Annotated in this window: 116 protein-coding genes and 1 pseudogene (2 of these 117 cut by a window edge); 39 read left to right on the top strand and 78 right to left on the bottom strand. The window is 42.4% G+C overall.

From position 1 onward, the window contains the following. Window positions 1-539, bottom strand: partial view of a DUF3078 domain-containing protein gene (locus EO130_RS05325; RefSeq protein ID WP_127140483.1) — the 5' portion only. It extends 394 nt beyond the left edge of the window; 539 of the gene's 933 nt are visible here — the first part of the coding sequence; it begins with the start codon at window positions 537-539; the stop codon falls past the left edge of the window. A 490-nt stretch (window positions 540-1,029) separates the two neighbouring features. Between EO130_RS05325 and EO130_RS05320 the strand changes: the two genes are divergently transcribed. Beyond that, on the top strand, window positions 1,030-2,748 hold the full coding sequence (locus EO130_RS05320; RefSeq protein WP_164732877.1) for a BspA family leucine-rich repeat surface protein: 1,719 nt from the start codon (window positions 1,030-1,032) through the stop codon (window positions 2,746-2,748). A 914-nt stretch (window positions 2,749-3,662) separates the two neighbouring features. On the opposite strand, the gene dprA is transcribed toward EO130_RS05320, so the two are convergent. Beyond that, on the bottom strand, window positions 3,663-4,769 hold the full coding sequence (gene dprA / locus EO130_RS05315) for a DNA-processing protein DprA (protein ID WP_127140481.1): 1,107 nt from the start codon (window positions 4,767-4,769) through the stop codon (window positions 3,663-3,665). A gap of 105 nt (window positions 4,770-4,874) precedes the next feature. Here dprA and EO130_RS05310 point away from each other — a divergent pair, with 105 nt between their 5' ends. Beyond that, window positions 4,875-5,819 carry an HU domain-containing protein gene (locus EO130_RS05310; RefSeq protein WP_127140480.1) on the top strand — a complete coding sequence of 315 codons (945 nt, stop codon included), beginning with the start codon at window positions 4,875-4,877 and terminating at the stop codon, window positions 5,817-5,819. A gap of 61 nt (window positions 5,820-5,880) precedes the next feature. Further along, complete coding sequence (locus EO130_RS05305) at window positions 5,881-6,393, top strand: acyl-CoA thioesterase (protein WP_127140479.1); 513 nt, start codon at window positions 5,881-5,883, stop codon at window positions 6,391-6,393. A gap of 190 nt (window positions 6,394-6,583) precedes the next feature. Here EO130_RS05305 and EO130_RS05300 read toward each other — a convergent pair whose 3' ends face one another. The 20 genes and pseudogenes from EO130_RS05300 to EO130_RS05205 all read right to left on the bottom strand — a co-directional run bounded on the left by EO130_RS05300 (window position 6,584) and on the right by EO130_RS05205 (window position 24,865). Next, on the bottom strand, window positions 6,584-7,420 hold the full coding sequence (locus EO130_RS05300) for an aldo/keto reductase (protein WP_127140478.1): 837 nt from the start codon (window positions 7,418-7,420) through the stop codon (window positions 6,584-6,586). Between the two features lie 4 nt (window positions 7,421-7,424). Then, window positions 7,425-8,651: a murein hydrolase activator EnvC family protein gene (locus EO130_RS05295; protein ID WP_127140477.1), complete on the bottom strand. Its 1,227-nt coding sequence runs from the start codon at window positions 8,649-8,651 to the stop codon at window positions 7,425-7,427. Window position 8,652: 1 nt separating this feature from the next. Then, window positions 8,653-9,432 (bottom strand): lipoprotein insertase outer membrane protein LolB1, encoded by a 780-nt coding sequence (lolB1, locus tag EO130_RS05290; protein WP_127140476.1) that lies wholly within the window; start codon window positions 9,430-9,432, stop codon window positions 8,653-8,655. Continuing rightward, entirely contained in the window at window positions 9,432-10,355 is a 924-nt protein-coding gene (locus EO130_RS05285) for a tetratricopeptide repeat protein (RefSeq protein WP_127140475.1), read from the bottom strand. The genes lolB1 and EO130_RS05285 overlap by 1 nt, the downstream gene beginning before the upstream one ends. Window positions 10,356-10,399: 44 nt before the next feature. Further along, the gene (locus tag EO130_RS05280) at window positions 10,400-11,416 is read right to left on the bottom strand and encodes a sugar phosphate nucleotidyltransferase (protein WP_127140474.1); all 1,017 of its coding nucleotides are present in this window, start codon (window positions 11,414-11,416) and stop codon (window positions 10,400-10,402) included. A gap of 106 nt (window positions 11,417-11,522) precedes the next feature. Beyond that, window positions 11,523-11,957, bottom strand: coding sequence for a dUTP diphosphatase (gene dut / locus EO130_RS05275; RefSeq protein ID WP_127140473.1), 435 nt, complete (start codon window positions 11,955-11,957; stop codon window positions 11,523-11,525). Next, entirely contained in the window at window positions 11,947-13,416 is a 1,470-nt protein-coding gene (locus EO130_RS05270) for a lipopolysaccharide biosynthesis protein (RefSeq protein ID WP_127140472.1), read from the bottom strand. Before EO130_RS05270 ends, dut begins: the two co-directional genes overlap by 11 nt. A gap of 137 nt (window positions 13,417-13,553) precedes the next feature. Continuing rightward, a complete protein-coding gene (gene atpG, locus EO130_RS05265; RefSeq protein ID WP_127140471.1) occupies window positions 13,554-14,414 on the bottom strand; it encodes an ATP synthase F1 subunit gamma in 861 nt (286 codons plus the stop codon). Between the two features lie 30 nt (window positions 14,415-14,444). After that, a complete protein-coding gene (locus tag EO130_RS05260; protein ID WP_127140470.1) occupies window positions 14,445-14,783 on the bottom strand; it encodes a four helix bundle protein in 339 nt (112 codons plus the stop codon). 19 nt (window positions 14,784-14,802) lie between these two features. Then, the gene (gene atpA / locus EO130_RS05255; RefSeq protein ID WP_127140469.1) at window positions 14,803-16,383 is read right to left on the bottom strand and encodes a F0F1 ATP synthase subunit alpha; all 1,581 of its coding nucleotides are present in this window, start codon (window positions 16,381-16,383) and stop codon (window positions 14,803-14,805) included. A 2-nt stretch (window positions 16,384-16,385) separates the two neighbouring features. Next, window positions 16,386-16,925, bottom strand: coding sequence for an ATP synthase F1 subunit delta (gene atpH, locus EO130_RS05250; protein ID WP_127140468.1), 540 nt, complete (start codon window positions 16,923-16,925; stop codon window positions 16,386-16,388). Between the two features lie 6 nt (window positions 16,926-16,931). After that, complete coding sequence (locus EO130_RS05245) at window positions 16,932-17,432, bottom strand: F0F1 ATP synthase subunit B (RefSeq protein WP_127140467.1); 501 nt, start codon at window positions 17,430-17,432, stop codon at window positions 16,932-16,934. 95 nt (window positions 17,433-17,527) lie between these two features. Next, window positions 17,528-17,719, bottom strand: a complete 192-nt coding sequence (atpE, locus tag EO130_RS05240) for an ATP synthase F0 subunit C (RefSeq protein WP_053970734.1) — start codon at window positions 17,717-17,719, stop codon at window positions 17,528-17,530. A gap of 31 nt (window positions 17,720-17,750) precedes the next feature. Next, window positions 17,751-18,890, bottom strand: coding sequence for a F0F1 ATP synthase subunit A (gene atpB / locus EO130_RS05235; protein WP_127140466.1), 1,140 nt, complete (start codon window positions 18,888-18,890; stop codon window positions 17,751-17,753). A 118-nt stretch (window positions 18,891-19,008) separates the two neighbouring features. Continuing rightward, complete coding sequence (locus tag EO130_RS05230; RefSeq protein ID WP_127140465.1) at window positions 19,009-19,398, bottom strand: DUF6168 family protein; 390 nt, start codon at window positions 19,396-19,398, stop codon at window positions 19,009-19,011. Beyond that, window positions 19,395-19,628 carry an AtpZ/AtpI family protein gene (locus EO130_RS05225; RefSeq protein WP_127140464.1) on the bottom strand — a complete coding sequence of 78 codons (234 nt, stop codon included), beginning with the start codon at window positions 19,626-19,628 and terminating at the stop codon, window positions 19,395-19,397. The genes EO130_RS05230 and EO130_RS05225 overlap by 4 nt, the downstream gene beginning before the upstream one ends. Further along, on the bottom strand, window positions 19,606-20,025 hold the full coding sequence (locus tag EO130_RS05220) for a bactofilin family protein (RefSeq protein ID WP_127140463.1): 420 nt from the start codon (window positions 20,023-20,025) through the stop codon (window positions 19,606-19,608). Before EO130_RS05220 ends, EO130_RS05225 begins: the two co-directional genes overlap by 23 nt. 6 nt (window positions 20,026-20,031) lie before the next feature. Then, window positions 20,032-22,577: pseudogene (porW, locus tag EO130_RS05215) on the bottom strand (type IX secretion system periplasmic lipoprotein PorW/SprE). A gap of 100 nt (window positions 22,578-22,677) precedes the next feature. Next, window positions 22,678-23,373: an ABC transporter ATP-binding protein gene (locus EO130_RS05210; protein ID WP_127140462.1), complete on the bottom strand. Its 696-nt coding sequence runs from the start codon at window positions 23,371-23,373 to the stop codon at window positions 22,678-22,680. A 22-nt stretch (window positions 23,374-23,395) separates the two neighbouring features. Next, window positions 23,396-24,865: a DUF5687 family protein gene (locus tag EO130_RS05205; RefSeq protein WP_127140461.1), complete on the bottom strand. Its 1,470-nt coding sequence runs from the start codon at window positions 24,863-24,865 to the stop codon at window positions 23,396-23,398. Window positions 24,866-24,984: 119 nt separating this feature from the next. Here EO130_RS05205 and EO130_RS05200 point away from each other — a divergent pair, with 119 nt between their 5' ends. Beyond that, the gene (locus EO130_RS05200; protein ID WP_127140460.1) at window positions 24,985-26,031 is read left to right on the top strand and encodes a ferredoxin--NADP reductase; all 1,047 of its coding nucleotides are present in this window, start codon (window positions 24,985-24,987) and stop codon (window positions 26,029-26,031) included. 15 nt (window positions 26,032-26,046) lie between these two features. Here the strand turns inward: EO130_RS05200 and EO130_RS05195 are convergent, their stop codons facing one another. Beyond that, the gene (locus tag EO130_RS05195; protein ID WP_127140459.1) at window positions 26,047-26,823 is read right to left on the bottom strand and encodes a patatin-like phospholipase family protein; all 777 of its coding nucleotides are present in this window, start codon (window positions 26,821-26,823) and stop codon (window positions 26,047-26,049) included. A 165-nt stretch (window positions 26,824-26,988) separates the two neighbouring features. Here EO130_RS05195 and EO130_RS05190 point away from each other — a divergent pair, with 165 nt between their 5' ends. From EO130_RS05190 to arsS, 3 genes are all read left to right on the top strand, one after another. Next, on the top strand, window positions 26,989-27,540 hold the full coding sequence (locus EO130_RS05190) for a fasciclin domain-containing protein (RefSeq protein WP_127140458.1): 552 nt from the start codon (window positions 26,989-26,991) through the stop codon (window positions 27,538-27,540). A gap of 217 nt (window positions 27,541-27,757) precedes the next feature. After that, window positions 27,758-28,093, top strand: coding sequence for an arsenosugar biosynthesis-associated peroxidase-like protein (locus EO130_RS05185; RefSeq protein ID WP_127140457.1), 336 nt, complete (start codon window positions 27,758-27,760; stop codon window positions 28,091-28,093). A 101-nt stretch (window positions 28,094-28,194) separates the two neighbouring features. Then, the gene (gene arsS / locus EO130_RS05180; protein ID WP_127140456.1) at window positions 28,195-29,283 is read left to right on the top strand and encodes an arsenosugar biosynthesis radical SAM (seleno)protein ArsS; all 1,089 of its coding nucleotides are present in this window, start codon (window positions 28,195-28,197) and stop codon (window positions 29,281-29,283) included. Window positions 29,284-29,301: 18 nt separating this feature from the next. Here the strand turns inward: arsS and EO130_RS05175 are convergent, their stop codons facing one another. Next, the gene (locus EO130_RS05175; protein WP_127140455.1) at window positions 29,302-29,973 is read right to left on the bottom strand and encodes a hypothetical protein; all 672 of its coding nucleotides are present in this window, start codon (window positions 29,971-29,973) and stop codon (window positions 29,302-29,304) included. An 821-nt stretch (window positions 29,974-30,794) separates the two neighbouring features. Then, entirely contained in the window at window positions 30,795-31,763 is a 969-nt protein-coding gene (gene trpS / locus EO130_RS05170) for a tryptophan--tRNA ligase (RefSeq protein WP_127140454.1), read from the bottom strand. 115 nt (window positions 31,764-31,878) lie between these two features. Between trpS and EO130_RS05165 the strand changes: the two genes are divergently transcribed. Then, window positions 31,879-32,610 (top strand): lysophospholipid acyltransferase family protein, encoded by a 732-nt coding sequence (locus EO130_RS05165; RefSeq protein WP_127140620.1) that lies wholly within the window; start codon window positions 31,879-31,881, stop codon window positions 32,608-32,610. Here the strand turns inward: EO130_RS05165 and EO130_RS05160 are convergent. From EO130_RS05160 to recA, 5 genes are all read right to left on the bottom strand, one after another. Beyond that, window positions 32,607-33,719 carry a histidine kinase gene (locus tag EO130_RS05160; protein WP_127140453.1) on the bottom strand — a complete coding sequence of 371 codons (1,113 nt, stop codon included), beginning with the start codon at window positions 33,717-33,719 and terminating at the stop codon, window positions 32,607-32,609. The genes EO130_RS05165 and EO130_RS05160 overlap by 4 nt on opposite strands. Window positions 33,720-33,908: 189 nt before the next feature. Continuing rightward, a complete protein-coding gene (locus EO130_RS05155; protein ID WP_164732875.1) occupies window positions 33,909-35,363 on the bottom strand; it encodes an outer membrane beta-barrel protein in 1,455 nt (484 codons plus the stop codon). An 11-nt stretch (window positions 35,364-35,374) separates the two neighbouring features. Continuing rightward, on the bottom strand, window positions 35,375-35,905 hold the full coding sequence (locus EO130_RS05150) for an RNA polymerase sigma factor (RefSeq protein WP_127140451.1): 531 nt from the start codon (window positions 35,903-35,905) through the stop codon (window positions 35,375-35,377). Between the two features lie 28 nt (window positions 35,906-35,933). Continuing rightward, complete coding sequence (locus tag EO130_RS05145; protein ID WP_127140450.1) at window positions 35,934-36,377, bottom strand: hypothetical protein; 444 nt, start codon at window positions 36,375-36,377, stop codon at window positions 35,934-35,936. Between the two features lie 95 nt (window positions 36,378-36,472). Next, the gene (gene recA / locus EO130_RS05140) at window positions 36,473-37,480 is read right to left on the bottom strand and encodes a recombinase RecA (RefSeq protein ID WP_127140449.1); all 1,008 of its coding nucleotides are present in this window, start codon (window positions 37,478-37,480) and stop codon (window positions 36,473-36,475) included. A 274-nt stretch (window positions 37,481-37,754) separates the two neighbouring features. Here recA and trhO point away from each other — a divergent pair, with 274 nt between their 5' ends. The 7 genes from trhO to EO130_RS05105 all read left to right on the top strand — a co-directional run bounded on the left by trhO (window position 37,755) and on the right by EO130_RS05105 (window position 45,351). Further along, the gene (gene trhO / locus EO130_RS05135) at window positions 37,755-38,786 is read left to right on the top strand and encodes an oxygen-dependent tRNA uridine(34) hydroxylase TrhO (RefSeq protein WP_127140448.1); all 1,032 of its coding nucleotides are present in this window, start codon (window positions 37,755-37,757) and stop codon (window positions 38,784-38,786) included. Window positions 38,787-38,992: 206 nt separating this feature from the next. Then, the gene (locus tag EO130_RS05130; RefSeq protein WP_127140447.1) at window positions 38,993-40,153 is read left to right on the top strand and encodes a PSP1 domain-containing protein; all 1,161 of its coding nucleotides are present in this window, start codon (window positions 38,993-38,995) and stop codon (window positions 40,151-40,153) included. After that, window positions 40,143-40,634, top strand: coding sequence for a gliding motility lipoprotein GldH (locus EO130_RS05125; RefSeq protein WP_127140446.1), 492 nt, complete (start codon window positions 40,143-40,145; stop codon window positions 40,632-40,634). Before EO130_RS05130 ends, EO130_RS05125 begins: the two co-directional genes overlap by 11 nt. Then, window positions 40,634-42,973, top strand: a complete 2,340-nt coding sequence (locus EO130_RS05120; protein WP_127140445.1) for a penicillin-binding protein 1A — start codon at window positions 40,634-40,636, stop codon at window positions 42,971-42,973. The genes EO130_RS05125 and EO130_RS05120 overlap by 1 nt, the downstream gene beginning before the upstream one ends. Window positions 42,974-43,071: 98 nt before the next feature. Continuing rightward, window positions 43,072-43,773, top strand: coding sequence for a CoA transferase subunit A (locus tag EO130_RS05115; protein WP_127140444.1), 702 nt, complete (start codon window positions 43,072-43,074; stop codon window positions 43,771-43,773). Between the two features lie 99 nt (window positions 43,774-43,872). Beyond that, window positions 43,873-44,526 carry a 3-oxoacid CoA-transferase subunit B gene (locus EO130_RS05110; protein WP_127140619.1) on the top strand — a complete coding sequence of 218 codons (654 nt, stop codon included), beginning with the start codon at window positions 43,873-43,875 and terminating at the stop codon, window positions 44,524-44,526. A 306-nt stretch (window positions 44,527-44,832) separates the two neighbouring features. Next, window positions 44,833-45,351: a GNAT family N-acetyltransferase gene (locus EO130_RS05105; RefSeq protein WP_127140443.1), complete on the top strand. Its 519-nt coding sequence runs from the start codon at window positions 44,833-44,835 to the stop codon at window positions 45,349-45,351. On the opposite strand, the gene EO130_RS05100 is transcribed toward EO130_RS05105, so the two are convergent. After that, entirely contained in the window at window positions 45,337-45,657 is a 321-nt protein-coding gene (locus EO130_RS05100) for a hypothetical protein (protein WP_127140442.1), read from the bottom strand. The two genes, EO130_RS05105 and EO130_RS05100, sit on opposite strands and share 15 nt — an antisense overlap. A 140-nt stretch (window positions 45,658-45,797) precedes the next feature. Here EO130_RS05100 and EO130_RS05095 point away from each other — a divergent pair, with 140 nt between their 5' ends. Next, window positions 45,798-46,502, top strand: coding sequence for an XRE family transcriptional regulator (locus EO130_RS05095; RefSeq protein WP_127140441.1), 705 nt, complete (start codon window positions 45,798-45,800; stop codon window positions 46,500-46,502). Here the strand turns inward: EO130_RS05095 and EO130_RS05090 are convergent. The 4 genes from EO130_RS05090 to EO130_RS05075 are packed head-to-tail and all read right to left on the bottom strand — an operon-like array spanning window position 46,477 to window position 50,460. After that, on the bottom strand, window positions 46,477-46,989 hold the full coding sequence (locus tag EO130_RS05090; RefSeq protein ID WP_313781248.1) for a very short patch repair endonuclease: 513 nt from the start codon (window positions 46,987-46,989) through the stop codon (window positions 46,477-46,479). The genes EO130_RS05095 and EO130_RS05090 overlap by 26 nt on opposite strands. 45 nt (window positions 46,990-47,034) lie before the next feature. Then, complete coding sequence (locus EO130_RS05085; RefSeq protein WP_127140440.1) at window positions 47,035-47,781, bottom strand: succinate dehydrogenase/fumarate reductase iron-sulfur subunit; 747 nt, start codon at window positions 47,779-47,781, stop codon at window positions 47,035-47,037. A 7-nt stretch (window positions 47,782-47,788) separates the two neighbouring features. Next, window positions 47,789-49,792, bottom strand: coding sequence for a fumarate reductase/succinate dehydrogenase flavoprotein subunit (locus EO130_RS05080; protein ID WP_127140439.1), 2,004 nt, complete (start codon window positions 49,790-49,792; stop codon window positions 47,789-47,791). A gap of 2 nt (window positions 49,793-49,794) precedes the next feature. Then, complete coding sequence (locus EO130_RS05075) at window positions 49,795-50,460, bottom strand: succinate dehydrogenase cytochrome b subunit (protein WP_127140438.1); 666 nt, start codon at window positions 50,458-50,460, stop codon at window positions 49,795-49,797. A gap of 175 nt (window positions 50,461-50,635) precedes the next feature. Here EO130_RS05075 and EO130_RS05070 point away from each other — a divergent pair, with 175 nt between their 5' ends. Next, a complete protein-coding gene (locus EO130_RS05070) occupies window positions 50,636-51,526 on the top strand; it encodes a RimK family alpha-L-glutamate ligase (protein WP_127140437.1) in 891 nt (296 codons plus the stop codon). Between the two features lie 8 nt (window positions 51,527-51,534). On the opposite strand, the gene EO130_RS05065 is transcribed toward EO130_RS05070, so the two are convergent. Then, window positions 51,535-51,963: a hypothetical protein gene (locus EO130_RS05065; RefSeq protein WP_127140436.1), complete on the bottom strand. Its 429-nt coding sequence runs from the start codon at window positions 51,961-51,963 to the stop codon at window positions 51,535-51,537. Between the two features lie 183 nt (window positions 51,964-52,146). Then, entirely contained in the window at window positions 52,147-52,536 is a 390-nt protein-coding gene (locus EO130_RS05060; RefSeq protein ID WP_127140435.1) for a DUF2721 domain-containing protein, read from the bottom strand. Between the two features lie 79 nt (window positions 52,537-52,615). Between EO130_RS05060 and EO130_RS05055 the strand changes: the two genes are divergently transcribed. From EO130_RS05055 to EO130_RS05040, 4 genes are all read left to right on the top strand, one after another. Further along, on the top strand, window positions 52,616-53,908 hold the full coding sequence (locus EO130_RS05055) for an aminopeptidase P family protein (protein WP_127140434.1): 1,293 nt from the start codon (window positions 52,616-52,618) through the stop codon (window positions 53,906-53,908). Window positions 53,909-53,947: 39 nt separating this feature from the next. Next, entirely contained in the window at window positions 53,948-54,127 is a 180-nt protein-coding gene (locus EO130_RS05050) for a hypothetical protein (RefSeq protein ID WP_127140433.1), read from the top strand. A gap of 68 nt (window positions 54,128-54,195) precedes the next feature. Beyond that, a complete protein-coding gene (locus EO130_RS05045) occupies window positions 54,196-54,825 on the top strand; it encodes a cation efflux transmembrane domain-containing protein (protein ID WP_127140432.1) in 630 nt (209 codons plus the stop codon). A 29-nt stretch (window positions 54,826-54,854) separates the two neighbouring features. Beyond that, window positions 54,855-55,460, top strand: coding sequence for a class I SAM-dependent methyltransferase (locus EO130_RS05040; protein ID WP_127140431.1), 606 nt, complete (start codon window positions 54,855-54,857; stop codon window positions 55,458-55,460). Here the strand turns inward: EO130_RS05040 and brnQ are convergent, their stop codons facing one another. Continuing rightward, the gene (gene brnQ / locus EO130_RS05035; RefSeq protein ID WP_127140430.1) at window positions 55,461-56,768 is read right to left on the bottom strand and encodes a branched-chain amino acid transport system II carrier protein; all 1,308 of its coding nucleotides are present in this window, start codon (window positions 56,766-56,768) and stop codon (window positions 55,461-55,463) included. It abuts the gene before it with no gap. A 241-nt stretch (window positions 56,769-57,009) separates the two neighbouring features. On the opposite strand from brnQ, the gene EO130_RS05030 reads away from it, so the two are divergent. Next, window positions 57,010-57,264 carry a hypothetical protein gene (locus EO130_RS05030; protein ID WP_127140429.1) on the top strand — a complete coding sequence of 85 codons (255 nt, stop codon included), beginning with the start codon at window positions 57,010-57,012 and terminating at the stop codon, window positions 57,262-57,264. 121 nt (window positions 57,265-57,385) lie between these two features. Here the strand turns inward: EO130_RS05030 and thiL are convergent, their stop codons facing one another. Further along, window positions 57,386-58,432 carry a thiamine-phosphate kinase gene (thiL, locus tag EO130_RS05025; RefSeq protein WP_127140428.1) on the bottom strand — a complete coding sequence of 349 codons (1,047 nt, stop codon included), beginning with the start codon at window positions 58,430-58,432 and terminating at the stop codon, window positions 57,386-57,388. A gap of 247 nt (window positions 58,433-58,679) precedes the next feature. Between thiL and EO130_RS05020 the strand changes: the two genes are divergently transcribed. The 10 genes from EO130_RS05020 to EO130_RS04975 all read left to right on the top strand — a co-directional run bounded on the left by EO130_RS05020 (window position 58,680) and on the right by EO130_RS04975 (window position 66,029). Beyond that, window positions 58,680-59,009 (top strand): HesB/IscA family protein, encoded by a 330-nt coding sequence (locus tag EO130_RS05020; protein ID WP_127140427.1) that lies wholly within the window; start codon window positions 58,680-58,682, stop codon window positions 59,007-59,009. A gap of 40 nt (window positions 59,010-59,049) precedes the next feature. Then, window positions 59,050-60,495, top strand: coding sequence for a Fe-S cluster assembly protein SufB (gene sufB, locus EO130_RS05015; protein ID WP_127140426.1), 1,446 nt, complete (start codon window positions 59,050-59,052; stop codon window positions 60,493-60,495). 87 nt (window positions 60,496-60,582) lie between these two features. Then, a complete protein-coding gene (gene sufC, locus EO130_RS05010) occupies window positions 60,583-61,335 on the top strand; it encodes a Fe-S cluster assembly ATPase SufC (RefSeq protein WP_127140425.1) in 753 nt (250 codons plus the stop codon). 30 nt (window positions 61,336-61,365) lie between these two features. After that, window positions 61,366-61,773: a four helix bundle protein gene (locus EO130_RS05005; protein WP_127140424.1), complete on the top strand. Its 408-nt coding sequence runs from the start codon at window positions 61,366-61,368 to the stop codon at window positions 61,771-61,773. A 40-nt stretch (window positions 61,774-61,813) separates the two neighbouring features. Beyond that, on the top strand, window positions 61,814-63,130 hold the full coding sequence (gene sufD, locus EO130_RS05000) for a Fe-S cluster assembly protein SufD (protein WP_127140423.1): 1,317 nt from the start codon (window positions 61,814-61,816) through the stop codon (window positions 63,128-63,130). A 26-nt stretch (window positions 63,131-63,156) separates the two neighbouring features. Then, window positions 63,157-64,383 (top strand): aminotransferase class V-fold PLP-dependent enzyme, encoded by a 1,227-nt coding sequence (locus EO130_RS04995; RefSeq protein ID WP_127140422.1) that lies wholly within the window; start codon window positions 63,157-63,159, stop codon window positions 64,381-64,383. A gap of 66 nt (window positions 64,384-64,449) precedes the next feature. Then, window positions 64,450-64,872, top strand: a complete 423-nt coding sequence (locus EO130_RS04990) for a SufE family protein (protein ID WP_127140421.1) — start codon at window positions 64,450-64,452, stop codon at window positions 64,870-64,872. Window positions 64,873-64,878: 6 nt separating this feature from the next. Further along, the gene (locus EO130_RS04985) at window positions 64,879-65,208 is read left to right on the top strand and encodes an iron-sulfur cluster assembly protein (RefSeq protein ID WP_127140420.1); all 330 of its coding nucleotides are present in this window, start codon (window positions 64,879-64,881) and stop codon (window positions 65,206-65,208) included. Window positions 65,209-65,244: 36 nt separating this feature from the next. Then, window positions 65,245-65,490, top strand: coding sequence for a TIGR03643 family protein (locus EO130_RS04980; RefSeq protein WP_127140419.1), 246 nt, complete (start codon window positions 65,245-65,247; stop codon window positions 65,488-65,490). Between the two features lie 29 nt (window positions 65,491-65,519). Then, complete coding sequence (locus tag EO130_RS04975; protein ID WP_127140617.1) at window positions 65,520-66,029, top strand: DUF2480 family protein; 510 nt, start codon at window positions 65,520-65,522, stop codon at window positions 66,027-66,029. A gap of 429 nt (window positions 66,030-66,458) precedes the next feature. Here the strand turns inward: EO130_RS04975 and EO130_RS04970 are convergent, their stop codons facing one another. Genes EO130_RS04970 through EO130_RS04960 form a run of 3 tightly spaced genes read right to left on the bottom strand, consistent with a single transcriptional unit; the run spans window position 66,459 to window position 69,066 of the window. Then, window positions 66,459-67,508 carry a glycosyltransferase family 9 protein gene (locus EO130_RS04970; RefSeq protein WP_127140418.1) on the bottom strand — a complete coding sequence of 350 codons (1,050 nt, stop codon included), beginning with the start codon at window positions 67,506-67,508 and terminating at the stop codon, window positions 66,459-66,461. Continuing rightward, a complete protein-coding gene (locus EO130_RS04965; RefSeq protein WP_127140417.1) occupies window positions 67,492-68,097 on the bottom strand; it encodes a DUF4254 domain-containing protein in 606 nt (201 codons plus the stop codon). The genes EO130_RS04970 and EO130_RS04965 overlap by 17 nt, the downstream gene beginning before the upstream one ends. Window positions 68,098-68,136: 39 nt before the next feature. Next, window positions 68,137-69,066: a DUF6427 family protein gene (locus tag EO130_RS04960; RefSeq protein WP_127140416.1), complete on the bottom strand. Its 930-nt coding sequence runs from the start codon at window positions 69,064-69,066 to the stop codon at window positions 68,137-68,139. 39 nt (window positions 69,067-69,105) lie between these two features. Here EO130_RS04960 and EO130_RS04955 point away from each other — a divergent pair, with 39 nt between their 5' ends. Further along, entirely contained in the window at window positions 69,106-69,327 is a 222-nt protein-coding gene (locus EO130_RS04955; protein ID WP_127140415.1) for a DUF6341 family protein, read from the top strand. Here the strand turns inward: EO130_RS04955 and purD are convergent. From purD to EO130_RS04815, 27 genes are all read right to left on the bottom strand, one after another. Next, complete coding sequence (gene purD, locus EO130_RS04950) at window positions 69,322-70,593, bottom strand: phosphoribosylamine--glycine ligase (RefSeq protein ID WP_127140414.1); 1,272 nt, start codon at window positions 70,591-70,593, stop codon at window positions 69,322-69,324. The genes EO130_RS04955 and purD overlap by 6 nt on opposite strands. 233 nt (window positions 70,594-70,826) lie before the next feature. Further along, on the bottom strand, window positions 70,827-71,813 hold the full coding sequence (locus EO130_RS04945; RefSeq protein ID WP_127140413.1) for a UDP-glucuronic acid decarboxylase family protein: 987 nt from the start codon (window positions 71,811-71,813) through the stop codon (window positions 70,827-70,829). Window positions 71,814-71,906: 93 nt separating this feature from the next. Further along, on the bottom strand, window positions 71,907-73,256 hold the full coding sequence (locus EO130_RS04940; protein ID WP_127140412.1) for an exopolysaccharide biosynthesis polyprenyl glycosylphosphotransferase: 1,350 nt from the start codon (window positions 73,254-73,256) through the stop codon (window positions 71,907-71,909). A 543-nt stretch (window positions 73,257-73,799) separates the two neighbouring features. Beyond that, the gene (locus tag EO130_RS04930) at window positions 73,800-74,570 is read right to left on the bottom strand and encodes a WecB/TagA/CpsF family glycosyltransferase (protein ID WP_127140411.1); all 771 of its coding nucleotides are present in this window, start codon (window positions 74,568-74,570) and stop codon (window positions 73,800-73,802) included. Between the two features lie 61 nt (window positions 74,571-74,631). Continuing rightward, window positions 74,632-75,231 carry a WecB/TagA/CpsF family glycosyltransferase gene (locus tag EO130_RS04925; RefSeq protein ID WP_127140410.1) on the bottom strand — a complete coding sequence of 200 codons (600 nt, stop codon included), beginning with the start codon at window positions 75,229-75,231 and terminating at the stop codon, window positions 74,632-74,634. A 2-nt stretch (window positions 75,232-75,233) separates the two neighbouring features. Next, window positions 75,234-76,133, bottom strand: coding sequence for a hypothetical protein (locus tag EO130_RS04920; protein ID WP_127140409.1), 900 nt, complete (start codon window positions 76,131-76,133; stop codon window positions 75,234-75,236). Continuing rightward, entirely contained in the window at window positions 76,130-77,374 is a 1,245-nt protein-coding gene (locus EO130_RS04915; RefSeq protein WP_127140408.1) for an O-antigen ligase family protein, read from the bottom strand. The genes EO130_RS04920 and EO130_RS04915 overlap by 4 nt, the downstream gene beginning before the upstream one ends. 7 nt (window positions 77,375-77,381) lie before the next feature. Beyond that, window positions 77,382-78,365, bottom strand: coding sequence for an O-antigen ligase family protein (locus tag EO130_RS04910; RefSeq protein WP_127140407.1), 984 nt, complete (start codon window positions 78,363-78,365; stop codon window positions 77,382-77,384). A gap of 139 nt (window positions 78,366-78,504) precedes the next feature. Continuing rightward, window positions 78,505-79,533, bottom strand: coding sequence for a glycosyltransferase family 52 (locus EO130_RS04905; RefSeq protein ID WP_127140406.1), 1,029 nt, complete (start codon window positions 79,531-79,533; stop codon window positions 78,505-78,507). After that, window positions 79,524-80,780 (bottom strand): lipopolysaccharide biosynthesis protein, encoded by a 1,257-nt coding sequence (locus EO130_RS04900; protein WP_127140405.1) that lies wholly within the window; start codon window positions 80,778-80,780, stop codon window positions 79,524-79,526. The genes EO130_RS04905 and EO130_RS04900 overlap by 10 nt, the downstream gene beginning before the upstream one ends. Beyond that, window positions 80,762-81,778, bottom strand: a complete 1,017-nt coding sequence (gene pseI / locus EO130_RS04895) for a pseudaminic acid synthase (RefSeq protein ID WP_127140404.1) — start codon at window positions 81,776-81,778, stop codon at window positions 80,762-80,764. The genes EO130_RS04900 and pseI overlap by 19 nt, the downstream gene beginning before the upstream one ends. Then, window positions 81,775-82,785 carry a hypothetical protein gene (locus tag EO130_RS04890; protein ID WP_127140403.1) on the bottom strand — a complete coding sequence of 337 codons (1,011 nt, stop codon included), beginning with the start codon at window positions 82,783-82,785 and terminating at the stop codon, window positions 81,775-81,777. The genes pseI and EO130_RS04890 overlap by 4 nt, the downstream gene beginning before the upstream one ends. A gap of 6 nt (window positions 82,786-82,791) precedes the next feature. Next, window positions 82,792-83,448 (bottom strand): acetyltransferase, encoded by a 657-nt coding sequence (locus EO130_RS04885; RefSeq protein WP_127140402.1) that lies wholly within the window; start codon window positions 83,446-83,448, stop codon window positions 82,792-82,794. After that, window positions 83,445-84,332, bottom strand: coding sequence for an HpcH/HpaI aldolase/citrate lyase family protein (locus tag EO130_RS04880; protein WP_127140401.1), 888 nt, complete (start codon window positions 84,330-84,332; stop codon window positions 83,445-83,447). The genes EO130_RS04885 and EO130_RS04880 overlap by 4 nt, the downstream gene beginning before the upstream one ends. 10 nt (window positions 84,333-84,342) lie before the next feature. Beyond that, window positions 84,343-84,819 carry a MaoC family dehydratase gene (locus tag EO130_RS04875; protein WP_206513127.1) on the bottom strand — a complete coding sequence of 159 codons (477 nt, stop codon included), beginning with the start codon at window positions 84,817-84,819 and terminating at the stop codon, window positions 84,343-84,345. Further along, window positions 84,803-85,621, bottom strand: coding sequence for an HpcH/HpaI aldolase/citrate lyase family protein (locus tag EO130_RS04870; RefSeq protein WP_127140400.1), 819 nt, complete (start codon window positions 85,619-85,621; stop codon window positions 84,803-84,805). Before EO130_RS04870 ends, EO130_RS04875 begins: the two co-directional genes overlap by 17 nt. A 27-nt stretch (window positions 85,622-85,648) precedes the next feature. Next, window positions 85,649-86,326 carry a pseudaminic acid cytidylyltransferase gene (gene pseF, locus EO130_RS04865; RefSeq protein WP_127140399.1) on the bottom strand — a complete coding sequence of 226 codons (678 nt, stop codon included), beginning with the start codon at window positions 86,324-86,326 and terminating at the stop codon, window positions 85,649-85,651. Further along, window positions 86,319-87,470 carry a UDP-4-amino-4,6-dideoxy-N-acetyl-beta-L-altrosamine transaminase gene (gene pseC / locus EO130_RS04860; RefSeq protein WP_127140398.1) on the bottom strand — a complete coding sequence of 384 codons (1,152 nt, stop codon included), beginning with the start codon at window positions 87,468-87,470 and terminating at the stop codon, window positions 86,319-86,321. Before pseC ends, pseF begins: the two co-directional genes overlap by 8 nt. Next, window positions 87,467-88,483 (bottom strand): UDP-N-acetylglucosamine 4,6-dehydratase (inverting), encoded by a 1,017-nt coding sequence (gene pseB, locus EO130_RS04855; protein ID WP_127140397.1) that lies wholly within the window; start codon window positions 88,481-88,483, stop codon window positions 87,467-87,469. Before pseB ends, pseC begins: the two co-directional genes overlap by 4 nt. Window positions 88,484-88,592: 109 nt before the next feature. Continuing rightward, window positions 88,593-89,144, bottom strand: a complete 552-nt coding sequence (rfbC, locus tag EO130_RS04850; RefSeq protein ID WP_127140396.1) for a dTDP-4-dehydrorhamnose 3,5-epimerase — start codon at window positions 89,142-89,144, stop codon at window positions 88,593-88,595. Then, window positions 89,141-90,010, bottom strand: a complete 870-nt coding sequence (rfbA, locus tag EO130_RS04845; protein ID WP_127140395.1) for a glucose-1-phosphate thymidylyltransferase RfbA — start codon at window positions 90,008-90,010, stop codon at window positions 89,141-89,143. The genes rfbC and rfbA overlap by 4 nt, the downstream gene beginning before the upstream one ends. Continuing rightward, entirely contained in the window at window positions 90,007-91,077 is a 1,071-nt protein-coding gene (gene rfbB / locus EO130_RS04840; protein WP_127140394.1) for a dTDP-glucose 4,6-dehydratase, read from the bottom strand. Before rfbB ends, rfbA begins: the two co-directional genes overlap by 4 nt. A gap of 36 nt (window positions 91,078-91,113) precedes the next feature. Beyond that, window positions 91,114-91,893 carry a dTDP-4-dehydrorhamnose reductase gene (gene rfbD, locus EO130_RS04835; RefSeq protein WP_127140393.1) on the bottom strand — a complete coding sequence of 260 codons (780 nt, stop codon included), beginning with the start codon at window positions 91,891-91,893 and terminating at the stop codon, window positions 91,114-91,116. Between the two features lie 42 nt (window positions 91,894-91,935). Then, window positions 91,936-92,985: a hypothetical protein gene (locus EO130_RS04830; protein ID WP_127140392.1), complete on the bottom strand. Its 1,050-nt coding sequence runs from the start codon at window positions 92,983-92,985 to the stop codon at window positions 91,936-91,938. Window positions 92,986-92,988: 3 nt separating this feature from the next. Continuing rightward, a complete protein-coding gene (locus tag EO130_RS04825) occupies window positions 92,989-94,677 on the bottom strand; it encodes a DUF6909 family protein (protein ID WP_127140391.1) in 1,689 nt (562 codons plus the stop codon). A gap of 50 nt (window positions 94,678-94,727) precedes the next feature. Then, complete coding sequence (locus EO130_RS04820; protein ID WP_127140390.1) at window positions 94,728-96,227, bottom strand: GH3 auxin-responsive promoter family protein; 1,500 nt, start codon at window positions 96,225-96,227, stop codon at window positions 94,728-94,730. Continuing rightward, window positions 96,227-97,096: a M23 family metallopeptidase gene (locus EO130_RS04815; protein WP_127140389.1), complete on the bottom strand. Its 870-nt coding sequence runs from the start codon at window positions 97,094-97,096 to the stop codon at window positions 96,227-96,229. The genes EO130_RS04820 and EO130_RS04815 overlap by 1 nt, the downstream gene beginning before the upstream one ends. 167 nt (window positions 97,097-97,263) lie before the next feature. On the opposite strand from EO130_RS04815, the gene tatA reads away from it, so the two are divergent. The 3 genes from tatA to EO130_RS15390 all read left to right on the top strand — a co-directional run bounded on the left by tatA (window position 97,264) and on the right by EO130_RS15390 (window position 100,159). After that, window positions 97,264-97,461, top strand: coding sequence for a twin-arginine translocase TatA/TatE family subunit (tatA, locus tag EO130_RS04810; protein ID WP_127140388.1), 198 nt, complete (start codon window positions 97,264-97,266; stop codon window positions 97,459-97,461). Between the two features lie 194 nt (window positions 97,462-97,655). Continuing rightward, a complete protein-coding gene (locus tag EO130_RS04805) occupies window positions 97,656-99,737 on the top strand; it encodes an OmpA family protein (RefSeq protein ID WP_241244300.1) in 2,082 nt (693 codons plus the stop codon). Window positions 99,738-99,988: 251 nt separating this feature from the next. After that, the gene (locus tag EO130_RS15390; RefSeq protein ID WP_164732874.1) at window positions 99,989-100,159 is read left to right on the top strand and encodes a DUF6747 family protein; all 171 of its coding nucleotides are present in this window, start codon (window positions 99,989-99,991) and stop codon (window positions 100,157-100,159) included. Window positions 100,160-100,232: 73 nt separating this feature from the next. On the opposite strand, the gene EO130_RS04800 is transcribed toward EO130_RS15390, so the two are convergent. The 3 genes from EO130_RS04800 to EO130_RS04790 form a co-directional block, all read right to left on the bottom strand. Next, the gene (locus EO130_RS04800) at window positions 100,233-101,234 is read right to left on the bottom strand and encodes a DUF4837 family protein (RefSeq protein ID WP_127140387.1); all 1,002 of its coding nucleotides are present in this window, start codon (window positions 101,232-101,234) and stop codon (window positions 100,233-100,235) included. 12 nt (window positions 101,235-101,246) lie between these two features. Next, the gene (locus EO130_RS04795; protein WP_127140386.1) at window positions 101,247-102,845 is read right to left on the bottom strand and encodes a lytic transglycosylase domain-containing protein; all 1,599 of its coding nucleotides are present in this window, start codon (window positions 102,843-102,845) and stop codon (window positions 101,247-101,249) included. 120 nt (window positions 102,846-102,965) lie between these two features. Next, window positions 102,966-104,156 carry a phosphoglycerate kinase gene (locus EO130_RS04790; protein ID WP_127140385.1) on the bottom strand — a complete coding sequence of 397 codons (1,191 nt, stop codon included), beginning with the start codon at window positions 104,154-104,156 and terminating at the stop codon, window positions 102,966-102,968. A gap of 179 nt (window positions 104,157-104,335) precedes the next feature. On the opposite strand from EO130_RS04790, the gene EO130_RS04785 reads away from it, so the two are divergent. The 3 genes from EO130_RS04785 to EO130_RS04775 are packed head-to-tail and all read left to right on the top strand — an operon-like array spanning window position 104,336 to window position 106,377. After that, complete coding sequence (locus EO130_RS04785) at window positions 104,336-105,487, top strand: DNA polymerase III subunit (RefSeq protein WP_127140384.1); 1,152 nt, start codon at window positions 104,336-104,338, stop codon at window positions 105,485-105,487. 13 nt (window positions 105,488-105,500) lie between these two features. Next, window positions 105,501-105,896 (top strand): DoxX family protein, encoded by a 396-nt coding sequence (locus EO130_RS04780; RefSeq protein ID WP_127140383.1) that lies wholly within the window; start codon window positions 105,501-105,503, stop codon window positions 105,894-105,896. A 25-nt stretch (window positions 105,897-105,921) separates the two neighbouring features. Beyond that, the gene (locus EO130_RS04775; RefSeq protein ID WP_241244299.1) at window positions 105,922-106,377 is read left to right on the top strand and encodes a hypothetical protein; all 456 of its coding nucleotides are present in this window, start codon (window positions 105,922-105,924) and stop codon (window positions 106,375-106,377) included. A gap of 109 nt (window positions 106,378-106,486) precedes the next feature. On the opposite strand, the gene EO130_RS04770 is transcribed toward EO130_RS04775, so the two are convergent. From EO130_RS04770 to EO130_RS04745, 6 genes are all read right to left on the bottom strand, one after another. After that, on the bottom strand, window positions 106,487-106,993 hold the full coding sequence (locus EO130_RS04770) for an OmpH/Skp family outer membrane protein (protein WP_127140382.1): 507 nt from the start codon (window positions 106,991-106,993) through the stop codon (window positions 106,487-106,489). Between the two features lie 240 nt (window positions 106,994-107,233). Then, entirely contained in the window at window positions 107,234-108,064 is an 831-nt protein-coding gene (locus EO130_RS04765; protein ID WP_127140381.1) for a class I SAM-dependent methyltransferase, read from the bottom strand. Next, window positions 108,042-108,587 (bottom strand): hypothetical protein, encoded by a 546-nt coding sequence (locus tag EO130_RS04760; RefSeq protein WP_127140380.1) that lies wholly within the window; start codon window positions 108,585-108,587, stop codon window positions 108,042-108,044. The genes EO130_RS04765 and EO130_RS04760 overlap by 23 nt, the downstream gene beginning before the upstream one ends. Before the next feature lie 95 nt (window positions 108,588-108,682). Continuing rightward, on the bottom strand, window positions 108,683-110,551 hold the full coding sequence (gene mnmG / locus EO130_RS04755) for a tRNA uridine-5-carboxymethylaminomethyl(34) synthesis enzyme MnmG (protein ID WP_127140379.1): 1,869 nt from the start codon (window positions 110,549-110,551) through the stop codon (window positions 108,683-108,685). A 2-nt stretch (window positions 110,552-110,553) separates the two neighbouring features. Continuing rightward, entirely contained in the window at window positions 110,554-110,973 is a 420-nt protein-coding gene (gene ybeY / locus EO130_RS04750; RefSeq protein WP_127140378.1) for an rRNA maturation RNase YbeY, read from the bottom strand. Next, a protein-coding gene (locus tag EO130_RS04745) for a DUF4175 family protein (protein WP_127140377.1) crosses the window boundary here: on the bottom strand, window positions 110,948-113,807 show its 3' portion. 566 nt of this gene lie beyond the right edge of the window; 2,860 of the gene's 3,426 nt are visible here — the last part of the coding sequence; its start codon lies beyond the right edge, outside the window; its stop codon occupies window positions 110,948-110,950. Before EO130_RS04745 ends, ybeY begins: the two co-directional genes overlap by 26 nt.

Raw genomic sequence — 113,807 nt, 5'->3', positions numbered from 1 at the left:
CACGTGGCACCCACACCTAAATCTAAATAACCGGGGTCGTTAAAATTGCTCAATAGCGTGGTACGGTATTCGGCCAGGGCGGAAATCGCGAACTTTTCGCTCAATTTCCTACCGTAGAGCGAAGAAATATTGAACACATCTGTAGCCTGGCGAAAGCTATCATTGTCGGTAGGGTCGTCCTTGTCGTCCAACTTTACCCAAGCCAAGTTCAAGTTGGCCGAATTTCTCCAAAAAAACTTTTCCTCTTGCAAATTGGCAAAGGCATTTACGGTAAACCCTATGTTACCGGAGGAGTTGTTGGGAATGCCTTGGGCAAACCAGTTGTTGAATTCCGATATACTACCACCAATAGTTCCGAACGCGCCCACTTTCCAGCCAGGCAGGGCATCCAATTTGGCCTGTAGAGCGTCCACCCGCTTTTGAATGGCGGCAATGGAATCCTTTTTGGGAGCTATCTGTGCTTTCAGTTCTTCTTCCGTCTGCGCTGTTACTGTGGACAACGCAAAACAGGCAACAATGGCAAAAAACAATTTTTTCATAGTATGGAGTTTACTGTTTAGACCGTAAAAATAAGAAATGTCACATGGCGACCGCTCATTTGGGGCCAACAAATGGTTCTCGGTTTGAGGTTTGAGGTTTAAGGTTTAAGGTTTAAGGTTTAAGGTTTAAGGTTTAAAAGGTGATTTTTTTTTGAGATTTTCAGCAAGCCGAATCGGCTTAGTCATTTTTGAATTGCTCAATTGCCCACTGCATACTGCATACTGAACCACTACCTACTCCTAACTCTGAACTCTCAACTCCCGACTTCCGACTTCCGACTCCTGACTCCTGACTCCTGACTCCTGACTCCTGACTCCTGACTCCTGACTTCTAAAATCTCATTTCCAACCCCAAAAATCTACCCTCCCAAAAAAATCCGTCAGATCAAAACGGGCATCCGTCAGATCGGAAGGGGCATCCGTCAGATCGCACCCGTTTATGAACCCAAAATACCGCATCTTGCTTCTTATTTCTATAAAATTGAATCTTATGAAACACAAAAAATTGTTATGGTCGCTTTTGGCCATCATCGTAATGTGGTCCTGTGGAAAGGACGACGACCCAGCACCTCCGGCGCCGACTGCTGCGCCCACCATTGCCAACTTTACCCCTGAATCTGGGCCAGTGGGCACCGAAATCACCATTAACGGTACCAACTTTAGCACCACCGCGGCGAGCAACACCGTAAAGATTGGTAGCGCTACGGCAACGGTTACCGCTGCCACGGCCACCCAGCTCAAGGCCACCGTGCCCACAGGTGCCACCACGGCCAAGGTGACCGTGACCGTGGGCGGGAATACAGCCACAAGCACCAAGGACTTTACCGTGACCACTACTGGTGGTGACGACCCTACCAACGAAGCACCCACTGTGGAAGACCAAAGCTTTGAGGCGGAAGAAGACATCGCCGACAATGTGATCATTGGCGAACTCGAAGCTTCTGACTCCGAAGATGATACCTTGACGTTTGCTTTGACAGATAACCCGGACGACCTATTTGAAATCTCTGCAGCGGGCGTACTTACTTTGGCCGAAGGCAAAAGCCTGGATTTTGAGACCACTACGGAGCATGCTCTCACCGTAACCGTAAGCGACGGCACCAACGAACCCGTTGAGTTTACCGTGACCGTGACCGTGACCAACGTGATTGAAAGCTTATTTGATGACCCCGCTTCTTTTATCACCAAATGGGAGGTGAGTGCAGGACAAACACTGAAAATAGGAGTTAATCAAGACTTTGATTTTGATTACACTATTGCTTGGGGAGATGGTACCGAAGAAAACATTAATACCAACGAATTTCCATCCCATGTGTATCAAAATTCTGGAACGTATTTAGTTGCTATCAAAGGTACTTTTCCAGGACTAAGGATGTACTATAACAATAATGATGGTATTTCTAGGTTGTCTTTAGTAGATGTAGTACAGTGGGGTACAAATTCATGGAAAATTATGACAAGAGCTTTTTTTGAATGTGATAATTTAGAAAAGTTTAGTGCAACCGATATTCCCGATTTTACGCAAGTTACAAATTTTAGTGCTTTTTTTGCAGGCTGTGACCAATTTAACGGTGATATCTCAAATTGGAATACCAGTAACGTGACCAATATGAGGTCTATGTTTGCTGGAACTAAAGCCTTTAATCAGGATCTCTCTGGTTGGATGTTTACAAGTGTTACCGATATGGGGAGAATGTTCGAAGGTGCATCTGCCTTTAACCAAGATATTTCGGGTTGGACAATAAATAAAGTCACTGATATGTCCTATATGTTTAGTGGAGCAACCGCCTTTAACCAAGATATTGGCGGTTTGGATGTGAGCAGTGTTACTAATATGAGTTACATGTTTGATGGAGCTACCGCCTTTAACCAAGATATTGGCGGTTGGGATGTGAGCAGTGTTATCGACATGAGCTATATGTTCAAGGATGCAGCTGCCTTTGACCAAAACTTAGGGACTTGGGAGTTTGTGAGCGAACCCGATTTGACAGGTCTTTTCGATGGAGATAATGGCATGAGCGTAGAAAGCGTGAATGCCACCATCCTCGGTTGGGCCAATTATGTAAGCACCAATGGAGGCCCTGGCGGGCTAACAGTTGGAATGGGCACACGAAACCTTTGTGGTCAAGAGGTTGTCGAAGCTTTAGGAGTACTGGCAAATAACAACTGGAACTTTACTGGAGGTGATTTACAATTGGAATGTAACTAACCCCTAGTCTAGAGTATCTACAGACTTTTGAAAACAATTAACCACCGGCGGCCTTCGGGTTTCCGGTGGTTTTCTATTACGTGCGGTTGCTAAGCACGGGTCATTGAGCGCCCGCCTGCGGCAGGCAGGGAGTCGAAATGAGTCGAAGCATGACACGGAATCCATTTGAAAAGTTCAAATTCAAACATCAAGTTCAAAAAACTGCCCTCTTGGGTCTTGGCCCCTATTTCTTGGCTCCCCACTGAACTAGGTTGTCATTCCGTGCGGTTGCTGAGCGTAGTCGAAGCATGATGCGGAATCCATTTTTACGGGATGCTGAAACCAGTTCAGCATGACGGTAAGAGGTCATTTCGACATGAGGCAAGAAGTGACGATGGAGAAATCTGATTGAAAAACTCAAGTTCAAGTTCAAGTTTCAAGTTCAAATAACTGCACTCTTGGCTCTTGATTCTTGATTCCTGCCTCTTGGTTCCTTTAAAGATCTCGACTGCCTACTGCAAACTGCTCACTGATCCCCGACTCTTTACCCGTAACTCGCAACTCCAAACTAATAACCCCTAACTTCCGACTTCGGACTTCCCACTCATAACTCTTAACCCATAACTCTGAACTCCTAACTCCCGACTGCAAACCGTCTACGTCCACTAAACCAAGTCTATTTTCTATCGTCTTTGCTCTCTTGAATCTTGATTCCTGCCTCTTGGCTCCTGTCAAGATTTCTCGATCGCCCCCTCGACTCATTTCGACTTCGCTCAATGACCATCGCTCGGGGTGACAGCTCGAAATGCCATCTTAACTCCGAACTCATAACTCCTAACTCCCAACTTCCGCCTTCGGACTTCTCACTCATAACTCTAAACTCGTAACTCTCAACTCCCGACTTCCAACTCCCAACTCCCGACTTCCCACCAAACCTACACCGCTTCGAACAGTTTACCGGGCAATGGACGGACGACCCCTTTCATTTCCATTTGCACCAAAGTGGACGAAACCTTAAAAATGGGCAATTTACACTCCAAAGCCACGGTGTCCAGCAGCTGTTTCCCGTTCAATTGCAGGTAAGAGTAGATTGACTGTTCTGTTTCATCCAACTCGACGAACAGCTGTTTTTGTACTGTTTTTTCCTGCTTTTCTTCCTCGATTTGCCATCCCAAAAGATAAATCAGCTCCGCGGCAGAGGTCAATAAATGCGCCTTTTGGTATTTGATGAGGTCGTTGCAGCCCTTGCTCCATTTGTCCGTGGCTCGGCCCGGAACGGCAAATACCTCACGATGGTAACCGTGGGCGAGATCGGCAGTGACCAAACTGCCGCCCTTTTCGGCCGATTCTATAACAATGGTGGCTTCGCTGATTCCAGCTATGATGCGGTTTCTCTTCAGGAAATTCTCTCGGTTGGGCTGGCTCGTACTCCAGAATTCGGTCAAAAAACCACCGTTTGCCTCCACCTTGGACTGGTATTTGGCGTGTGCTTTGGGATAAATTTGGTTGAGACCATGTGCCATACAGGCAATGGTCTGTAAGCCATGTTCCATCGCCGCTTTTTGGACCGTTATGTCTACCCCATAAGCTAAACCACTAACGATAACAGGGTTAAGTGGGGCCAACTCGGCTATAAACTGTTGGGCAAAGGAGCTCCCGTAGCTGGTTACGTTGCGGGTGCCTACTACGCTGATGATTTTTTGCTGCTTTAAATTGATGTTCCCCTGTTGAAATAAAAGGATAGGGCCGTCCAAACAGTGCTTTAGCCGTTCGGGATAGTATTCATCCATAAAATAGGATACCGTGATGTCCTTTTGGGACAAAAACTCATACTCCTGTTGGGCTTCTTCCAAATAAACGGGATCAAAAAGTCCTTTTAGGGTCATTTTGCCAATACCGTCGATTTTGAGGAGATGATGCAGTTTGTCCTCAAATATGGCCGTTGGACTTCCGCAGTTGGCGATTAATTTTTTTGCGGTCACATCCCCGATATTGGGAATGTTCTGCAGCCGCAAAGCCGCAATAATTTCAGGTTCAGTCATTTGATTTGGGCGTCAAAGTTGTCCACAAAATACAGCTTTTCAAATGTTAATAAAAAGTTATCCGGCTTATTTTGTACTGTCCCATTTTTTACAATATTTGTGGCTATGCGGATTGATACGTACATAGAAAAATTATTGTTTGAATATAACTGTGTTGTAGTACCCGGTTTTGGGGCATTCTTGGCCCATGGTACATCCGCAGCAATCGATTTGGCCACTAACACCTTAGTGCCGCCCAGCAAAGTCATCTCCTTTAATGCCCAACTTTCCAAAAACGATGGTCTTTTGGTTTCCCATATTGCCAAGGAAAAGCAATTAGGCTATGAAGAATTGTTGAAGGAAGTGGAAAACGTGGCCCAAGATTGGAAAGAAAGAATGGCCCAAGGCGAGCGTATCGAACTTTTTGGTATTGGGACCCTGTGGCACAATAAAGAGCAACGTATCCAATTCCAACCGGAAGAGAAAATCAATTTTTTGACAGCTTCTTTTGGACTCTCTGCTTTTACCGCTACTCCGATTCAGCGTGAAGTGATTAAGGAAGAAGTGGAGGAGTTGGAAGAGCGCATCCCGTTTATGATCACTCCGGAAAAAAGGGAGCAGTCTTCCTTTAGACCCTGGCTAAAATATGCCGCAGTGATTTTGTTGGCCGTTTCTTTGGGAGCGACATCTTACAAGACCTACGGCGATCTTCAGGAAAAAGAGGTAGCCGCCCAACAGGATGCCCAGCAAGAGGTATCCCGACTTATCCAAGAGGCTACTTTTTTTGAAAGCGCGCCCTTGGAACTCCCTGCCATCAACATAAAGGTGACCAAAAAGCAATTGGGCAAACATCACGTAATCGCTGGCGCCTTTAGGGAAGAAAAAAACGCTGAAAAACGTGTGAGCCAGCTCAAAGAAAAAGGGTACAATGCCTTTTATTTGGGCACCAATGCCTACGGACTTCACCAAGTAGCTTATGATAGCTTTGAGGACCCCAAGGAAGCCCTAGTATTTTTGAGAAAGGTAAAAGCCGAGGATTCCCGAGATGCCTGGTTGCTTTCTGAGAAATAATCCATCTTTCGTTTAAAAAGCATTTCTTACTTCAATATCTTTGCGCAAAATGTAAAGAGGTATGCGCGCTAAAACACCTAGTGAATCCCGCACGGTAATGACCGATTTGGTATTGCCCAGTGAAACCAACCCCCTAAACAATCTATTTGGAGGCGAACTCTTGGCCCGTATGGACCGAGCTGCAAGTATTTCAGCCCGAAGACACAGTCGCCGTATTACAGTGACCGCTTCCGTGAACCATGTGGCATTCAATAGTGCTGTTCCTTTGGGGAGCGTGGTTACCGTAGAGGCATCGGTTTCGCGGGCGTTCAACACTTCGATGGAGATTTTCTTGGATGTATGGATAGAGGATCGTTTTACTGGGGAGCGCACCAAGGCCAATGAGGCCATTTATACCTTTGTTGCCGTAGATGATACGGGAAAACCAACCGAGGTGCCACCTTTGGAGCCCGAAACAGACTTGGAAAAAGAGCGCTACGCGGCTGCCTTACGAAGAAAGCAATTAAGCTTGGTGCTTGCGGGTAAAATGAAGCCTGCCGATGCGACGGAGCTGAAGGCGCTTTTTACTTCTTAACGTAAGCCTATCCTTTCGATACTGGTCTAAATCTATATTTCCCTGCTGTCATCTCAAGTCTTTCGACTACACCCAAGATAAACTTAAGTCGAGCGGTATTTGTGCTTTTGCTTAGGACAAGGTCTCGACTGCGCTCGACCTGACATTATCTGTGCAAGAATTAAAGACAACTCATGATACTTGCCCGTCTTTAAAAATCAAAATTATTGGGGTCTGGTCCAAAACGCTTGCCCTTTTCCAAATTATCCAATAATTGAACATCTTCTTGGGACAATTCAAAATCAAAAAGGTCGGCATTGGCCTTGATTCGTTCTGGTTTGGATGATTTTGGAATGGTAATCACACCTTTTTGCAGATCCCAGCGCAATACAATTTGAGCAATGGTCTTATTGTACTTGGAAGCCAAATCCTTCATCATATCCAATTCAAAAATATGGCCCTGCATCAAAGGTGACCATGCCTCATACTGAATGCCTTTCGATGCACAGAAATCAATCAAATCCTGCTGCACTAAGTAGGGATGGAACTCCATTTGGTTCACCATGGGCACAATCTCTACCGAGGGCAACAAATCCTCCAGATGGTGTTGTAAAAAGTTGCTGACCCCAATGGCACGAACCCGTTCTTCCTTGTAGAGTTTTTCAAAGGCTTTCCATGTTTCTTTGGATAGGTCCCCTTTGGGCCAATGAATCAAATATAAATCCAGGTAATCCGTTCCCAAGCGCTCCAAACTGGCCTCAAATGCCTTGAGCGTGCTGTCATAGCCTTGATCGGTGTTCCACACCTTGCTGGTCAAAAAAACATCCTCACGGCTTACGCTGCTTTCGCGGATTCCGGTACCCACGCCTTCTTCATTGTGATAAATGGCAGCGGTATCGATATGGCGGTAGCCATGATCAAGTGCCGCTTTTACCGCATTTATGACTTCGCTTCCATCTTCGGATTGATAGACCCCCAATCCAAAATAGGGCATCTGGACCCCATTGTGCAGTTCAAAAGAGCCTTGTAAATCAGTTATTTCCTTCATAATGTTAGAGTTGATAGATCCAATCCTCGGGGTTCAAGCGGTCAGAATCCTTATACAGGTAAAACTTCAACTTTGTGGTGCCGTCCAACCGATTGGTATTTATTTCGCCCAGCACTTCTTTGGCGGCGACTTTATCCCCTTTTTTTACATAGAGATTGGAAAGGTTATAGTATGTGCTGATGTAATTTCCGTGCTTAATTTGAACACCTTTGTTTCCTCCAGGGACCGAAAGAATAGCAATGACCTCGCCCTCAAAAATGGCCCTGGCCTTGCTTCCCTTGTCCGTGGTGATGGTAACCCCATTGTTCCGGTGTTTGATACCGGGATATAACTTATCCGCGTAAACACCATAGCCCTGACTTTTAATACCTTTTTCCACGGGCCATATTAATCTTCCCTTGTTGGATGAAAAATTATCCGCCAACAACTTCGCCTCTGGAGTAAGGGCAAAAGTGGCGCTGCTGGTGGATTTGCCCGAACTTTTATTGGAACTGGCAATGGCGCTTTTGATCATCCGTTCAATTTCATTGTCGATTCTACGGGCCTCTTTCTGCTTTTCTGCAATGGCGGCAGTGTATTTGGCCTCGTTTTGTTTTATACTTGTCAAAAGACTTCGCTGCGCTTCAATTTCCTTGTTGAGTTCCTCCTTAGCCTTTTGATTTTCTGCTACCAACTGGTCCTTTTCCTTTCTCTGGCGGACTAAATCTTGGTTCAGTGTTTTGAGCTCCTCGGTTTTTTGCACAATGCCCTCTCCCTGCTTTTTACGGTGTTTGGCATATTGTTGCATATACTGAAGTCTTTTAAAGGCTTGAAAAAAGTTTTCTGCGGACAAGAGGAACATCAATCGATTGCTCTGCGACTTATTCTGATAGGTTTTCTGAATCAGTTCTGCATAATCTTCCTTTAGGACTTCCAAGTCTTCGCGGAGTTTGCTAATGCTTCTAATATTGACGTTGATTTGCCTACTCAGCAAATTCGATTGCTGATTGGTAACCCGAATCAGTTCTTGTCGAACATTTATTTTATTGTCCAAGGCTTCCATTTGGTCCAAAACGGTACCCTTTTCTTTGCGCTCAGCGAACAGTAAACGGTTGATTTCCTTGATTTCTTCCTGCAAGCGTTCCCGTTTGGCTTCGAGCACTTTCTGCTCTCCTGTTTGAGCAAACGAAGGTACCGTAGTACAAATCGTAAGTATCAATAAATAAATTACATATGAAACTTTACCTTTCATATTACTTTAATGTAATTTTATCATAGCCTTTGGGCACTTTATACGGAAAGCTCATGGGTTTGTTGAGCTCCAAGTTACGAAAACTCAAATCAATTGTAGTCAATTCACCTTTTTCCTCGGCCACTATTTGGATGTCCTCCGGCAATACGTTTCCAGAAATATCCTGATAAGTATATTTTGCCAATAGATGTCTTGCATTAACCGGTTGTGATATTTCTTGACTGGCTATTTTAAAGTTTTTGGGTTCCAATTGAAACAGAATCTTAAAAAGTTCCTGGGCCTTCTTAGGTTTTAATTGGTAGTTGCCATTGTAGACTTCAGAATTGAACTTTTCCTTACGCAAGTCGAGTACCGCATTGCCCAAAAGTAGGTTCTGTACCTTTTCAAAATCTAATTCCGTACCCAATAATTCGCTCAAATAGCTGAAGTCTCCATCAAAATACTCATTTTGTAACTTGTTGTAAAACGATACTTTTTTGGGGGTAATATGAGCTTTGACCACACCAAGTGGCGCACTCATCCAAATCACTTTGTCTTTCTCCATGCGCAAGCTTACATTGACGCCCTGCGAATCGTCTCCATTGGCGTAATCGATCTTAACTCTTCCCCTCAACGTTCTAAATTTGGGCTGGTTGGAGTAATGGGCATTGACGATGTTTTTTGCGGAAAGTCTTGAATTGGCCTCTCCCCCTGTAATCGACTTGGTGCTTTTACAAGAACCTAGGGTGGCCAACATCAAAATGGCAACGCTTGCTTTGTATATATGTTTATGTAGGTTCATTACAATCCTGAATTGATCTTGTTCAAATAGTCATTTGCTTTTTGGGTATTGCCAATTTTCGAATATCCATCGGATAGCTGCCTGTATATCATATTTTGAAGCGTACTGTCATCCAATATATAATCAAGTCCACTCTCCAACACTTCAACGCCCTTGCTGGCATTGCCGGTGTTGTTCAACGCTGTTCCATAGGCATAATAAAAATAGGGCTGCAGGGGATAAGTATCCAATGCCTCCTTGGATTCCGTTAACAAGGCAGTATAATTGGAAGCTGCGATGTATTCCTCCATTGTTTTTCTCAATTGGGATATAGGGTCACTTTTGGTTTCGTCAACGTTCTGCACTATGGGCGTGACTTCTTCTATACTTTCCCTTTTTTGGAGTGAATCCTTAATCTTCTCGCTTAGCTCCGATTTTAGGGAAGAACTTGGCAAGCCCTCCAAAACCCTGGTGGCTTCCTTGTACTGCTTCATTTTGAAGTAGAACAGTGCCATGTTCTTTCTAAGCTTTGTATTACTGTAAGGAATTCGTTCTTTGATAGTCTCCAAGGGATTTCCTTGTTTGTCCAAAATGGTCAGTACATTGTCCAAATACCAATAGTCTTCTGGTTCTGATAATAGGGCCTCAATAGCAAAATCTTGCGCCTGTACGTATCTTTTGTCCAGCATATAGGCTTTGGCCAATTCGTAATCCACTACGCTATTATTGGGCTCCAATTGCTTGCATTTCAGGAACAAATCCACGGCCCTATCGTAGTTTTGGATGCCTTTCTGTTTGAGGGCTTCAAAGAAATTTTCCTGAAACTCATCGGTATATTCTTCGAGATAGACATCTGCACTTTCCTGTTCTTCTTGGCCATAGGTGTAATGCTGCATCAAAAATGATGCTCCCAAAACCATCCCAACAAGAAGTTTCCTTTTCATAGTAACGTCCTAAGTCCCCATCCAACCAAAAATGTGTTCTAAAGTTATTCCAAAACAGAATAATCTCCAATGCTAATGGTCTCAAAATTACCATTATAAATCACATGGTTGCCAATCATGGCATTATCCAAATTAGCGTTGGTTATCTTGCTATTGCTTTGGATGAGGCTATTCTTTATGGTCGAATTTTCCACAATGGTATTTGCTCCTACCGAAACATAGGGTCCCACTGTAGTATTTTTGAGCACTACGTTCTCTCCAATAAAACAGGGTTCCACAATATTGGCGTTTTCCTGTGTTACGGAATCTGCAATCATATTTTCGCCCTCCTTTTCCAAGAATGCCAGCATCCGCTGATTGGTTTCTACGGTCACATTTTTGTTGCCGCAGTCCATCCACTCATCCACCTTACCAGGAACAAATTTCATGCCCTTTTCCATCATCCGTTTGATACCGTCATTGATTTGGTATTCCCCGCCATGGGTGATATCATGGTCCAAAACATGCTGCAGCTCATTTTTGAGCACTTCCACATCCTTGAAATAATAAATACCGATTACGGCCAAATCAGACACATACTGCTGTGGTTTTTCGACCAACTCTACGATTTCGTTGCTTTCATTCAACTGAACCACCCCATAGGCTTCTGGGCGTTCTACCTGCTTCACCCAAATAACGCTGTCAGCTGATTTGTCCAAATCAAAATCGGCACGGATTAAGGTATCCGCGTATGCGATTACCGCGGGACCGCTTAGGGACTCTTTGGCGCTCATGATGGCGTGTCCTGTTCCAAGTGGTTGGTCCTGCCTATAAATGGAGCCTTTGGCGCCCAATTCATCAGCTAAAGCCATTAAACTTTCGACCACATCATCCCCAAAAAAGGCAGGGTCGCCCAGAATAAAGGCAACTTCATCGATGGGTTCGCCCAACACCTTGGCGATATCACTCACCAATCGATGCACAATGGGTTTGCCCGCTACGGGAATCAATGGTTTTGGAACTGTCAATGTGTGTGGTCTCAGACGGGAGCCTCTTCCCGCCATGGGTACGATTATTTTCATACAAATGCCCGCGGAGGCGGGTATCTTTAATAAGTTATACTTCGTTTTAAGGTCTCAACTGCGCCTGTCTGCCGACAAAGGCAGGCTCGACCTGACATTACTTCTTTCAATGAGTTCCAGTACTCCCGAATCCACCTTCGCCCCTATCCGTTTCAGAAAGGGTTTCGACTTCTTCCCATTCGGCACGTTCGTGCTTGGCAATGACCATTTGGGCAATGCGCTCCCCGTTTTCCACAGTAAAATCCTCATTGGACAGATTGACGAGTATTACCCCGACGTTTCCACGGTAATCAGCATCTATGGTTCCAGGTGCATTAAGTACTGTAATGCCTTTTTTGGCCGCCAATCCACTACGTGGTCGTACTTGTGCTTCGTAACCCACTGGTAGTTCCATAAAAAGTCCTGTAGGGACAATGGCCCTTTCCAGAGGTTTTAAGGTAATGGGGGATTCCAAATCCGCCCTTAAATCCATCCCTGCGGAGGCAAGGGTTTCGTAATGTGGCAGCTTATGGCCTGATTTGTTGATGATCTTAATCTTCACGTTTTATAAATATGCTTCGTAATTTATCTCCTTCCATCTTGTACACCAGCCCCAAAAATAACAAAAACAGTAGGCTGCCCGCTATTAAATTTCTATTAAAAACATAGAACGAAAGTATGGAAAACACCAGCGATACAGATAGGTAAAACACAATCTTTCGCATATTGTAGGGCACTGGGTAGTATTTTTTACCGAAGTGATAGGAGAGTAGCATCATGCTCCCATAAGCTGCCAAAGTAGCCAAAGCCGATGCCATGTATCCAATTTTGGGAATCAGGCTTATGTTTATGACCAAGGTGATTACGGCCCCGACCGAGGAAATATAGGCCCCAAACTTTGTTCTATCGGTGACTTTGTACCAAACGGAGAGGTTGTGGTAAATCCCTAGGCAAAAGCTTGCGAGTAGGATGATAGGCACCACATCCAAAGCCTCCCAATACACGGGGTTGTGCAATAACAGTCTACCCAGCACATCGATAAAAGCTATGACTCCCAGTAAGATAATGCTGCCCAGGATTACGAAGTAATTGGTAATCTGGGCGTACGTTTTCTGGGGCTTCTCGCTTTTGGCATGACTAAAGAAAAAGGGCTCCACACCCATCCGGAAAGCTGTCCCGAACAACGTCATGAACAAGGCCAATTTATAGCAGGCGCCATATTTTCCCACTTCGCTCTCTGCAATGTTGGATGGAAGCAATTCGGTAAGCAAAATTTTATCCAACACTTCATTGATGGTGAAAGCGATTCCAGCAATAAGAATGGGTCCTGCATACTTGAGCATTCGTTTCCACGTACCTAAATCGAACTTATAGGATGCCTTTATGTAAGTAGGAAATAAAATCAACAAGGTTACTCCACTTGCGATTACATTCGATATCAAAACATAATGGATTTCCCAATTAGGTTTGTAGAGAGACGTTAGAAAGCCTGTATCTCCATTTTGGGCCATCTTGGGAAGCAACAGTAGAAAAAACACATTAAAAGCCAAGTTTATAGCCACATTAATGGTCTTTAGGACTGCATACCGCATCGGTTTCTCATTGGCTCTAAGCAAGGCAAATGGGATGATGACCACGGCATCAAGAACCAAAATATATGTAGTGAACTTAAGATAATCTGCGTTGATGTTGGTAACTCCGGACAACCATTCCCTAAGTGAAAGGGCAAGAATCAGAAATAGTAAAGAGGAGCCCAATAGGGATATCAATGAGGTGGATATCACTTTGGCCTTATCCTCACTTTTATGGTAAAACCGAAAAAAGGCTGTTTCCATACCATAGGCCAAAAACACATTAAAAATAGCTATCCAGGCATAGATGTTCGTATACTGTCCGTAACCTGAAGCATTCTCAAATACAGCGGTATACAACGGTAACAAAAAGAAAGAGATGACCCTTGGCATTACCGTGGCCAGACCGTAGATAAATGTTTGTTTAAAAAGCCGCTTTAGTGGATTCAATAGGTGTTGCTTCTTTAAAGACCCAAGTTAGGTGGCTACAAGTTACGCAAAAGCCGTAATTACCTAAACCTTATTATCCTAAGAAAAACAAAAAGGCCACCGAATGGGTGGCCTTTTGATAGTATTTTTATGGAACCTTAATTGTTCAACGCTTCTGCACCACCAACAATCTCGAGGATTTCATTGGTGATAGCAGCTTGACGGGCTTTGTTGTACGTCAATTTCAATTCGTCTCTAAGTTCAGCGGCATTATCGGTCGCTTTGTGCATTGCGGTCATACGCGCACCGTGCTCACTGGCAAAGGAATCCCGAATCGCCTTAAACAACTGTGTCTTCAAGGATTTTGGTATCAGTTCTTTTACGATTTCCACTTTGGAAGGTTCAAAAATATAATCGGCAGCGATTGCTTTGTCCCCCTCAGTTCCTACGATCGGCAAAAACTGCTCGGTCATCACAATTTGCGTTGCGGCATTCTTGAACTTGTTGTACACCAACTCAATCTTGTCATAATCACCCTTGGTGAACAAACGCATCAACAATTCAGCAATCTCGGCTACGTTGTCAAAGGTCAAATCGTCATATATCTTACTTTGGTCACCCAAAATAGTATGCCTTTTTCTTAGGATGTCATGACCTTTTTTACCAATCGTGTAGAAATCCACCTGCTTGCCCGGATACTTGTTGGACACCAAATGGTTGCTTTGCTTGATGATGTTGGAGTTGAATCCACCACAAAGTCCTCTATTGGACGTAATGGCAACAACCAAAACTTTGTTTACAGGTCTTTTGTCGGCATATTCGCTACCTCCGTCTCCTTCCAAACTGGCGCTAAGCCCTTGCAAGAGCTCCGTTAGTTTATCGGAATAAGGACGCATTGCCGTAATAGCATCTTGGGCTTTTTTCAACTTGGCAGCAGATACCATTTTCATGGCACTGGTAATCTGCATCGTTGATGAGATGGATGATATCCTGTTACGTATTTCCTTTAGATTCGCCATTGTTTTAAATTATGGGTTCTGAGTGCAGAGTTAAGAGTTTTTGACTATTGCCACGATGATACGTATTAACTCTTCACAACTATCCATCAAATCCTTAGGAACATCTCTACCTGTAGCTTCCAAAATCTCAAGCCAAAACATAGTTTCATCAGCTTCCTTGAGAGCTATTCCAAATTTATTTTTAAAATCCTTTGCGCTAACCCCTCTTTGCGCTTCTCTTGTGTTGGCACCTATACTGGTGCCGCTTTTCAACAACTGAGAGGCTATCTCAAAATCCTTGTTTTCCTTTAGTTGGTCGCAGTAATTAACAATTTTACAGGCAAATTCGAAACTTTTGATTCTTACAGGACTTGTTTCCAATTTCCCCATAACTCGTCACTCTGAACTCTTAACTTTTATACTTACTTGAAAGATCCTTGCAAACAGCAGTCAATGTCTCAGTGACCTCGTCAGTCAATTTACCAGCTTTAAGGGTATCCAAAACATCTCTGTGCTTGGCGTTCAAGAACTCCAAGTAATCCTTTTCAAATTCCTTTACCTTGTCAACAGGCACATTTCTCAACAAGTTCTTGGAACCTGCAAAGATGATGGCCACCTGATCTTCAACAGTAAATGGATCGTTCTGACCTTGCTTCAAGATCTCCACGTTTCTACGTCCTTTCTCGATAACGTTCAAGGTAGCAGCGTCCAAATCGGAACCAAACTTGGCAAAGGCTTCCAATTCACGGAACTGGGCCTGGTCAAGCTTCAAGGTACCGGCTACTTTCTTCATGGACTTGATCTGCGCGGAACCACCCACACGTGATACAGAGATACCTACGTTGATCGCAGGACGCACCCCTTGGTTGAACAAGTCTTGCTCCAAGAATATCTGACCATCTGTAATGGAAATTACGTTGGTTGGGATATAGGCAGAAACGTCACCAGCTTGAGTTTCAATGATAGGAAGTGCGGTCAATGAACCTCCACCTTTTACCATGGGTTTCAAAACTTCGGGAAGGTCGTTCATGTTCTTCGCGATATCATCATCGGCAATTACTTTGGCCGCACGCTCTAGCAATCTGGAGTGCAAGAAGAATACGTCACCAGGATATGCTTCACGTCCTGGAGGTCTTCTCAACAACAAGGATACCTCACGGTAAGCCACAGCTTGTTTGGACAAGTCATCATAGATAATAAGCGCTGGACGCCCTGTATCCCTGAAGAACTCACCGATAGCCGCACCGGCAAATGGAGCGTATACCTGCATTGGGGCAGGATCGGAAGCGTTTGCGGCAACAATGGTGGTATAGGCCAATGCACCTCTTTCTTCCAAAGTTTTTGCGATGGCAGCAACGGTAGACGCTTTTTGGCCAATGGCTACGTAAATACAGTAAACCGGCTCACCAGCATCGTAAAACTCTTTTTGGTTAAGGATGGTATCGATACAAACTGTCGTTTTACCAGTTTGCTTGTCACCAATTACCAACTCCCTTTGTCCACGACCTACGGGAATCATGGCATCGATGGCCTTGATACCTGTTTGTAACGGCTCGTTTACTGGTTGTCTAAAAATTACACCTGGAGCCTTACGTTCCAAGGGCATTTCGTAAGTTTCACCGGAAATAGGGCCTTTACCGTCGATTGGTTTTCCCAGGGTATCCACCACACGACCAACAATTCCTTCACCCACATTGATAGAGGCGATACGCTCGGTTCTTTTTACCGTTGCGCCTTCCACGATTTCTTTGGACGGGCCCAACAATACAACACCTACGTTATCCTCTTCCAGGTTCAGTACAATTCCTTGCATCCCACCGTCGAACTCTACCAATTCACCATATTGTACATTGGCAAGTCCATATACACGGGCAATACCATCACCCACTTGCAATACGGTACCTACTTCATCCAACGAAGCGGATGCTTCAAAACCTGATAACTGTTTTTTCAAAATTGCTGATACCTCAGCGGCTTTTACTCCTGCCATTTTTATAGACTATTTGTAAATTCTCTTTTTAATCCGTTCAATTTGTTTGCGATGCTAGCATCGTATTGGGTATCGCCTACCCGCAGCACAAATCCTCCGATGATGCTCTCATCGATTCTATTCTCAAGGGTAACCTTGTTTCCAGTAGCTTTGGTGACCGTTTCCAATATCTTCTTCTCCAAATCGGATGTCAATGGAACGGCTGTGGTCACATAAGCAACTTCTTCACCCTTCAATTTCTCATGAAGAATGATGTATTTGAAGGCCACTTCCTGTAACATGGCTATTCTCTTATTGCCGATCAAGGTTTGAAGAAGACCTTTGGTGATTTCACTGGCACCTTTAAAGATTTCCAATAAACTGTTCTTTTTCACTTCCGATTTAATGATCGGACTTTCCAGCATACGCTGAAGCTCCAAGCTATCGGAAATGGTTGCAGCTATCTCCCGCATATCTTTTTCCACGGCGTCTGCCGCTTTCTTTTCGACTGCGAAATCCAAGGTTGCTTTTGCGTAGCGTATGGCTGCCCTGTTTTGGTTCATGGTCTGTTAGTTCAGTTTAATATCGCCCAACATGTCCTCGACCAACTTTTGTTGTTTACCTTTGTCGGACAGTTCTTGTTTGATGACTTTTTCGGCAATTTCCACGGAAAGGTTGGCCACTTGTGCCTTGATTTCTGCAACGGCGGCTTTCTTTTCGCTTTCAATAGTGGCCTGGGCCTGCTTGATCATCTTGTCCCCTTCAGCCTGAGCCTGTTCTTTGGCCTCGGAGATAATGTTGGCTTTGATATCGCGGGCTTCTTTTAACAGCGTGTCCCGTTCTGCTCTAGCCTCTTGCAACAATCGCTCGCTATCGGCAGTGACATTCTGCATTTCCTTTTTTGCGGCCTCAGCAGCTTCAAGGGCACCTTTGATCCCTTCCTCACGCTTTTCTACCGCTCCAAGAATGGGTTTCCAGGCGTATTTTCTCAACAACAACAATAAGCCCACGAAGAGCAACAACTGCCAGAAAAACAAGCCAAAGGAAAATTCCTCTATTAACTTTTCCATTTATCTTAAAATATAAATTCTTTAAACGCTATCATTTTAAATTAATGAAGGGCCATAGCCAACCGCTATGGCCTTCATCAATACTGTTACGGTTATTAAGCTGCAAAAAGAGCGGCGAAACCGATACCTTCAATAAGGGCTGCTGCAATCAACATTGCTGTTTGGATCTTACCAGAAGCTTCAGGTTGACGAGCAATGGCTTCCATTGCCTGACCACCGATTCTACCGATACCCAATCCTGCTCCGATTACAATCAAACCAGCACCTACGATGTTTGGAATTGTCATGATATATGAATTTAAATATTAAACGTTCTACTTAATGATGGTCTTCTTCTACCGCCATACCAAAATATAGGGCGGACAGCATGGTAAAAATATATGCCTGCAATGCGGCCACCAACAATTCCAATAATGAAAGTGCAAATGCCAACAAGAAGGACAATGGGCTTCCTATCCAGTTTTTAAATATGAACATCAACCCGATAATACTCATTAACACTACGTGACCAGCAGTGATGTTGGCATACAAACGAATCATCAACGAAAATGGTTTGATGAATGTCCCCAACAATTCGATGGGTGCCAATATAATTTTCATGGGAACGGGTACACCTGGCATCCAAAAGATGTGTTTCCAGTAGTTTTTATTCCCTGTAAATGTTGTAATTAGATAGGTAATCATGGCCAAAGCAAAGGTCACCGCAATATTGTTGGTCACATTCACCCCAAGTGGTGTTAACCCCAAAAGGTTAATGACCCACACAAAGAAGAATACCGTAAGCAAATAGCTCATGTACCTTTTGTATTTATGCTCCCCGATGTTGGGAATGGCAATTTCGTCACGAACAAAGAGCACCAAAGGCTCCAAAAATCTTCCCAAACCTCGCGGCATGGTACTTTTTTGGTACCTCTTGGCCATGGAACGAAATACCAAGAACATCAAAAGGGCCACAGCCATAATGAAGACCACATTCTTGGTTATGGAAAAGTCCAAGGGCTTTTCGTTGGTTGGATGTGCATCATCCACCACCAAATTCTCACCAAAAGCATCTTCAGTGTGGGTTTCTTCGCCATGATGTCCACCAAAATTGATGGTTCCTTCGGCATCCGTCTTGTATATTTTATTGTGATAAAGTGCGTAGTAATTACCGTCTACTTCTGCCACGGACTCTCCATGCTCCAACTCGGAAGAAAGAAAAACCTTCAATCCATTGTCCCAAAGAATCACAGGAAGTGGAAACCCAAAATATTTGTGCTCGCCCTCTTCGGTGGTGTAGGAGTATAAGTTGAAATCATGCGAATCCAAAAGGTGGTGGTCGATATATTCCTTAATCTGTGTCTTTAAATCGTGGGCACCGGTTTCAACTTCTTCTCCCTCTTGGTTTTGGGCCGATACAAATCCCGCAATCAAAAAAATTACGGCAACTAGTTTTTTACTGAAAAAAGAATATCGCATATGATCCAACTATGGGTCCTCAAAAATTGGTGCAAAAATACATTCCTCCTTCAAAAGAAAAAAGCTTTTTTAGGTATTATTTTTTTCTTGGATTTTTCAGGTGAGTTTTGACGCTTTGTTACACAGTATTAAGCAGTTTCACCAAAAAGAAGGTTTCCAATACCAGGGCAAATCCATATGGGACAAAAAAGACAAGGAACTCCAATCGTTCCAAGACACCATCTTCGTTGAATATCGGGTACAGAAAAATGAAGAAAAGTGCAAACTTTACCAGACTTCCTCCAAGAAAAAAGAATCCCAGTAAATCACGATACTTGTTGCGGAAAAAGTAAATCGCAAAAAAAACAATGAGCGCCATAATGGCATTGAGCACGTAGCTTTTTGTGAGCTGTAAGGACGAAAGTTCGTGACCCCGATTTTCCAGAATCCATGATTGAAGAAAAAACGATCCCCATAAGCCCAAAAGGAGAATGGAGGTGAAAAGAATTGGATAAGCCCTTTGCTTCAATCGTTGATTTTTTTGATTTGTTGGAGGACCAAATATATGGAAATCGCCACGGCCAAAATGGTACAGATGGGCAAGAACACTTTTTCAGTCCCAAAATGCCCGTCCAACCATTTACCGCCCCAAACACCCAAATAAATAACAATGCCCATTTGAATGGCGGAACCAGACAAACGGGCGGCTGTATTGAGTGTTTTGTTGTAGTCTTTCTTAGGAGGCTTTTGCTGGCTCATTCTTGCTGGTTGACTGCATTTTGGGCGTAGCCGTAACTCCTTTGCCCATGGTACAGGCCGCATTGAAGGTGGCTCCCGGCTCTACGGCCAATTTGGCCACTGTCACGGTACCTTCGATCGTGGCCGAGGACTTCAACGACAATAGGTCCTTTACCATCAGTTCACCATTGAACCTTCCTTCGATATCTGCGTTCACGCATTCTACCTTTCCGTTGATATAGCCATCCTTTCCAATGACAACTTTACCGGAGGTGATCACATTGCCTTCCAACTTACCGTCTATCCTGAAGTCGGCTTCGGAGGTGATGTCACCCTTAATTTTCGTGTTCTTTTCGATTCTGTTGGGCTGTCCGCCAAATTCATTCATAGGCCGGGGTTTTTTGTTGTCAGAAAACATTGTGTTCTAGGGTTTTGGGGTTAAAATTGCGCTTTGTATGATTCTAAGTTCTTGTGGACCTGTATAATTTTGTAGTTATCCGATAAAACTACGAAATTCTCATCTTTAATCAGATAGTCCCTGTTGTTTTTTATAAGCTCTGCAAAGCCCAAGGCAAAGTCTTGGGAAGGAAAACCGTGCACCACTACAAATTCATCTTCCAAATTATAGATGTCCTTGGAAACAATGTTTTTATAGTTCAGCTCCTTGATGGCTTTTTCCAAACGGTTTTTGAGCTTGATGGCATTTTCATCATTTCTTATTTTGAACGGAAAAACTACCTTCCAGTTGGCTGTGCCCGTAGAGCCGATCTCTGGAGAAAACTCCTTGTTTTCCAATTTGGGTAGTTGCTCCTCCACTATTTGCTCGGCCTTTTTACCTTCAGGATTGTTAGGGTAGGTCAGTGCCACATAGTTCAAAGCTTCCTTAAACGGCTCAAAACCTTGCAAGCGGCCAATGGCGTTCGCTTTTAGCATTTCAAATTTGGGCACAATGGGATCTCCCGTAAATTTGTTGATGTATTCTTCCGATTGGGTAATCACATATAAAAATTCCTGCTCTTGGTACTTTTTGAACAAGGCTGCATAGCGGGCATCAGGGCTGTCCGTATCCCCATCCAAAACGGCCTGTGGATTCAACAATATTTCTGCGTAGCGCGTGTCAGGATGATTGGAAATGATGTTCTGTTTCATGTTCACCGCCAACGGACTACCAGTTTCTTCATAAATTTTATACAAGTTATATTTGGATGGCAGTATCAACCGCTCTTCGGGATTGGACGAAAGCACCCGCTCCAATTTTGCTGCGGCCAACATATTGTCCTTAAACTTTTCCTTGTAGATGAGACCCAATTGATAATTGGCAAAGTTGCGTTCGCCTTTTAAGCTGTCAATTACGGCAACATCCGTAGGAACTTGCTCCAAGTAATAGTCAACGGAATATTTTTGGTCTTCGGTAAGTACCTCATCATTAGCGGCAACCACTTCTCCCGTGGCTTCCGAAATGGAGATTTTGGCCTTATTGCTCCATCGCCAATCGTCCTCCAAGGTTCGAGTGCCCCATCGTGTCCTAAAATCGTTTCTTCCATTGCCCAAACTGGTAATATTGTAAAAGTAGAACTTGCCTTGGTTCTCTTTTCCCCCTTTGCTGTTGGCAAAAGTGGCGAAGCCGGCCGTGGTGCGTTCCCTCTCTTTTTCGGCAGCAGCTTCTTCCTTACGTTTGATTTCCGCAATGTAATCCTCAAAATAGGCTGTACGGTCCGCTATCGGCATTTGATATAGGGTAATGACACTATCGGCGTGCTGCACAATGTCCTCGTATTTGATCACATCCTCAAGGTTGTCCAGCTTCTTTTTAATGTTTCGGTGTTTTCGGGTGTTCTCATTTAGGTTGGTCAGGGTACTATCGTAGTACGAGCCCGCCATACGGTATTCGTCCTTATCAAAATAATAATCGGCGAGACTTTGATAGTTGAGGGCGTTCAATTTGCGTTCCCCTTGCGTAGCCTGAATGGATTTGTTGTAGTAGGCCAATCCAAGACTATCCTCTTCGTAGGCCATATGAAATTGGGCCACTTGGCGATAAATCTTGTCCAAGAAAGGGCGGTTCTCCCGATTCTCTTCGAGTTCGGTGAGGTATTCCAACATTTCCTCCCTGTTGCCTTCGGTAAGCTCTATATTCTGGATTTTCTTAAGGTGCGCATTGATCATGTACACCCTAGGCGATTTCCTGTTGAGTTCAATGACTTTGTTGTAGGCGTAGTTGGCACTGTCCTTATGTCCCAATTGATCGTATAACTGACCAATGATGAACAGATACCTCCCCTTTTCCGGGTTCTTTTTGGTGTAGGCTTGGGATATTTTCAATTTTTGAATGGCGGTGTCGGGGGCATTCAGGTTGATGTAGCATTGGGCCATAACTGCGTTGGCATCCGCATACTCCTGGTCCTTGAGCTTTTCGTATTTAAAAAGTCGCTTTAGGTTTTTGATGGCCACTTCGGGGTTGTCCAACCGCATATTGGTTTTCTCTCGCCAAATGGTAGCCTCGTTCAGCTTATCGCTCTTGCTGTATTTTCTAAGAATGTAGTTGAAGGATTCCAGGGCTGGAATGTAGCGCTGATCAAAGTAGCGTGATTTCCCCAGGAGCAGAAAGGCCTCATCAATCTGCGGGTTACGCTCCTCGTCCTTAATGTCCATGCTATGCTTTTGGATGGCCTTGGTGGCCTTTTCCTCCGCAATCAGAAAGTTGGGGTTGTTGTCCTCGGAATCAAGTTTAACCTCATCCGTCACTTTAAGGCGCTCTACGGGCAGGATTTCCCAATAATCGTCCCGATATGTGGCATTGATTTCATCCAATCCTTTTTGAAAGGCCAAATTACCGTTGTACAAGGTGTTGTACTCGGTGTTAAGGGCGTGCCAATTTCGGTTGATGAATTTATCCTTTTGTGTGGAACAGGCGTTAAATGCAAGTCCTCCCAAAACCACTAGGCCCAAAAATGTGTGCTGAAGCTTCAAAATTATCGATAATCTTGTGTAACCTTAAACTCAAAAATGAGCGGATTATTATAAGGCTTATCGATAAAATGCAAGAATTCTGCTGAACCTGTTTATTGCCTCAACCCGCAAAGAAAGCCTCCAGTTCCTTCATGGTTTCCGCAGAGGTAAGAAGATCTTTCACAATTTCACCTTTGTTAAGCACCACGATACGCTGGCAAACTTCGGTTACGTGAATCAAATCGTGACTGGATACCAGCACGGTGACTCCCTCTTTTGCTGCCAAATCCTTAATGATTCCCTTTAATCGAATTTGGGTGGTCGGGTCCAAATTGGCAAATGGCTCGTCCAAAATCACTACTTCGGGGTTGCCAATAAAGCTGGCCACGATGCCCACCTTTTTTTGGTTTCCTTTGGAAAGGTCCCTAAGATATTTTTTCTGGTTGAGGATTTCTCCATGGAAGAAGTCATCAAAATTGGCCAATAACGCATCCACATCTGCTTTGTTTCTGCCGCGTAGTTCGCCGATAAAGTAGAAGTACTCTTCGGGAGTGAGGTATCCAATCAAAAAGGATTCATCGATAAAAGCGGAGGTAAATGGCTTCCAGGCCTCGCTTTGGTCCACCTGTACCTCGTTGTTGATAATATGCCCGGAAGAGGGCTGAATCAAATCCAACAATAGACTGAAAAGGGTTGTCTTGCCCGCCCCATTGTTACCGACAAGGCCAAAACTCTGTCCTTTCGGGATTTCCAAATGGTCAATGTTCAAAACGGTCTTGTCTCCGTAGGTCTTGGTCAAATTATGAACTGTGATCATGTATTTTTCTGTTAATGGTTTTTTATTTCTGTTTGTATGCTTGTAGTGTCTTGTACTTTTCCTTTTTATAAATGCCTTCGATCATGGTAAATACTCTGTTTTTGAAAGCGAATCCGAGTATGCCAAAAACGGCCACAAAAATGTATCCAGCTATGGGATTGATCAAAAAGTGACCAATGGCGTAGATAATAATGGGCAATACCAGCTTGGGCAAGGTCAGCAACAAGGTTTTGGCATTAAAGGCCTGCTTGTCGCCGAATGCCTTTTTGTTCGAGGTGAGCTCAATGGGCGTTTTTACATAAGCCCCGCCCCATAGCACAAGGTAACTATTGATGCCGATGTTGTAAATGGCACCTACCAGGACCGCAGCGTAGGCTTCCCATCCAAAATAAAGGTAAAACGTAGCCAAGAACGTGGAAATCACCGTAGCGATAATCACCAAATACCATTTGGAAGAAAGGTATTCCCGATACTTGATATTTTGGCTCATCATCAGGGGGTAGTAGCTGCTGTCCCAACTGGGCACATACTGTCCAAAACTGAACAAGAACCCTCCCGTCACAAATATGCCCGCAAAGATTTTCCAAAAAGGTCCGTCGTATACTTCAATGGCATTGGTAAAGAAGAGCAACCCGTAAAAAATAAAGAAGAATCCTGCTATTACGGCCGAGCGTGAGCGTTTGTTGCGCTTGATCAGTTTGATATCGTTCTTTAGGAAGGTGCCCAAGTTGCCGAAGCGGTCCAGCCACTCCAAATTTTCAGTCTTGGCCTCGGTATGCTTTTTGGCCAAACCACCATCCAAATACATATGCTTTTTAAAGTAGGCAAAGGCACCATAATACAGTCCTGCCAAAATCACCCAAGGGATAATGGCCGTCCATGACATATCATAGAAAAAGTCGAAAATGGGTTGGGTGTAGAATGTAATATCGAACCATTGATAATACTGAGAAGCACCAGCCAAAATAAAGAGCGCTGCCAACACATAAAAAACAACGTTCTGGTTGTTTACCATCACATTGATGAAATTATTACAGTAAAGCAAGGCCATCATAGCCAAATGCCAACCAACTACTTGCAGCGCAGGATAGCCTTGAGCAATCAACACAATACTAAAGGGCACAAAAAAGAAGGCATGGGCCACATTGAAGAAAGAAATGGCTGTTTTTCCCAAAGAAAAATGGACCACTTTGCTTTTGCTGATAGGCAAATACAACAAGGGCTTGATGTTCGTGACCGGCATTTTTTGTAGCATGTACCGGAATACAAGGTCGAACGCCAAATAATAGATCATAAATCGGTTGATGACCCTCAAGGGATCGCCAATTCCCATTTCCTCGATGATAAAATAGGCGCCAACGCCCATTCCCAAGAACATGGCAATAAAGTACAACGCCCCTAAAGCCATCAAAATCTTGAACCAAATTTCGGTCTTGAAGGTTGCCGATCTAAAAAATGACTTCCACTGGAGCCCAATAAAATGTTTTAGCATGGTCGGTGTTTTTTTAGTTGGTATCTAAAATATGGGATTTGTTACACAAGGAAAATGCTTTTTCTAAAAATAGCTCTCAAAAGGAGTGTAATGCTTAATTTTGCAGGAAAAATTTATACATGAGCCAATTCCATGCCTTAAAAATAGCTGCGGTAGACCAATTGACACCCAATGCCGTAGCCCTCACTTTTGATATTCCAAACGAACTTAAAGAAGCATTTGCCTACAAAGCAGGTCAATATATTACCCTAAAACATCAATTGAATGGAAAGGAGCTCCGTAGGGCCTATTCCATTTCCTCCCCTCCCTCATCGGGAAAATTGACCGTGGGCATCAAAAAAATGGAAGACGGGACCTTTTCCGTTTATGCAAACGAACAACTAAAGGCCGGAGACACCTTGGAAGTAATGGTGCCCGAAGGACGTTTTGTTTTTGATTCCTCAGAGCCACAAACCATTGCGGCTTTTTCTGCCGGTAGTGGCATTACCCCCATTATGAGTATCGTCCAAACCGTGTTGGAGAGTCACCCAGAGAACCATTTTGTTTTGGTATTCGGAAACCAAACACCCGAAGAGACCATGTATTTTAGGACCATCCAATCGTTAAAGGAGCGTTATGGTGACCGACTTTTTGTCCAATATGTGTTCAGCAGGTCCAGCGAAGAAGGCGCACTTTTTGGTCGCATTGAAAAATCTACGGTAAACTTTGTTTTGAAGAACAAGTTCAAAGGGACTGCATTTGATGCCTTTTATCTGTGCGGCCCGGAGGAAATGATCAACCAAGTAACGGATACCTTAAAGGACAATGGCATACCCAAGGACAAAATCCATTTTGAGCTTTTCACTAGCAGCGACACCGAAGACGAGCTTGCCGGAGAACTCGAAGGCAAAACGCAAGTTGAGGTTCTCTTGGACGATGAGACCTTTACCTTTGTAATGGACAAAAAGGAATTGGTGCTGGACGCTGTGCTAAAACAAGACATAGACGCGCCCTATTCTTGCCAAGGGGGTGTTTGCAGTAGCTGTATTGCGCGTCTCACCGAAGGCAAGGTGGAGATGGTAAAAAACCAAATCTTAACGGACAGTGAAATCGAAGAAGGCTTTGTACTGACCTGTCAATCGCACCCCGTAAGTGCCAAAATCAAAATAGACTACGATAACGTTTAATGAAGTAGACCCCAGCTAGGAAGTTTGGGACATCATTTTTTCGAGGGCCCTACAACCATGGTCGTACCCAATCGTAAAGGCGTTTTCAATGCCCTTTTTATCGAGTACCCCAACGGAATCCAACTCTTTGGGTTCAATAAAGAGGTCGCATTGCTGTAATTTTTCATGGTTGGAGGCATGAATCATTAAACTGGTGACCCTGGCCGTAAGTTGGAATGAGTTCTTGAGGTCTTTTTTCTGTAGGGGAGCGGTGATAGAAACATTGCTTCCAATCACAAAGTCTGTTAGATGATCTACATATTCCTTTGGAAAATTGTTCATGATGCCACCATCGGCATAGAGCACATCATCAATGGTGACCGGGCTAAATACCGGGGGCAATGCTGCCGAGGCCAATAATGGCTTGATGAGTTCGCCATCATAGAATACCTTTTCGTTGCCTTTGAGCAGATCTGTGGCCACTACAAAAAGTGGTCGTTTCAGACTCTTGAAACTATTCTCAGGAAAAAACTGTTTGAAAATGCTGAAATATCTTTCGGTATCAATGAATCCCGGTTTGTTAATGGCAAAGAAACTATACTGGAACAGCGGCGTCTCCTTGAAGAACTTGAGCATATCATCCACTGAATTATCGTTGGCATAAAGGGCGCCCACAAGGGCACCTATACTGGTCCCTGCCACTACTTTGGCTTCAACCTGGTGTTCCCGCAGGGCCTTAATAAGCCCAATATGTGCCATCCCGCGAACACCACCGCCGGAAAGTACCAAGCCTATGGATTTATCCTTGAGCATCTGTTTATTAAATCAATTGGTTGTAGGTGTAAAGGTACTATTTTGAAGGAATGCTAATGTGGGATGAATGTTGTATTTCGATTAAAAACCACATTCGCATCAAAAAAACCAAACCCCCTTAGCTAAAACTCCGTAAGTGTTGATATAAACTAAAAATTACATCACATGAAATCTTTTAAAACAGTAACATTATTATTTTCCTGTATTGGCTTGATGGCCATGTCCAATGCATTCGCACAAAATAAAATGGTGGGCGGTGCACCCATGTACCCGAGCAAGGATATTGTTTCCAATGCCGTGAACTCCAAAGACCACACAACCTTGGTGGCTGCCGTAAAAGCGGCCGGATTGGTGGAAACCTTGCAAGGCGAGGGCCCGTTCACCGTATTTGCACCTACCAACAGTGCTTTTGAAAAATTGCCCGAAGGAACCGTAGCCACGCTATTGAAACCAGAGAACAAGTCCAAGTTGCAAAGTGTGCTTACCTATCACGTAGTGCCAGGGAAGTACAGCGCCAAGGATTTGATGAAGTGGATCAAAAAAGGGAAAGGTATGGCCGAACTTACCACAGCAAACGGAGGAAAGCTGACCGCCATGATGAAAAACGACATGATCATGATCAAAGATGGTTCCGGAAATGTGTCTACCGTTACCATTGCAGATGTTAACCAATCGAACGGTGTTATCCATGTAGTGGATACTGTAGTGCTCCCATAAATTAAAATGTTTTTAGAAAGTTAATTTTTAAATCAGGGAAAGAGCGGCAAATGCCGCTCTTTTTGTTTGTTAGCCATATAATTTGCTGCAAAGCAATACTATAGCATCCCAGATAAAATTTTGGGTCCGATGGTGTAATCATTCGCATATACTTTCGACCTAATCCATTACCAATATTTGTTGTATGTTTAAATAAAAACATCAAATCCAAAAAAACATGGCGAACTCCTATTACGATCCAGCAGATCTTAGAAAATTCGGAAACATTACAGAATGGAGCGAAGAACTTGGCAACAAGTTTTTTGAGTACTACGGAAAGGTGTTTGAGGAAGGCGCCTTGAGTGCCAGAGAAAAATCCCTGATTGCCTTGGCGGTCGCCCACGTAGTAAAATGTCCTTACTGCATTGATGCCTATACCAAAGATGGGCTGCAACGTGGCATTACCAAAGAAGAAATGATGGAGGCCGTTCATGCGGGGGCTGCCATTGAGAGCGGCGCCACTCTTGTTCATGGAGTTCAAATGATGAACAAGTACGAAAAGCTTTCGATGTAGTTTCGGCTTATTTCGCTTTTAATTGAAAGTCGCCAAGTGTTGAACACCAATGTATAGGAAGGAGAATGAACTTTTCCTAAAATGATTAGATAACGTATAGCATGACGCAAAGCATACTCAGAGATATAAAAAAAGCAGCCAAAAAGTCCCTAAAAGCAAGGGAAGACGAGCTCGCGAACACCCAAAAGCAATTGGAAGTGCTGAATGGAGAGTTGTTTTCGAGTGGTGAACTGCCCTATTTTAAAGATAAGATTGCCAAATCGGGCCAATTTCCCCTAAAGCCCAAAACGTTGGAAGTGCTCCAGATCAATGTCGGTTATATGTGCAATCAGGTTTGTGCGCACTGCCATGTGGATGCCGGGCCCGACCGAAAGGAAATCATGACCCGTGAAACCATGGAACAGTGCCTTGAGGTGATTCGAAATACCGGGGCACACACTTTGGACCTTACCGGTGGCGCACCAGAAATGAATCCAGATTTTAGGTGGTTCGTGGAAGAAGCATCCAAGGCTGGCATTAAAGATTTTATCGTTCGGTCCAATCTCACCATCATTTTGGCCAACAAAAAATACCATGATTTACCAGAGTTCTTCAAAAAACACAATGTACACGTGGTATCTTCCATGCCGCATTACACCCGTGGAAAAACCGACAAGCAACGTGGCGACGGGGTTTTTGATAAGTCCATCAAGGCCCTTCAAATGCTCAACGAGGTGGGCTATGGCAAACCTGATAGTGATTTGCGTTTGGATTTGGTATACAATCCTTCCGGGGCATTTTTGCCCGCCGACCAAACTGCAATGGAACGCGATTTTAAAAAGGCTCTGAAAGAAGACTTTGATATTGATTTTCACAACTTATTTGCCATAACCAATTTGCCCATTTCACGGTTTTTGGATTACCTCATCGCTTCTGACAATTACGAGGACTACATGTACTCTTTGGTGGAGGCGTACAATCCTACCGCCGTGGAAAATGTGATGTGTACCAACACTATTTCCGTAAGCTGGGATGGCTGGCTATACGATTGCGATTTTAACCAGATGCTGGACCTGAAAGTGGCGAGCAAAGTAAAACATATCAAAGATTACAACGACGATGTGCTGAACAATCGTGAGATTGTTATCTCGCAACACTGTTATGGTTGCACGGCCGGTGCGGGGAGTAGTTGCCAAGGAACGGTTGCCTAGCCGCTTTGGGTGTTACCCTCAAAATCGATGTTGATAATCCCAATCCAATCCATCATCATCCAAGGATGCTTTTGTAATTCCAGTGTATCGCTCTTTCCAGGGAGAAGGGTCAATCAATTGGATGGATTCGCTTAGCTGAGTTGTTATGTCCATCAAATCGACCACCAAAGGCTGGTCAAAATTTCCACTGGATTTTAGTTCAAAAGTTTGCCCGCCATTATTAAAGTACAAGGCGTAGTGTAAAAACTCCTTATCAGCCTCAACATTCAACAGGGGAGCATCTCGCTCGGTAGATATATGGAAAGGTATGTAGCCAGAGTGTCTTACAATCTTATGCTGAAGTTGGATAAAAGCTTCGTCTAACCCTTTAAATTTTTCGCTTTTGATGGTTCCTAAAACTGCGTCAATCTCTGGAAATTTTATCTCTTTGGATTGCTTTAGGTACTCCATGTCCTTTTTTCTGTCCCAAGCCACTACCCGTATCATGGGAGCTAAAAAATCCGTTTCCTTGTTCCAAGTATCATCGCTCCAAATCGAATAGGATGTCAATATACCAGATTTAGGCTGATGCAGGATTATTCGGAAATCTTTTTTGAGCCAGTCGCCACTCGCTTTGTGGATAACGGACGATGGTCCTTCCAAGAGCATATTCCCAATTGTAGTTATTCGTTGGCGGTTGGTGTTGGTCATAGACTGGGATTTTAAGATTTAACGCAAAGGTTTTGTTTGGGGAAAATAATAGTATCCTTCAATTTTTGGTGGGACCGTGTAATGATAATATGTTGAAATTCTTGCATCTGAAATTCATCCTTTTTTCAGTAATTCTGGAGAAGTTGAAACAAATTGGAAGAATAATTTGGTGCGATCTGACGGATGCCCCTTCCGATCTGACGGATGGTGCTTTTGATCTGACGGATTTTTTTTGGACATTAGATTTTAGACGTGAGATTTGAGATTTGAGATTTTGGAAGTCGGAAGTCGGAAGTCGGAAGTCGGGAGTTATGAGTTCGGAGTTAAGATGTCATTTCGAGCTGTCACCCCGAGCGATGGTCATTGAGCGGAGTCGAAATGAGTCGAGGGGGCAGTCGAGAAATCTGGATAGGAGCCAAGAGGCAGGAATCAAGAGCCAAGAGTGCAGTTTTTGAACTTGATACTTGAACCTGAGTTTTTCCATCGGATTTCTCCATCGTCACGTTGTTCCTCATGTCGAAAAGACCTCTTACCGTCATGCTGAACTGGTTTCAGCATCTCATAAAATGGATTCCGCATCATGCTTCGACTCCGCTCAGCAACCGTGCGGAATGACAAATAGAGAAGTTTTTGGACCGTATCAAGGGCAGTTCGCCTATAATCGCCAAAACAGAACAGTCGTCCTGATTTTTAACGCAATTCACCGAACGTTTGCCGGCAGAAATCGAACTTTATAGGGTTTTAGGGGCAAAATCAGGGTTTCCGGTGGATTTTTGGAATCCGTAGGTTCCCAGTCTATTGGCCAAATGTTCGATGAATGGCTAGTATCCTAGTTTTTCCCTGACCCTGGCCAATACCCCATCGGCCACTTTTCGAGCTTTTTCGGCGCCAAAGGCGAGTGCTTCGTCCACTTCGTTTTGGTGGTTCATGTAGTACTCGAACTTTTCCCTAGGCTCTTCGAACTTGGTAATCAGAAGTTCATACAGTGCTTGCTTGGCATGACCATAACCGTAGTTTCCGGCCAAATAATTGGCGCTCATTTCTTCTATCTGCTCAGGAGTTGCCAAAAGCTTGTATAGGGCAAAAACATTGTCCGTGCTTGGGTCTTTGGGGTCTTCCATGGGCGTGCTATCCGTAACAATGCCCATAATCTGTTTGCGCAGTTTTTTGTCCGGTTGGAACAGATTGATGAGATTGCCTCTACTTTTGCTCATTTTTTCGCCATCGGTTCCGGGAACGTACATGGTCTGTTCGTGCACCTTGGCTTCAGGCATTACAAAAGTTTCCCCCATTTGGTTATGGAAGCGGGAGGCTACATCGCGCGTCATTTCCAGATGCTGCAATTGGTCTTTCCCTACGGGAACTATGTCGGCATCGTACAGTAAGATATCGGCTGCCATCAACATCGGATAGGTAAACAGGCCTGCGTTTACGTCTTCCAATCGATCGGCCTTATCTTTAAAGGAGTGTGCCAGCGTCAATCTTTGATATGGAAAAAAACAGCTGAGGTACCACGCCAGTTCTGCGGTCTGTGGAATATCGCTCTGTCGGTAAAAAACGGTTTTTTCAATATCAAGGCCAAAAGCGAGCCATGCGGCGGCAATGGCGTAGGTGTTGTTGCGCAACAGTTCCCCGTCCTTGATTTGGGTAAGGGAGTGCATATCGGCAATAAAGAGAAAGGAATCGTTCTTAGGGTCTTGGGCCATTTCAATGGCAGGCGCAATGGCACCCAAAATATTGCCCAAATGTGGTGTTCCTGTACTTTGTATCCCGGTCAGAATTCGCGCCATGCTTCGTTTTTTGCGCATAAAAGTAAGCATCCCCTGCGTATTAAAAAAGAAGTACTTCGTCTAAAAGATGAGTGGTGTGTTGAATGAAAATTCTGAAATACTTTACATTTGGTCTATGTTAGGTGTGGTTAGAAATGTGGGGCATGTTTTGTATAGGGTATGGTTTTATATCTTGGTCACCTTACCTATACTGTTGTTTTTTCCATTATTACTGCTTTTCACGATTTCCGAGAAGACTTATCATCAGTTCTTTTGGTTGGCGCGTAACCTTTGGGCCAAACCCATTTTGTACGGCATGGGCTGTTTTCCTAAAATTGAGCGTGAACAGCGCATGAAAAAGGGGAAGAGTTATATGTTGGTGGCCAACCACACCAGTATGCTCGATATTATGCTGATGCTCATTGTCAGCCGTAATCCCTTTGTGTTTGTTGGCAAAAAAGAGTTGGTAAGCATTCCCATCTTCGGATTTTTCTATAAAAGGGTCTGTATTTTGGTGGATAGGGACAGCGTAAAGAGCAGGACCGGGGTGTACCGAAGGGCCCAAAAACGATTGAATCAAGGGTTGAGCATCTGCATTTTTCCAGAAGGTGGGGTGCCGGATGAAGAAATTGTTTTGGACCACTTTAAGGATGGTGCTTTTAAAATGGCGATCGCCCATAAAATTCCTGTGGTGCCCATGACCTTTTTGGACAATAAGAAGCGATTTTCCTTTACTTTTTTCAGTGGTGGACCCGGAAGTATCAGGGCAAAAGTGCATTCCTTCTTTGAAACAGGTATTTTGAGTGCGGAGGATACTTCCACTTTGCGTGAGGAAGTAAGGGAAGTCATATTAAGGGATTTGATTTAGATCAAATTCGGGAGCTGCAATAAAATGCTTTTCTTGTACATGCCCTTCGCCCTAACGCTGGAGGTCTCGTGGGCAATATTGTAACCTTTTACCGTATTGAGAAGGCGCACTTGGTCTTTCCACTTAAGGATATCTTCGCGGTAATCCAGATTTTTAGAGATGTGCGGATCTAAATTTTTGCAATGATACTGCACCTTTAGGGTCACAGATTTTTGGGATGATTTAATGTCAATATGGAAATGTTGGTCGATTTCTTGGTTGATGGATGATTGTTCCACAATGTTCTCAAAGAGCATCAAGACGATAAAAGATGGAATGACGGCCTCCTCAATGTTGTGATTGTCCTTTTCTATGGAAATGGTGTAGGCAAACGAGTCATCATACCTCAACTTTTGAAGTTTTAGGTACCAATGTAACATGTCAATTTCGTGATACAAAGGAGTGGTGTCCTCGCCCAATTGCTTGAGGTAATACCGGACCAATCGGCTAAAGGTGGAAAAATAATCCAAGGCCAGTTTGGTCTTTTGTGCGGTGATGAAATACTGGATGGCATTAAGGGAGTTAAAGATAAAGTGGGGGTTTAACTGGGAATTAAGGGCTTTCAATTTTAATTCCATCATTTCTTCCCGTATTTGGAAGAGCTTTTCCTGTTTTTCCAAGAGTTCCATATTGGCACGGACGCTCTTTATTTTTATGGCACAAATGGACGCAATGGCCGATAGCATTTTTAGATGGCGCTCGGTAAAAAATCCTTTTTTGGGATGTTCACAATCGATTACGCCATATAGATGATCTTCGTAGGTGATGGGCACACAAATTTCTGAAAGGCGGTTGTCATCATCCTCAATATAGCGGGGGTCTTGCGAAGTGTCCACGACCAATTCCGCTTGGCGGGTTTTGGCCACTGCCCCTGTTATGCCTTGCCCTACGGGTATTTCTACCGGGTTGTACAAGGTACGTTCCTTTGGGTTCTTTGGCCCATAAGCGGCCTTTTGGATAAGGACATTGTTGTGGTTGACCAAGTAGACCACACAGTCCACAAAGCCCAGTTTGGCGATACAATTTTTGGCGACATCCCAAAGAATATCCTCTTCGTTTTCCTTTCCCATTAACGATTTGGAAAAGTACACAAGGATGTCTTCAAAACTCTCAGCGGTCACAGTATCAATCCTTTGGTTAGTGTTGAAGTTGAAAAAGTAAGAAAAATATGCGAATGTTTTATAAAAAAAAGCGCCCTAAGAATAGAGCGCTCGAATGATTGCATAAAGGAGCAATCTTCCTAACCAACTTTTTGGATGCTAGAACCTAAAACTGAAACCACTGTACACCCCAATGGAATATGGGCGAAAGCTGCCCGATACGTTGGAAAAAGTGTTCAGTTGGTATTTGAATACGGGTTCAACATTGATTTGTATTTTCTGGGAAAATTTGTAATTAAGCCCCATCCCTACGTTTGCACTAAAATTCATCGAATTGATGTTATTGGCCTCGCCCACTTCGGTTACCAAATCGTTTGATTCCAGCAATACGGCATTGTCCACCAAAAACAGCGAGCTTACCCCTCCTATGAGATCGACTCCGAACCTCTTGTCCACAACCGCGTAATTCAATTCTAAGGGAACTTCAATGTAGCCAAATTGCTGCACCATGGCACCATTAAAGGTGGGAGCTTCGTTCAGGGCAATTTCCTTGGAATTGGCGACGGGTGAATTTTTTGCATTGTTTTTACTTTCAACAATGATGGATTCAGCGTTCCTGTCGTAATTGATGTTTTGGATTCTGTCATTGGAGGCGGACCTTAGGGCCGAGGAAAATACCACGTCATCGGTGTTATAGCCAAAGTTGACGCGATGCACTCCAGAGCGTATTTTTAGTTTTTTTCCCACTTCGTAGGCCACATTAAGACCATAACTCAGATTAACGTTTCCCGATTTGGAGTTGGAAGCAAAACTGGGGTCAATTGGGGATCCACTGCCAGAGGCATCAAAATAAACAGGTGCCACGGAAGGTCCTACGGACCATTTGCCGGATTTGTTTTTAGCAACAGCTTCTTCGATTTCGTTTTGCTCGGCTATGGCATCAAAAATAGACTGCTTCTTGGCTTCTTTTTGTTCCTTGGTATTATCGGCCACTTCGGTTTCAGCGACAATCGTCTCTTTATTGGACTGGTTTTTGGACGCCGAATCTCTATCTTCAATAGAAACAATGCCTTCGGCACCCTCCCTATCAGTTCTTTGTAAGGGTTGGGTTTTAGCATCCCCCAAATCATACCGATTGTTTTTATTTTTGGTCAACGAACGTTTTTCGGTCCTGTTTTGTTCTGTCTTTTGTACTACCGAAACCTGATTTCCCATCAAGCTGTTGTTGGGTTCCATCTTTTGTTGCTTGGTGGTACTTTCATCATCAGTGCTGCTCACTAGACCCTCTTCATTTTCCGGAACCATATTATCCTTCGTCCCGTTCTCTATCTGATCAGCCCCTAACTTATCTCCACTATCGGGCGAAACAACGTTCTCTTTTTCAGAAATTACCTGTTGCTCCATGGTGTCTTCAGCAAAAGGATTGGTCAGTACTACCAGCAAGACCAAGGCTGCTGCAACGCCGCCCAGGCTCCACCAAAGCGGAAAGGCGCGTTTCTTCTGTTTTTTCTGGTCCAAGGAAGCTTCGATGGAAGCCCAGACTTTTGGGTCCGGTGCTTCTTGGAAGTCGCTAAAGCGTTCCTTGAACAATTGCTCTAAATTCTTTTTCCCCATTGTCATTCCGTTTAAGCAATGTTTATTTTGGTTTTTTCTATTTTTTCCCTCAAAATGGCCTTGGCCCGAGCCAAATTTGATTTTGAGGTTCCGGTGGATGTCCCCAACATCTCACTGATTTCCTTGTGGCTGTAACCGTCGAGTACGTATAGGTTGAACGTTAGTCGATATTTGTGGGGCAGTTCTTGAATGTACCCCAACAAGGTGGAAAGGCTGATGTCGGTACCGTCGGTGTCCACCTCTATTTCATCCTCCGTGTTTTCTGAAACCACATTCAGGTGTTGGTCCTTTCTATATTTTTGGAGTACCGTATTTACGGTAATCCGTTTGGCCCATCCTTCAAAAGACCCTTTGAACCCATATTGGTCGATCTTGTCAAAAATGGTGATAAAACTATCGTGCAGATTGTCTTCCGCCTCCGTTTTATTCCGAGAATATTTGAGGCACATCCCGAAAAGGATACCAGAATAACGCTGGTATAATTCGGCTTGTGCCTGTCGGTTTCCCTTTTGACAATGATATATCAGTTCTTCAAGATCCAAATGTTGGTCAATGTTGGATTTTTAGTTGTTATTGATTTGTGGTCTCCGTTTCGGCAATCGGTACGGTGTACTCCAAAAAGGTTGGGTTACCATCCTCATCTTCGCCCGCATAAAAACGGAAGACATAGTCCTTGGTGTAAATTACATTAAATTTTAAGGTGGCTACCACTTCTTCTAAAGCTTGCGTACAAACCTTGTCCTCATCGGTAAGCACGGAGCCCACTACGACCACTTCCCGACCAGTTTCTGCCGTTTGTGATACATTAAAACCTTCAAAAAAGGTACAGCCATTGGGCCTTTGGTAGGTTACTTCAATGTCATAGGTTTTTCCAAACTCGAACGATTCGGGCATTTGGGCCTCTACCGTGTTTAGTGCGGTAAAGTAAAAATTGGGGGAATCATCATCCACCTCACAAGAGATGAACCATGAGCATGCCATAATCAACAGGAATGGCATCAGCACTTTTTTCATAATAAATCCTTTGTCCCTAAGATGTGCTGCACACCTAAGGGTTGCGTAGGATTTTGAAGGCCAATGTCAACCTGCCGGGAAAATCGATAAAAGACTTATTGGTTTACTGCGGCAATAGCCTCTTTGATCTTGGCTTCCAACTCTTCGGCTAGTTCGGGATTATCCAACAAAAGGGATTTAACGGCATCCCGTCCCTGTCCCAACTTGGTGTCACCGTAACTAAACCAAGAGCCACTCTTTTTCACGATTTCGTAGGCCACCCCCAAGTCGAGGATTTCACCGATCTTGGAAATGCCTTCTCCGTACATAATATCAAATTCGGCAGTTTTGAAAGGAGGTGCAACCTTGTTCTTGACAACTTTTACCCTTGTCTTGTTTCCTTGTACCTCGCCGTGGGTGTCCTTAATTTGGGTAGATCTTCTGATGTCCAAGCGAACGGAAGCATAAAACTTTAGAGCGTTACCACCGGTAGTCGTTTCTGGGTTACCAAACATGACCCCAATTTTTTCCCGCAACTGGTTGATGAAGATTACGGTACACTTTGTTTTGCTGATGGTGGAGGTGAGCTTTCGTAGGGCCTGTGACATCAATCTGGCGTGCAATCCCATTTTGGAATCGCCCATTTCCCCTTCGATTTCACTTTTTGGGGTCAAGGCAGCCACGGAATCCACAATAACAATGTCGATGGCCCCAGAACGAATCAGGTTGTCGGCAATCTCTAAGGCTTGTTCCCCGTGATCGGGCTGCGAAATAATGAGGTTATCGATATCTACACCGAGCTTTTTGGCATAAAAACGGTCGAAAGCGTGTTCTGCATCAATAAAAGCGGCAATCCCACCTGCTTTTTGTGCTTCGGCAATAGCATGCAAAGTAAGTGTGGTCTTACCCGAAGATTCCGGGCCATAAATCTCCACGACCCTACCTTTCGGATAACCGCCCACCCCAAGGGCAATATCCAACCCCAACGAGCCAGAAGGAATCACTTCAACATCTTCAACAACACTGTCGCCCATTTTCATGACAGCACCTTTGCCGTAAGTTTTGTCCAACTTGTCCAAGGTAAGTTTAAGGGCCTTTAATTTTGCTTCTTTCTCGTTGCTCATTGTAAAAAAATTATTAGGAAGGCTAAAATACCATTTCTTTCCACATGAAAAAAAGAGCACGCAACCTTTTTAATAACATTACATCTTTAGTGTACTAACTCATCTCCATAGAGTCAATTATGGCTCGCAATTGCTATGAGAAAGAGAACGCTGCTATGAGAAAGTAGTAATGGATTAAAGGGGCCTTCGCGGCCCTTTTAGTTTGCTCTCCCTTAATTTTCTATCTTTGCCGCACATTTAAAAGAACCATTCTTAAAACTTAATCCGGTATAGCATGCAACTGTACAACACATTAAGTGCAAAGGAAAGGGAAGCGCTTATTGAGGAAGCCGGGAAAGAACGGCTTACCATCTCTTTCTATAAATACGCACGAATAGGTAATCCACAGATTTTTAGAAACCATCTTTTTTTGGCTTGGGACCAAATGGAAGTTCTAGGGCGCATTTATGTGGCCCACGAAGGAATCAATGCCCAGCTTTCGGTGCCCGCGGAAAACTTCAATAGCTTCAAAGCGCATTTGGACAATATTACCTTTTTGGAAAATGTAAGGCTTAACATTGCCATTGAGCAGGACAACAAATCCTTTTTAAAATTGAAGGTAAAAGTGCGCGATAAAATCGTGGCCGATGGATTGAACGATGACACCTTTGATGTCACCAACAAAGGCATACACGTAGGCGCCGAACAATTTAACCAGCTCATCGAAGATGAAAACACCGTGCTAGTGGATATGCGCAACCACTACGAAAGCGAGATAGGACACTTTAAAAATGCCATAACCCCAGATGTGGATACCTTCCGTGACTCATTGGACATCATCGAAAAAGATTTGGCTGCCCACAAAGAGGACAAAAACCTTGTGATGTACTGCACCGGGGGTATCCGTTGTGAAAAAGCCAGCGCCTATTACAAGCACAAAGGCTTCAAAAACGTTTTTCAGCTGGAAGGCGGCATTATCGAATATACCCGACAAGTGTGCGAAAAGCAATTGGAAAACAAATTCTTGGGCAAAAACTTTGTCTTTGACCATAGGCGAGGCGAACGTATCTCCGAAGATGTGATCGCACATTGCCATCAATGTGGAAAGCCATGCGATACCCACGTCAACTGCGCCAACGAAGCGTGCCATTTGTTGTTTATTCAATGTGATGAATGCGCCAAAGAAATGAACAATTGTTGTTCGGTGGACTGCATGGAGGTTCATGCATTGCCTTACGAGGAACAAAAGCGTTTGCGCAAGGGCAAGGGAGCAAGCAATAAAATATTCAAAAAAGGACGCTCTCCCGTGTTGAAATACAAGAAGTAGCATTTCACTACTGCGACAAATTGTACTATATTTACATCAAGTAATTTTTTATGAACCCTATTGGGGCTGCCCAAACAGCTGAGTAAAAATGGTTCTTTGTCGGGTTTGGTGATGGTATGATTAAGGTTTCCCTATGTTTGAAGGAATTCCTATCCTTGCTTGAATAGACATTTTGCTTTTTTGGCTCCCCAATCAAGATATTAAATATGGCGTGTAGCAGTTGTTCAACCGGCAAGGATGGACAACCGCGTGGATGCAAGAACAATGGAACTTGCGGCACTGATGGTTGTAACAAGCTCACAGTCTTTGACTGGCTTTCCAATATGTCGTTGCCCAACGGTCAAAAACCTTTTGATTGCGTTGAGGTACGTTTTAAAAACAGTAGAAAAGAATTTTTTAGGAACACGGAGAACCTCACATTGTCCATAGGCGATGTTGTGGCCACCCAGGCCAAATCTGGGCACGACGTGGGCGTGGTGACCCTTACCGGGGAGCTGGTCCGAATCCAGATGAAACGGAAAAAAGTTTCACCAGATGACAAGGCCCTTCCCAAGGTGTACCGAAAAGCTACCCAGCGCGACATCGATATATGGCAAAAATGTAGGGACCGTGAAGAAGAAATCAAAAAGCGTTCCCGAGAGATTGCTATTTCCCTAAAACTTGAAATGAAACTGAGTGATGTCGAATTTCAAGGTGATGGATCCAAGGCCACCTTTTACTACACTGCGGAAGACCGCGTTGACTTTAGGCAATTGATCAAGGATATGGCGAAAGCCTTCGGTATCCGTATCGAAATGCGTCAGATTGGCTATCGGCAAGAGGCCCAACGTTTGGGAGGCATTGGCTCGTGTGGACGTGAACTTTGCTGCTCCACTTGGTTGACGGACTTTAGGTCGGTAAGCACCGCCTCCGCCCGATACCAACAATTGGCCCTCAACCCTCAAAAGTTGGCAGGCCAATGTGGTAAACTGAAATGCTGTCTCAACTACGAGCTGGACATGTACCTGGAAGCCCTGAAGGATTTCCCGCCATCCGATTGCAAACTGAAAACACAAAAGGGAATCGCTTTTTGCCAAAAAGCGGATATTTTCAAAGAAACCCTATGGTTTTCTTACAAAGATGAACCGGCTACATGGCATACACTTTCCAAAGATCAAGTACTGGAGATTTTGGAGCTCAATAAAAAGAATCAAAAAGTGGCCAGTCTTGAAGAATATGCCGCGGACAACGTGACCGAGGATAAAACTACCTTCGAAAACGTGGTGGGGCAAGACAGCCTTACCCGTTTTGATAGGCCAAACAGAAAAAAACGTAGAAAAAAGAAGCGTAGAAAACCAAAATCTAAAGCATCTCCAAATGCGAAATAAATTGCTGTTGCCACTGGTGCTGGTTCTTGCCCTATCATCCTGCAATGAACTATTGGTCTACTCGGATTACCAACCCATCAAAGAGGGAAAATGGCAGATGGACCAAGGAGTTGATTTTCAATTTTCCGAATTGGACTCTACCCAGACCTACAACCTGTTCATCAACATTAGAAATGATGACAATTTTGCTTTTAGCAACCTATTTTTAATCACCGAGCTGGAATATCCGAGCGGAAACACCGTTAAGGATACATTGGAGTACCGTATGGCAGAACCGAGCGGGGAATGGTTGGGAAAAGGAATGGGAAGCATCAAGGAAAACAAACTTTGGTACAAGGAAAAGATCGATTTTCCCGATTCTGGCGTATATAAGGTGAACATTTCCCATGCCATGCGCAAAAATGGCGATGTGGAAGGCCTTCACATTTTGGAAGGTATTACGGATGTTGGTTTGGAAATAGAAAAAGCACCCAAATTATAATGGCAAAGAAGCGTCAAAAAAAACAGCAGCAAAACTTTCTTCCCTTTATTAAATGGTTTTGGATTTTATTTGGATCGGGCGTATTGGCCGTGGTCCTCATTTTTTTGCTGGCCTCATGGGGGGTCTTCGGAGAAATGCCCACCTTTGAACGATTGGAAAACCCAGAGACCAATTTGGCCACCGAATTTATTTCTTCCGATGGCGAAACCTTGGGAAAACTGTATTTGGACGACAACCGAACGTGGGTAGATTATGAGACCCTGCCCCAAAATATTGTAGATGCCTTGGTGGCCACCGAAGATGCCCGTTATTATGACCATTCCGGTATCGATGCCAGAGGTTTTGCCAGAGCTTTAGTGTATTTGGGGACCAAAGGAGGCGCCAGCACCATTTCACAGCAGCTGGCGAGACAGCTTTTTGTTGGGGTCCGATCAAGAAATTTATTTGAGGCGGTGACCCAAAAAATCAAGGAATGGGTCATAGCCACCCGCTTGGAACGGAATTACACCAAGGAGGAAATCATAGCCATTTACCTCAATATCTATGATTTCAATTACAATGCGGATGGTATCCGATCCGCCGCTAGAATTTATTTTGGAAAGGAACCCGCCGACCTAAGAACCGAAGAATCTGCGGTTTTGGTGGGCATGCTCAAAAACTCATCCCTTTACAATCCCATCCGTAGAGAAGAACTTGTATTGAACCGTAGGAATACGGTATTGGGACAGATGGCCAAATACGGCTATATCTCAGAAAAAGAAAAGGATTCGCTCCAAAGTTTGGAGATGAAAATTAATTTCAATCCAGAGTCGCATCGAGAAGGTCTTGCCACCTATTTCAGGATGTATATGCAACGCTTTCTTAATAAATGGGTAGAGGAGAACCCAAAACCAGACGGGGAAAAGTATAATATTTACTTGGATGGTCTAAAAGTCTATACCACCATAGATTCCAGAATGCAGCGAAATGCGGAAGAAGCGGTTCAGGAACACATGAAGAATTTACAGGCCGAGTTTTTTCATCAAAATACACCCGACCGTAATCCTACGGCTCCCTTTTTGGATTTGAGCAAAGGAGGTATCGATACGATTATGCGTAGTGCCATGCGACGCTCAGCAAGATGGCGCCACCTTAAACGCGAAGGACTATCCGAAAAAGATATCGAAGCCACTTTCCGTGAAAAAACAGAAATGACCGTATTTGATTGGAACAGTGATTCTTTTGAAAAGGACACCATCATGACCCCGATGGATTCCATCAGGTACTACAAAACCTTCCTGCGTACCGCCATGATGTCTATGGAGCCCCAGACCGGCCACGTAAAAGCTTGGGTAGGGGGAATCGATTATAAGCACTTTCAGTACGACAACGTAATTCAAGGATCAAGACAGGCAGGGTCATTATTTAAGCCTTTCGTCTACGCTGCAGCTATTGACCAGTTACGCTATTCGCCATGCTATACCCTACCCGACAACCAATATTGTATTGAACCTGGGAAACATGGAAATATGGCTGCGTGGTGCCCTAAAAACTCGGACGGAAAGTATTCTGGTGAGGATATGAACCTGAAAAGCGCACTGGCCAATTCTGTGAACACCATTACTGCACAACTTATTGATCGAGTTGGTCCTGGTTCGGTAGCTGCCATTGCCAAAAGTATGGGGATTACCAAAGAAATCCCAGAAGTGCCCTCCATTGCATTGGGTACCCCCGATGTGAGCGTGTACGAAATGGTCGGCGCTTTTGGAACCTATGCCAATCAAGGGGTATATGTGAAGCCCGTGATGGTAACCCGTATTGAGGATAAAAACGGAACCGTACTCTTTGAGTACACACCGGAGACCAGGGATGTGTTGAGTAAAGATGTTGCCTATGCCATGGTGAACCTATTGGAAGGAGTTACCGAGTATGGTTCAGGCGGTAGATTACGACACACCTATGGAAAAAATCAAACCGTTTACAAAGAAATCATCACTGGATATCCGTATGAACTCACCAATCCGATAGCCGGAAAAACAGGAACTACACAGAACCAAAGTGATGGCTGGTTTATGGGTATGGTACCGAATTTGGTCACTGGCGTTTGGGTAGGTGGAGAAGACAGGTCCATCCACTTCAACCGTCTTTTGTACGGACAGGGAGCTGCTATGGCATTACCTATTTGGGCATTGTACATGAAGAAGAACTACGCCAATGAAGAGTTGAACGTGTCCAAAGAAGAGTTCGAAGCTCCAGAGGAAATGTCCATCAATATTGATTGCTCCCAACAACAGCAGGAAGAAGAGGATTTAATCGATACAGAGGACGACTTGGACGACTTGGACGACTTGGATTTTTAAACAAGAACTTATTTCTTAACAAAGCCTCAAGCATATCTGAATTTGCTTGGGGCTTTTTTATTTAAATCGTAATTTCAGGGCAAATAAATACGAATTCTATGATCAATAAAACTGTTGCCAATGTTTCCGATGCATTGAAGGGGGTAGAAGATGGAATGACATTCATGCTGGGTGGGTTTGGCCTATGCGGAATACCAGAAAATGCCATTGACGAATTGGTCCGTTTGGGTATCAAGGACATCACCTGTATCTCCAACAATGCGGGAGTCGATGATTTTGGTCTGGGGCTGTTGTTACAAAAGCGGCAAATCAAAAAAATGATATCGTCCTATGTTGGGGAAAACGATGAATTTGAGCGACAAATGTTGAGCGGCGAACTGGAAGTTGAACTGACCCCTCAAGGAACCTTGGCCGAAAAATGTAGGGCTGCCCAAGCCGGTTTCCCTGCGTTTTACACACCTGCAGGGTACGGTACTCAAGTGGCCGAGGGTAAAGAGACAAGGGAGTTCGATGGAAAAATGTATGTACTGGAACCTGCCTTCAAAGCGGATTTTGCCTTTGTGAAAGCGTGGAAGGGCGATGAGGCCGGAAACTTGATCTTTAAGGGAACTGCACGGAACTTCAATCCATGCATGTGTGGCGCAGCTACCATTACCGTGGCCGAAGTGGAAGAATTGCTACCTGCCGGAAGTTTGGACCCCAACCAGATTCACATTCCCGGAATATTTGTGCAGCGCATCTTTCAGGGGAAAAACTATGAGAAACGAATAGAGCAACGAACCGTGAGAATGAGGCAATGAGCCCAAAACGTGAACCAAATAATCTGGGCTTCCTAAAGAAAAGTACAACAATAGGCAATTGACACATTGACCAATTGCCAAATTAACACATTGACATACATGTTAGATAAAAACGGAATTGCAAAACGAATTGCAAAAGAGGTCAAGGACGGGTATTACGTTAACCTTGGTATTGGTATACCCACCTTGGTGGCGAATTTTGTTAGGGACGACATCAGTGTGGAATTCCAAAGTGAGAACGGTGTTTTGGGCATGGGACCATTTCCGTTTGAAGGTGAGGAGGACGCCGATGTCATCAATGCGGGTAAGCAGACCATAACCACCTTGCCCGGTGCGTCCTTTTTTGACTCCGCCTTGAGTTTTGGAATGATTCGCGGGCAACATGTCCACCTTACCATTTTAGGCGCCATGGAGGTGGCGGAAAACGGCGATATTGCCAACTGGAAGATTCCCGGTAAAATGGTCAAGGGCATGGGAGGCGCCATGGACTTGGTGGCCTCAGCTGAGAATATCATCGTGGCCATGATGCACACCAATAGGGCGGGCGAATCCAAATTACTGAAGCGATGTACCTTACCCTTGACAGGGGTTGGTTGTGTCACCAAAATAGTGACCAATCTGGCCGTTTTGGAGGTCACTTCTGAGGGTTTCAAACTATTGGAGCGGGCTCCTGGAGTATCGGTGGACGAAATTCAAGCAGCGACCAAGGGTAAACTGGTTGTTGAAGGTGAAATTCCCGAAATGCAAATTTGATTATAAGCGACCTAATTTTTACAACATAATAAAGTCATTTTACAACATTAGTTTTAAATTACCGTTCAACGATAATATATTTGGTTATATCGAAATTTTTACCCGAATTCACCATGGCACTAAAATCTAACACTACGATGAACGAGAATGTTCAAGTTTACCGAAACGACTTTTTCACAGGTTTTATGCTTTTGATCAAAAAGTTGTTCATGCTTTAGGTCAACCAGTCTAATCCCCCTGAAAAATATAGAGCCAACGTATTGTTCGGCTCTTTTTTTTGCGATAATTTTAGGCAAAACCAACCCAATGCAACTATCGCTTCGAAAATGTACCTTGACCGATTTGGACGATTTAGTGGAAATGTCCAAAGCCACTTTTCGCGAGGCTTTTGAAAAAGATAACAAACCAGAGGATTTTAAAGTATATCTGCAAGAAGCTTTCCATCCCCGGAAGCTTGCTGGGGAGTTGTCCAATATCTACACCCATTTTTATTTTGTATCCAACGGAAAGCAGCGGGTGGCCTATATGAAACTCAACGTGGCATCGGCACAAACGGACGTGCATCATCCGCGTGCCATGGAAATAGAACGTATATATGTAGCCCAAGAACATCAAGGAAAACAAATTGGTGCTTGGATGCTCGGTGAAATCAAGTCCATTGCCAGAAAGTTTCACAAGGAATTTGTTTGGCTTGGTGTCTGGGAGCACAACCCCAAAGCCATTTCTTTTTACCAACGACACGGTTTTGTAAAGTTTGGAGAGCATCCGTATTACATTGGAAACGACAAACAGACCGATTGGCTCCTCCGCTTAGACCTTAAGTAAATTGCTCAAATACATAATATCCCCTTCAGCCTGCAATTTGTAGGCAAAGGAATTTTCAAAAGCCGCATGGATGAGCAAAGAAATCGCCATGGCGTTCACCTTGGTAAGGCTGTTCGTTCGGTACACCACATCCCGAATGGTTGAAAAACTCACATTGCTCTTAATGGCAATATTGGCAAAATCGTTTTTGGTGGCGTTACGGCGGAGCACTTGGGACAGTCGCTCGCTAATCGGTTTGCCGTAATCCTCTTCCGTAAAAATGGAATCTTTTTCAATGAATGGCCCTAGGCCTTTAATGGAACCCATATATAACTCGAGTTTAAATAATTATATGTTGGGGTCAAATCCTATTTTCTATATTTGGCCTGTAACCCAATTACAGAAAACTAGAGAAATTGCTGCGTTGAGCGCTTATTGCGTAACAATATTACACAATATAGAAATAAATGTATATAATTAAGCAATTAAGACGAAAAAATAATATTAGTCAATCGCAATTGGGTAAGGAAATTGGCGTAAGTCTGCGCACGATTCAGCTCTATGAACGAAAGGATGCCAACATTCCCATAAAAAATTTGACCAAGATTGCCGAATTTTTTGGTCTTACCATTGCCGAGCTCTACATGCATGAGGTGAATGATATGGGCGAAGCCTATACCCGACGCCAACCATTCACCAAACATGGCAGCGTTTTCTACCCATTAGAGCATGGAAAGTATTTGGTAATGGCCCCTTTGGTGCTGGTGGAATGGCATCAAAAGTATATTAAGGCACTGCAAAAAGATAAACTTACCAATCCTTTTCAAGGTGGATTCATCATCGATTTTTTAACAGAGGAGCCTCATCGTATTTTTGAGGTATCAGGAGATTCCATGAACGATTCCAGTGCGGCCTCCATTCCCAATAAATCCTATGTGCTTGGATTGGAAATAAAAAAGGAGTCCTTGGCCCGTAACAAGGAAAGCTTCTGGAACGAATCCTATGTGCTTGTTTGTACGGACCGAATTATCTGTAAGCGACTTACAGGCTATAACAAAGACAAAAAGACATTGCTTTGCCACAACCTGAACACTTCGCCGGAATTTCAGGATTTTGAGTTGCCATTGGACGATGTATTGCAAGTATTCAGGGTTGTGAAAAAGCAGCTTTGACTTTATTGAGATGGGTGAGCACCTCTTCTAGGCAATCGTCCAAGTTTTTCTTTACCTCCGTTTCCCAAAACCGAAACACGGTATATCCCTTTTCTTTCAAAGCTTGATTTACCTCTTGATCTCGTTGCATGTTCCGTTCGATTTTTGGAATCCAGAACTCCCGATTAGTTTTGATCTTCTCCTTGCGTTCCTCCCAATTATGGCCGTGCCAGTATTCCCCATCAATAAAGATGACGGTTTTATACTTTTTTAGTGCGATATCGGGTTTTCCGATGAGTTTTTTGTAGTCGATGCGGTATCGGTAGCCTGATTGCCACAACGCTTTCCTAAAGGCAAGTTCTGGCTTCGTGTTTTTTCCGCGAATCTTCCCCATAATCTTGGAACGCTGAGGTGTAGTATAAAAACCCGATTCCTCATTAAATCGGGGTACTTTGATACGTTCTTTTGGATACTCTTTGGGCATACCGTAAGATAACAAAAAACCCAAACTCCTATTGGAATTTGGGTTCTCTGTAATAACGAATGTTAGGGTTTATCCTTTCAACGTAGCGGATAAGTATTCCCGGTTCATGCGTGCAATATTCTCCAAAGAGATACCCTTGGGGCACTCCACTTCACAAGCACCGGTATTGGTACAGTTTCCGAATCCTTCCAAATCCATTTGACGCACCATGTTCTGAACGCGCTCTGCGGCTTCCACCTGTCCTTGTGGCAATAGGGCAAACTGGGATACTTTAGCTGAGGTAAACAGCATGGCGCTCGCATTTTTACAAGCGGCCACACAGGCTCCGCACCCAATGCAGGTTGCTGCATTAAAGGAATCATCCGCATGCTCCTTTTCAATAGGAATGGCGTTGGCATCCACTGGTCGTCCCGAAGTGTTTACGGAAATGTAACCACCAGCCTGTTGGATACGGTCGAAAGCACTGCGATCCGTAATCAAATCCTTGATAACGGGAAATGCTTTGGCTCTCCAAGGCTCAATTACGATTTCGTCCCCGTCATTAAAACTACGCATGTGCAGCTGACAGGCCGTAATCAAAGAATCTGGACCGTGTGGACGCCCGTTGATCATCAACGAACAGGTACCACAGATACCTTCGCGGCAATCGTGGTCGAATTCCACGGGCTCTTCACCCTTGGCGATCAAATCCTCGTTTAAAATATCCAACATTTCCAAAAAGGACATGTCTTCTTCCACCCCGTCAAGGGTGTAGTCGACCATTGCTCCTTTGGATTTTGCATCTTTTTGACGCCATATTTTCAAATATAATTTCATAGCAATATTATTTATATGAACGTGTCTTTACTTTGATATTCTCATACTCCAAATCTTCTTTGTGCAATTTGGCATCTTTGGGCTCGCCTGCATACTCCCAAGCGGCCACGTATTTAAAGTTTTCGTCATCACGAAGGGCCTCACCTTCCTCGGTCTGATATTCTTCGCGGAAATGTCCTCCACAGGACTCGTTTCTGTGCAAGGCATCCTTTGCGAACAATTCACCCAATTCCAAGAAATCGGCCACTCGGCCTGCTTTCTCCAATTCTTGGTTCTTGGAATCCGGTGTTCCGGGAACTTTTACATTTTCCCAGAAATCCTTTCGAAGCGCGGCAATCTCTTCCATGGCCTCTTCGAGTTCTTTCGCGTTACGGGACATGCCACATTTGTTCCACATGATTTTACCCAATTTTTTGTGGTAATAATCAACCGTGTGGATACCGCTACCTGACATCAATTTTTTGATACGCTCACGAACATCGTTTTCTGCAGCATCAAATTCTGGGGAGTCGGTAGGGATTGGTCCGGTCCTAATATCGTCGGATAAATAATCTCCGATGGTATAGGGGAGCACGAAATATCCATCCGCCAAACCTTGCATCAAGGCAGATGCACCCAAACGGTTGGCACCGTGGTCACTAAAGTTGGCCTCTCCCGCGGCATAACAGCCTGGGATGGTGGTTTGCAAGTTATAATCTACCCAAAGACCTCCCATGGTGTAGTGCACCGCTGGATAAATCTTCATTGGCGTTTTATAAGGATTCTCGTCCACAATCTTTTCGTACATCTGGAAGAGGTTACCATATTTGGCCTCAACTATTTTTTCACCGAGCTCGCGAATGGTTTTATCGTCTGGGTCTTTCATTCCAGAGGTCATCGCTTTCTCTCTTCCATAACGCATAATGGCCGAATCAAAATCAAGATAAACGGCCTCCCCTGTTTTGTTTACGCCAAATCCGGCATCACATCGTTCCTTGGCTGCTCTGGAAGCAACGTCCCTAGGCACCAAGTTCCCGAAAGCTGGATAACGTCGTTCCAAATAGTAATCCCTATCCTCTTCTGCCAACTCGGTTGGCTTTAGTCTGCCTTCTCGGATTGCTTGGGCATCTTCCAGTTTTTTGGGCACCCAAATACGTCCGTCGTTTCGTAGCGATTCGGACATCAAGGTCAATTTGGATTGATGATCTCCAGAAACAGGAATACAGGTGGGGTGGATTTGTGTGTAACATGGGTTGGCGAAGAAAGCACCTTTTTTATGCGTTCTCCACGCAGCCATTACGTTGGCGCCCATGCAGTAGGTGGACAGATAAAACAAGTTTCCATATCCTCCTGAGGCAATAACAACGGCATGCGCGGAATGTCTTTCGATTTCACCGGTCACCAAGTTTCTGGCAATGATACCTCGAGCTTTTCCATCGACCAATACCAGATCCAACATTTCATGGCGGGTATACGATTTGATTTTACCTCGTTGGATTTGACGGTTCATGGCGGCATAGGCACCCAACAGAAGCTGCTGTCCGGTTTGCCCTTTGGCGTAGAACGTCCTGGAAACCAAAACACCACCAAAAGAGCGGTTGTCCAATAATCCCCCGTACTCTCTTGCAAAAGGCACTCCCTGTGCCACACATTGATCGATAATGTTGGTGGATACTTCCGCTAAACGGTACACGTTGGCTTCCCTGGAACGGTAGTCACCCCCTTTGATGGTATCATAGAAAAGACGGTAAACACTGTCGCCATCCCCTTGATAGTTCTTGGCTGCGTTTACCCCTCCTTGGGCCGCAATGGAGTGGGCCCTTCTTGGAGAATCTTGATAACAGAATGTTTTTACGTTGTAACCCAGCTCGGCCAAAGTGGCAGCGGCGGAACCACCAGCCAGTCCGGTACCCACCACGATAATGTCGATGTTTCGCTTGTTGGCGGGGTTAACTAGGTCAATTTCATTTTTATGCTTGGTCCATTTGTCCGCTAAGGGTCCAGATGGAACTTTGGAATTCAATATGCCCATACTTAATGTGTTATTGGGTTAAGGTGGTGGTAAACGGCGATGAATGCAAAGGCCAAGGGTACCACGACCGCGAATATTTTAGCAAATTTTTTGAATCCAGCGGTGTATTTGTTGTTTACACCCATGGATTGGAAAGAAGAGGCAAAGCCATGCCATAAATGAAGGCCCAATAGCACAAACGATACCGCGTAAAGAACGGTTCTCCAAACAGGAGCGAACTTTTCTACGGTTTCGGCGTAGTAGCGCGTTGGGTCTTGCGGATTGGCCTCGATGTACTTGTAGGTCATCTCGTGCACCCAGAAATCGTAGAAATGCAATGCCAAAAAAGCCAAAACCACCAAACCTGAGTAAATCATGTTTCGGGAAGCCCATGGAGCATTGGCAGCGCCATTATACTTTACATAGCCCACGTCCCTTGCTTTTCTGTTCTGGATTTCCAAAACAAAGCCCATCACAAAATGGACGATTACCCCAGCAATCAAAATAGGTTGCATTAGGAATTGGACCAGTGGATTGTAGCCCATAAAATGGGACGCTTCATTAAAAAATTCTGGAGAAAACACGGAGGCCAAATTGATGGTCACGTGAAGAATCAAAAAGATGACCAAAAAAAGACCCGATAGGGCCATTACATATTTTCGGGCCAACGAAGATTTTATCAAACTCATTAGAAGTCAGTTTTTACACAAATTTACGGCACGAATGAGTTTTTAACAAGCTTTCAACATCGTAAAGCTTATTATTTAGATTCATTTTAAGCTAAAGGGATTTAAACGCTCCCAATCGCCATCCCGGAAATTTGACCGATATTACCCATTGAATCCAAAATCAATCCAAAGAAACATGGATGTTGCCATTTTATCGGTAAGCCTTACTGTGTATTCCACAGCCAGGATTGCCGAGGAATTTGAAAATGCAGGGCATTATGTGGAGCATGTGGACCACACCAAATGTTCGGTGCAACTGGGCGGTAACCGGCCGGAAATTTTTGTGGGAGCGGAGAACATCACCGATGAGTTTGATGCCATTGTTCCAAGGATCGGGACAACGGTGACCCGTCATGGAGCGGCCATTGTAAAACAATTTGAACTGAACCATGTTTTTACTACCGCCAAATCGTTGGGCATCACTCGTGCTCGAAACAAGGTCGCTACTTTACAGATGATGTCCCAAAAGGGGATACCTGTGCCGAGAACTGTGTTTTCCATCAATCCTAACAATGTTGAGGACCAAATTGAGCTTTTGGGCGGAGCTCCCGTCATTATAAAACTACAGGAAGGAACACAGGGCAAAGGGGTCATTTTGGCCGAAAGCAAAAAGTCGGCAAAATCCGTGATTGATACCCTTTACAACATGAATACCAGTATTTTGCTACAGGAATATATTGCAGAGGCCAATGGAGAAGATCTTAGGATAATAGTGGTGGGCAACAAAATTGTGGCTAGTATGAAGCGTACCAGTGGATTGGACGATTTTAGGTCCAATGTGCACCGAGGCGCCAACGTGGAAGCGGTACAACTAACGCCACGTGAAAAGTTCATGGCCATTAATGCCACCAAACATTTGGGACTAGGTGTCGCAGGAGTGGATTTGATACGATCCAAAAATGGTCCATTGTTGATTGAGGTGAATGCATCTCCTGGTCTAAAGGGCATCGAAGCTGCTACCGGAATCAATGTGGCCAAACACATTGTGCATTACGTAGAAAAAATGGGAAGAAAAAACAGCAAGTAATTTTGGGGTTAAGCCGAAAGATCAATTTTTTCACTCACCTTGGCCAAACTCCATTGAATGGCGTCCTCCAAATTGGAAAACTGCCTTATTTTGTTCCGGAAGAACATTTTTTCCAATATGACACTGGCTAGGCCACCGTTGTTATAAGCCACAATGGAATAAAATTCCAAATGATGTCGGTTTTTGTAGAATTTGAGCCAATCGGTGGGCACCACGGAATAATCGTTGATTCGGTTGCTGATGTACGCAACAGGTTTGTCCTTTCCCAAAATTTCGTAAGCCACACGGATTATTTTTTCGGCCTTGTCCCAATCAAAGGTGGTTCCTTCGCTCATTTCAGAGATGACCAATCCGTCAAAAAAGTAAAAAACACCGAATTCGTACTCCCGTACCTCCTTGATTTTTTTAAAAAATGCCAAATCCCTTACCCGTTGCATATCAATTTAAATGTGATAAATCCTTAATTACGGGATCAAAGGTACATGCGCAGAAAGGTATTTTTGGGCACCGATTGACCGATGCCCCTTCCGAATTGACGTATGCTGCTTTTCAATTGACGGATGCTGTTTCGGCAGAAACAAAACACGAAAAATTCTTACATATTCTGTTGGAATAGCTGATTAATTCTCCATGTTTTTTAGCTGAATGCCGAGTGCTTTTGTGGATAGTTGCACCTCCAAGAGGGAAAGAATCAAAGAAATCATCAAAAAAACCAAACTGATGCCGAAAATTACGTTGGCCCAGACCCGCATTTCCACATAAGTCAAGAACATGGTGATAGCGGCCAACAAAAAACTGACGATGGCGGTGGCCTGCATGTTCTTGATGATGCCCAATCGGGTCCGTAATTGATTGATCTGTTGTTTTAACGGTGGTGCCGAGGTTTCCTCGAACTGTTTGTGCAACTGACGTATCAGTGCTGCTATGGCCAAGTAACGAGCGTTGTAGGCGAGCATTGTGAGCGAAATAGCAGGAAAAAGTAGGGCGGGAATACTTAGGTTGAGCTCCATTTTATCAGTTTGAAAGGAAAGGTAAGGATTTGTCTTCGGTAACGCAATTACCTACATTTGAGCTAATCAAATCACAACTATGAAATACACGCAGATAGACAGCAACCTTTTTATAAAGAACCGCAAAAAATTTGTGGCCCAAATGCGACCTAAAAGTATTGCGGTGTTCAACTCCAACGATATTTACCCCATTGGTGCCGATAGTACCTTGCCTTTTGAGCAGGATCGTGATCTTTTTTACCTCAGCGGAGCCGACCAAGAGGAAACCATTTTGCTGCTCTTTCCGGATGCCATGGACCAAAAGCACAGGGAAATTCTTTTTGTGCGGGAAACCAACGACCATATCGCAGTTTGGGAAGGCGCCAAACTCACTAAGGAAAAAGCAACGGAGGTTTCGGGCATCGAAACTGTGTATTGGCTTACCGAGTTTGACAAGATATTTTTTGATCTGATGACCGAGGCGGATACCATCTACTTCAACACCAACGAACATTACCGCCAGGCGGTAGAAACGCAAACCCGGGAAGCCCGCTTTATTGAAAAGGTAAAGAAAGAGTACCCTGCGCACCAATGGGCCAAGAGCAATCCCATTTTGCAAAATATTCGCGGCGTCAAGGAACCGGAAGAAATCGAACTGATGCAAAAGGCCTGCGATATTACCGAAAAAGGATTTAAAAGGGTGCTGAAATTTGTGAAACCGGGCGTATGGGAGCACGAAATCGAGGCCGAATATCTGCACGAATTTATTCGGAACCGCTCCAAGGGATTTGCCTATAGTCCCATCATTGCTTCGGGCAACAATGCCAATGTGCTCCACTATTTGGAAAACAACAAGCAGGTGAAGGACGGCGATATGATCTTGATGGACCTTGCCGCAGAATATGCCAACTACTCCAGCGACATGACCCGTACCATTCCAGTGAACGGAAGATTCACGGCCAGACAAAAGGAAGTGTATAGCGCAGTACTTCGTGTAAAGGAGGAGGCAACCAAAATGTTGGTGCCCGGAACCCTGTGGGCCGAATATCATAAAGAGGTGGGAAAACTCATGACCTCCGAATTGATAGGACTTGGATTGTTGGACAAGGCCGATGTGCAAAATGAAAATCCAGACTGGCCTGCCTACAAAAAGTACTTCATGCACGGTACCAGCCACCACATCGGATTGAACACCCACGATTACGGGGAGTTGAAAAAACCGATGAAAGCCAATATGGTGTTCACCGTGGAGCCCGGTATTTACATTCCCGCCGAGGGAATGGGTATCCGTTTGGAAGATGATGTGGTCATCCAAGAAAAGGGAGAGCCCTTTAATTTGATGCGCAACATCCCTATCGAAATCGAGGAAATCGAAGAATTGATGAACAATTAACCAGATTCTAATTTTAGGATTTGGGATAAATAAAGAAGGATGCGAACGAGCCTAATTTGGTTGATGCAACAATCGACCATCGAAAAAAAGATGGAGGAAGCTCCTGATAGCGCTTACGAAATTGGGGTGGTTATCGGGAGTTACCTCCCCTTCGTAGTGTTGGCAGGCATTGCGTATGCCATTTATCACTACAATAAAAAGAGGAGAGAACAGGAATAGGCCAGACGTTGATCGCATTCAGCGACCTGTCGGGAGCATTCCATCAAAAAACACAATGTTAGCGTAGTATGTCAGATCAGAAAAGACTGTATCGAACGGCTTTTGCCCTTGCCCTGTTCACCATTTTTTACAATGTGGCCGAAGGGGTTATCTCTACCTATCTTGGATTTGAGGATGAGAGTCTTGCGCTTTTTGGTTTTGGAACTGACAGTTTTATCGAGGTTATCTCTGGTTTGGGCATTGCTCATATGATCCTGCGCATTCAACGAAACCCCGATAGCAACCGCGACAATTTTGAGCGAACTGCCCTTCGGATTACAGGAATGGCATTTTACCTGTTGGTCGTAGGGTTGGTGGTTACCAGTATTTACAATATTTGGACGGGACACAAACCATTGACCACCTTTTGGGGCGTTGTCATTTCAAGTATTTCCATACTGGTGATGTGGATTTTGGTCTGGTGGAAACGGAAGGTCGGGCATGAGCTCAATTCCGCTCCCATATTGGCAGATGCCAATTGCACCTTGGTTTGTGTGTATATGTCGGTTATCCTATTGGTCAGCAGTGGCATCTACGAACTTTTTAAAATTCCTTATATAGACAGCATAGGCACCTTGGGGTTGGCCTATTTTGCTTTTTCCGAAGGAAGGGAATGCTTTGAAAAGGCACGTAGCAATAAACACTGTGCCTGTGATTAAAGGCAGCGTATTAAATAAGAAATCAATTCATGGATAGTAAAGAACATTGGGAAATAGTTTATGGCACCAAAACGCCTGAGGAAGTTAGTTGGACACAAGAGGTGCCGCAAATTTCCTTGGATCTTATCCATTCCCTGTCCCTGAAAAAGAAGTCAAAAATCATTGACGTGGGCGGAGGCGACAGCAAGTTGGTCGATTTTTTGCTGGATGAAGGTTTTGAGGATATTACCGTGTTGGACATTTCTGGAAAGGCATTGGAGCGCGCCAAAGAACGATTGGGCGAACACGCTAAAAAGGTAACATGGATACAGGCTGATATCATCTCATTTGAACCAAAAGAAAACTACGAATTATTGCATGACCGTGCCGCTTTTCATTTTTTAACGGAGCCTAAGCAGATTCAATCTTATGTGGATTTGGTGAACAATTCAGTTCATGGACATTTGATTATCGGCACTTTTTCTGAAAAGGGACCGGAAAAATGTAGTGGTCTTCCTATCAAACAATATAATGTGGGTCTAATGGAAGCTACTTTCCAAGAATTTGAAAAGATGGAATGCCAAACCGAACATCACCAAACACCATTCGGGACAACACAACATTTTCTCTTTTGTAGTTTTAAAAGAAGAAGGTAATCATTTTTTGAAGGCTGCCCCATTTTTAAAAATCAGATTTGCCACAACAAAAGTGACCGCTGCTGGCAATACCCAACCTAATTGATGCTCGCTTAACGGAATCCAGTTCGCAGAAGGAGCAATTACCTCTCCCCATCCCATGCTCCCCATAAAATCGGGGATGCTGAAAATTGCGGTGACCAAAACAACACTCTTAAATACTTTATGTGAAGTCCATATGCCGGGAGCGGCGTTCAACAAAATCAAAACGATGGTGATAGGATAGATGAACATGAGGGCAGGGACCGCTACCAAAATAATGTAGCCCACATTGAATTGCCCAATGAGCACCCCGAGCACACAACCCAAGAATGCGGTGATGCGATACGCCCAAATGGAATCGTTAAAACGACCTTTTATAAAATCGGAGGTGCCCGTAACAATGCCGACAGCAGTCGTGAAGCAAGCCAAACTCACCAAAACACTAAGGAAAAGATTGGCAGTGCTTCCCAAGGTTGTGGTACTGATGCCCCTCAAAAGCGTGGTTCTAGAGATATCGGCATCAAACGTATTTCCAAAAACGGATCCCGTAAGAATAAGTCCGCCGTAAACCAAAAACAATCCGATTCCCGCCCACAATCCAGCTCGACCAATCAGCCTGCGCTTTTCTTCAAACGAAGCGGTTTTTTCCTTTAGATTGATGGATATTATGATTACCGCACCTACGACCACGGCACCAATGGCATCAAAGGTTTGATACCCTTCCAATATGCCTGAACTAAATGGACGGTCCATGGCCGATGGGACCATTGCAAAATCAAAACCAAAGACAGCCGTGCATATCATTACTATTAAAATGATAAGAATGCCCGGGGTCAACAATTTGCCCAAAGCATCCAGCACCTTACTGCGATTGATGGCAAACAGGAACACCAACAAAAAATAGACAAGGCTTGTGAGCCAAGAGGGAGAGTCCCAAAAAGGCTGTATGGCCATTTCGTGGGTAACCGAAGCCGTTCTTGGCGAAGGCAATGCAATGGCAATAGCATAGATAATATAGCAGTAGATGATACTGAAACGGGGCGATACCTTTTTGCCAAAATCAAATAAGGTGCCTTGCAATTTCGCGTGCGCCACAATGCCCAAAATAGGAATAAGCACCCCCGAAATGCAGAACCCCAAGGTAACGAGCCACCATAGATTGCCCGACTTGAAACCTAGGAGTGGAGGTAAAACAAGGTTGCCCGCGCCAAAAAAGAGGGAAAAAAGGGCAAAAGCCGTAATCGTTAACGATTTTTTATTGATGGGTTGTTGATAATTTGTTTTCAATATGGTATCTTACAAAAGTGTTTTTGAGCGGAAAAAGACGGCTTTTCAACGATTTTATGGTATTTCATCGAAAAAAAAGTTTTATCGAGATAAAGGTGAAATAAAAAGTTATCAACATCCGTTCCTATAAAATAAACGTATTAAACTCATATTTCTATAACATAAAACTACGAACCAAATTAAGCATTTTTCGAAGCCCCATTTCGTAATCCAGTGCTTTTCTCCAAAACAACACCAGCTTATGAAAACAACTACTACGCAACATGGCAACAAATTTTCTTCCTTCTTCTGCAGTTTGTTCGGCCATCATTACGTGGTTTCCAAAAAGGTAACCCAGCACATTAAGGAGTACAAATGCATCCATTGCCAAAAACAGGTCACAACGGACGTGAGCGGAAAACTCTCCGCGTTGACGCCTCAAATGCAAGAAATCAACAGTACGTTGGAAGATATGTACAGAAAACGCAAAAACAGGGTAGTGCACCAAGTGGCATAGCCCATTTTTTGTTTTAGGAAAAGGCCCAAATCTTATCCCGGAAACTTAAGTTATTACCTGCTGCTAATGGTTGCGTGCCCCAATGCCATGATGTAGGGAAGTCTTGATTTTCGGGATTTTTTTATGTGTTGAACGAATTCCAACCCTGTGCGGTAATCGGAATCTTGGTATTGGCCCTGCTCACTAAATGGATACCTTCGCTCTTTTCGGTCATGTGGCCGATAACCGTTAAATTGGGATTCCCCTTGATTTTTGGAAAATCCGCCTGGTCAATCGTAAACAATAACTCATAATCCTCCCCCCCGCTCAAGGCAATCATGGTGCTGTCCATTTTAAATTCCTCGGACGCCGAGATCACCGTAGGGTCCAATGGGATCTTATCCTCAAAAACATTGCACCCTGTATCGCTCTGCTTGCACAAATGGATGACTTCTGAGGAAAGCCCATCACTGATATCGATCATGGAGGTTGGTTTCACCTCCAGTTTCTTGAGCAGATCCACAATGTCCTTTCTAGCTTCGGGCTTTAATTGCCGTTCCACGATGTAGGAATACGGCTCAAGATCGGGCTGACTGTTGGGGTTGACCTTGAAGACCTCCTTCTCCCGCTCCAAAACCTGAAGGCCTAAATATGCGCCTCCAATATCTCCGGTTACTACCAGCAAATCGTTCGGTTTGGCTCCTTTACGGTAAACGATGTCGCTTTCATCTGCCGCGCCGATGGCCGTTACGCTAATGATCATTCCCCGTGTGGAGGAGGTAGTATCTCCCCCTACCAAATCAACATTGTACAATTTGCACGCCAAGGCAACGCCAGCATAAAATTCTTCAAGTGCCTCCAACGGAAACCTATTGGAAATAGCCAACGAAACCGTTACTTGGGTTGCCACGGCATTCATGGCATAGACGTCCGAAAGGTTGACCATAACCGACTTATAGCCCAAATGCTTAAGGGGCATATAGCTCAAGTCAAAATGAACACCTTCCACCAACATATCGGTGGTAAGAATGGTTTTTTTGCCGTTATAGTCCATAACGGCAGCGTCGTCACCCACCCCGATAATGGAGGAGGGTTGATGGAGTTCAAAGTTTTTGGTAAGATGTTCTATTAGGCCAAATTCGCCCAATTCTTCCAATGAAGTTCGCTCTTGATTCTTGTCTTCTAGCATTTTGCAAAAATAATGAGGATTATCGTAAATTTAGGTTTCGGGCGAAACATAAATTTTTTTTGAAGGAATTATGGCGTGGTCATAAAAAAAGCTTGTGGAATCCCCATATGCAGGCACTATAGGCAAACCAATGCCGTTTTCCATAGGAAACACCTATTGAATCATACGTTATAATAATGTTAGTTACTATGGTAAAACCCTTCTTATAAAGTATATTTGTGGGCTATTTAGATTAAATACAAGTAAGATGATTAAGGTTTCGGAATCGGCCAAGCATAAAGTAGTGTCTCTCATGACCGAGGAAGGTTTTGATGCGACCACCGATTTTGTGCGTGTTGGCGTAAAGAGCGGAGGGTGCAGTGGATTGTCTTATGAATTGAAGTTTGACAAATCCGCAGCGGATACAGATAAAGTTTTTGAAGATAATGAGGTGAGAATCATTGTCGATAAAAAAAGTTTTCTGTACCTGATAGGCACCACACTGGAATATTCTGGAGGTTTGAACGGTAAAGGTTTTGTGTTCAACAATCCCAATGCCCAAAGAACCTGCGGATGTGGAGAAAGTTTTTCACTATAAACATTGACTAAAAGCCTGTAATTGGCTAACTTAAAGATATATGGCTTATACAGAGGAAGAATTAAAGAAAGAACTGGAAACCAAAGAATACGAGTATGGTTTCTACACAGATATTGAATCGGATACCCTTCCCAAAGGGTTGAACGAGGACATTGTGATTGCCATTTCAAAAAAGAAGGAGGAACCTTATTGGATGACCGAGTGGCGATTGGAAGCGTTTCGTGCCTGGCAGGAAATGGAAGAACCCGAATGGGCCAATGTGAAATATAAGAAGCCTGATTTTCAGGATATTTCCTATTACTCTGCTCCCAACAAGAAGCCCAAATACAATAGCTTGGACGAAGTCGATCCAGAATTGTTGGAGACCTTCAAGAAGTTGGGAATTTCGGTGGACGAACAAAAGAAATTGGCAGGGGTTGCCGTGGATATCGTAATGGATTCCGTTTCCGTGGCCACTACGTTTAAAAAGACCTTGGCAGAGAAAGGAATTATTTTCTGTTCCATTTCCGAGGCCATCCAAGAGCATCCCGAATTGGTGAAGAAATACTTGGGAAGTGTGGTGCCACAAAAGGACAACTTTTATGCGGCATTAAATTCCGCAGTATTCTCCGATGGCTCTTTCTGCTATATCCCTAAAGGGGTGAGGTGTCCGATGGAACTTTCCACCTATTTCCGTATCAATCAAGCGGGAACGGGACAGTTCGAGCGAACCCTAGTGGTTGCCGAAGAAGGCAGTTATGTGAGTTACCTCGAAGGTTGTACTGCACCCATGCGTGACGAAAACCAATTGCATGCTGCAGTGGTAGAGCTGATTGCTTTGGACAATGCAGAAATCAAATATTCCACTGTACAAAACTGGTACCCTGGAAACAGCGAAGGTAAAGGAGGCGTGTTCAACTTTGTAACCAAACGAGGTCTTTGTGAAAAGAATGCCAAGATTTCTTGGACACAGGTAGAAACTGGTTCTGCCGTTACTTGGAAATATCCATCCTGTATCTTAAAAGGAGATAACTCCATCGGTGAGTTCTATTCCATCGCCGTGACCAATAATTTTCAACAGGCCGATACAGGGACCAAAATGGTTCACTTGGGCAAAAACACCAAGAGTACCATTATTTCCAAAGGAATTTCTGCTGGTCAGTCACAAAACAGCTACCGGGGACTGGTACAGGTAAACAGCCGTGCCGAAAACGCAAGGAACTTCTCGCAATGTGACTCCTTGTTGATGGGCAACCGTTGCGGAGCGCACACCTTCCCTTACATCGAGGTCAAGAATAAAACGGCACAGATAGAACACGAGGCCACCACTAGCAAGATTGGTGAAGACCAGATTTTTTATTGTAACCAAAGGGGAATCGATACCGAAAAAGCCATTGCGTTGATTGTAAACGGATTTAGCAAGGAAGTGTTGAACAAACTCCCTATGGAATTTGCCGTAGAGGCTCAAAAACTGTTGGAAATCAGTTTGGAAGGCTCGGTTGGATAGCTTGGACTGCGCTCAGTTACCACATTTAGACAGAAGATTGAGCAAAGTCGAAATCACAATTATTAAGTAAGAATACAATTTTACAAGATGCTAGAAATAAAAAACTTACACGCAAGCGTAGAAGATAAGGAAATCCTAAAAGGAATCAACTTAAAGGTGAATGCAGGGGAAGTCCATGCCATTATGGGCCCCAATGGTTCCGGGAAAAGTACATTGGCCGAAGTTATTGCAGGTCAAGAAGAGTTCGAGGTTGGAGAAGGAAGTATTCTCTTGGAAGGAGAAGATTTGGGGGAGCTTTCACCTGAGGAAAGAGCCCATAAAGGAGTTTTTCTTTCATTCCAATACCCAGTGGAAATCCCAGGGGTGTCGGTGACCAACTTTATGAAGACCGCCATCAACGAATCCAGAAAAGCAAAAGGCTTGGAAGATATGCCAGCCAACGAAATGCTTAAAAAGATACGTGAGAAGTCCGAAATGTTGGAAATTGATAGGAAGTTCCTTTCACGTTCCTTGAATGAAGGCTTCTCCGGTGGTGAAAAGAAGCGTAACGAGATTTTCCAAATGGCGATGATGGAACCCAAATTGGCCATTTTGGACGAGACCGATTCCGGTTTGGACATCGATGCCCTTCGTATCGTGGCCAATGGCGTGAACAAATTGCGCGGTAAGGATAACGCCATCATTGTCATTACGCACTATCAACGTTTGTTGGAATATATCGTTCCCGATTTTGTACACGTACTGCACAATGGAAAAATTGTAAAATCCGGAACTAAGGAATTGGCCTTGGAGTTGGAAGAGAAAGGATACGATTGGTTGAAAGAGGATGCTGTAGTTTAGGAGTTTCACGTTTAATGTTGTTCCTAATCAATGGCTACCATAAAGAGATTTGAAGATTTAGGAATCTGGCAGGAAGCCAGAAAGCTATGCCAAGATATCATCCGTATCGCAAATGATACAGAATTAAAGAATCATTTTAGACTGAGGGATCAGATAAAGGCGTCATCAGGTTCTGTAATGGACAATATCGCTGAGGGCTTTGAGAGGGATGGCAACTTGGAATTCAGACAATTTCTTTCTATTGCAAAAGGTTCTGCCGGTGAAGCAAGATCACAATTGTACCGAGTTTTTGATAATAATTATATCACCGTTGATGAACTGCAAAAACTGACTTCGGAATACGAAATCCTAAGCCGGAAAATTGCAAACTTCATCAACTATTTGAATAAAAAGGATTTTAAAGGAGTAAAGTTTAAGGAGAATCAGCTTGAAACCTGAAACCTGAAACCTGAAATCCTTAACCTGAAACATTAAAAAAATGGATTTAAAGGAAAAATTAGTCTCCTCTTTTTTTGCTTTTGAGGACGGAATGGATCTGGACCACCCAGTTCACGAAGAGCGTTCCCATGCCATCAAAAATTTTGAGGCCAAGGGTTTTCCCACCAAAAAAGAAGAAGCTTGGAAATATACCTCATTGAAAGGATTGCAGAAAGTGGATTTCAGCATCTTTCCAAAACATGAGACTTCTTTGGAATACAAGGACGTCAAAAAATACTTCCTACACGAAATCGATACGTATAAAATCGTATTCGTAGATGGGGTGTATAGTTCCTACCTATCAGAAACAACACATGACGGGGTGGATGTCTGTTTGATGAGCTCTGCGTTCAGCAAACCAATGTATCAGCCTATAATTGAAGTGTATTTCAACAAAGCGGCTTCCAAGGATGAGTCGTTGACATCGTTGAACACGGCATTTTGCAAAGAAGGCGCCTACATCTATATCCCAAAGAACAAAATGCCCAAGAAGCCCATCCAAATTCTCCATTTGGCCACGGGCAACGAGGCAGCTTTAATGTTACAGCCACGTAATTTGATCGTAGCCGAGGACAATGCAGAGGTCCAGATCATAGAACGGCACCAAAGCTTAACAGGCAACGAAGTGTTCACCAACTCCGTAACCGAAATTTTTGCCGGGAAAGATGCCATCATCAATTATTACAAGGTACAAAACGATGAATCCACCGCGTCTTTGGTCGACAACACCTATATCTCCCAAAAAGATAATAGTGTGGTACGGGTTCACACCTTTTCTTTGGGCGGTAAATTGATTCGCAACAACCTGAACTTTTATCAGAATGGTGAGCGCATCGATTCCACCTTGAAAGGGGTGACCATTTTGGGCGACAAACAACATGTGGACCATCACACCTTGGTGCACCACGCACAGCCTAATTGTGAGAGCCACCAAGATTACAAAGGGATTTTTGGCGATAGCTCCACCGGTGTGTTCAATGGAAAAATCATTGTGGACAAGATTGCCCAAAAAACGGATGCCTTTCAGCAGAACAACAATATTTTGTTGAGCGATAGGTCCACCATCAACTCAAAACCCCAATTGGAGATTTTTGCGGACGATGTAAAATGCTCGCACGGATGTACCATTGGCCAGTTGGATGAAGAAGCATTGTTTTATCTGCGGTCAAGGGGAATCCCTAAAAAGGAAGCCAAGGCCCTATTGATGTATGCTTTTGCCAACAACGTATTGGAAAGTGTACGAATCCCCGAGTTAAAGGCGCGAATCAATAAGATTATCGCCAACAAATTGGGAGTGCGTATGGGTTTTGACTTATAACCTGATTTTTTTGCCATAAGCTTGCTATGATAGAGACCACTTTGGACATACAGACCATTAGAAAGGACTTTCCCATCCTTCACAGAAAAGTGAATGGGCAGCCCTTGGTATATTTGGACAATGCGGCTACCTCGCAAACACCACAGCAGGTAATCGATGTGATTGTGGACTATTATCAGGGCTATAACGCCAACATTCACCGTGGGGTGCACACGCTGTCACAAGAAGCCACGGATGCCTACGAAGCTGCCCGTCAAAAAATCCAGACGCATTTCAATATTGCGAAGGCACACGAGGTAATTTTTACTTCAGGAACCACGGATGCCATTAACTTAGTGGCCAATGGTTTTACATCGTTCTTGAAAAAAGGGGATGAGGTATTGGTCTCTGCCATGGAGCACCATTCCAATATTGTGCCGTGGCAAATGCTATGTGAACGCACAGGAGCGACCCTGAAGGTAATCCCCATGAACTTGAATGGGGAGCTTATCATGGAGGAATACCATAAGCTACTGTCAGAAAAGACGAAGTTGGTGTTCTGCAACCACGTATCCAATGCATTGGGCACGATCAACCCCATAAAGGAGATTATAGACGCCGCCCACCAAGCAGGAGCTGCGGTTTTAATTGACGGGGCACAAGCCGCACCACACATTAAAGCAGATCTCCAAGCCTTGGATGTGGATTTTTATACCGTTTCTGCACACAAAATGTGCGGGCCAACGGGTGTAGGAATCCTGTACGGAAAAGAGGAATGGCTCAATAAATTGCCACCCTATCAAGGAGGAGGCGAAATGATTGCCGAGGTAACCTTTGAAAAGACCACCTATGCCGATCTGCCCCATAAATTTGAAGCCGGAACACCAAATATTTGCGGCGGAATCGCTTTTGGGGCTGCTTTGGACTATATGAACCATATCGGTTTTGATGCCATTGCCCAATATGAAAATGAATTGTTGCAGTATGCTACCGAGCAATTGCTCACTATTGACGGTCTGAAGATTTATGGTACCGCGACCAACAAAACTTCGGTCATCTCTTTTAATATCAAAGGGATACACCCGTATGATATCGGTACCATTGTGGACAAACTGGGCATCGCCGTCCGCACCGGACACCATTGTGCGCAGCCCATCATGGACTTTTATAAAATTCCCGGTACGGTAAGGGCCAGTTTTAGTTTTTACAATACCAAGGAAGAAGTGGACCGATTGGTGGAAGGGGTAAAACGCGCCAAAAATATGTTGTTATAGCCAAAGAGAAGGCACAAACACTTGAATTGAAGTACACTGGGTTGTACTTTTGAACAAAACAATCGCATGACCATAAAAGAGATACAGGAAGAGATAGTAGACGAGTTTTCCATGTTCGACGACTGGATGCAACGGTACGAGTACATGATAGAGCTTGGAAAGTCCCTTCCTTTGATAGAGGAAAAATATAAGACCGATGACAACATCATTAAAGGTTGTCAGAGCAAGGTGTGGGTACACGCCGAACTGCAGGGCGATAAATTGGTTTTTACAGCAGATAGTGATGCCATCATCACCAAGGGCATTATTGCCATATTGATTCGAGCTTTCAGTCATCAAAAACCACAGGACATTATCGATGCCAATGTGGATTTTATTGATGAAATCGGACTAAAGGAACATTTGTCCCCTACACGAGCCAATGGATTGGTGAGTATGATCAAGCAACTCAAATTGTATGCAGTGGCTTATCAAACACAGTTAAAATAACGTAGCATGAGCGAAGAAACTACCATAGATACACAAGAACTGGGCGAAAAAATCGTAAAGGTGCTCAAGACCATTTACGACCCAGAGATTCCAGTAGACATTTACGAGCTAGGGCTGATTTACGACGTGTTCGTAAACGAAGATTACGAAGTAAAGATTTTGATGACCCTTACCTCGCCCAACTGTCCCGTGGCCGAAACCTTGCCCGTGGAGGTAGAGGAGAAAGTGAAGTCCATCGATATGTTGAAGGACGTGGAAGTGGAGATTACCTTTGACCCACCTTGGGCACAGGAGTTGATGAGCGAAGAGGCCAAACTGGAACTGGGAATGTTATAAATTACCAAGAAACCATTCCAAAACCATACACCGAAAATGTCAGAAGAGTTGACCGTTAGGGAAATTGATAGAATTATTGAAATGGCCTGGGAAGACAGAACCCCTTTTGAAGCCATCGAATATCAGTTTGGCTTAAAGGAGAACGATGTGCGCGAAGTGATGCGGACCCACTTAAAACGATCTTCCTTTGAGCTATGGCGCAAACGGGTAAAAGGTAGAAAAACGAAGCACCAAAAAACATCTCCGGCCGATAGATTCCGATCACAGAACCAAAAATTATGATGGATTCCTGCCTGCGCAGGAATGACAGTATGGAAGATGAAATTATAAACAGAGTAGCCCAAAGTAAGTTGATCACCTTCAACCTCGAGGATTACTATCCCAAAGGGGAGCGCAAGGTATTGGACATTGCAGATTGGCTCTATGAAGGCTTTATTTTGCGCGAAAATGAGTTTCGTGCCCATGTGGAGGCGCATGATTGGGCATCCTACCAAGACGCTTATGTAGCGCTTCAATGTTCTTCGGATGCCATAGTGCCCGGTTGGGCCTTTATGCTGATAGCTTCCAAACTACAGCCCTATGCCAAAAAAGTGGTCCAGGGCAGCCTACAAGACTTGGAAACCGCACTGTACCAACCTATTTTGGACAACTTGGACGTGACGGAGTTCACCGATAAGCCGGTCATTATTAAAGGATGTTCGCATAAACCTGTTCCCGAAAATGCCTACCTCATGGCCATCGCCCGCATTCAACAAGTGGCCAAAAGCGTCATGTACGGCGAAGCCTGTTCTTCGGTGCCGCTTTTTAAACGAAAGAAGTAGTTTTCAGTGGTCCAGTAAGCAATGGACAGTAGTTCGGTACGCAGTTGAGAAATCTTTAGGGAGTCCGAAGTTGAGAGTTGCGTGTTACGAGTTGTGAGTCGGAAGCCCGAAGTCCGAAGTCGGAAGTTGAGAGTTGCGGTTGCGAGTTCAGAGTTAGTAGTAGGCAGTGGTTCAGTATGCAGTGGGCAATTGAGCAATTCAAAAATGTCTAAGCTGATTCGGCTTGCCGAAAACCTCCAAAAAATCACCTTTCAACCTTAAACCTTAAACTTTGAACTTGAATTTGAGCTTTTCGAACAGATTTCTCCATCGTCACTTCGTTCCTCATGTCGAAATGACCATCGCTCAGCAACCGTTCGGAATGACTGCTCAGCAACCCCACAGAATAACACATTTCAAAAGGTGTCGAACTATATTAAGAAAAAGTAATTAAGGTTCCAATAGCGGAAGTAGCTTTTTCAACACATCGGTTGGTTCAATCGTCTTCATGACATTTTCATAGCCTTTGAGCACTTTGTTACCATAAATCGAAGTGGGTATCAAAGGATAGGTTTCCCGGTCGGCCATTAGTGCATTTTCCATAGGTTGGCCAAAGGGATAAAATCCGGCATACGGATGGGTAACGCCCCAAAGGGTGACCACAGGAATACCATAATTGGCGGCCATGTGCGCATTTCCGCTATCCATGGACAACATTATATCCAAATTGGAAATCAGCTGCAACTCTTCGGACAATTTGAGTTTGCCTGCCATACAAAACGTATTTTCGTAAGCGCTGGCCATATGTTCCAAAGTCTTTATTTCCGTGTCCCCTCCTCCGAAAAGCAATATTTTATACTTATTGGTATGGTTGAGTTCTTTGATTACCATTTCCATGTATTCCAGCGGATACATTTTTCCTTCGTGGGCCGCAAATGGTGCTATTCCGACCCATTTCTTGGTGTCCTGCTGTACCAAATCCAATACTTTCGGACTTAGCGGAAGTCTTTCAAGTGGTTTGACGGTGCTCAAATCGACAGGAAAACCGAGTTCTGAAAAAACTTGGGCATAGCGTTCATGGGTAGTTTTAAGTTGCTTAAAAACTTTGTTTTTGGATCTAGTCAATGCTTTTTTTTCCTTGCTGCCTTTGTCAATTTGGGCAAAGGGAATACGTGCCAAGCTAAAATACTTTTTTAGCACCCTGCTTCGCAACACATTGTGCAAGTCGGCAACAACATCAATTTCCAAAGGCTTGAGTTCTTTATACAAACGCCAAAGCCCCATGAGGCCTTTGTGTCTTTTGTTAACATCGGCCGTATGAACCTGTAAGTTTTCTATTCCATCAAAAATGGGGGCAAACGCCTTTTTGGTGAGTACGGTAAGGCGAAGATGAGGGTATTGTTGCACTAGGCTTTTGATTACCGGTACCGTCATGGCCACATCGCCCATAGCGGACAACCGAATTATCAATATATGGGTCTGCTTACCCTTTTTGTCCACGTAGTACCGGATTTAGTTCTTCGTCGTTGTACATTTTCATCTGTTTATAGACCTTCATGTACTTGTTCCCTGCCTCGATATCGGATAGCAATTGGTCTATGGCGGTGGAAAGATCTTTTTTCTGTTCCAACAAAACCGCTAGCTTTTCACTGCACTTTTGGATGTGTTCCTTTGATGCATCGGTGCGGTTCACCTCTTCTTGCATGTGATAAATCTTCAATGCCAATATGGACAATCGGTCAATGGCCCACGCAGGGCTTTCGGTATTGATGGTAGCATTTTCCTTTACCTGTACCGATTGGTATTTATTCAAAAAATAACTGTCAATATACTCTACTAAATCTGTCCTGTCCTGGTTACTGGCATCAATTTTTCGCTTCAGTTCCAAGGCGGCTTTTGGTTCAATGTCCGGGTCACGGATAATGTCCTCGTAATGCCACTGCACGGTATCTATCCAGTTTTTTCGATAGAGCAAATGTTCTACTTGATCCTTTGGATACGGATTGGTAAATTCTTGGTTTACATTGTCCTTAATATGATAGGTGTCGATACTTTTCTGAAAAATGTTGAAGGCAAAATCGCTGAACATGACTTAAAATTTGTTCAAAGATATTGCTTTATGGTGTATTTAATCCAGGTGAACAATAAAAAGAGTACAGGCCAGGGCCATACTTGCCAAGAGAACGATCTCTTGAAGCTTTTCCTTTTTGATGCCTTCAAAATAATTGGTAAAGAACACGGCTGCCGGAAAAAAGGCGATCAACACGGGAGATGCATCGGCTGGTGTAAACAGAATGATGCCGGTTGCCAAGATGAAAATGAGAAATACAATCCGCAATAACAGCAATTTTCCCCCACTCACATTCCGAAGCCTAATGAACACCAAAACGGAAACCAAGATGGTCAAAATGAGGTAGATCAATGTTTTTACATTCAGCACCTGAAAAAAGGACTTTGTGGTAAACAGTCCTAATGAGAATTGGTAGTGCTCCTCAAAAAAACCCAAAGCTCCTTTAAGCTTGAGCACAGTAAATGTCAACATAAATATGGCCGACATTCCCAAAAACGGGACCATCCAGTTTTTGAGCGTTTTGCGATCGTAGACCCCGATCACAAAAAAAACGAGCAACATAAAGGCAAGGGCCCAATCGTAAAACAAACTGGCCAGGGAAATCAACAGGGAGGCATCAAATATTTTGTGCTTTACGTTCCTGCTTGATTTAACGGACAATATTCTCCAAAAAGCCAGCAACAGAAAAAAGTTGGCAAAAATGACCTTGTCCAAAACCAGCTCATCCGAAAAGCTGATGATCAACAGCAGAAAAAACAACATGGCGTAGGAATTGGATTCCGTTGCCTTTTCTGTCCGCACAATGAGGTTGACAATGAAAATGGCAAGCAAAAGTCCTATAAACAGCAGAAGTTCGAGCCCAATTATCTGGTTGACCCTTTGCTCCCCCAGCCTAAAGAATACATGGGTAAAATAGAAAAGGAACAGAACGATAGCGAGAACAATGTAGTTTATGGGTTTAGTTTTTCCGAAAAAGCTTGAAATCATCCTATCTTTTGCTACTTTTGTAAAGTAAATATAGCCAAGATGAGCAAGTTTTTTTACGGTATAGAGGACTTATTTGTAAATTATCTTTTTGCACCATTGGATGCGTTGCGTTTTATGCACAGCTGGTGGGGCTCCAACACCATTAACTGGATTTTTATGATCATCGGTTTTGTGGCCATGGTCTACTGGATGGGCCAGTTGAAAATTTTTAACGAAAGCGGTGAGGAGGACAAGAGCATCAGCTCACACTCCTATCTATAGGTCAAATCCTAGGTCTTTTCGGTAATACATCCCATCAAAATGGAGCTTTTCCATATTTTGATAGGACGTTCTTAATGCTTCCCTAAAATCTTTTCCAAAGGAAGTAACGGCTATGACACGACCACCATTGGTCACAACTTTTCCATCGGCCTCTTTGGTTCCTGCGTGAAACACTAGGGAATCTGTAATGGTTTCCGCTCCTGTGATTTCCTTGCCTTTTTCATATGCTTCGGGATACCCGCCAGAAACTGCCATTACGGTTGTGGCAGCTCTTTCATCAATTTGTAAATCGATTTGGTCCAGTGTTCCATTGGCCATAGCCAGCAGCACTTCCACCAGGTCACTTTCGAGGCGCGGAATGACCACTTCGGTTTCTGGGTCGCCCATGCGCACATTGTACTCGATTACCTTGGGGTTGTCACCCACCTTGATCAAGCCGATAAAGATAAATCCAATATAGGGCAAATTGTCCTTTTTAAGGCCCTCCACGGTAGGCTTTACGATTTGACGCTCAATCTTGTCCATAAAATCGGAATCGGCGAAAGGAACCGGAGATATGGCCCCCATTCCGCCCGTATTCAGTCCTGTATCGCCCTCACCTATTCTTTTGTAGTCTTTTGCCGTTGGAAGAATTTTGTAATTAGCGCCATCCGTCAGCACAAAACAGCTCAATTCTATCCCGTCCAAAAACTCCTCAATGACCACGGTGGCACTGGCATTTCCAAATTTGGATTCAAGCAACATCGATTTGAGCTCGTTTTTGGCTTCTTGTAAATCTTTCAAAATCAAAACACCCTTTCCAGCAGCCAATCCATCGGCCTTGAGCACATAAGGAGGTTGTAGCGTTTCCAAAAAAGCGTAGCCTTGTTCCAAAGTATCCTTGGTGAAGCTTTCGTAGGCTGCCGTTGGAATATTATGGCGCATCATGAACTCTTTGGCGAATTCCTTGCTTCCCTCCAGTTCGGCGGCTGCTTTTTGCGGCCCGATCACCGGAACTGATTTCAGCTCTTCATCCTCCAGAAAAAAATCATGCACTCCGTTGACCAAAGGGTCTTCTGGGCCTACTACCACCAGTTCAATGTTTTCCTTCAACACCAACGTCTTGATAGCTTCAAAATCGTTGACACCTACTTCAACATTAGTGGCTATCTGGGCAGTGCCGGCATTGCCCGGTGCTACAAAAAGTTTAGATGTTTTGGGGCTTTGGGAAATTTTAAGGGATATGGCGTGCTCGCGACCACCGGACCCCAGGACAAGAATGTTCATGGTTCGACGTTTTGGCAAAAATAACGCAATTCAAACTTAATTTAAGGGTTATTTACAGATGATCTTGGACTGCTTCTTGACAGGACTGCCTGCCACAGGTGGGAACGTTACGTATACCTCTTTGCCATTATTAGAGAGTAGCCATCGTTTAGAGGGTATGCCGGAAATTTTAGAAAAAACCCAACAGACTGCTCTTTCGTCACCCCGCTCCTTATTTCAAGATGACATAAAAGTTACTTTTTGTTGTGATGGGTAAAGTCCCTGTGCTCGGTTTTTTCCAAATCTTCTTTGGATAATCCTTTAAAGAACTCGAAGGTCTTTCGCATACCTTCTTCGCGTCCCACTTTGGGTTCCCATCCTAAAATCTCCTTGGCCTTGGTAATATCGGGCTGGCGCTGCATGGGATCGTCCTTGGGCAAAGGTTTGTATACAATTTTTTGGTCGGTTCCGGTTAGTTTGATGATTTCTTCCGCGAAGTCCTTAATGGTAATCTCATTCGGGTTCCCAATGTTCACGGGTAGGGTATATTCACTCATGAGCAAACGGTAAATTCCCTCTATCTCATCATCTACATAACAGAAAGAGCGTGTCTGTGAACCATCACCAAAAACGGTCAAGTCTTCACCGCGAAGTGCCTGTCCCATAAAAGCTGGAATCACTCGTCCATCGTTTAGTCGCATTCTGGGGCCATAGGTGTTGAAGATACGTACGATGCGTGTATCCAACCCATGAAAACGGTGATATGCCATAGTGATGGATTCCTGAAAGCGCTTGGCTTCATCGTACACTCCCCTTGGGCCAATGGTATTCACATTGCCATAGTATTCCTCCGTTTGTGGGTGTACCAATGGATCTCCGTATATTTCCGAGGTGGAAGCGATCATAAAACGAGCATTCTTCTCTTTGGCAAGCCCCAATAAGTTGTGGGTCCCCAAAGCTCCCACTTTCAGTGTTTGAATGGGTATCTTCAGATAATCGATAGGGCTTGCAGGTGAAGCAAAATGTAGAATATAATCCAGTTTACCGGGAACATGGACAAAGTTGGTGACATCGTGATTGTAGAATGTAAATCGTTCCAAAGGGAACAGATGTTCTATGTTTTTGAGATCCCCAGTAATTAGGTTATCCATGGCGATAACATCATAGCCCTCTGCAATAAATCGGTCGCAAAGGTGGGAGCCGAGAAAACCTGCTGCACCGGTGATGAGAATTCTCTTCATTTATCTTTATTGAATAAAGTTCTTGCTTTTACAAACATAATCTTTACAAACGCGGGATAAAAGTTTTATCGTCAAGTATTCAATATTTCAGCTTTAATACGCTTTTTCTTCACCTTTCAAGATGTTTATTGCCGTTTGAAATATAATTTTCAAATCCAGCAACATAGACCAGTTCTCTATATAAAAAAAGTCATATCTGGTTCTGTTAACGATATCTTCGTTCCTTTCAATTTCACCTCTATACCCTTTAGCTTGGGCCAAGCCCGTTATTCCTGGTTTGACGTAATGACGGAGCATATATTTTTGAATTGTGGTATTATACTCCTTGTTCTGTCTCCATAAATGAGGCCTCGGTCCCACTACTGACATTTGTCCAAACAACACATTTACAAATTGTGGCAATTCATCAATACTTGTCCTCCTTAAAAAGCTGCCAACTCTTGTTACCCTGGGATCATTTCTTGTTGCAGATTTCTCAGTTTCATTGTTAATTGCCATTGTTCTGAATTTATAGCAACCGAACCCTTCTTCTTTAAACCCTGGCCTATTCTGTTTGAAATAAATCGGCCCTTTAGAGTCAAGTTTTATCAAGATTCCAATTATAGGCATTAACCATGATAATAAGCAAATAATAATAACAGAAGAAAAAATTAAATCAAAAGCTCTTTTGGAAAATCTATTAAAGGTGTCATCCAATGGAAGTTCCCTTAAAGAAAGTATTGGAAAATATTCATAATAATCCAATTTTAAGTTTTTAGTAAAAATTTCTCTGTTATCCGGTATAAATTTCAACTTAATCAAGTTGTTGTCAGCATACTGAACATATCTACTTATGTCTGAGTTAGACAACTCTTTTACAGAACAATAAATTTCATCTATTTCCGCCTTTTTGATAAACCTCAGCGACTCTTTCAAGTCAAAAGTTTTTGATTTTGGTGAGAATTGTTTAATCACATTGTACCCATATTCTCCATGCTTTTCAAACATATTAATTAATTGGTCTGTCATTCCATTCTTTCCAATTACCACAATATCCCTCATGCTTCCTTTTACCTTTGTCCTGTATTGCATTAATAGGTAGTAATTCAATAATTTTAACGCGAAAATTGAGAAAAACACAGATATAAAAAAGATTCCCAGATATAGCCTGCTTATATTAGGTTGTTTAAAAAAGCCGATAAAAGCATACAATATCAAGAAGAAAAAAATGAATTGCCTGAATAACAATTTCAATATGTAAGTGACTTTCGTAAATCTAAAAATCACATAAAATTTGTTTTTAAAGGAAATAATAAACCACATGAAAGTTATATAGCCATGAAAAAGCAATGGAAACCTGAACAAAATTGGAAAGTAGTATACAAGAATATTAATCGCCAACAGATCTAAAAAGACAGAAATCAGATATATAACACTAGAAAAGTCGTTCTTCTTAAAAAACATTGCTGATTTTTATTTAATGCCGTTGTTTTTAAAAGGCACATTCTTATTGCAAAATCAAAAGTAAGTAAAGAAATCTTCTAAATCGCTTTTATCACTTTTTATTCAATTGAGCCCTTAGGCCAGTTCCTTTTGTAGAAACGTAAGGACTGTGTGCCATAAAGTGTTTAGATAAGAAATCGGGGGCAAAAAATAATTCAAACCCTCTGTTGCCTATCTAAAACACCTATCAAAAAGCAATAATAATACCCCGATTGGATAATTTATTGAGTACCTTTTAAACAGTTTGGGTTCTTTATAAATCCGATAAGCCCACCTTAAGTGGAGCCTGTTAATAATCCCTGGAAAATAATCTTTCCCCTTGTTTGCTGTTTGACTAATGAATGCTCCACAACAAAAAGATAATACCTAAAATTCTAGAACGAGGAACAGACATCTCTGCATCAGGATGTGTTGAAATTCGAGGTGCTGCTGCTAAAAAACCAAGCCGCTTTTGCATTTTTTTATTCCTGAATATTCCTAATTTTGCAAACTACTTTTATGTAGTTAATTAGTTTTTAATTGCTTAGTCAAAAATTCTGGTAAAAAGAGTCTAAGAATAAACCAAGGTTCTAATAAATAACGTTTCCAAAGTCTTTTAGGTTCACTCAATAAACGGTATAACCATTCAAATCCTAAACGCCCCATCCAGCGAGGAGGTGTAGGTATTACACCAGCGACATAATCTATACAAGCACCACTAGGAAGAATTACGTTGGTAGAAATTTGTTCGAGGTTGTCAATAATCCAGTTTTCTTGTCTAGGCATACCCATTCCCACCATTAATATATGTGGTTGGTAATCCTTAATTTCTGCCAAAACTGACTGATTTTCAAGACTATCAGTATTAGAACCAATATAACCATGATGGGTTTTTATTTCTAAATTGGGGAATTTCTCCCGGAGAATTTCTGCCCCTGTTTCGGCTACTCCTGGTTTTGAACCTAAGTAAAAAATCCGCCATTTTTTCTCTTTTGCTTCAGCCATCAGCGGCCATACCCAGTCTGCATAAGTAACCCTATGTTCTCTTTGCAGAGGTAGTCCTAAACGTTGCCCCAGTAATACCAAAGCCATACCGTCTATATGGGTATAATCTGCTTGGGTATAAAAAGTCTGCATTTTTGGTTGATGATGATATAAATACAGACTATGTAGATTATGGTTGGCAATAATCCATTTTTGATTTTGTTGAACGGCTGTATCAATGAGTTGATTAAGTTCATTAATAGTTAGGGCTTGGGTGCGAATCCCTAAAAAATTATAGAAAGTTAGATTCATGGTTGTGGAAAAGTAGTTTATGCTGAGTATAATATTATTCATCACTAAAAGTTGCGGAAACTTATAAATTTTTGTAGCCAATAATCGCTCTAATGTAGGGTAAAAACCAGTACAAATACCAGAATGCTCCAGAATATCGGCGCACAAGAACAGTCCAAGGTCCGATAGGAAATGCTTTAATTTCAGTGGCCTTTACAATAAAGTACTCTTGTTTTGGGGTTCCCATTCCAACGATTGTGCAATCAACTTCTTTAGAAATAAGTGCATTAATCACTCGCTCTTCGATCAGGTCAAAGCCATTATAGGTATGAACAATATTCATTTGAGGATAATTCTCCTTGACGGTCTTTATAAAAGAAGACATATCGTCTTCTGAGCCCCCTATAAAGACCTCTTTTATGTTCGCCTTTTCAAGATAACCAAAAAATTCATTGAAATAGGAAGAAAAATCTGGGGCCTTACGCTTATATTTTTTGCCCATAAATATTCTTATAAAGAGCAACAACATAATACCGTCCAAGGTGAAGAAATCAATTTTTTCAGCGATTTTCGGAGTCTTTCGCAAAACCTGATAGTTATAAATATTAACATAAGAAACAATTTGAGAACTCTTTTCAAATTGAATATTATCTGTTATTTTTTGAAAAATCTGATTAATCATTCTTATAGATTAAATTCATTACTGTAGCGAAGTAACTTATTGGAAAGAAATTCATTAAGGTAAAGTTCTTGTACCCATTTATTTCCGTTATTGTTAAACTCTCCTAATCTTAATTTTTCGAAAGATTCCAATTCTGGGAGTACAACCCTGTAAACGATGAGTTCTTCTTTTTCCATGGTAACGCATTTACAATACCTTTTACTGCCAAAAAGTGCAGAGAGGTTATCAAAATCACCATTTTCCTTAACTAGATGAACCATAATCTTATTCTTAGAAGCTACTTGATTTTTTGTTATTAGAAACAATTCATTATCTGCCAATAAAACATAAAATCCAAATGAGTTTTTATAAAATGTTCCTTCAAAGAGTCTTTTAGCAAAATAGTTTTTAAGACTGTTCAATCCAGTGGTCTTCAAGAATTTTTCTTTGGCGGCATTATTGCTTTTAGTGTTAATTTCCGAATATCGAATTTGTTTAGCCCATAGGTTTTTGGCTGAACCACTTTCAGTCCTTCTGAATTGGCCCGTCCTTACACCAACAAAGCCCTTACTTTCAATCTTTATGGAAATTGTATCAAAATCACCGAGCCCTATTTTTGTTAACGTGGATATTTTTTCCTGCTTTGGAAAGAAATCTTCATTATCAAACGTATTGTCCTTTTTAATCAAGTGCAACATTACTTTGTAACGAAGAAACTCCTTTCTTTCCTTAAAAAAATAATATATCGAGTTTGTGTTGATTAATACATAAGTTTCGTCCCTGACCTTTTCAAAATATCCATTGACAAAGGCTTCGTCAAGTTTAGCCTGAGCAACTTGATAGTTTACCCCACCTTTCTTTTCAGAACTTTGGCAAGAAAGAAATAGATATACTAAAACAACTAAAAAATGATATTTGCTCATTGCCTTGTATTAGGTTCCCAAAATAGCAGTGGGGGTATGAAAGCATAAAAATATATTCCCATTTGTCTATTCAGTGCAACTTCAACAAAAAGAAGTGCCAATATCAAGGTGTAAACCGATAAAAATAACGGCTTTGACCTCAACCTAGCCAGTCTAATGCATACCAAAATGGATGTTAAAAAGCAGATTAACCCTAATACTCCAAATTCATAACATATCTGCAAATAGTTGTTGTGCAGGTTCCAGGTTGAAATCAACTTCATGGCCCTAATGGTTGGCCAATCGTAATTATTCATCAAAATGTCTTTCTCAACCTTCCACTTAAACATATCCTTTTTTGAACCCAGACCAAAGCCGAATAAGGGATTTTCCTGTAATTGTTTAATAGCTGTTTCCCAAAGCCATATTCTTTGGGTAACTCCATCTTCCCTGCTTGTACCGAGCTCATTTCTTTCCCTGCTTGAAAAAAGTTCATTCAGTCGATTACCATCAAACGCAAAAGCAGAAAAAAAGATGAAAGAAAGGGATATGAGAGCAACAAATAGATACGTATAGTGCTTTCTTTTGACGCTTATATAAACGAAGTGTCCCAACACAAAAACTAATATTAAAATTCCCAGTTTAGATTGTAACAAAAGAAGGGAGATCCCAAAAACAAGATATCCAAAAGCCTTGTAGAAAGTTTTTACCACAATTTTATTGAGAAACACAAGGGCTGTAATGATATAAATTGAATAATATAAAGGATGTAAATCTAAAACTCCTGCAAACTCGAAATATAAAATATGTTGTAAGTCACCGTCTCGTAAAACCCTAAATACAGCATAAATAATCGAGATAAGACATGAAACAAACACCCCTAAAATAAAGCAAAGCTTTAATTTATAATAATTGATTTTCGTAGGAGCCTTTGTAAACAAAAGAAAAAATGGAACAAATAAGATTGGTGAAGTCCTTATAATCAACTCTAATGCCCTATCTTGAAAATCTGTGAAAAAAATTCCAGCCAAATACATCAAAAAAATAAAGGCGTAGGATAGTAGAAATAATAGATCATTGCTTTTAGGCAATTTCATTTTAAGGTAAAACAGAGAAGTTACTGAAAATAGAAGCAAGGATATGGAAGAAAAAAATGGTGTTAAACAAAAAGAAAACGCAAACAAATAAATTGAAAAAGCCAACGCATTCTTTTCAAGATGTGGTTTTAAATTAAATTTAAATATACGCGTTGAATTAGACATCAAAAGCTTATTTATTTAACCTAGGGCTACCCCTGTTTTCAAGGTGAAAAGATGATATAATCAAGATGGAGAACAAGTATAAATTGAAAATCATATTTGAATACCACAAAACAATATAGAGCAGTGCAATTAAAAGCGAAGTTATGTTTTTAAGTGAAAGCCTGTAAAGCAAAACAAAAAAAGCTCCCCCACCAACAACACCCCAATCATTGATTAATCGAATAAAATCATTGTGAGGGAATATATCCAATCCAATTTCTTCGATAATTAAATTCCTAGAATATTCATTTCCTTTGCCAAATAATATCTCCCATTTATTTCCAGAAATAAAGTTTTCTTCAACAATTTCATAAAGCCTATATCTAAGTCCAAAGGAGGCATCCCTTGCATCTTTGTAGCGTAATGTAATTATCTCAGGGTACTTCTCCACAACCAAGCCATACAAATAATAAACAAAAAACAACGTTAAGAAGAAAACCATAAAAACACCTCCCTTGTTTAGGGCTTTCTTATTTATAAAATAGGTCAAAAAAGGGTACCCGATCAAAAAAATCATTACCAACCTTGTTTTTGACAATGCTACGAAAAGAAATACAAAAAGAAACACTAATATCCTTATCCATCTCTTTTGGTCGGACAACGTGTCAAATAATATAAAAAGGGCTACTAAAAGGCCTGAAAAAGTTGTGGGGGATCCAGTAAAACCAATGTATCTTTCCCCAACTTCCATATAAGCATGGTTAACAAAAAGAAACATTACGGACATTACCAAGTAAATAACCAAATACCTTCTTACTATTTTGCTTTTGAGAATAAACCCGGATTCTATGATAGTTAAATACAAAAAAAGAAAGAATGAATATGTTGCAAATAAGATTGGAATACTATAGCGTACCGTGCTAAAATTCGCTGCTGAAACCAAAAGCACTAGTAAGATGAGCAGAAGGTTAGGTAAATCTTGCTGTGAAACCATCAATTTCTTCTGCTTCATAGCTTTAATAGACAGAAACACCAGGATTATAAAGAAATATGGAGCAGTAACTCGGAACGGTTCAAGGTCAAAAAAAAAGATTGCTCCTAAAAGAACCGGATAACCTAAAATTGATGACAGTAAAAGTCTATTCCCAAACTTAATCTTCAAAATTCTTCATATTTAAGTTAGCCAACTTTAAGCACTTGGTTTCCCTTAAAAAGGAAATTTTAGGGCTCTTATCAAAAAATATAGTGTATATCTCCTCTTTAGGATACCCTGCCATTAAAATATCGATAACTATTGAGGATGAGAAGTTTATGATTTTCTCAAATTCAAAATAATCAATTCCCTCTCCAATGAATCTCTTATCCAGCAAGGTAACATTGTTATTCCTGATTTCATTGTTAAACAAATCAACATTCTCCCTAGGGTGTGGCTTTATAACGATTTGCTTTTGTGGGAAGGCGTTGATTAAGATTTTAAATATATTCTTTTTTTCATCGTCCTTCATACCATAATCCTCACTCGGGAACGAGTAAATAAGAATTTTTTTCGTGGAGTCAGAATAAACCCCTTTGCTTTTTCTCGAGGGGCCCAGAATCTGCAGATACTCTACATCCTTTCTTTTCTTTGGCAACAGTTTCGGCATTCTTGCGTAAACAATGTTTATTCTAGGGTCCCGACCCAAAGTATACACGTAATCTATCCTTTCGCCAAATAGAATCGGCGTAAGCAATTTGTAAGCAAGCTTTGTCAGTTGTGTATTAAATGTCCTGCCTGTTTTATAATATCCAATACCCTCTTCCACCGCAATCAGATTCGATATTTTAACGCTCACTGAGGGTGTGGCCAGCAACATTTGGGAAAAAACATCTTTTTCACTTCCTATGAAAACATTGAGCCCATTTGTTAATGAGTACTGTGTTTGATATTCTGTTATCTCACCTCGAATTCTTTGAATGGCACGCTTTGCCTCTTTAAAATAGCTCAGGTCCAATCTAAACAACCTTCTTTTGGAGAACTCGAAAACGTTAATTCTCTCCGTTTTGCAATTACAATTTTCAAATGAAACATGTTTACTATGAAAGACCAAGGTTGTTTCTAAGTCAAAGAGGTTCTTATCAACAGACCCTATCATGTATTTTTGAAAGGGTGTAAGCACTATTACAATGTTTTCTACCTCCATTGACCCATAAGGTTTTTGCCATATTTTCTCTTAACAAGAAAAAGAACAAAATTTCCAGCCAATAGTGCAAAAGCTGCACCATAAATTCCAAAAAAAGGAATTAGAAGGGTATTCAATAAAATATTAAACACACAGGCTAAAAAAGTCGCTTTGAAAATTAGGGCTTCCTTCTCAAAACCCACAATAACAAAATGGTATGAAAAGTTAAGGTTTAAAAATAGAAAAGCTGTAAGCAATATGTAAAATATAGGTATGTTGGGATACAATTCGCTCCGACCTATATATTTTAAGAAAAGCGGTATTAAAACAATTGACGAAATCGCATACAAGATTATGATAAAAAATGTTTTTTTTTGAATATTTTTCATTGCCTTTAATGTGATATCCCTGCTTTTTTCATGTACTCCCTGAATTATATCCGGATAAATGAAAGAAATATACATTGTAAAAATGATAACATTAATGAGGTTAGCCAACTGAAAATAGAGTGCGTATATCCCCAATTCAGTTTTATCAAGAAAAAAGGCAATTAAATACCGGTCGGAATACTCTATAACTTTTAAACAGATTGTTGACATGAACATTGTTAGGCCAACCCCAATTCCTTTTCTAATCCACTTAAAATCAATTTTCTCCCGTGCAAAAGACTTTATATTAGGATAAAACGAAATACCCAAAACACACGTTACAAAAGCAAAAAACAACCATAATCTTAGTATTTCAGGTATGCTTATTTGGAAACCTTGGATAAAAAAAAGAGCAAAAACTATGATTCCTGACCAACTACCCGTTCTTAGAAGCAATAATAAATTGGCAAATAGTGGCTTCCTCATCGCTATATAAGACCTGAACAATTCTTGACCAAGGTGTTCAAAAATTATTAAAAAATAAAGTGTCCAAAACGACCCAATATCAATTACATCAAAATTATTAGTTGTAAACCAAATAAAAGGAAACAACAGCAAGTACGAAAAAGAGTAAAAAACCAAGGAGTTTTTAAAAAAGAACACCTCTCTTTTTTTTTGCTTTATCAACAACCTATTTGCGTATACATAAAAATCGAAGCCAAACAGAATTATCATCAACGCCACAGAAGTACTGACCAGGGTATACTCCCCTTGAAATTCAAGAGATATCTCCTTGGTCAACAAAAATGTCAGCAAAAATCGAGAGCCTAGGCCCAACAATCTGCATGAAACCGTAAGTAACTTGTTATATAAATCTTTATTTAACAAAGCATTGCCCATGTTAATGCAGTACCCGCATTGTATGAATTGTTTAGCTTCCTGCCTAATACATCATTTAAGTACTTAGGGTGAAGTCCATAACCTGGTCTTACAGAGCGAAGATTTTCCTCTGTGACTAGGTCCCCGGCCTTTACATCCTTGGACAGGAACAAGGACCTTCTTCTTAACTTATTTCTTTCGGTCAAGGAATAGTCTATCTCTCCCAGGCATTTTTCCGCATCCCTTACGGCACTAACCATTTCCTTGAACTCATCTGGATTCATTGAAAACGCCGAGTCAACACCTCCCAATCCTCTATCCATTATGAAATGTTTCTCAATAACCCTTGCTCCCAATGCAACCGAAACAATGGGAACCGTTGCTCCCATTGTATGATCCGAGAGGCCTACTTTAACATTGAATGTGGTTTTTAGGTTTGGAATGGTCTTTAGGTTAGCCATGTCAGGAACAGCAGGATACTCTGAGGTGCATTTTAAAAGGGTAATATCTTCGTTCCCCATTTTGCGACAAGTGTTAACAGCAAGTTCTATATCGGCCAACGATGCCATTCCGGTAGAAATGATAACCGGTTTGTTCTTAGATGCAACGTATTCGATAAGTGGAATGTCGGTAATTTCCGGGGAGGCAATTTTATAGAGCTGAACGTCCAAAGATTCCAAAAAATCAACCCCTGCTTTATCAAAAGGTGAAGAAAAAAATATCATCCCCAGTTCTTCCGTCTTTTCTTTCAGGACGGGATGCCACTCGTACGGCAAACTACCCTCAGTAAAAAGTTCATATAACGTTCTTCCTTTCCATAAGCCATCCTTTCTGGGCCCAAAAATATCATTGTTTACATTTAGGGTTAATGAATCTGCCGTGTAGGTCTGAACTTTTATAGCATCTGCACCTGATTTTGCGGCCGCTTCAATGGTCCTGACTGCGAGATCCAAATCATTATTGTGGTTTGCGGAAAGTTCAGCGATTATGAACACGCCGTTTTCAGTCTCTTTATTCATAATGTTTCTTCAATTATTTTTATTACTCTGCTCACTCCTTTATGGTCAACTATTTCTTTTGCCCTATTTCCTAGTTTTTCTCTAAAGTCCACATCCAAGAGTGTATCTATTGCGTGATTGAGCTGACCTTCATTTATGTTGTCTATTAGTCCAAGGTGGTAAAGTGCACCTGTTCTATTGGCTAGAAAGTCCGAGGCGATAGTGTTCGATTTCTGGTGACCAATGCTGATTACTGGCATTCCTATACTCATCAACTCATAGGTACTTACTCCAAAAGCAGCTATTACCACATCTGATTCAATTACTTTATCAAAATCAAACTCCTTAAGGCTAACATTATTTGGTAAATAAGATGGAATACTCCCGTGGTGCAGATAATTCTTTCCGAAATAAAAAACAAAATTTATTTCTTGCCATCTATCAAAATCCAGCAAATTATATACTGCCTCCAACACATTTTTGGGGTCACTTCCGCCGCTAATTATACCAACTTCATTGACTTTTAGACCATAATTCTTACCTGATTTTTTGACCCCGTTCACCCTTTCGTTTAAAATCGAATACTCAAGACCCTGATATACTTTTGTTCCACTCTTAATAAAACCTTCAAAAAAAGAGTCGTTTTGGTGAATTGATGGTAAAATGAAAATGTCTGATAAAAACCTCGATTCGGTTAAATTTTGATAGAAAACAACTTTCGTCCTTGGTTTAACTTTTTTCAGTTTTTCCTCACTAAAGGAACATATTGCGTCTACATACAGAAGATCAAAGTTGCCGCCAATACATATTTCAACGGTTTGATCCTCTTCTTTGCCTATTTTCAGATTGTAATGTTCAAACTCAAAACTTGGCAATTGACCCCAGAACACGGATTCTGTGTGAACAAAAGCTACGTAAAAACCCTTACTTCTTAAAGCCTTAGCTAAATGATAACTTCTAAAAAAATGTCCTAGGCCTATCTGTTCTCCTGCATCTACTCTAAAAAGTAACCTCTTGCCTCCTATCATTCTAAATTAATTCACTGTTCCAATTTGTCTGGCCGGATTTCCTACCATTTTAGCATAATCTGGTACATCTTTCAATACTACCGCCCCAATTCCTGTCACAGACCATTTGCCTAATGATACAAACTCTAATGTAGTTGCATTAGTGCCTAAATAGGCCCCCTCTTTTAAAACCACATCTGCACCAATACAAGCATTATTGGCAACGTAACTGTAATCATTCAGTTTTGCTCCATGACCAATTAGAGATTGGGCAAAAATTTGAACATGATTACCTATCTCAGTATTTGGGCCAATTGATACGAAAGGTTGAATACAGGTGCCGTATCCTATCTTGCTAAATTTGGAAATAACCGCTGTTGGGTGTACCAGTGTGGCAAATCTCTCTTTAGGAATTTCAAGTTCATGAAGTTTTGAAAGAAACTTAAAATTAAGTTTAACGGAAATCAACGAGTAGAAAAAATATATGTCCGGTTGTTCAATATATTTTTGGACAACGGTTTTGTTTATTTTACCAATAATTGGATAGCCGTTAATAGGTTCCGTTTCATTATCGTTTAAAAACCCCAAGACTTCCCATGTCTTGTCCCTTTTATTGATATCTTCAATTGTTGACAAGGCCACAGTTCCATTACCATATCCTCCAATAATTATAATCTTTTTCATTGCTTTTTTCTTTGAATCAACTTATCCTTTTCAAGAATTTTATTTGCTTTGGCCACAAATGGAGGGCCAATAAACTTACCGTTGATTATTGCGACCCCTATACCTTCTTTTCTCGCTAGCTGATCTGAAATTAATATCTCTTTGGAATGTTCTACTTCCTCCTTTGATGGGGAATAATATTTATGCACAAGAGGAATCTCGATGGGATTTAAAACCAGCATTCCTTCAAAACCTAATTTAACAGACAATTGAAGGTTTTTTTCTAAATCTTCAAGGTCTTTGACCCTAACATGTACAGTGTCTATTGGAATCACATTTTGCGCTCTGGCCCCCATCGCAATCATTGCCCTTGGGCTAAAAAGACTAAGATGCTCTTGGTCATGTATTCCTTCCAAGTCCGTTATAAAGTCTTCAGAACCAAAAGCTATGGCTACTACTCTATCTGAAGCTGCACAAATTTCCTGAACATTCATTACCGCCGAGGCCGTTTCAATCAACGCTATAATTTTAAAAGATCCTATCTCATATCCCTTTTCGAATTCTATTGTCTCCAAGAGTTTGTCAAAAAAATATATATCCTCTCCTCTTTTCGCTTTCGGATACATAAAACCTGTAATACCCGGTATTGTCAATTGACTAACGTCCTTTAGTAATTGGCCACTTTCTCTGTCATTAATTCTAGGGAAAATTGTCCGCCCTTTGAACTTCCCGTTTTTCAAGTACTCTATAATCTTATCTCTGGCGACTTGTTTATTTGCCACTGGCTGAACTGAGTCTTCAATATCAAGAAGCAATATGTCGGCGTCTACCTTGATAGCGCTTTGCATGAGCTTTTCACTATGGGCGGGAACAAACATTAAGCTCCTCATTAAAACATCTTTCATAAAGTTCTACTTAGGTTTTTTTAGGGACTAAAACTTTTCTTTTAAAACTGAGAACATTCTGTTTATGTTGATTGTATGCAATTGTTTCGACATGAACTATGCCTCTATCAATTTTAGACTTAGACTCTCTCTTGGCTAGTATTTTAGTTCTGGCATAGAGGGTGTCATTTATAAAAACTGGGTGTAAGTGTTTAATTTCTTCATATTCTAAATTGGCAATAGCCTTTCCACTTATGTCAGGAACGGTTATTCCAACAACTAAGCTAAAAACTAATGTGCCTACCACAAGTAGCTGCCTGTGCTGCTTTTGTTCGGCATAGTCCAAGTTAATGTGTACTGGATGATGATTCATCGTCAGCAGACTGAAAAAATTATTGTCGCTTTCAAAAATAGTTTTGGATCCTTGGTGCAAAATCTCTTCGCCTATAATGAAATCCTCAAAGTATCTTCCAAATTGTGTCGTAGACATGTTATCGTCTGAATTCATTAATTATTCTTTTTGCAAGTTTTATATGGGGTTTTTCCACCACCTGATTGTCTATCAAGATAGGGTCAAATTCATTCTCCCCTCCTCGTTCATTTAATTTCTCTTGCACGTTCAATGCCCACGTATAATCATTTTCACTGTAAAACTTTGTTTTGTTGACGATTTCCAATTGATTTGGATGAATAATAAACTTTCCATCATAGCCCTTGTCAAATCCATCCATCAATTCTTCTCTAAAGTTTTCTTCATCCTTAATGTACATTGATGCGATATCGATTGATATAATGTCATACGCTCTAGAAAAATACAAAATTTGTTGCCTCAAAACCTCTAGATTTTGTAGTGTATGCTTTGCTTGTATGGCGGCTATAAAATCATGGCTTCCCAGGGCCAATCCATATATTTGTTGATGATAAATAGAAAGCTGTGTAAAGCATTCAATATATAATCTGGGGGTCTCAACAAGTAGAATAACCTCCAGTTTTAATTTTGTTCTTTTTAAACAAGCTTCAAAATCTTTAAAGCCTGCCATTTTTGGAAACACAAAACGGGTAAAGCCATTTTCAAGTAACCTATCAAATATTTCAAAATCAAAACACCCCTTCGAATCTATTATTGGGATTCTGAAAAAGCATTTTCGGATATCCTCCTTGGGATATTTTAGAATCTGCTCCAATAAACCCGCTTTTTCAGAATCTTTAACAGCGTCTTCTAAGTCAATTATAATCTCAGTAACCCCTTTTTCTCTAATTCGGAGCAGCTTGTCTATCCTATTTGCCGGTATAAAGAAAAACGTTTGCATGGGGCCAACTTCTATTTGTAATCTATATTACTGGTTTTGCTTTTGCTGATTGAATTTGTACTTCAATTCCGCTAGTTCCCAATCTTCATTTGTATCAATATCCTGAGCCTGATTGCCATTAATGACTACAACACCCTTTTTCGCTCCATGCAGCCTTTGGTTGTTGGTCATCCAATAAAATTGTCCTGCATCATGATATGAACGTTCTAAATCCTGTGATCTTGATTTATAATATTCAGGGAAGAAAAAGTGCATCCTATTGTCAGCGTCAATTTTTATTGCTCTTTGTATAGGGTAGGAATATTCTACGACAGGCCTAACCGAATCATATTGATTTTTCTGTAGCACATTTAACCCTTTATTCAATACATCCAAACTTGCTAGTGGTGCTGTCGGTAAAATACAGCAAATAAAATCGAAATCTGTGGTATACTTTGATAACACTTCATCGACTACCTCAGAGAGGGTCGAAAAATCATCTGAATTCTTTGCTGACCTTAAAAATGGGACACTTGCACCAAATTCTTCAGCAATCGAAGCTATTTCCTCGTCATCAGTGGAAACCATCACTTCTGTGAAGAGATTGCTCTTAATTGCCAATTCAATTGAATAGGCAATTATTGGCTTCCCCAAAAAATGTTTTAAATTTTTTCTCGGAATCCTTTTACTGCCTCCCCTTGCCGGTATGATTGCCAAATTATTCATTAAACTCTAGCGTTTTTTCTATCACAAAATCCTGTTCACTATCCTTTAAAGAGGGATACATTGGCAAACTGATACAGCTGCCATAATATTTAAGTGCGTTGTTTAAATCTGCATTCTCATAACCTATTCTCTTATAATAGGGCAAGGTATGCACAGGGATATAATGGATTTGAGCAAAAATGTTGTTCTTTTTTAAGAAATCATATAAGCCTTTCCTATTCTCAACTTCTATAACAAAAAGGTGATGGGCGTTCAAATCTCCTTTCGACAGTGATTGATATTTGATTTTTCCCTTGAACGCTGCTTTATATTTTTCGGCTATTTCATTTCTCTTTAACACTCCTAAATCATTCTTCTCTAGTTGCGTAATTCCAAGGGCTGATTGAATATCTGTAAGTCTATAGTTATACCCAAGTTCTTGCATCTCGTAATACCACCCCCCATGATTTTCAAGCATATTTTCCTTTGAAATTCCATGGGTTCTTAAAAACATCATTTTTTTATACAACTCCTCATTGTTTGTGGTCAGCATACCTCCCTCGCCACATGCAATATGTTTTACTGGATGAAATGAAAAAACGCTAATATCCGCGTAATTACCATTTCCACAGTGTTGCTTTTCTCCATTTGAATCTGTAAAATGGGCCCCCGGCGCATGGCAAGCATCTTCAATTATCCATAAATCATGCTCCTTTGCCAGTTCTTTGAACTTCTCCAAATTTACTGGCAATCCTGCAAAATCGACAGGAATAATTCCCTTGAAAAATCCTTTGGGTTTACTTTCAATAAGATCCTTGGTTTTTTCATAGGAAATTAAATAGGTGTCGGGGTCGATATCCGCGAACCAGACTTCTCCTTTGACATACCTCACACAGTTCGCAGTGGCGGCAAAAGTAATTGGAGTAGTGATGACGCGTTCTCCTGGCTTAAGATTCATCGCCATGACAGCCAAATGCAATCCTGCTGTTGCGTTACTTACAGCAACCGCATATTTTGACCCTACATATTTCGAAAATTTTTCTTCGAATTCTGCTACTTTCGGGCCTTGCGTTAAATAATCAGAGGTTAAGGTCTCAATAACAGACCGGATATCTGTTTCATCTATTAATTGACGACCATAGGGAATTACGGTGTTCTGCTTCATACCTTGAAAGTTTCGTCCACATGCTCGATAATTAAATCCCTTAGACTTTCTATCGTTTCCCATTCAGTGTTTTCCCCAGAATTATATCTAAATCCGCTTGGTACTTTAATTGCGTTAAAGCTCTCAATAAAGTCATTCAAATTCCAACTCCGGGTTGCCGGCAGAATAACATAGTATCTCCCAAGGTCATAGGTGTAAAACGAATCTGAACTTGTAATCATTTCTTCATGTAATTTTTCTCCAGGCCTTATTCCAACTACCGGTTTTTTACAGTTTGGACCAATGGCCTCCGCAACATCCATTATTCTATAAGAAGGGATTTTGGGAACGAAAAGCTCTCCTCCCCAAGCATGTTCCAAAGCATGCATGACCATATCAACCCCACCTTGTAATGATATGTTAAATCTTGTCATATTAGGGTCTGTAATAGGAAGGACTCCTTCCGTATCCCTCTTGTTTATAAAAAATGGAATTACTGAGCCGTTAGAACCCATAACGTTTCCATATCTAACCACAGAGAATCGAATGGGGCTATTTCCCTTAATATTATTTGCTGCGATAAATAGTTTGTCAGAGGTCAGTTTTGTCGCGCCATATAGGTTAATAGGCGCACATGCCTTATCGGTCGATAGGGCAACAACTCTCTCAACATTGGTTTCAAAACAGGCATCCACAACATTTTGTGCGCCTCCTATATTTGTTTTAATGCACTCCTCTGGGTTATATTCTGCCAAGTGAACATGTTTCATGGCCGCCGCATGTATGACGTAATCAACACCCTTAAAAGCTCTTATCAGTCTATCCTTATCTCTTACATCTCCAATGAAGAATCGAATCTGTGGATACCTTTCCTTTGGGTACTCTTGGGCCATTTGAAATTGCTTTTGCTCGTCTCTAGAGAAAATAATTACTCTACGAACATCAGGATGTTTTTCAAAAATATGTTGGGTTAAAGCTTTGCCCAGCGAACCGGTCCCTCCGGTAATTAAAATTGATTTTCCTTCAAAATCCATCAAATTGTGATTTGTTTACAATCGTATTAAAAATAAGTGTTTTACTCCGGTCTAAAAGACAGTTTTTATTTTAAAAAACAATAAAACCTAGGTTTTATTGCTACCGAGCTTATCGATTAATATTGTTACTAAAGGTATTTAATGTCTTGTCTTTAGGTGAGGTGGATATTACATCTTCTTTTAAAATCCATTTGACACTTAGCACAGAATCATCATACTTAATGCCCCCTTCAGCCTCTTTGTTATAATAATTATCACATTTATAAAAAACCTCTGCTGACTCGCTCAACGTTAAAAAACCATGAGCAAAACCTCTTGGAACAAAAAGCTGTTTTTTACTTGCAGCATCCAGTTCTATGGAAAAATGCTGAGCAAAGGTAGGAGAATCTTTACGCAAATCCACCACCACATCCTGAATTCTTCCCGAGAGCACCGTAACCAACTTGGCTTGGGCATGTTCCCCTTTTTGAAAATGGAGTCCTCTTAAAACCCCCTTTTTCGAAAAAGATCGGTTGTCCTGCACAAAATGTACCTCTTGGGCTATGGCCTTACAAAATTCTTTATGGTTATAGCTTTCAAAAAAATAGCCGCGTTCATCTTCAAAAACCTGTGGTTCTATCACAAAACATCCTTTTAGCTTTGTTTCTGTTGCCTTAATCATATTTTCCTGTTCAAAACTCCCAATAACCTTTCTCCATATCCACTTTTTATCAGGGGTTTCACCAACTTTTTAAATTGATTTTTGTCAATATATCCCATCTCAAAAGCCGCTGCTTCGATAGAGCCTACGACCAGCCCTTGCCGCTCCTCGATTACTTCGATAAACTGGGAGGCTTGCAAGAGTGCCTGGAAGGTTCCTGTATCCAACCAGGCCGTACCCCTGTCCAAAATACTGACTCTTAGCTTCCCCTTTTCCAAATAGACACGGTTTACATCGGTAATCTCCAATTCTCCCCGGGCACTGGGTTGTATACTTTTGGCAATGGAAACCACATCATTATCGTAAAAATAGATTCCTGGCACCACATAGTTGGATTTGGGTTCTTTGGGTTTTTCCTCTATACTGATGGCCTTGCCCTCTTCATCAAAAGTAACCACTCCATACCGCTCGGGATCATTTACCCGGTATGCATAGATGATGCCACCCTCCGGGTCATTGTTTTTTTGCATCAGATCTGATAGCCCAGACCCATAAAAAATGTTGTCCCCCAAAACAAGGGCTACCTTATCCGTTCCTATAAAGTCTTCTCCAATGATAAAAGCTTCCGCCAACCCATTAGGTGCTTCTTGAACCTCATAAACAAACGAACACCCGTATTGGGTACCGTCGCCCAATAAATCTTTGAATAAAGGTAGGTCTTTGGGAGTGGAAATAATCAATATGTCCCTAATGCCAGCATACATTAAGGTGGACAATGGGTAGTAAATCATCGGCTTATCGTAGATAGGCATCAACTGCTTGCTCACCGACAAAGTCAGTGGATGCAATCTACTTCCCGTTCCCCCTGCCAAGATGATTCCCTTCATGAGTTGTGTTCTTGATATTGTTTTTGGTAATATTCCCGATAATCCCCGGATGTCACATGGTCCAGCCATTGTTGGTTATCAAAATACCAATCTATAGTCTCTTTTAACCCCTCCTCAAAGGTGACGGAGGGCTCCCAACCTAAATTTCGATTGATTTTAGAGGCATCTATGGCATACCTTACATCATGACCTGGGCGGTCTTTGACAAAGGTTATCAATTTGGCCGATGTTCCTTCCTCCCTGTGCAATTTTTCGTCCATCAATCCGCACAACAATCTTGTCAAATGTATATTTTTCCATTCATTAAAACCTCCAACATTGTAGGTTTCCCCTTTTTCTCCTTCATGAAAAATAAGGTCGATGGCCCTAGCGTGATCTTTTACAAATAGCCAATCGCGGGTATAATTTCCATCACCATATACGGGCAGCGCCTTATTCTGGATGATATTGTGGATGAACAAGGGAATCAATTTTTCTGGAAACTGATTGGGCCCGTAATTGTTGGAGCAATTGGAAACAACAAAAGGCAGCCCATAGGTTTCGCCATAGGCCCTAACAAAATGATCAGAACTCGCCTTGGAGGCAGAATAGGGCGAATTTGGATCATAGGCCGTTTCCTCCGTAAAAAAGCCATGTTCTCCCAAACTCCCGAAAACCTCATCGGTGCTAATATGATAAAATAGAAAGTCCTTGTTGTTACGTGCCAACGACAGGGAAGCATTCAATAAATTGACGGTTCCCAAAACGTTTGTGCGTACAAAGGACATGGGGTCGGAAATGGATCGGTCCACATGGGATTCAGCAGCCAAATGAATCACCCCATCAAACTTATATTTGGAAAATAGTTCGTTGATGAACTCGGAATCTGTGATGTCTCCCTTGATAAATTGGTAGTTGGGAGCGTCCTCTACATCTATTAGGTTTTCTAAATTTCCCGCATATGTGAGTGCGTCCAGATTATAAATCGTGTAGTTATTATATCGGGAAACAAATCTTCTCACCACATGGGAACCAATAAATCCCGCCCCTCCTGTGATTAAAATTTTTTTGGGAGTCTGCTTTTCCATACCAGTAGTCCCCTTATCTTTTTGTTAATGGTTAGGTTAACGGAGAACACTATTTTTAGGTCTCTTTGCTAAAGTACGATAATTCGTGTCCAAAACAAGTTTGGTCGTTTTCATCAAACCATTTTCTTCAAGTATCTGCTTTGCAAATTCATACCAAGTCATCGGTTTGCCATCTGCAAAGTGATATGTCCCAAAAGGCTTGTCTCCAAACACAATTTCGTTCAAAATAAATCGAGCCAATGCCTCCGAATTGGTTGGGCGGCCCCTTTGGGCATCTGTGATATGTAGTTCTTCACCCGACTGCGCTTTTTTAAGGATGGTTTTGTAAAAATTATGCCCATGTTTTTTGCTGTATAACCAAGAGGTTCTGAGAATATAATGCTTGTTTGGTAGAATGGCCTTGATATATTCTTCCCCTTTTAGTTTTGATTTGCCATACTCATTAATTGGGTTGGGTATATCTTGTGCCGAGTAAGCTCCCTCCTTTTCTCCGTCAAACACATAATCCGTAGATATCTGGATCAGTGCCACCCCGTGTTCCTTGCAAACTAGAGCAAGGTTTTTTACCCCTTCTGCATTAACCTTGAAGGCCTCCTCAGAATTCTTTTCCGCAACTTCTACATTGGTGAAGGCAGCACAGTTGATACAAAAGTTGTAGTTTCCTTTTCTAAAAGCTTCAGCGATTTGGCCTCTTTGTGTTATATCAAGTTTTTCTGAAGTTTTGAAATCAAAGGAAACTTCTGGGAAATCGAGGGTTAGGTCTTGAAAAGTGAGTCCGAGTTGCCCTTTGGAGCCGGTTACTAAAACGCTAACCATTATCTCTCATTTTATTGGTGACCAAAAAAACACTTTTGGTCCTTACTCTTGATTATACGTTTTAAGGTATCTGTTTAGTTCAAGCAAAGCTAAAACCCCAAGGACCAAAATTAGCAACAATGCTGGGAGTTTAAATTTATAGCTGTTCCAAACTCCCTTTTGCTCCACGCCCCTAGTTGGAAAATCGCTTATTACATTAATAATTGTCGATTTATTGGCCCTTTCCTCGTTCAGTTCTACCAGCTTCTCCTTCAGCACGTCTTTCTCCTGCACCAAAGCAAGTTCACGCCCTTTCGACTCCCCTCCTTCTGCCAAATTAATATTGGTGCCCTGCATAGGCTTGTCTGCCTCCTTTACCAAAACCGTTCTGTAAAGACTTTGCAGTGAATCTATTTCGGCCAACTGGTTTCTATAAATTTCCTCCTGAAGCTTTAGGTTTTCATCATTAATTCGCTGTTGTAACTTGAAATACTGGTTTACAGAAATCGAATTGATAATGGCCGGTTGTGCTTTTTTGGCCACTCTATTATCCGTGCTAATCAATGATATCTGGTGGAACCTAGCATCCATGGAATTGAAGTTCTCCAAATAATTTTCGTAGTCAATTGCTTTAATTGTAGTGGTGTCCAACTCTTTTATGAATTGGTCAAAAAGTTTTATCTTCTGGTTCTCGTCCGAATAGGAATCCGTGAAAATTTCTTTGATACTGGCAGCCTCATGTTCGGTAATATTCAATGCCGTGGCTAGTGCAACTGAATCTTGAGCCTTCGCCAAATCGTTGTAAAAGGCAATATTGTTGTACAATTGTTGGACACTGTTGAAGTTGGGTTCCACAACCATTCGGGAAATATATTTTTCTGGTGTGATTTTATCGAGAATAAAGCCTCCAACACCACCTATAATGAGTGCTGATCCGATTACAATGATGTTCTTTTGCACAAAAAGGAGAAACAACATGATCAAGTGGAAAATACCCTTGAAAATGCTTGAGATGAAATTGAAGAACTTTTGAAAACCCCTTCCTATCATTTGAAACAATTGTCCCAAATCTATTTCATCCGAATTGTTCTGTTGTACCGGTTGGTCTGCCATACCTTATGAATTGAATATTTGTTGTAAAATCTTGTCCGTAATCAAATAGGTGGGTTTTACCCCTGTTGTGCCCAATCCTCCTGAAGCCAATGTGCTCCCTGTCTCCAATGGATTGTCCGAGGCATAGTATGCGTATCTTACCTTAACCTCCTTTTTAATGCTCTTTCGAATTTGGGATGCGGATTGTATTGCCTTTTGGTAATGCACCCCTTCCATCTCCAAACCTATAACATTCCAGGTGGACTCATGGAAAAACTGGAGAATATCCCTATTTTGCAATGATGTTCCCAAAACGGTCACCATGGTTCCTTCGGTTACCTTTAGTCCATGCCCTTCAAAATCCTGTCCTTTCAATTCGTTCTCAAAAGGATAATTATCGGCCGTGCCCTCAAAAATATGCGCCGAGGGAATCATGATATCTCCTTTGCCTCCCTCCAAAATACCCGCTTTTCCCATGATGGAAACCGAATCCACATTTAAAAACGTTTTCTTTTGGCCTTCTTCCATAGGCTTCAAAAGTTCGTCTATGGTCTCATAAGCTTGCTCGCCAAAGGCATAGTCCATCACAAATATAACGGGTTTTTCATCTTCTGAGATAGTATTGGGTAGGGTGTAGCAACAGCTTCCCTTCCCGAACTTGGCCGTGTCAAAAATCTGCACATCGATATTGGCTCCGGATTCATCCTCCAAAAAAAGCATACCATTGTTCAAAGCATGGTTTTTGACCTTTTTGTTGAGAGACTTGTTTTTATCGGAACTTAGTGCCTTGTAGATTTCCAAGGAGTCGTTATCCGGGAATTCATCTGCCAATGCTTTCTTGGCAAACAGGGAATTCATTACACTGTGCATATTGGCACTGATAATATGAAGTGGCCTGTGCAGCAGATTATGGTTTTTCAACGTGGCCTTGATTCTATCTGCCCATTTTTCTCCATGGATATGGTGTCCCAATCGCTCCCGCAACAAGGGGCTGAAGGTAATGGTCCTTTTATTGCCCGTGGTCTCTTCCTCAATGGCCAGTTTACCCAACCAATGGATAACGTTCAAAAAACGGTCGGGGTCTTCTGGGGTCTTTAGTTTGTTTTGTATTTCCACTACCTCATCAAAGGTCCTGCTCAATATATTGGCACAGTGAATCAATGCCACCTCACGTTGTTCGGAAGTCTTTTCTTCAGACAACACAAATTCCGTAAGCTTGTCCCAGTCCCTTATGGTCGAGGTCCCATCGTCTACCAACACCCTTCTACATATTTTTCCGGATTCAATGAATAAAAACGTCAAATGGGTCAGTATATCGTAAATATCACTTCTCCCACGCGTAATCTCCACGTTCATTTGCTCGTCATCAATACGGTAACAGTTCCTTCTTCGTTTGGGAGGAACAATTGGCTTTAAATGTGATTTCGCAAAACCTTCATCGGAGGTAAGATTAATAAACCGACATTCCTCGATGCCTTCGGGAAGTCGTTCCAATACATAAATCAAGCCGTTCAACTCGGCCTTATCGTCTGCAATGGTGCCATAAATTTCCGGCCTAAGCAACAATAAAGCGGTCCGCAAAGCATTACCGGAAACTCCAGAGGGTTTATAGAATCCCCTGTTGAGCAAATGGCGCATGGTGATGTACAACCGTTCGATTGCGTTGGTGGACTCCTGGGCCCTAGTAGTCTGTTTTACTTCTGTTGCCATCATAACTTCTGGCAAAAATAAGTGAATTCCTATGAAAGATAAGCCCTTATAACTTAACTAATTTTAAATGGATGAAGCCCATCGGCCACTTTTCGGTCGTTGGCCAGGCGTTGTACCTTATTCTGACCGCCGAGCTTGCCTATGGATTTCATATAATCTTGAAATCCGTTGGTTCTGATGCTACTTATTTTCAACGGTTGAAGAATATTGCCTTCAATCAGGTCAAAATAATAGCTGTTCTGCTGTTTCATGCTTTCTTCCATAAGGGCAGCAAACTTTTCAGGGTCCGAAGGCTCTCGTTCAAATTCGATAAACCATTCGTGATAGGGCAGCTCTCCATCTTTGGGGTCGGCCTGGGGAGCGACCGTAAATTCGTTCACCAAGGCATCGGTCTGTTCCACGGCCAACCGAAGCGCCTCCTCCACTTCCTTGGCAATCACATGCTCCCCAAAAGCAGAAATAAAGTGTTTGATGCGACCTGAAACAACAATCTTGTAGGGGTTCTTTGAAATAAACCGAACGGTATCTCCCAAATTGTAGGCCCACAGCCCAGCATTGGTAGAAATCACCATAGCGTAGTCCACATCCAACTCTACGTCGGCAATAGTCAATCTTTTGGGTTCATCATCAAAAAATTCGTCAGCTCTTACGAACTCATAAAAAATACCGGCGTCGAGCAGCAAGAGCATCCCCTTTTCTTTTTGGGAATTTTGATAGGCAAAAAACCCTTCGCTTGCGGGGAAAAGCTCAATACTGTCCACCTTTCTGCCTATCAAATTTTCAAATTTGGCACGATACGGCTCGTAATTCACTCCGCCATAAATGAATAGCTGAAATTCCTTAAAAAGTTCCCCTACCTTTTTTCCGGACTTGGCATTCAGTTTTTCAAAATACATCTGCACCCAGGAAGGTATTCCTGCAATCACGGTCATATTTTCATTCTCCGTCTCCTCTACGATTTTGTCCACTTTGGCCTCCCAATCTTCGATGCAATTGGTTTCCCAGCTGGGCAATCGGTTCTTTTGAAGATAATTGGGCACATAATGGGCAGAGATTCCTGAAAGTCTACCGAGCTTGATTCCGTTTTTTTCCTCCAACTCCGGACTTCCTTGCAAAAAGATCATTCTGCCATCCACAAAGTCAGCCTTCCCCGTTTCGTGGATGTAACTTAAAATGGCATTCCTGGAGGCTTCAACTTGATTTTTGATGGAAGGTTTGGTGATGGGAATATATTTGGCCCCAGAAGTAGTACCTGAAGTTTTGGCAAAATAAATGGGTTTCCCAGGCCAAAGCACATCGGTCTTGCCTTCTATGATCTGTTGAACGTAGCCCTTTAGTTCTTCATAGTCCCGAATGGGCACACGTTCTGCGAAATCTTGGTGCGATGTAATGGTTTCGAACCGATGATCTTTTCCAAAAAGGGTTCTTTTTCCTTTTGCTATCAATTCGTTAAAGACTTTCTGCTGGGTGTGAACCGGACGGTTTACCCATTTGTTCGTCTTTTTCGCTATCCGATTGGCAAATATTTTGGCCGCAAATGCTTTTAGGGACATTAGTTAAATTCAATATAGTTCTGTGGATCTACCGGTTTGCCCTTTCTCCAAAGTTCAAAGTGCAAGTGAGGCCCAGTGGTAAGTTCTCCTGTATTTCCAATGGATGCTATCACCTCTCCCGCTTTTACCATATCTCCTTGTGACTTGCTTAAGGAGCCATTGTGTTTGTAAACCGAGGTTATTCCTTCTTGGTGCTCGATAATTATGACATATCCCGTTTCGATGGTCCATTCTGCAAATAATACCGTTCCATCAGCAATTGCCTTGACGGGGGTATCCCGCGGAGCCACTAAATCCACTGCATAATGCTTGGTCTTTTGATCAAATCCTTGGGATAAAGTTCCATTAACCGGCGAGAAAAAAAGGGTGCCCAAATTTTCAATATCCCGTTCAAAAAGATTGTACTTGTCCTCCAGTTCCACTTCTTCCCTCAAGAGCAGATCTTCACGAATAGGAGTAAGGTCCACTGAGGCTGGGTCCAGTTTATACTGTTCAAAAAGAGAGTCGCGGTTGGTTTGATTGTTCTCGATATCACCTCGCAACACCTTTCGCACATTGTCTAGATACCTATTGGTATAATTAAGTACTGTAACCAGGGAATCGGTCTTGTAGGTAAGCTCCGTGGCTTGTCGCTTCAATTTGGTGGACGAATATCCAGGAATGTATTCTCTTAATGGGGTAAAGGCAATAATCAAAGTGGTAACACCTATCAGCACAATAATGAACAGGGTTCCAGTAACAAAAACGTTCAACCGGTTCAGCTTAAAGGATATTTTCTCCTCAAAGGTGCTTTCATTCAAGATTACCAAGCGATACTTGTGCAATAGCTTGCGCTTGATTTCCTTTCTTTTCTTTTTGTCCTTTGCCATAATCAACAAAGATAGTCTTACAATTTAATTTGGATGTTAACCTTTTTAAAAAGCTAAGGGGCCCAAGTTCCTAAAAATCGTTCCCAAATGCTAATTTTCGTTAATCGGCCACACTCTTCCACTTCTTTTTAGTACTTTTACATTTCTAAATTAAAGGTTTTGTAGATATGATTGCTCAAACAATATTTCTTGGTATGTTAGGTCCATGGCAGATTGTATTGATCGTTGCCGTGGTGGTTTTGCTTTTTGGAGGCAGAAAGATTCCAGAATTGATGAAGGGCCTTGGAAGCGGAATTAAGGAGTTTAAGAACGCTACCAAAGAAGACGACAAATTGGAAGGCGAAACCAAAGAATCAAAGTCCTAAGGTTTACCCGCTTTTAGGCTTGGACCTGTTGTTTTTAATTGGTTCATCGACCAACAACAACATTTTTTAAGCGTTCAATGTCGCAAATTTAACCTTTCACAACAAAAACTTAATACCCCACTTACCATATCCTATTTTAGCGGTTCAACTAAACTGTTAAGCCCTCAAAATGCTTAACCTCCAAATGGGCGTTGATGTTCATTTGTGCAGACGGAGTGGTAATGAGAAAACTGATCTTGCTATTTTTCTTTCTATGCTCTTTTGGGATATTTGCCCAGGAGCTTGCTATGTCGGTAAACGATGTTGATCCCCCATTATACCAGAGCATCGAAAGTGATTCCACTACAGACAATCCAAACTTCGTAAAACATCTTGATGGCTTAAGCGATAAAAACCTGGCCAAATATCTACACGAAGGCGGTGTTGCCGAAAAACTCATTGAAAAAGCAAACGAGTACTACGATAAGATGTGGTATGCCGAATCGGCGCGGATTTATGACATGGTCCTCGAAAAGACTGCCACAAAACATACTTCCGCCTTACTATCAAAGGCCGGTGACTCTCACTATTTTACTGGAAACCTCGAGAAGGCCTATAAATGGTACAACGAACTTTATCAATTGTTTGCCGATGATGTGTCCGAAGAAACTGTTTTCAAGTACACCCAAACGTTAAAGGGAACTGGTAAATACCGAAGGGCGGCAGCAATCACCAAGATTTTGCGCCAAAAAAGGGATGAGCCCCTGAAGGAGCTGGAAAAGATAAGCGATTCCAGCTGGGAGGCTGCATACACAGTGAAAATCAAAAACTTGGGAATCAATTCCCCGTATTCGGATTTTTCGCCAATGTTCCATGGAAACGGTATTGTTTACTCATCCGCAAAGGACTCTTCCATATTTACCACCCGTCGCTACCGATGGACCAATCAACCCTTTTTGGATATTTACACAGCCCAAAAGAAGAATGATGAGGGAGACCTGGCCACTCCTAAAAAATTCTCCAAAAACATCAATACAAAATACCATGAGGCTTCTATGGCCTTTTCTCCTGATCAGAAAACGATCTACTTTACCAGAAACAACTACGGAAAAAGGTTGAAGCGGGGTAAAAATGGCATTAATCACCTAAAAATATATCGTTCCAGATTAGTGAACGGCGAATGGACAAGAGCAGAAGAACTGCCCTTTAACAGTGAAGACTATTCCACTGGGCATCCCACCGTTAGTCCGGATGGGAAAAAAATGTACTTTGTTTCCGATAGGCCCGGAGGTTTTGGCGAAACGGATATTTATGTAGTGGACATCTATCCCGATGGCGGCTTCTCCGAGCCCAAAAACTTGGGCAGGACCATCAACACCGCAGCAAAGGAAATGTTTCCTTATATCGCAGAAAACACCCTTTATTTTTCTTCCAACAGGCCCATGGGCTTTGGAGGCTTGGACATATACAAGTCTGAGGGAGTCAATGATATCTTTGGTGTGGGGGTCAACTTGGGCAAACCCATCAACAGTAGCAGGGATGATTTCTCTTATATTATTGATGCTGCAGGCGAACAAGGATATTTTGCTTCCAACCGAAAAGGAGGGAAGGGTGACGACGATATTTATTCTTTTATCCTTGAAACCAACCTCAACGCAATTATGGGCTCCGTGCAGCATTCGGAAACCATGGAGGTGTTGAAGCAAACCAACATCTCATTACTAAGTTCCACGGGGAAATTATTGAATGAAACGGTATCCGATACAGCTGGCAATTATGTGTTCAAAAATCTGACGTCCGCCACAGACTATATGATCGTAGCCCGCAAAGATGGGTTTATCAATGATAGTATACAGGTGGCCACCAAAGAAAACACAGGTGTATCTGTTTCGCAATATTTACGGGAGCGCCAAAAGGAGGAACAAAAGCCCATCGCTGCCATTTTTGAGCCGAACGATGTGTACTTCGACTTCGACAGCTCGCAAATTACCCCCGGTTCAGCAAAAGAATTGGACAAATTGGTTGCTGTACTAAAAGAAAACAAGAAACTAACCTTAAAGATAGCTTCCCATACCGACGCTACTGGACCTGCGTCATATAATAAGCTTTTGTCCGAGAGACGTGCGAAATCCACCAAAAATTACATTGTTTCCAAAGGAATAGCTCCTTCCAGAATTTTGAGTGCCGTAGGTTACGGGGAAGATAGGTTAATAAATCACTGTTCCGATGGAATGCCCTGTGATCCGGCTGAACACCGTTTGAACAGAAGGTCGGAATTCATCTTGTTTTCCGAGTAATTCCCTTTCCTAACCCTTTTTGGGGTGCCTTTTACCATCAATTTCTCAACCAAATGTGTCGTTTATCGACCATCTTTGCCGTCCATCGATAGGCTGCAATATGCAGTTTATCGATCATACCTATTCCTTTGAGGATTAATGGATTGAAGCTAATGCTTTCAACGTCCAAATTTGCCTTTTGTCCTTTAGTTTTTCTTTCTTTCCTTCAAAAACTAAACTTTGACCCAGCTTACATCTTAAAAAACATACTTATGAAAAAATTACTACTCGTCAAAGAAATATACATTGAAGGGTTCCGAAACTTGGGACACTTTTTGGTAGAGAAGTACTTCAAAATATTCGCTTGGTTTAGCTTTGTGATGTTTTTTGTTGTGCTTTATGCCTTCGTATATCGAATTGCTACAGGCTTTGCTTTTGACTAAATAAAAATCATTATATCAAAAAAGCCCCGAACTATTTGTTCGGGGCTTTTTGTTTTCCGTTTTCCGAATTTCACTAATCGGATGTGTCCTTTGTTGGAAGAAACTCAATGGTCTTTAGAATGGCTTCCAGTTCGAACATATAGTCCCTTTTCGCTTCGGATGGCGCAAAAGTGAAACCTTCGATGACCATTTTTCTGTCATTTTCCCTGTCATTGATGATGTAGGTCAAAAATGGCCCCGCCATGGGATAACCACTTATTTCCCAAACCCCTTTCACCTCGGCAGCCTTTTTGCCCCCGATTTCCGCAGGAAACACATAAGGGGAAAAGGCCTTTTCGGTAATCATAAAGGTGTTTTCATACGGGCCTGGAATATATTTTTCGCCAATGGAATCCCTCATCCGAACGATATCGTCAACAAAAGTGGAATCGTTGCTAAAGTAATCCCATGGCATCTCATACGCGATAACGTTCATAGTGCCTTTCGGAATCTGAATGTCCATCCAAACAAAATTATCTTCTCTCCTGCCCACCTTGTAGAGTGATGGGACATCAAGTTTTATACCGAATTCCTCTTCCAAGGCCTTGTCCTTGCTCAGGGAACGTTTAAATCGACTTTGGGCCTCGGCTATTTCGTTGGCCTTGAACTCTCTTATTGCCCTATCGGCCAAAGAATCCAAATTTCTGATCATCACCTCTTCCGTTGGCCCTGTGACCACCGCTACCTTTTGGGGTTTTGCATAGGCATCGTCCTTGATATGTGCCAAAGAGGTGGAATCTTGCTCCACGTACAAAATGGACCGGGCATGAGTGGTTGTCCCTTTAAAGACTTTTGGGGGTACTTGGGTAAGGGTAAACAATGGCTCTATTTGGGGCAGACCTATAATCTGGGCCGCAAATTCGTCCCGTATCTTTTCCCCAACCGGCCCTCTCCAGAGCTCGGTATCCATAATGACCATCAGTGAGTTGATTCCCCCAGTGGAGGGCGGTAAAAATTTTTCCTTTTTACCTGAGTCTCCACAGGCCGATAATGCCAACATTATGATGGCAAACAGTAGTGTTCCTAATTTTTTCATATGGTGTTAAATTTACGAAGAACAATCACACAATTTAAGTTTTGTGCCCGGTTTTAGGTTATTACCACTAATACCGTTCCATTCTCGTAAATTTTCGATGGTAACTCCTGGGTATTTTTTGGAAATCGTCCAAAGTGAGTCGCCAGACTGTACAGTATGGACCTTTGCTCCGTTTGCAGCGGTACTTGAAGACGTGGAGGTACTGCTCTTAACACTTGTTTCCGCCACATAAGGTTTTCTTGGGAAGATGGTCAGGCGTTGTCCCACTCTCAAATTGTTGCTCCGTAGTCCGTTCCATCGCTTGATCTGGCTGACCCCAACTCCGTAGCGTTCTGCAATTTTACCCAAATAATCGCCGCTCTTCACCCGATATCTGATTTGATCCTGCGCCGTAACCATGCTGGGCAGCGGTTTTTCCAACGAATCCAATTCCTTTTTTACATAGGCGTATATTTGCTCCTCGTTGGACACGAACTTACCGATTTTGGAGGTTGGCAATCGCAATGCGTAATTCTTGCCCTCGACTTTGGGTATGATGTTGAGCTTATATGCAGGGTTGAGCATTTCCAGTTCCTCAGTGCTGATATCTACCAATTTGGATATTTGATCAAAAGTGATCAGGTTTTTGACATGGATCGTGTCCGTTTCAAAATAAGGGCGTTCCGCCTTTTTGTATTGGAGGCCATGCTCTTCAGCATACTCAAAAATGTACATGGTCGCTAAAAAAGCCGGGAGATATCCTGCTGTTTCGCGTGGAAGAAATGGTCTAATGTTCCAGTAATTCTCATAACCACCAGAACGTCGGATAGCCTTGTTTACATTTCCTGGCCCTGAGTTATAGGCTGCCAACGCCAAATCCCAATCTCCAAAAATATCATATAACCTGCTTAAATATTTGCTTGCCGCTTTTGTGGCCATAATGGGGTCATGTCTTTCATCAACATAACTGCTCACATCCAGGCCGTACATTTTTCCCGTGCTGTACATAAACTGCCACAAACCCTTTGCGCCCACTCTGGACATGGCTTTTGGGTTTAGGGCGGATTCGACAATCGCCAAATATTTGATTTCGAGCGGAATGTTCTGATTATCCAGTTCCTGCTCGAACAGCGGAAAGTAGAATTGGCTGGCTGTCATCATCCGCTGCATCAAATCCCGTCTACGGGTCAAGAACGATTTGATGACGCTTTCCAAAGATGAGTTGTAGGTAATATTAAAAGGTGTCTTTTCGTTCATTCGGGCCAATCTGGCCTTAAGGGTGTCGGTTGGTAGGTCCACTACAACTATGGAATCTTGCCCCGGCCCGTTTTGAACTTCCAAAAGCATATCGCTAAAGAGCTCCGCATTGTTGTGGAGTTCGTTCAGCCATAGGCTGTCGTATCGCCAGGCCTCTTCCAAATCACGCAACTTAAATTTGCCGTCCTCATGGGTCTCCAGTGCCATCAGCTGTCCATCAATCTTGATGTTGGACACAGCGATAATGCCTTGTTCCTCTTCCTGCGACACTATGGAATCCTTCTCCTTTTGGTTTGTGCCATCCTGCTGCGCGCTCAAATAAGGAGCTACGGACAGTACAGCCGCAAACACAGCTATTTTCAATCTTTGGTTCATTTGGAAACGGTTTGATTTTTTGGGGTTAACTAAATTGGCTTTTTTTTCTGACATACTAAAGCATGGAGCCAAAATTTGCCGTCTTTTAACGTTTTCCCCTTCTAACTCACAACGTGGAACTTAGCCCAATATTGCAGCAATGCCCGGAAGGGTTTTTCCTTCCAAACTTTCCAACATGGCTCCACCTCCTGTGGACACATAGCTTACTTTATCCTCAAAGCCAAATTGCTTCACAGCGGCCACGGAGTCTCCTCCACCTACAAGGGAAAATGCTCCCCCTTTGGTGGCTTCATCAATGTAATTCCCCAGTGCGATAGTTCCTTTGGCAAAATTTTCCATTTCAAAAACACCAACGGGTCCGTTCCACAAAATGGTCTTGGAAGCCAAAATGACTTGTTTAAAAATTTCCAAGGTTTTCGGTCCGGCGTCCAGCCCTTGCCATCCGTCGGGAATCTTGTCCACGTCAACAAACTGGGTCTCGGCATTGTTGTCAAAATCGTTGGCAGCCAATACGTCCACCGGCAGGTACACTTTTACATTTTTGGCTTCGGCCTTTTTTAGAATGTCCAGGGCCAACTCCATTTTGTCATCCTCACAGATGGAATCGCCGACTTTTCCTCCTTTGGCCTTCACGAAGGTGTAGGTCATACCGCCGCCGATAATAAGATTGTCCACCTTGTCCAATATATTCTCGATAATCGTGATCTTGGAAGATACTTTTGCGCCGCCCAAAATAGCGGTCACCGGCTTCTCCCCAGTTTCCATAACCTTATCAATGGCTTTGATTTCCTTGGCCAACAGGTAGCCAAAACATTTGTTTTCTGGGAAAAACTTGGCAACTATGGTGGTAGAGGCATGTGCCCTGTGTGCTGTTCCAAAGGCATCATTCACGTAAATGTCACCGTGTTTGGACAGTGCTTCTGCGAAGGATTCATCGCCAGCCTCTTCTTCTGCATGAAAACGGAGGTTTTCCAATAAAAGCACCTCTCCGCTCTGTAAACCGGCCACTGCCTCATCTGCCTTTGCCCCAACGGAATCTTCGGCAAATTTTACCTGCACCCCAATTATGTCCGACACTTTATCCACAATATGGGACAGGGACATATCTGGGTTCGCCTTACCTTTTGGTCTGCCCAAATGGCTCATCAGAACGGCGGAACCACCATCTTCCAGTACTTTCAGAATGGTCGGTTTTGCCGCATCGATACGGCTAGTATCGGTCACGTTGAATTCCCCATCAAGAGGAACATTGAAATCTACCCTTATCAATGCCTTTTTGCCCTCGAAATTAAAATCGTCTATCGTTTTCATGTGTGTGTTCTTTTTTGAGAATTTCAAATGTAAAGATTTCTTGCTTTTTCGGCAGTCGCATGGCCTCAATATTTAAAAGTTTATAGGTTTTTAACCTTTTCGGTTACATCTGTTAACGCTAGAAGTCTTCCGATGGTTCCCTTTGAAAACTTCAGCGGTTAAAAATGTATCTTTGATACATGCTTTTCAAAAATGTTTTAGGACTCGAACACATCAAAAACCATTTGGTGACCACGGCAGAAACCGGAAGAGTGGCCCATGCCCAATTGTTTGTGGGCCCGGAAGGCTCTGGAGTGTTGCCCATGGCCATTGCCTATGCGCAATACTTGCTCTGCGGCAATACCGGCGGTGAAAATGAAGGGCCGAACAGTGTTTGCAATACCAAATGCAATTCGCTCACCCATCCCGATCTTCACTTTGCCTTTCCCGTTTCCAATTCGGACAAGATAAAGTCTCATGCGGTAAGTGACCATTATTTGGAAGAATGGCGCCAATTTGTAAAGGAACAGCCTTACGGTAATTTGTTCGATTGGTACCGCCTCATCGGCATTGAAAAAAAGCAGGGCCAAATTGGGGTGGACGAGGCCCAGGATATGGTCAAAAAGTTGTCCTTGAAGTCGTATGAGGGCGGGTACAAGGTGCTGATTGTTTGGATGGCCGAAAAGATGAACGTTTCGGCAGCCAACAAGCTTTTAAAGTTAATCGAAGAGCCTCCCAACAAAACCGTATTGCTCCTGTTGGCTGAAGATGAGGAACAGATCATCAATACCATCCGGTCCCGCTGCCAAATCCTGAACTTCCCACCTTTGGCGGAACAAGTAATTACCGACGAACTTTTGGCGAGGGGCATTGCACAAACGGAGGCGCTTACCATTGCTCTAGAGGCCAATGGCAATTTTAACAAGGCCTTGGATCTCCTCAACAAGGATTCGGAGGACTTGGTGTTTGAACGATGGTTTGTACAATGGGTTCGGAGCGCTTTTAAGGCGAAAGGTAACAAAGGGGCCATTCAAGAACTTATTTTATGGAGCGATGAAGTATCCAAAACTGGGCGCGAAGTCCAGAAAAAGTTCCTTGGCTACTGCCTTACCATGATGCGGCAGGCCCTTCATCTCAATTACAAAGCCAAAGAATTGGTCTACACCAAAGTACATATGGAGGGGTTTGACTTGAACAAATTTGCCCCTTTTGTGCATGAAAACAATATTTTGGATATTGTAAAGGAATTGGAGGAGGCCATTTTTCACGTGGAACGCAACGGCAACTCCAAGCTCATTTTCACGGACTTGTCCATTAAACTTACCCGGCTATTGCACGCAAAGGCCGCTTAAAACCAAACAAAGCATGAACCATTTATTTTCAAATATTACGGAAATCTTACTGCTGGCATTTTTGACCATTGTTTTTTTGCAGAGCGGCATTGATAAATTACTCAATTGGAAAGGCAACCTAAGCTGGCTGACAGGGCATTTTTCAAAATCGCTTTTTAAGGGTTCCGTGCCTGTGCTTCTTGCCATTATTTTGGTCATGGAGATGCTTTCTGGCATTCTCTGCGGAGTCGGTATTTTTCAAGCTGCCATTGATGGTGAAAGCATCATTGGCTTTTATGGGGCCATCCTCTCTGCGGTAACTTTATTGATGCTGTTGCTAGGGCAGCGCGTTGCCATGGATTATGAAGGAGCAAAGACCATAGTGGTATATCTGATACCCACTGTCTTTTTGGTGTATTTGATGCAATGACAATTTTCATTAAACCTTACCGGCCATGATTGTTGAGCCTATACAAAGAATAGAGTTGCCTGAAAAAACGCAACCTTATTACGACCAATTTCAGAAACTGATCCTGGAAATCCGCAAAAGGGAATTGCCGATGGACCTTACCACAGTCATCAACAATAAAATTGATGCGCTGAACCAACTCTCAGATGCCAACAAATCCCTTAAAACAGAAATTCAAAAAACACAGTCCAAGATTATCGGACTACTGGCACAAAAACTGAAGATTGTGCCCATCAATTACTATCGGAAAACGTGGTTTGTGTTAGGAATGACAGTTTTCGGATTGCCCATTGGGGCGGCCATGGGGCTCAGCCTTGGCAATATGGGGTATATAGGAATCGGGCTTCCCGTGGGCATGTTCATCGGTCTGGCGGTGGGCACCCAAATGGATAAAAAAGCCATGGAGGAAGGAAGACAGTTGGACATCGAAATCAAAGCATAACTATATCATGGAATAGCTCTTCCCTTGTTTACAAAACTTTTAACCGATGTTTCAAATAAAAAAAGACCTGCAAAATAAGCAGGTCTCTTTTATTCGAATAGGTACAGTACTAATTTTCGTACTTGTCGTTCAAAATTTTCAATATCTCTTCGGTTACATCCTGGGCATCGTCGCCGTAGATAACGGAACCGCCTTCACCGCCACCAAGTATGTAGGTATAGCCGTTGGCTTTTCCATAAGCCCGAATCTCCTTTTTTACCTTTTTCACCAAGCTGTCCATTTGGGTTTGGCTATTCTGCTGCAATTGTTGTTCCTCTTGTTGAAGACGCTGCCCTATTTGTTGGCCGCGTTGCTGCAATTGGGAATACTCTTCTTGCGCACTTTGCTGTGACATGCTCTGTGCTTTGCTCTGGAACTGTTGCAGTTCCATTTGAAACGCTTGGGAAATACTATCCCTTTTTCTGCCCATGGCATCGGCCTTGGTCTTAAATCTGGCCTCGACATCAACCCTTTCTTGATAGTCATCCATGATTTTTACACTGTCCACATAGCCGATTTTGTTTTGCTGACATGCCATGGCTGTCACGGCAATCGCAAGCACTACTAATTTTTTCATTATTTACTTTTTATCAATGCGCAAAAATAGGAAAGCTTTCGGAAAGGCCATCATTAACTTTGTGTGATGTTATCCAGAGGAAAAAAGTGGTATAAGAAAACTCAATGGCATTCGGGTATGTTTATCGCTTTCGTCTATCAAAAACAGCCTCTACATTTGGCTTCTTTTGCGCGTTATTTTTGTCATAATGCAATTCCTTGTTCCGCTATTTATTCTCCAGTCACAGGGCTTTAAAATGGCTCATTCCGCTTTTTTCAGTATGTAGATCAAGGAAGAGTGCTCTTTGGTGAAAACAGCTTTAACATTGGACCATAAGCCTACAAAAAAAGCAAAGGGCCAGTAGAATTTGTTGCCTTTATATTTTTCAGAAAGAAGTGAAACATAAAACGCATCGAACCACATGGGCTTAATCTTAACGACTTCCATTCCGTGAGGGGCAAAAAGTTTTGAGATGGCTGTTTTGGAAAAGTGCCAAAGGTGTCTGGGCACATCATATGCCGCCCAGTGTGATTTGTAATGACGGGCATCCCATGATTTGAAATTGGGCACCGCGATGACCAAAACCCCATCATCATCCAAAAGTTGAACCAAACTCGAAATCTGTCCTTGCAAATTCGGCAAGTGCTCCAAAACGTGCCAAAGGGTAATTGCTTGAAATCGTTCACTAGATAGTTTGTCCAAATCTGGCAACAGTTTCAACCCTTTAGCCTCTGCTAGTCTCCTGGCCTTTTCATTAGGTTCAACCCCTACCACTTGAAAACCATACTTCTGGGCGGTAATCAAGAAATCACCTGTCCCAGCTCCTAAATCCAGAAGAGTTCTTGTGTTAACCAATTGATTTTCAATTATTTGAATCTTATTTTTAAGGGTTTTTGCCTTAATCAGTTGATATAGCTTGTCCGTAAAGGAGCTTTTCGAGTCCGTGTGAGAAATATAGTCCTCACTATCGTAGTACTTTGCTAGTTCTTCCGGTTGTGGTCGCGTTACGAGCATGTCTAACTCTTCGTCCCAATGCAATTCAAAATGTTCTCCAGAAACAGAAAAATCCTTAGTTTTTAAAAACAATTTCATTGTAATTATCGGTGGCCAAATATTCTTTCTTCAAATCCCGAAGATAGGACAAAACCAATTGCTGTGAAACGGATGCTTCAGACAAACAATCTTTTTCAGTATCGTTGAATACTTCAATGACGATATACCAATTACCTTTTCTTGAGGTGTGGGCATCTTCAAGAACCGGCTCCATATCGGTGGCCTTTGCCAAGGCAACATCCAACATCAATGGAATAAGGTTAATAGTCTTGGTTGGAATTTCTACTTCGTAAAAAGAAAAATAATATGTTTTGTCCTCAATCAAAAATGGAACCTGAACATCCACATAGTAATCATTTAATTGAAACTTCGTGTTGATGTAGTTATAAAATTCGTCAGCGTCCTTTGGGTCTTCAAAGACAAAAACATTCTTTTTGGGGAGTCCCTTTTTGAACCGCTTGCCCTTTGTGACTTTGTAATCCTTTATGGTTGGCGCAATGCGTAAAGGAATACAAGATTGCACTAGCAACACACATAAAAGGCTTAGGATTATTCGTTTCATCTGGCTTGGTGTTTGATTTGTCAAATCAAAAATCGAGCCATTAGAGTTTAATTAAAGCCTTAAACCTTATGTTCCACGTGGAACAGTGTTTCTGTTTATCTGCCCAAATACACCAATAATACGCTTATATCTGCTGGCGAAACTCCGCTAATGCGTGATGCTTGAGAAATGGTCACCGGCTGTATGGCCTGCAACTTTTCCCTTGCTTCGTAAGACAATGATTTTAACTTAGAATAATCGAAGTTATCTGGAATACGAACATTCTCAAGTCGCTGCAATTTATCCGCATTGGTCTTCTCCTTTTCTATATAGCCAGAATATTTTACTTGAATTTCGGCCTGCTCCATCACCTCTGAATCAAGCTGATTCTCTTTCACGAATTCAGAAACAGATTCCAATTCCAGCATATGCTTCATCGTCACTTTAGGTCTAGAGAACACCTTAAACAACTTATCGGACTGTGAAACCTCTGCCGAATCCAAGGATCTCAAAATTGGATTTATCTCCTCTGTGGTGTAGCTGGTCTTTTTAAAAAACTCAATGAAATTGTCAGATTGGTTCATCTTCTCCTCCATTCTTCGCAAACGCTCTTCCTTGGCCAAGCCTATTTCATATCCTTTCGGTGTGAGCCTTAAATCGGCATTATCTTGACGTAGCAAGGTTCGATATTCGGCCCTTGAAGTGAACATACGATAGGGCTCTTCCGTGCCTTTGGTGATCAAATCGTCTACCAGAACACCAATATAGGCTTCGTCCCGCTTTAGGATAAACGGGTTCTTTTCATTGATTTTTAAATGGGCATTTATACCGGCAATCAAACCTTGGGAAGCGGCCTCCTCATACCCTGTTGTACCATTTATCTGGCCAGCAAAATAAAGGTTCTGTACGAGCTTAGTTTCCAGGGTATGCTTTAACTGTGTTGGCGGAAAATAATCGTATTCTATCGCATATCCGGGTCTAAAAAACTTAACATTCTCAAACCCCCTTACGGACTTTAGTGCTCTGTATTGCACATCTTCCGGCAACGAGGTTGAGAACCCATTTACGTATACTTCTACGGTGTTCCAACCTTCCGGTTCTACAAATATTTGATGCGAGTCCTTGTCTGCAAATCGATGTATTTTATCCTCGATGGATGGACAATATCGTGGGCCAATACTTTTGATTCTGCCATTGAACATCGGTGATCTTTCAAACCCCTCGCGAAGTAAATCGTGTACCAATTTACTAGTATGGGTCATATGGCAATCACGTTGTGTTTTTAGAATTGGGGTATTTGCATACGAAAACTTCTCTGGCATGTCATCCCCAGGTTGGGGTATCATTTTACTATAATCCAGTGATCGGCCATCCACTCTTGGTGGGGTCCCGGTTTTCATTCGACCGCTATCGAACCCAAGCTCCACTAACTGCTCTGTTATTCCTGTGGCAGCTTTCTCACCAGCTCTACCTCCACCCAATTGCTTTTCGCCGATATGTATCAACCCATTAAGGAAGGTTCCATTAGTAAGCACCACGGCCTTAGCTCGAATCTCTAAACCAAGACTGGTTCTAACACCAACTACTTTGTCCCCTTCTATCAATAACCCATTCACCATCTCCTGATAAAAATCGGCATTAGGGGTGTTTTCCAGAGCCATTCGCCATTCTTCGGCAAATCGCATTCTGTCGTTTTGTGCACGAGGACTCCACATCGCAGGGCCTTTGGACTTGTTCAACATCTTGAATTGTATGGCAGACTTGTCCGTGACAATTCCACTATAGCCACCTAGCGCATCAATTTCACGAACAATCTGACCTTTGGCAATTCCTCCCATTGCAGGATTACAAGACATCTGCCCTATTGTTTGCAAATTCATTGTCACCAACAAGGTGCGTGACCCCATGTTCGCTGCTGCCGCTGTCGCCTCGGCACCTGCGTGGCCTCCACCTACAACAATAACATCGTATTCCTTTTCAAACATATCTATGGTTCCACGTGGAACATTTTAATCTTTTCCTCTTCTTTGTTGCGCATTATCTTCTTTTGGTCGTGGCTTTTGTCTCCATAGCCTGTGAGATGCAAAACGCCGTGACTCATAACTCTCTTTAGCTCTGTATCGAAGTCAACCTTAAATGCTTCAGCGTTTTCTTTTACTCGTTCCGTGGATATAAAAATATCCGCAGACACCGTTTTACCATCCGTGTAATCAAAAGTAATTATATCGGTGAGTGTATCGTGATTTAGATACTGCAGATTCAATTCCAAAAGATAATCATCCGTACAAAAAATATAATCTATTTGTCCGGAAGCAAAACCCTCCGACTCAATTATCCTATTTATCCAATCGGCATAATAGGATGGATTGTCCATCAGAAAATCACTTTTGAAATGGAAGTCTATCATTGTCAAAATACACTTTAACCTTGCGCTCGTAATTTTTCCGCAAAGGTAAGGCTTGTCTATTTAATATTTCAACATCGTTTTGATAGTCTTCCAAAAGCTCAGGCTTGGTGGTAATTGGGTTCGTAAACTGGTTAAGGTTCGTCTTGCTTTCCCTTTCTTTCTTTTGGCCCTGCTCCAATGACGCGTTCTCTAATTTCATCAACTGGTGTTGAATCATATTGGCCTTGCTCCTAGTCCGGTTTGTAATACCGTTCTCTAGCAAATCATTCTCAAAATCTTCCATTTGTTGAATCAACTTCTTGGCCAAATTCTTGTCAGATTCCATCATCATGTCCTCGAGCTGTTTCTCTAAATTTTGTCGCAGAAACTGTTGTTCCTTATAAATTTCATATACTTCGTCCAAATCCATTTCTCCTAAGCCGTTTCCGTTGGACTTTGAACCTCCCGTTTGCTCACCAGGGTTCCCATTCTTACCTTCTTGTCCTTCTTGGCCCTTACCTTTATTACCTTTATCCCCTTCAGCACCTCCTCCTTCGTTCTTGCCATTTTGTTGACCCTCCCCTTGAGACTGTTGGCCATTCTGTCCTGACCCTTGCATCTTTTCCTGAATCCCTTGTTGACCCTTTATAATATCGGGCAACTGAAAATCCTGTCCCTCTCCGCTACCTTGGCCTGGGCTCATATTTTGTTGCATATTGTCCAGCACATTCGCCAAAAAATCAGCAAGCGCATTGGTAGCATTAATCACGTATTGTTGATACGAAGCTCCCTGATATATCTGGTTTTCAGCAATACTTTCCAAAGACTTATCAATGTTGTAATATACTTCAGTAATCTGTTCATTAACAAATTCGGATAATTCCGCCCTGCGTAGCGATAACGCAAACAAACTATCATCCACATGCTCGAACAATCGTCGCAGGTCCTGTTGCCCTTTGACCGTTTTGGAAAACTGTGAAATATCAACATCCGCACTTCGGATATTATCAAAAAGATTCTCCTGCTTGAAGGAAAAAGTTACCAAATTATCTAAGATTTGACGAAGCATTTCTGCATCCTCGGCATCTGACTGACCACCGCCTGAGGAACCAGATTTCATCGACTCACTCATCTCCCGCATCTTTTGCGCAGCCGACTTTTGTTTTTTTGATGCATTGTTGCCCGCCTCCTGCTTCTCCTTAGATCCGGGGATTTCCTCCATGCCTTGATGCTTATTTATTTCTTCTAATGCGTCTCTTTGGTCTTGCTTAATTCCTTCTGTCTTTTTCTTATCCGTATCTAGCTCTAGAGGTTTCTTTAACTCGCTATTATCCTTTTCCAGCTCTCGAATTTCCTTCTCCAGACCTACAAATTCTTCATTAAGCTTCTGTTGGTCCTTATCACTGAAATCCTGTCCCAATTTTAACTCTGATAAGGTGTCTTGCTTTTTGGACAATTCGTCCAACTCCTTGGCAATTTGTGATGCCTTTTCGGTTACATAATAACGCTTTGTCAACTCCAAAATTTGTTCCAGATTGCGTGTGTTTTTACCTTGATTCTTGCCCAATTCCTCCAAACGTTGTTGTAACTCTTCCTTATCAATCTTTTCTGCAATCTTCTCTAACTCTTCCAACAACTTGGCGTTCTTTTCAGCTTCCACTTCCTGCCGTTCCAAGCGTTCCTGAATCATCCGCTTCATTTCGGAATCTTCCTCATTCTTATCGATACTTTCCTTTAAGTCTTGGCTAAACTTTTGCATTAGCTCTTCTTGCCGCTGTTGCTTCTGCAAAAAATTCTTAATCTGACTTTTCTCTTCAAAGTTCAGTGCTTTCTCCTCCTTTTGTAATTTGTTTATTTCTGACAATTCTTCCTTCTGTTCCTGAAGGGTCTTTAAGGTTTCCCCCATCTTGTTGAGTGTGCCGTTTTGAAATTCCAACTCTTTGTTATCCAGTTGATTTGAATCAAAAAGAAATGCATCGAAAATGGCGCTTTGCGTCACCTTGCCCCCTCTAACACCGTCATTATCAACAACTTCAAAATAAATTTTATACTGCTTGCCAGGTTCAATAGACAATCCTGAAGGAAACGTATAATAGAACTGTGCTACATTGCCCTTAGGAGTTTCCAAAATTAAGCGTTGCTTAGCCTCCATATTATCGGATGGATAGACGACGGCCCTGATTTGAGTTAATCCGTAATCATCGGCTGCTTGCCCAGCAAAATACACCTCATTGGGTCTAAGGGAATCCAAAAGCTGATTTACTTGTAGAGTTGCTTTTTGATCTCGAATAACACTAAGTCGATATGCGAGTCTTTCGAAATCCCTGACCTTTTCATTAGAGGTCTTTAGTTCATAATCCATGTCACCAAACAATCGCTGCTGAAACCTGAACGTTGCTTCTTCCCTTGCAAACATTTGCACAGTGTCTTCGGTAACCAAGGCAATTTCTTCCACATGGCTCCCTATAATTTTCCAGGAAATTCGTGTGCCTTCAGGAACCTCAGCGTTGCCAGTTACCGAAACTACTTCTGAAGTTCTATTCAAATACTTAGGATAATCCAACTGCATAGCGAAATCGACCAAGGTTGGTGTTTCAAACATCATCACTTGATACGTTCGAGAATCCCAACCGTTGGCTGTCAAATAAAAGCTTAAGTCACCTACTGGTGGCTGAAAGGTATAAGTGTACAGGCCGTCATCGTGTTGCATAAACAACCTTTCACCGCCAACCACCATCTGCACATTGCTAGGACGTACGTCCCCGATTGTCCTCACTTGTATAGTTAAGGCCTCATTATCCAAAACTTCCAACTTCTCGTTCAGTACCTCGAAAACAAATGGAGCAGGCCGTTCA

It is taken from the genome of Flagellimonas marinaquae, assembly GCF_003992675.1.
In the GTDB taxonomy this organism is placed as follows: domain Bacteria; phylum Bacteroidota; class Bacteroidia; order Flavobacteriales; family Flavobacteriaceae; genus Flagellimonas; species Flagellimonas marinaquae.
This window is presented reverse-complemented; position numbering and strand designations above follow the sequence as displayed.

What these genes read in the sequence shown, in the direction of transcription:
- pseF (WP_127140399.1), bottom strand. Translation starts at nt 86,326, where the DNA reads ATGAATAATTTGGCAATCATACCGGCAAGGGGAGGCAGTAAAAGGATT.
- EO130_RS04890 (WP_127140403.1), bottom strand. Translation starts at nt 82,785, where the DNA reads ATGATAGGAGGCAAGAGGTTACTTTTTAGAGTAGATGCAGGAGAACAG.
- EO130_RS05120 (WP_127140445.1), top strand. Translation starts at nt 40,634, where the DNA reads ATGGCAAAGAAGCGTCAAAAAAAACAGCAGCAAAACTTTCTTCCCTTT.
- sufB (WP_127140426.1), top strand. Translation starts at nt 59,050, where the DNA reads ATGGCTTATACAGAGGAAGAATTAAAGAAAGAACTGGAAACCAAAGAA.
- lolB1 (WP_127140476.1), bottom strand. Translation starts at nt 9,432, where the DNA reads ATGAACCTACATAAACATATATACAAAGCAAGCGTTGCCATTTTGATG.
- pseI (WP_127140404.1), bottom strand. Translation starts at nt 81,778, where the DNA reads ATGAATAAAGAGACTGAAAACGGCGTGTTCATAATCGCTGAACTTTCC.
- EO130_RS04980 (WP_127140419.1), top strand. Translation starts at nt 65,245, where the DNA reads ATGTCAGAAGAGTTGACCGTTAGGGAAATTGATAGAATTATTGAAATG.
- ybeY (WP_127140378.1), bottom strand. Translation starts at nt 110,973, where the DNA reads ATGATAGACTTCCATTTCAAAAGTGATTTTCTGATGGACAATCCATCC.
- EO130_RS05175 (WP_127140455.1), bottom strand. Translation starts at nt 29,973, where the DNA reads ATGACCAACACCAACCGCCAACGAATAACTACAATTGGGAATATGCTC.
- EO130_RS04900 (WP_127140405.1), bottom strand. Translation starts at nt 80,780, where the DNA reads ATGGGCAATGCTTTGTTAAATAAAGATTTATATAACAAGTTACTTACG.
- tatA (WP_127140388.1), top strand. Translation starts at nt 97,264, where the DNA reads ATGATTGCTCAAACAATATTTCTTGGTATGTTAGGTCCATGGCAGATT.
- EO130_RS05155 (WP_164732875.1), bottom strand. Translation starts at nt 35,363, where the DNA reads ATGGGGAAAAAGAATTTAGAGCAATTGTTCAAGGAACGCTTTAGCGAC.
- sufC (WP_127140425.1), top strand. Translation starts at nt 60,583, where the DNA reads ATGCTAGAAATAAAAAACTTACACGCAAGCGTAGAAGATAAGGAAATC.
- EO130_RS05300 (WP_127140478.1), bottom strand. Translation starts at nt 7,420, where the DNA reads ATGAAGGAAATAACTGATTTACAAGGCTCTTTTGAACTGCACAATGGG.
- EO130_RS05145 (WP_127140450.1), bottom strand. Translation starts at nt 36,377, where the DNA reads ATGAAAAAAGTGCTGATGCCATTCCTGTTGATTATGGCATGCTCATGG.
- atpG (WP_127140471.1), bottom strand. Translation starts at nt 14,414, where the DNA reads ATGGCGAATCTAAAGGAAATACGTAACAGGATATCATCCATCTCATCA.
- EO130_RS04770 (WP_127140382.1), bottom strand. Translation starts at nt 106,993, where the DNA reads ATGAAAAAATTAGTAGTGCTTGCGATTGCCGTGACAGCCATGGCATGT.
- EO130_RS04960 (WP_127140416.1), bottom strand. Translation starts at nt 69,066, where the DNA reads ATGATTTCAAGCTTTTTCGGAAAAACTAAACCCATAAACTACATTGTT.
- atpE (WP_053970734.1), bottom strand. Translation starts at nt 17,719, where the DNA reads ATGACAATTCCAAACATCGTAGGTGCTGGTTTGATTGTAATCGGAGCA.
- EO130_RS05305 (WP_127140479.1), top strand. Translation starts at nt 5,881, where the DNA reads ATGCGCGCTAAAACACCTAGTGAATCCCGCACGGTAATGACCGATTTG.
- EO130_RS04805 (WP_241244300.1), top strand. Translation starts at nt 97,656, where the DNA reads ATGTTCATTTGTGCAGACGGAGTGGTAATGAGAAAACTGATCTTGCTA.
- EO130_RS04985 (WP_127140420.1), top strand. Translation starts at nt 64,879, where the DNA reads ATGAGCGAAGAAACTACCATAGATACACAAGAACTGGGCGAAAAAATC.
- EO130_RS05210 (WP_127140462.1), bottom strand. Translation starts at nt 23,373, where the DNA reads ATGATCACAGTTCATAATTTGACCAAGACCTACGGAGACAAGACCGTT.
- EO130_RS05130 (WP_127140447.1), top strand. Translation starts at nt 38,993, where the DNA reads ATGGCGTGTAGCAGTTGTTCAACCGGCAAGGATGGACAACCGCGTGGA.
- atpB (WP_127140466.1), bottom strand. Translation starts at nt 18,890, where the DNA reads ATGCGATATTCTTTTTTCAGTAAAAAACTAGTTGCCGTAATTTTTTTG.
- EO130_RS04870 (WP_127140400.1), bottom strand. Translation starts at nt 85,621, where the DNA reads ATGCAAACGTTTTTCTTTATACCGGCAAATAGGATAGACAAGCTGCTC.
- EO130_RS05200 (WP_127140460.1), top strand. Translation starts at nt 24,985, where the DNA reads ATGAGCCAATTCCATGCCTTAAAAATAGCTGCGGTAGACCAATTGACA.
- EO130_RS05310 (WP_127140480.1), top strand. Translation starts at nt 4,875, where the DNA reads ATGCGGATTGATACGTACATAGAAAAATTATTGTTTGAATATAACTGT.
- thiL (WP_127140428.1), bottom strand. Translation starts at nt 58,432, where the DNA reads ATGCTAGAAGACAAGAATCAAGAGCGAACTTCATTGGAAGAATTGGGC.
- EO130_RS04815 (WP_127140389.1), bottom strand. Translation starts at nt 97,096, where the DNA reads ATGGCAAAGGACAAAAAGAAAAGAAAGGAAATCAAGCGCAAGCTATTG.
- EO130_RS05260 (WP_127140470.1), bottom strand. Translation starts at nt 14,783, where the DNA reads ATGGGGAAATTGGAAACAAGTCCTGTAAGAATCAAAAGTTTCGAATTT.
- EO130_RS04825 (WP_127140391.1), bottom strand. Translation starts at nt 94,677, where the DNA reads ATGATGGCAACAGAAGTAAAACAGACTACTAGGGCCCAGGAGTCCACC.
- EO130_RS15390 (WP_164732874.1), top strand. Translation starts at nt 99,989, where the DNA reads ATGAAAAAATTACTACTCGTCAAAGAAATATACATTGAAGGGTTCCGA.
- EO130_RS04925 (WP_127140410.1), bottom strand. Translation starts at nt 75,231, where the DNA reads ATGATTAATCAGATTTTTCAAAAAATAACAGATAATATTCAATTTGAA.
- EO130_RS05045 (WP_127140432.1), top strand. Translation starts at nt 54,196, where the DNA reads ATGTCAGATCAGAAAAGACTGTATCGAACGGCTTTTGCCCTTGCCCTG.
- EO130_RS04930 (WP_127140411.1), bottom strand. Translation starts at nt 74,570, where the DNA reads ATGAATCTAACTTTCTATAATTTTTTAGGGATTCGCACCCAAGCCCTA.
- EO130_RS04760 (WP_127140380.1), bottom strand. Translation starts at nt 108,587, where the DNA reads ATGAAACGAATAATCCTAAGCCTTTTATGTGTGTTGCTAGTGCAATCT.
- EO130_RS04920 (WP_127140409.1), bottom strand. Translation starts at nt 76,133, where the DNA reads ATGAGCAAATATCATTTTTTAGTTGTTTTAGTATATCTATTTCTTTCT.
- EO130_RS04990 (WP_127140421.1), top strand. Translation starts at nt 64,450, where the DNA reads ATGACCATAAAAGAGATACAGGAAGAGATAGTAGACGAGTTTTCCATG.
- EO130_RS05160 (WP_127140453.1), bottom strand. Translation starts at nt 33,719, where the DNA reads ATGGGAAAGGAAAACGAAGAGGATATTCTTTGGGATGTCGCCAAAAAT.
- EO130_RS05320 (WP_164732877.1), top strand. Translation starts at nt 1,030, where the DNA reads ATGAAACACAAAAAATTGTTATGGTCGCTTTTGGCCATCATCGTAATG.
- EO130_RS05190 (WP_127140458.1), top strand. Translation starts at nt 26,989, where the DNA reads ATGAAATCTTTTAAAACAGTAACATTATTATTTTCCTGTATTGGCTTG.
- EO130_RS05225 (WP_127140464.1), bottom strand. Translation starts at nt 19,628, where the DNA reads ATGAGCCAGCAAAAGCCTCCTAAGAAAGACTACAACAAAACACTCAAT.
- EO130_RS04790 (WP_127140385.1), bottom strand. Translation starts at nt 104,156, where the DNA reads ATGAAAACGATAGACGATTTTAATTTCGAGGGCAAAAAGGCATTGATA.
- trhO (WP_127140448.1), top strand. Translation starts at nt 37,755, where the DNA reads ATGCAACTGTACAACACATTAAGTGCAAAGGAAAGGGAAGCGCTTATT.
- EO130_RS05220 (WP_127140463.1), bottom strand. Translation starts at nt 20,025, where the DNA reads ATGTTTTCTGACAACAAAAAACCCCGGCCTATGAATGAATTTGGCGGA.
- purD (WP_127140414.1), bottom strand. Translation starts at nt 70,593, where the DNA reads ATGAACATTCTTGTCCTGGGGTCCGGTGGTCGCGAGCACGCCATATCC.
- EO130_RS05110 (WP_127140619.1), top strand. Translation starts at nt 43,873, where the DNA reads ATGTTAGATAAAAACGGAATTGCAAAACGAATTGCAAAAGAGGTCAAG.
- EO130_RS05075 (WP_127140438.1), bottom strand. Translation starts at nt 50,460, where the DNA reads ATGAGTTTGATAAAATCTTCGTTGGCCCGAAAATATGTAATGGCCCTA.
- EO130_RS04945 (WP_127140413.1), bottom strand. Translation starts at nt 71,813, where the DNA reads ATGAAGAGAATTCTCATCACCGGTGCAGCAGGTTTTCTCGGCTCCCAC.
- dprA (WP_127140481.1), bottom strand. Translation starts at nt 4,769, where the DNA reads ATGACTGAACCTGAAATTATTGCGGCTTTGCGGCTGCAGAACATTCCC.
- EO130_RS04875 (WP_206513127.1), bottom strand. Translation starts at nt 84,819, where the DNA reads ATGAATTCAGACGATAACATGTCTACGACACAATTTGGAAGATACTTT.
- EO130_RS04785 (WP_127140384.1), top strand. Translation starts at nt 104,336, where the DNA reads ATGCTTTTCAAAAATGTTTTAGGACTCGAACACATCAAAAACCATTTG.
- EO130_RS05040 (WP_127140431.1), top strand. Translation starts at nt 54,855, where the DNA reads ATGGATAGTAAAGAACATTGGGAAATAGTTTATGGCACCAAAACGCCT.
- EO130_RS04955 (WP_127140415.1), top strand. Translation starts at nt 69,106, where the DNA reads ATGAGCAAGTTTTTTTACGGTATAGAGGACTTATTTGTAAATTATCTT.
- EO130_RS04885 (WP_127140402.1), bottom strand. Translation starts at nt 83,448, where the DNA reads ATGAAAAAGATTATAATTATTGGAGGATATGGTAATGGAACTGTGGCC.
- EO130_RS05105 (WP_127140443.1), top strand. Translation starts at nt 44,833, where the DNA reads ATGCAACTATCGCTTCGAAAATGTACCTTGACCGATTTGGACGATTTA.
- EO130_RS05095 (WP_127140441.1), top strand. Translation starts at nt 45,798, where the DNA reads ATGTATATAATTAAGCAATTAAGACGAAAAAATAATATTAGTCAATCG.
- EO130_RS05030 (WP_127140429.1), top strand. Translation starts at nt 57,010, where the DNA reads ATGAAAACAACTACTACGCAACATGGCAACAAATTTTCTTCCTTCTTC.
- trpS (WP_127140454.1), bottom strand. Translation starts at nt 31,763, where the DNA reads ATGGCGCGAATTCTGACCGGGATACAAAGTACAGGAACACCACATTTG.
- EO130_RS05065 (WP_127140436.1), bottom strand. Translation starts at nt 51,963, where the DNA reads ATGCAACGGGTAAGGGATTTGGCATTTTTTAAAAAAATCAAGGAGGTA.
- rfbD (WP_127140393.1), bottom strand. Translation starts at nt 91,893, where the DNA reads ATGGTTAGCGTTTTAGTAACCGGCTCCAAAGGGCAACTCGGACTCACT.
- atpH (WP_127140468.1), bottom strand. Translation starts at nt 16,925, where the DNA reads ATGAACCAAAACAGGGCAGCCATACGCTACGCAAAAGCAACCTTGGAT.
- EO130_RS04795 (WP_127140386.1), bottom strand. Translation starts at nt 102,845, where the DNA reads ATGAACCAAAGATTGAAAATAGCTGTGTTTGCGGCTGTACTGTCCGTA.
- sufD (WP_127140423.1), top strand. Translation starts at nt 61,814, where the DNA reads ATGGATTTAAAGGAAAAATTAGTCTCCTCTTTTTTTGCTTTTGAGGAC.
- EO130_RS05020 (WP_127140427.1), top strand. Translation starts at nt 58,680, where the DNA reads ATGATTAAGGTTTCGGAATCGGCCAAGCATAAAGTAGTGTCTCTCATG.
- rfbA (WP_127140395.1), bottom strand. Translation starts at nt 90,010, where the DNA reads ATGAAGGGAATCATCTTGGCAGGGGGAACGGGAAGTAGATTGCATCCA.
- EO130_RS05005 (WP_127140424.1), top strand. Translation starts at nt 61,366, where the DNA reads ATGGCTACCATAAAGAGATTTGAAGATTTAGGAATCTGGCAGGAAGCC.
- EO130_RS05100 (WP_127140442.1), bottom strand. Translation starts at nt 45,657, where the DNA reads ATGGGTTCCATTAAAGGCCTAGGGCCATTCATTGAAAAAGATTCCATT.
- EO130_RS04765 (WP_127140381.1), bottom strand. Translation starts at nt 108,064, where the DNA reads ATGAAATTGTTTTTAAAAACTAAGGATTTTTCTGTTTCTGGAGAACAT.
- EO130_RS05055 (WP_127140434.1), top strand. Translation starts at nt 52,616, where the DNA reads ATGAAATACACGCAGATAGACAGCAACCTTTTTATAAAGAACCGCAAA.
- atpA (WP_127140469.1), bottom strand. Translation starts at nt 16,383, where the DNA reads ATGGCAGGAGTAAAAGCCGCTGAGGTATCAGCAATTTTGAAAAAACAG.
- EO130_RS04820 (WP_127140390.1), bottom strand. Translation starts at nt 96,227, where the DNA reads ATGTCCCTAAAAGCATTTGCGGCCAAAATATTTGCCAATCGGATAGCG.
- recA (WP_127140449.1), bottom strand. Translation starts at nt 37,480, where the DNA reads ATGAGCAACGAGAAAGAAGCAAAATTAAAGGCCCTTAAACTTACCTTG.
- EO130_RS05115 (WP_127140444.1), top strand. Translation starts at nt 43,072, where the DNA reads ATGATCAATAAAACTGTTGCCAATGTTTCCGATGCATTGAAGGGGGTA.
- EO130_RS05165 (WP_127140620.1), top strand. Translation starts at nt 31,879, where the DNA reads ATGTTAGGTGTGGTTAGAAATGTGGGGCATGTTTTGTATAGGGTATGG.
- EO130_RS05280 (WP_127140474.1), bottom strand. Translation starts at nt 11,416, where the DNA reads ATGAAAATAATCGTACCCATGGCGGGAAGAGGCTCCCGTCTGAGACCA.
- EO130_RS05195 (WP_127140459.1), bottom strand. Translation starts at nt 26,823, where the DNA reads ATGCTCAAGGATAAATCCATAGGCTTGGTACTTTCCGGCGGTGGTGTT.
- EO130_RS05085 (WP_127140440.1), bottom strand. Translation starts at nt 47,781, where the DNA reads ATGAAATTATATTTGAAAATATGGCGTCAAAAAGATGCAAAATCCAAA.
- EO130_RS04910 (WP_127140407.1), bottom strand. Translation starts at nt 78,365, where the DNA reads ATGAAGCAGAAGAAATTGATGGTTTCACAGCAAGATTTACCTAACCTT.
- EO130_RS04965 (WP_127140417.1), bottom strand. Translation starts at nt 68,097, where the DNA reads ATGTTCAGCGATTTTGCCTTCAACATTTTTCAGAAAAGTATCGACACC.
- EO130_RS04995 (WP_127140422.1), top strand. Translation starts at nt 63,157, where the DNA reads ATGATAGAGACCACTTTGGACATACAGACCATTAGAAAGGACTTTCCC.
- EO130_RS04975 (WP_127140617.1), top strand. Translation starts at nt 65,520, where the DNA reads ATGGAAGATGAAATTATAAACAGAGTAGCCCAAAGTAAGTTGATCACC.
- EO130_RS04775 (WP_241244299.1), top strand. Translation starts at nt 105,922, where the DNA reads ATGATTGTTGAGCCTATACAAAGAATAGAGTTGCCTGAAAAAACGCAA.
- EO130_RS05060 (WP_127140435.1), bottom strand. Translation starts at nt 52,536, where the DNA reads ATGGAGCTCAACCTAAGTATTCCCGCCCTACTTTTTCCTGCTATTTCG.
- EO130_RS05125 (WP_127140446.1), top strand. Translation starts at nt 40,143, where the DNA reads ATGCGAAATAAATTGCTGTTGCCACTGGTGCTGGTTCTTGCCCTATCA.
- rfbB (WP_127140394.1), bottom strand. Translation starts at nt 91,077, where the DNA reads ATGGAAAAGCAGACTCCCAAAAAAATTTTAATCACAGGAGGGGCGGGA.
- EO130_RS05185 (WP_127140457.1), top strand. Translation starts at nt 27,758, where the DNA reads ATGGCGAACTCCTATTACGATCCAGCAGATCTTAGAAAATTCGGAAAC.
- EO130_RS05080 (WP_127140439.1), bottom strand. Translation starts at nt 49,792, where the DNA reads ATGGGCATATTGAATTCCAAAGTTCCATCTGGACCCTTAGCGGACAAA.
- EO130_RS05295 (WP_127140477.1), bottom strand. Translation starts at nt 8,651, where the DNA reads ATGAAAGGTAAAGTTTCATATGTAATTTATTTATTGATACTTACGATT.
- rfbC (WP_127140396.1), bottom strand. Translation starts at nt 89,144, where the DNA reads ATGATTAAGGCAACAGAAACAAAGCTAAAAGGATGTTTTGTGATAGAA.
- arsS (WP_127140456.1), top strand. Translation starts at nt 28,195, where the DNA reads ATGACGCAAAGCATACTCAGAGATATAAAAAAAGCAGCCAAAAAGTCC.
- EO130_RS05050 (WP_127140433.1), top strand. Translation starts at nt 53,948, where the DNA reads ATGCGAACGAGCCTAATTTGGTTGATGCAACAATCGACCATCGAAAAA.
- pseC (WP_127140398.1), bottom strand. Translation starts at nt 87,470, where the DNA reads ATGAAGCAGAACACCGTAATTCCCTATGGTCGTCAATTAATAGATGAA.
- EO130_RS05285 (WP_127140475.1), bottom strand. Translation starts at nt 10,355, where the DNA reads ATGAAAAGGAAACTTCTTGTTGGGATGGTTTTGGGAGCATCATTTTTG.
- EO130_RS05245 (WP_127140467.1), bottom strand. Translation starts at nt 17,432, where the DNA reads ATGGAAAAGTTAATAGAGGAATTTTCCTTTGGCTTGTTTTTCTGGCAG.
- EO130_RS04780 (WP_127140383.1), top strand. Translation starts at nt 105,501, where the DNA reads ATGAACCATTTATTTTCAAATATTACGGAAATCTTACTGCTGGCATTT.
- EO130_RS04800 (WP_127140387.1), bottom strand. Translation starts at nt 101,234, where the DNA reads ATGAAAAAATTAGGAACACTACTGTTTGCCATCATAATGTTGGCATTA.
- EO130_RS05205 (WP_127140461.1), bottom strand. Translation starts at nt 24,865, where the DNA reads ATGCTAAAACATTTTATTGGGCTCCAGTGGAAGTCATTTTTTAGATCG.
- EO130_RS04880 (WP_127140401.1), bottom strand. Translation starts at nt 84,332, where the DNA reads ATGAAAGATGTTTTAATGAGGAGCTTAATGTTTGTTCCCGCCCATAGT.
- mnmG (WP_127140379.1), bottom strand. Translation starts at nt 110,551, where the DNA reads ATGTTTGAAAAGGAATACGATGTTATTGTTGTAGGTGGAGGCCACGCA.
- EO130_RS04905 (WP_127140406.1), bottom strand. Translation starts at nt 79,533, where the DNA reads ATGGAGGTAGAAAACATTGTAATAGTGCTTACACCCTTTCAAAAATAC.
- pseB (WP_127140397.1), bottom strand. Translation starts at nt 88,483, where the DNA reads ATGGATTTTGAAGGAAAATCAATTTTAATTACCGGAGGGACCGGTTCG.
- EO130_RS04830 (WP_127140392.1), bottom strand. Translation starts at nt 92,985, where the DNA reads ATGGCAGACCAACCGGTACAACAGAACAATTCGGATGAAATAGATTTG.
- EO130_RS04940 (WP_127140412.1), bottom strand. Translation starts at nt 73,256, where the DNA reads ATGTTTTTTAAGAAGAACGACTTTTCTAGTGTTATATATCTGATTTCT.
- EO130_RS05070 (WP_127140437.1), top strand. Translation starts at nt 50,636, where the DNA reads ATGGATGTTGCCATTTTATCGGTAAGCCTTACTGTGTATTCCACAGCC.
- EO130_RS04915 (WP_127140408.1), bottom strand. Translation starts at nt 77,374, where the DNA reads ATGTCTAATTCAACGCGTATATTTAAATTTAATTTAAAACCACATCTT.